Origin of the sequence: Winslowiella arboricola, from assembly GCF_025527015.1 — a bacterium.
Lineage (GTDB): Bacteria > Pseudomonadota > Gammaproteobacteria > Enterobacterales > Enterobacteriaceae > Erwinia > Erwinia arboricola.
The window spans coordinates 54,509-169,851 of record NZ_JAODIM010000040.1 but is presented as its reverse complement, the minus strand read 5'-3'; the positions used below and the strand labels follow the sequence as shown (position 1 = coordinate 169,851).

Sequence of the window (115,343 nt, the reverse complement as noted above, 5' to 3'; positions counted from 1 at the left end):
AACGGGCTGCTGGCGGCCTATGCGGCGGCGCTGAACTGGGTAATGCGTCATCAGCGTCTGACGCTGTTCAGTCTGATCCTGACGATTATCCTGAATGTCTTTCTCTATTCGGTGGTACAGAAGGGCTTCTTCCCTAACCAGGATACCGGCCTGCTGATGGGCATGCTGCGCGCCGATCAAAATATCTCGTTCCAGGCGATGCAGCCGAAACTCAAAACCTTCGCCAAAATGATTCAGGAGGATCCGGCGGTTGATGGTGTGATGTCATCTATCGGCAGCGGTGCTTTTGGTTCGCGTAACAGCGCCAACTTCTTTGTCCATCTGAAAGCGTTCGATCAGCGTGACGCCAATGCGACCGAAGTGGCTAACCGCTTAAGCGCCAAAGCGCGCAATATTCCCGGCGTCGAACTGTTTCTGATGGCGGCGCAGGATATCCATATCGGCGGACGCAGCGCCAATGCACAGTATCAGTACAGCCTGCAGGCTGACGATCTCGATACCCTGCGCATCTGGACACCAAAAGTGAAAGCGGCGCTGGAGAAGATCCCGCAGCTGACCAGCGTTGACTCCGATTCGCAGACCGGCGGGCAGGAGGTGATGATCACTATCGATCGTGAGCGCGCCACCCGGCTCGGCGTCGACGTCAATATGGTCGATACCCTGCTGAATAATGCCTTCAGCCAGCGCCAGGTGGCGACCCTGTATCAGACGCTGAATCAGTATCATGTGGTGATGACGCTGGATGAGAAGTACACCCGCGATCCGGCAATGCTGAATCAGCTGTTTGTGGTTAATGACAATGGCGATCAGGTGCCGCTTTCCGCCTTTGCCAGCTTTAGCGGCGGCAATTCACCGCTGTCGGTATCGCATCAGGGGCAGTCGGCCACCAGCACTATCGCCTTTAACCTCGCCGATGGCGTTTCGCTGGAGCAGGCGCAGGCGCTGATCAAAACCGCGATGGCGCAAATTGCCCTGCCGGATACGATCCAGGCCGGTTTCCAGGGTACGGCGAAAGCCTTTTCTGAGCTGACCTCCTCAATGCCATGGTTGATTCTGGCGGCGCTGGCGGCGGTATATATCGTGCTGGGCATGCTGTATGAGAGCTATATCCATCCGCTGACTATCCTGTCGACGCTGCCTTCGGCCGGTGTCGGGGCGCTGTTGCTGCTGCTGCTGACCAATACTCAGCTAACGGTGATCGCGCTGATCGGTATTTTGCTGCTGATTGGCATCGTGAAAAAGAACGCGATTATGATGATCGATTTTGCGCTGGCCGCCGAGCGCCAGCAGGGCATGACGCCGCAGCAGGCGATCACGCAAGCCTGTCTGATGCGCTTCCGCCCCATCATGATGACCACCCTGGCGGCCTTTTTCGGCGCACTGCCGCTGGCGCTGGGCAGCGGCGGCGATGCCGACCTGCGCAGCCCGCTTGGCTTAGCCATCGCTGGCGGCCTGGCGCTCAGCCAGTTACTTACGCTGTTCACCACGCCGGTGGTGTACCTCTATCTTGATCGCGCCAGTCGCGCCACTAAACGTCAGTGGCAACGACTGCGCCATGCTGAATAATTGATGATGAAAACCAAACCCGCGATTTACCCTGCATTATTATTAGCGCTACTTGTTACTGGCTGTGCGGTGGGGCCTGACTATCAGCGCCCGTCGGCGGCGGTGCCGACCCACTACAAACACGCGGCGGGCTGGCGCGAAGCCACGCCGCAGGATGATCAGAGTAAAGGTGAGTGGTGGGCGGTTTATCAGGATGCAACCCTGTCGAATTTGCTGAGTCAGGTGCAAATCTCCAATCAGAATGTGGCGCAGTATGAAGCGCAATACCGCCAGGCGGTAGCGTTAGCGGCGGAGTCACGCGCCGATCTGCTGCCCACCGTGAGCGGCACCGCCAGTTCCACCCGCAGCGGCAGCCGTAGCACTACCACCAGCGGTGGCAGTCAGCGCAGCGTCAGCAACAGCCATTCGTTACAGGCCAGCGCCAGCTGGGAGCTGGACGTATGGGGCAAACTGCGCCGCACGCTGGAGGAGAATCGCGCCAGCGCCGATGCCAGCGCTGCCGAGTTAGCCAATATCACCCTCAGCGCCCAGTCGACGCTGGCGCAGGACTACTTCCAGTTGCGGGTGATGGATCAGCAGATTGCGCTGTATCAGCAGAGCGTCACCGCTTATCAGCGCTATTTGCAGGTGATTGAGAATAAATACCAGGCTGGCGCCGAGTCGCGCGGCACGCTGGCGCAGGCACAGACCCAGCTGGAGAGCGCCCGTGCTTCGGCGCTTGATCTCAGCTGGCAACGTGCGCAACTGGAAAATGCCATCGCCATGCTGATCGGTAAAACCCCGGCGGAATTCAGCCTGCCGGTGGCGCCGCTGACCGCCAAAATCCCGACGATCCCCGCTGCTCTGCCGTCGCAACTGTTGCAGCGCCGGCCGGATATCGCGTATGCCGAACGCAATGTGGCAGCGGCTAATGCTGCCGTCGGCGTAGCGATTGCCGGTTACTATCCTGACCTCACCCTTAGCGCCAGCGGCGGTTTCAGCGGCTCAGTACTGCATAATCTGGTTTCGCTGCCCAATCGCGCCTGGTCACTGGGGCCAGAGCTGAGCGGAACGCTGCTGGATTTTGGCGCGACCTCCGCCAAAGTCGGGCAGGCGCGCGCCTCGTATGACGCCAGCGTCGCCAGCTATCGCCAGGCGGTTCTGGAAGGTTTCCAGGAAGTGGAAAACTATCTGGTCGAGCTGAATACCCTGCAAATTGAAGTGCAGGCGCAGCAGCGCGCTGCCGATGCAGCGAAAGAGTCGGCGCGCGTTACCTATAACCAGTATCAGGCCGGGATGATCGATTATCTTGATGTGGCCAGCACCGAAAATACCAGTCTGAGCCAGCAACAGAGTCTGCTGTCAGTGCAAAGCACCCAGTGGGTTACCAGCGTTGAACTGATTGCGGCGCTGGGTGGCGGCTGGCATCAGTAACTTTAATCGCTGAATAATTTCTCTGTTTTGACTTATCGCGCATTGAGTTACGTCGCCATATCCTGCATCGTGATACGCAATATTTATTGCTGCTAAGGAGTTGGCATGCTGTTCTCGTTTTTCCGCTTTGTATTCCGCCTGATGTACCGTGCTGAACTGCGCGGGGATATCGCTGCGCTGTACAAAGAGCGGGTGCTGATTACGCCAAACCATATGTCGTTTCTCGATGGCGTGTTGCTGGCGGTTTTTCTGCCTGTTAAGCCAGTATTCGCGATTTACTCCACGGTCAGTGAGAAGTGGTATATGCGCTGGCTGAAGAAGGTGATCGATTTTGTGCCGCTTGATCCCACCAAGCCGATGGCGGTTAAACATCTGGTGCGGATGATTGGTCAGGGACGCCCGGTGGTGATTTTCCCTGAAGGGCGTATTACGGTGACCAGTTCACTGATGAAAATTTACAGCGGCGCCGGTTTTGTCGCCGCAAAATCGCAGGCGACTGTGGTGCCGCTGCGTATCGAAGGGGCGGAGTATACGCCGTTCGGCCGACTTGGCGGCGTGTTTAAGCGTCGTCTGTTCCCGCGTATTACTCTGACGGTGCTGCCCGCCACCTCGATTCCGATGCCCGATGCCCCGCGCGCTCGCGAGCGCCGTATTCTGGCCGGTGAGCATCTGCATCATGTGATGATGGAAGCGCGTATGGCGGTGCGTCCGCGTGAAACCCTTTACCAGGCGTTTCTCAGTGCGCGTACCCGCTATGGCTACTTTAAAAACTGCATTGAAGATATCAACTTTAAGCCGGACAGCTACACCGGCCTGCTAAAGAAAGCGCTGGGCGTTGGCCGTATCCTCGAACGCTATACACAGCCGGGTGAATATATTGGCCTGTTGCTGCCGAATGCCACAGTGACCGCCGCCGCGATTCTCGGTGCATCGATGCGGGGCCGTATTCCGGCGATGCTGAACTATACCGCAGGCGTGCAGGGCGTCAGCAGCGCGCTGAAAGCCGCTGAAGTCAGGACGGTGTTTACCTCACGCCAGTTCCTTGAGAAGGGCAAATTGCAGCATCTGCCGGAAGGCATTACGCAGGTTAAATGGATCTTCCTTGAGGATCTGAAAGATACTGTGACGCTGCAGGATAAGTTATGGATCCTCAGCCACCTGCTGTTGCCGCGCCGCGCGATGCTGCCACAGCAGCCGGAAGATGCGGCAATGGTGCTGTTTACCTCCGGTTCGGAAGGAAATCCGAAAGGGGTGGTGCACTCACATAAAAGCCTGCTGGCAAACGTTGAACAGATCCGTACGGTTGCTGATTTCACCCCGCGCGACCGCTTTATGGCCGCGCTGCCGCTGTTCCATGCTTTTGGTCTTACCGTCGGCATGTTTGCGCCATTAATGACCGGCGCCGAAGTGTTTCTCTATCCCAGCCCGCTGCACTACCGCATTGTGCCGGAGCTGGTGTATGACCGTAACTGCACCGTATTGTTTGGCACCTCGACCTTCCTCGGTAACTATGCACGCTTTGCCAATCCGTATGATTTTGCCCGCCTGCGTTATGTGGTGGCCGGAGCGGAAAAACTGCAGGAAAACACCCGTCAGCTGTGGCAGGACCGTTTTGGCATCCGTATTCTGGAAGGTTATGGCGTCACCGAGTGCGCACCGGTGGTGGCGATTAACGTGCCGATGGCGGCGCGGCCGCATAGCGTTGGTCGTATTTTACCGGCGATGGATTCACGTCTGATTGCGGTACCGGGTATTGAGCAGGGCGGACAGCTGCAGCTGCGCGGACCGAATATTATGAAAGGCTATCTGCGCGTTGAGCGTCCGGGCTTCCTTGAGACGCCGCAGGCCGATAATGGCGAAGGGCAGATGGAAGCGGGCTGGTACGATACCGGTGATATCGTCAGCTTTGACGAACACGGTTTCTGCCAGATTCAGGGACGGGTAAAACGCTTTGCGAAAATTGCCGGTGAGATGGTGTCGCTGGAGGCAGTGGAACAAATTGCGTTAAAAGCCTCGCCTGAGAAGCTGCATGCCGCCTCGATGAAAGCCGACGGCAATCGCGGCGAAGCGCTGGTGCTGTTTACCACCGACAGCGAACTGACGCGTGAACAGCTGCAACGTGCCGCCCGTGAGATGGGTAGCCCGGAACTGGCGGTGCCACGTGATATTCGCTGTATGAAACAGTTACCGCAGCTCGGCAGCGGTAAACCAGATTTTGTTACCCTGCGTAAAATGGCAGAAGAAGAGGCGCAAGACGCATGAGCAATACTCTGACCGACGAACAACCGCTGCTGTCGCGAGGCATGATGGCGGTGATCGCCGCCCAGTTTCTCTCGGCGTTTGGCGATAACGCGCTGCTGTTCGCCACGCTGGCGGTGATTAAAAATCAGCTCTATCCGGACTGGAGTCAGCCGGTATTGCAGATGGTGTTTGTCGCCACCTATATCATCCTTGCGCCTTTTGTCGGCCAGATTGCCGACAGCTTTGCCAAAGGACGGGTGATGATGTTTGCCAACGGCCTGAAATTACTGGGCGCGCTGGTGATCTGTTTTGGTCTCAATCCGTTTCTTGGCTATGCGCTGGTGGGTGTCGGCGCGGCGGCTTACTCGCCTGCCAAGTATGGCATTCTGAGCGAGATCACCAGTGGCGAAAAACTGGTGAAGGCCAACGGTCTGATGGAGGCTTCCACCATTGCCGCTATTCTGCTGGGATCGGTAGCGGGCGGGGTATTAGCTGACTGGAACCTGCTGGCGGCGCTGATTGCCTGTGTGCTGGCCTACGGGCTGGCGGTGGCGGCTAATCTGCTGATCCCGAAACTGGCGGCGGCGCGCGCCGGGCAGAGCTGGCATCCGTTAAGTATGTCGCGCAGTTTCTTCCATGCCTGCCGGGTGTTATGGCGCAACGGCGAAACCCGTTTCTCGCTGGTCGGCACCAGCCTGTTCTGGGGCGCCGGGGTGACGCTGCGTTTTCTGCTGGTGTTGTGGGTGCCGGTGGCGCTGGGTATTACCGATCTCAGCACCCCGACCCAGTTGAATGCGATGGTAGCGATCGGTATTGTGTTTGGCGCCGTCGCAGCAGCGAAACTGGTGACATTAAAAACCGTCGGACGCTGTATGCCGGCCGGAGTGCTGATTGGTGTGGCAGTGGTGATTTTTGCCGTGCAGCACAGCCTGCTGAATGCGTATCTGCTGCTGGTGATTATTGGTATTCTCGGCGGCTTCTTTGTGGTGCCGCTGAATGCGCTGCTGCAGGAGCGCGGTAAAGCGACGGTGGGTGCCGGTAATGCGATCGCGGTGCAGAACCTCGGCGAGAACAGCGCAATGCTGATTATGCTGGGGCTTTATTCGCTGGCGATTAAGCTGGGCGCACCGCCGGTCGCCGCCGGTATCGGTTTTGGCGCGCTGTTTGCGCTGGCGATTGCGGTGCTGTGGGGCTGGCAGTTAGCGCAGAAGCGAAAAGTGGTTTAATGGTTTGGGCGGCGAGAACGCTGCCCCTGGATAAGCTCACCGTTTCATTTAGGGGCGGCGTTCTCGCCGCCCGTGTCGATGATTTAAGCGGGACCGCCGCCCGTTTTAATGCGCTATCAGGGCGCCGGATAGGTATAACGACGATGAATCGTTTCCAGCCCCTGCATCACCTCTTCATCCAGCGTCAGGTTAAAGCTGTCGATATTGATCTTCAGCTGCTCCAGTGTGGTGGCGCCTAACAGCGTACTGGCGACAAAAGGTTGCTGACGCACAAAGGCCAGCGCCATCTGTGATGGATCAAGATTATGCTTAGTGGCTAGCGCCACATACTCGGCAATCGCCTGCTGCGACTGCTCGCCACTGTAGCGGGTAAAACGGCTAAACAGCGTATTACGCGCGCCAGCTGGCTTCGCGCCATTCAGATACTTACCGCTCAGCGTACCAAACGCCAGGCTTGAATAGGCCAGCAGTTCAACGCCTTCATGCTGGCTAATCTCCGCCAGATTTACTTCAAAACTGCGGTTCAGCAGACTGTAGGGGTTCTGAATGGTGACGATGCGCGGCAGCTCATGCTTTTCCGCCAGTTGCAGGTAGCGCATTACGCCCCATGCGGTTTCGTTAGACACGCCGATATAACGAATTTTACCGGCGCGTACCTGCTCGTTCAGCGCCTCAAGGGTTTCCAGCAGCGTAACCGGTACACTGGCGTCGCTGTATTCATATCCCAGCTTGCCAAAGTAGTTGGCCGGACGCTGTGGCCAGTGCAGCTGGTACAGATCGAGATAGTCGGTATTCAGACGCTTTAATGAAGCGTCCAGCGCTTCACGGATATTTTTACGATCCAGCGCCTGCTGCGGACGAATCGAGGCATCATTGCCGCGTGACGGTCCGGCGACTTTCGAGGCCAGCACGATTTTATCGCGGTTGCCGCGTGCCTTGATCCAGCTACCAATATAGCTTTCGGTTAATCCCTGGGTTTCCGGGCGCGGTGGCACCGGGTACATCTCAGCAGTATCAATCAGATTGATACCGGAACTTAATGCCAAATCCAGTTGAGCATGGGCGTCGGCTTCGCTATTTTGCTCACCAAACGTCATGGTTCCTAACCCCAGCGTGCTGACTTCCAGTGTGCTATGGGGGATACGGTGATATTGCATTTGCCGGCTTCCTTTTTTCATTATGGAAAGGTTAAATCCTGTTGCAGCTTTTTTGACTATAACCCGCGCTGGCGCAGAGGGGGAAGAGGGGATTTAACGGGAAATGCGCAGGTTAAGCCCGCCGCATCTCTGTAAAGAGAGCAGCAGGTAAAATTCAGGAGGATTAACGCTCGATGATGGTAGAGACTTCGTCACCGTTGATCTGCAACTCATGGCCCGACTGGTCGACATATTTTACCAGCCCGGTATCTTTATCGATCACCGGTTTGCCATCGGTCATTATCATATTGCCATCTTTGGTCGCCATCACATAATCACTGCTACAACCACTTACCAGTAGCGCTGCTGCCATTGCGGCTGCACTTAACATCCACTTCATCCATGCTCTCCCTCAGTTTTCTCTTCAGTTTACCAGTGTAGTAATAAACCATTCACCGCGGGGCGTTAATCGCATGATTCTGAATTGTAATGGCGAGCACAACTCGCCATTGACAGAGATTACAGCGGTTTCTTCCGGCTACGCATCAGGTTAAGGCTCTCTACCGCCATTGAGAAGAACATGGCGAAATAAATGTAACCTTTTGGTACATGAACGTTAAAGCTCTCCAGAATCAGGGTAAAACCGACCAGAATCAGGAACGCCAGTGCCAGCATTTTCACCGATGGATGGCGATCAACAAACTCACCGACCGCTCGGGCGGCAAACATCATGACGCCCACCGCAATCACGACCGCAGCCATCATAATAAACAGATGGTCAGAGAGACCGACGGCAGTAATCACCGAGTCGAGGCTGAAAATAATATCCAGCAGCATAATCTGCACGATGGCGCCAAAGAAGGAGTGCACATTGGTATTATTTTCGCTTTCACCGCCCTCAATAGTTTCGTGGATCTCCATACTGGATTTCCATAGCAGGAACAGGCCACCAAACAGCAGGATCAGATCGCGCGTTGAGAAGGCATGATCCATCAGGGTGAACAGCGGGGTGGTCAGACGAATAACCCAGGCTATCGACGCCAGCAATCCTAAGCGCATCAGCATCGCGCCGGCCAGACCCAGGCGGCGGGCTTTGTTCTGTTGATGCTTCGGCAGCTTAGCGACTACCAGCGAAAGGAAGATAATATTATCAATACCAAGAACGATTTCCAGAATGGTTAGCGTTCCGAGAGCCAACCAGGCATTGGGGTCTGCAATCCAGTCAAACATTGTGCCAGTGCATCCTAAACGAAAGTTAAACGGCGATTATACCGATGATTGACAGCGGCGGGAAAATTTTAAAGCAAAAAGTGCCGTGCCAGCAGTGCGCCGGTAAAGGTTTTCTTCAGATAAAAGCCGCGCGGCAGGGTCATAATCGGCTGACCGTTTTCACCGATCCCTTCAGTTAGTGCTTTGCTGTTGGCCGCTTTCGGGCGGATTTGCAGTACTTCGCCATGGCGGGCGGTGATGCGATCCACCTGACCGAGCACAATCATATCCATTAATTCTTCCCAGTCGCGTCGCAGCTGATCCTCTTCGGCGGCGCCCGGGCTCCACAGCAGCGGCGCACCGACGCGGCGTTCAGCCAGCGGAATGGCGCGATCGCCCTCAACCGGGATCCATAACACCCGCGCCAGCTTGTGGCGTACATGACTGTTCTGCCAGGTTACGCCGCTATTACCCGTCAGCGGCGCGACACAGACAAAGGTGGTCTCCAGTGGTCGTCCCAGACTGTCTACCGGAATGGTTTTCAGTTCGATACCAATGGCGGCAAAGTCCTGTTCAGGCTTACTGCCGGCGCTGGCGCCAAGATGAATCTCCAGCAGGGTGCCGACCCAGCCTTTATCCCGTTTGAGATCCGCCGGTATCGGCAGCTGCGCTTTCAGGGCCAGTTCTGCCAGCGTAAAACCCGCCAGCGCCTGTGCGCGCGCCAGTAAGGTGGCTTCATCTTCCGGCGGAAGAACAGACGGGAAATCAACAGCCATGACAATTCCTGCAGTGGAGGTTAAAAAACAATCAGTTATGGCGCATAACAAAGCACGCGCCCAATCTATTGTGTAAAACAGCAATAATAGCATGATTACTCATGCTTTTTTACCCTGCACGCCTGCGGCCGTTTTTTGCCATATGGCGGGTTTTCCCATGTTGTCATCAACAATGAACAGGTTCTACCCCCCGGTTATCCACAGAAATGTGGGATAAGTCGCTTTTTAAAAGAATACTGTTTTGATTTACAGCCTTGACGACCCGCTTTTTTACGCGATCAGTACATTTTGTGCGTAACTTATTGGCATAATCTGTGGATAAAAAGCTCAGCGTTCGATCTTTCACCAGTTGCGAAAGCAGGGCTATTTAGTGGCGCTAAACAGCCCGCTTTATCCTGTGATCAACCTTATCATCAGATTGATTCATATAGGTTAATTCCTAAGATTAAAAGTCGCTATCCCATCGTTGCAAAAAGTTTTACCCGGTTATGTACCGAGTTCTGCACAAAGCTATCCACAGAAAACGTGAATAAGATCGCCATTTTTTGGCAACTCCTGTTTATAACTTTGCTGATATCTGTGAGTTATCCCATTGTTATCCGATGTTCACAGCCGCAACCAGTGGTTTACCGTCTGTAAGGAGTATGAAACAATCAGAACATCCGAGTATTAGTTTTGAGGTAGTCCGGTGATCGATGATGATGGCTACCGCCCGAATGTTGGTATCGTAATCTGTAATAAGCAGGGACAAGTGTTGTGGGCCAGGCGTTATGGGCAACACTCCTGGCAGTTTCCTCAGGGAGGGATTAATCCTGGCGAGACTGCGGAACAGGCGATGTACCGCGAACTTTTCGAAGAAGTTGGTTTACACCGGAAAGACGTCCGTATTCTTGCTTCTACCCGTAACTGGTTACGTTATAAGTTGCCAAAACGTTTGGTGCGTTGGGACACAAAGCCGGTTTGTATCGGCCAGAAACAAAAGTGGTTTCTTCTGCAGTTGATGTGTAATGACGCGGATATCAATATGCAAACCAGCAGCACGCCAGAGTTCGATGGCTGGCGCTGGGTGAGCTTCTGGTATCCGGTGCGCCAGGTGGTTTCTTTTAAACGTGATGTTTACCGCCGCGTTATGAAAGAGTTTTCTGGTGTGGTAATGCCGTTGCAGGAGAGTTCTGTGCAGCGCAATGCGCCTGCTTATCGACGGAAAAGAGGTTAAGCCACGCAGATTATGCTCACTCAGTTGCGCGATATTGTTGAGAAAGTGGCGGGCGCTCCGCGCTTAAATGAGTCGCTGGAGATTCTGGTTAACGAGATTTGCCTGGCGATGGATATTGAAGTCTGCTCGGTTTATCTCGCTGACCACGATCGCCAATGCTACTACCTGATGGCGACGCGCGGGCTGAAAAAGCCGCGTGGTCGGACGATTACGCTTGCGTTTGATGAGGGGATCGTCGGGCTGGTTGGCCGTCTGGCTGAGCCGATTAACCTCGCGGATGCGCAAAAGCACCCGAGCTTTAAATATGTGCCGGCAGTTAAGGAGGAACGTTTCCGCTCCTTCCTTGGCGTGCCGATTATCACCCGGCGCCAGCTGCTCGGCGTGCTGGTGGTGCAGCAGCGTGAACATCGCCAGTTCGATGAGAGCGAAGAGTCTTTCCTTGTTACCCTTGCCACCCAGATGGCAACCCTCCTTTCCCAGTCGCAACTTCATCAGCTTTTCGGCCAGTTCCGGCAGACGCGCATCCGTGCGCTGGCTGCGGCGCCAGGCGTGGCGGTGGCGCGGGGCTGGCTTGATACCACGCAACCCTCGCTCGATCAGGTCTCCGCCGCATCGACGCTGGACAGTCAGCGCGAACGCGAACGTCTGTTGCTGGCGATGGGGGAAGCCTCGAATGAGTTTCGTCGCTTCAGTAAACGTTTTACCGCCAGCGTGCAGAAAGAGAGTGCGGCGATCTTTGATCTCTATTCGCACCTGCTCAGCGATGCGCGGCTGAAAAACGATCTGTTTGCCGAAATTGATGCCGGTTCGGTGGCGGAGTGGGCAGTGAAAACCGTAATTGAGAAATTCGCCGCGCAATTTGCCAGCCTGCAGGATAACTATCTGCGCGAACGCGCCGGTGACCTGCGCGTGCTGGGGCAGCGCCTGCTGTTCCACCTCGACGATACTTTACAGGGCACCAATGCCTGGCCGGAACGCTTTGTGCTGGTGGCCGATGAGTTAACCGCCACTACGCTGGCGGAGCTGCCGCAGGATCGTCTGGCTGGCGTGGTGGTGCGCGATGGCGCCGCCAACTCCCACGCCGCCATTCTGGCGCGCGCCATGGGCATCCCGACGGTGATGGGCGCCGATATTCAGCCAGAGCTGCTGAATAAACGCTTACTGATTGTCGATGGATATCGCGGCGAACTGCTGGTCGATCCCGAGCCGGTGCTGGTGCAGGAGTATCAGCGCCTGATCAGCGAAGAGAACGAGCTGAGCAAGATGGCAGAAGATCTTGTTGAGCTGCAGGGCGCATTAAAAAGCGGTGAGCGCGTGCAGGTGATGCTGAATGCCGGTCTGAGCGCTGAACATGAACAGGCGCTGGGCAGTTGGGTGGATGGCGTCGGGCTGTATCGTACCGAAATCCCGTTTATGCTGCACAGCGGCTTTCCTTCGGAAGAGGAGCAGGTGGCGCAGTATCAGGGCATGCTGCAACTGTTCCTTAATAAGCCGGTCACGCTGCGTACACTGGATATCGGCGCGGATAAACAGCTGCCGTATATGCCGATCAGTGAGGAGAATCCCTGCCTCGGCTGGCGTGGTATCCGTCTGACGCTCGATCAGCCGGAGATCTTCCTGGTGCAGGTGCGGGCGATGCTGCGGGCTAACGCGGCGACCGGCAATCTGAGCATTCTGTTGCCGATGATCACCAGCATTGATGAGATCGATGATGCGAAACGCCTGATCGACCGTGCGGGACGCGAAGTTGAAGAGATGCTGGGCTACGTTATCCCGCAACCGCGTATCGGCATAATGATTGAAGTGCCGTCGATGCTGTTTCTGATCCCGCATCTGGCCGGACGCGTCGATTTTGTTTCGGTCGGCACCAACGATTTAACCCAGTATCTGCTGGCCGTCGATCGCAACAATACCCGGGTGGCGAACCTGTATGACAGCCTGCATCCGGCGATGCTGCATGCCTTGCGGGGCATCGCTATCGAGGCGGAGCGCGCGGGCATTGAACTCTGTCTGTGCGGTGAGATGGCGGGCGACCCGATGTGCGTGGTACTGCTGGTTGGCCTCGGCTATCACCATCTCAGCATGAACGGGCGTAATGTGGCGCGGGTCAAATATCTGCTCAGCCATATCGATCGCGAAGAGGCGGAGACGCTGGCGCAGAACAGTCTGCTGGCGCATACCGCCGGTGGCGTTCGCCAGCAGGTCGCCGCTTTTATGGAGCAGCGTGGGCTGGGCGGATTGATTCGCGGCGGACGTTAAGCACTGACGGTAAAAGGCTTTATTAAAGTTTACACGTTCTGGCCCCCGCATTAATTCGGGCTGTGATATGATTCGCAGCCTTAATTATCCGTGATTTATGGCTGCCTGGTGGCAGGCACATCGCGGAGAAGCGCCTTTTGCGCACGGGTTTAATCATTCAGCCGCCCACCGTTCGGGGCAAAAATTTATGGTGAAAGATGAATAACGGCTACCTGGCTTTCCCTCAATTCGACCCGGTGATCTTCTCTGTCGGGCCGGTTTCCCTTCACTGGTACGGCTTAATGTATCTGGTGGGTTTTGTCTTTGCCATGTGGCTGGCAGTGCGCCGGGCCAACAAACCGGGCAGCGGCTGGACCAAAGATGAAGTTGAAAACCTGCTGTATGCCGGTTTCCTCGGCGTGTTCCTCGGTGGTCGTATCGGTTACGTGTTGTTCTACAACATGCCGCTGTTCCTCGATAATCCGCTGTACCTGTTTAAAGTCTGGGATGGCGGCATGTCGTTCCACGGCGGTTTGCTGGGTGTGATCGGCGTGATGCTGTGGTTTGCGCACCGTACCAAACGTAACTTCTTCCAGGTTTCGGACTTTATCGCGCCGCTGATCCCGTTTGGCCTCGGCGCAGGTCGTCTGGGTAACTTTATTAATGGTGAACTGTGGGGCCGTGTGGCGCCGGATCTGCCATGGGCAATGCTGTTCCCCGGTTCGCGTGGCGAAGACGTGGCGCTGGCGGCAACCCATCCTGAGTGGCAGTCGCTGCTGGCGACTTACGGTGTGCTGCCGCGTCATCCGTCGCAGGTTTACGAACTGCTGCTGGAAGGGATTGTGCTGTTTATCATTCTTAACCTGTTTATTCGTAAGTCACGCCCGATTGGAGCGGTCTCCGGCCTGTTCCTGATTGGTTATGGCGCTTTCCGTATCTTTATTGAGTTCTTCCGCCAGCCGGACGCGCAGCTTGGCCTGTTCGATGGTGTGATTAGCATGGGTCAGATTCTGTCGGTGCCGATGATTCTGGCCGGTGTGATAATGATGATTTGGGCGTACCGTCGTCGCCCGCAGCAACAAATTTCGTGAGGAAAAATGAAACAGTATCTGGATTTAATGCAGAAAGTGCTCGCTGAGGGCACAGCGAAAAACGATCGTACCGGAACCGGCACGCTGTCGATTTTTGGCCATCAGATGCGTTTCAACCTGCAGGAAGGTTTTCCGCTGGTCACCACCAAGCGCTGCCATCTGCGCTCAATTATCCATGAGCTGCTGTGGTTTTTGCAGGGGGATACCAATACCGCTTACCTGAAAGAGAATAAAGTCTCTATCTGGGATGAGTGGGCGGATGAGAACGGTGATTTAGGGCCGGTATACGGTAAGCAGTGGCGCAGCTGGGGCGCGGCGGACGGCCGTCAGATTGACCAGATCAGCAAAGTGCTGGAACAGCTGAAGCAGGACCCGGACTCCCGCCGTATTATCGTCTCGTCGTGGAACGTCGGTGAACTGGATCAGATGGCGCTGGCGCCGTGCCATGCGTTCTTCCAGTTCTATGTTGCCGATGGCAAGCTCTCCTGCCAGTTGTATCAGCGCTCCTGCGACGTGTTCCTCGGCCTGCCATTTAATATCGCCAGCTATGCGCTGCTGGTGCATATGGTCGCGCAGCAGTGCGATCTGGCCGTTGGTGATTTTGTCTGGACCGGTGGTGATACCCATCTCTACAGCAACCATCTGGAACAGACCGATCTGCAGCTGTCACGTGAACCGCGTCCGTTGCCGAAGTTAGTGATTAAACGTAAGCCAGCATCGATTTTTGATTACCGTTTTGAAGATTTCGAGATTGAGGGTTACGATCCTCACCCGCCAATTAAGGCGCCGGTGGCGATTTAAACGCGGTTGCGGTGGTCAGGTTGCTGACTGCCGCACGCTTTATGATAAGCCCGTGGCGTGAATGACAAAAAATGTCGGGGCAACGTGGGCATTTATTGCACACGAATTAAACCATTATCATTGTCCAGTTCATAGACACTATCGTGAAATCCTATTACAAAATATATCCTCTGTTCGGGTATTTTCTTGATGGTTAGCAACAGATTTTTTTCAATGCAGTTATCCTTGCTTTCCATATCACTAAAGCACAGCAAATCTTGTTTATAGTTCTTTTCGTAATTGAGATACCCTTTGCCGGCAGCCCACACCGAAACATCAAAGTTTCCTGACGCTGAAGGCGCGGGAATATGATATTTTTCCCGGAATTCGTCCTGATGATCTAGCCACCATTTAACTTTTGCTCTGTCAGTAAAAGGAAGATGGTCAACTATCACATAGCTAAAATCATTTTTGTAATGAACGCCGATGATGTTGACGGGACGAAGGTTCCAGAAGTAACAGGCAGCAGTTAGCAGGACACATGCTGATAAGATAGCCTTACCAGACCTTTTCATTTTTATATCCTTCAATCTCAACTTCAGTGCTGAAATCATTCATAAAAGGCTGAAAGCCAAACCTCTCATAACGTTGTAAAACAAACCATATGCGAAAAAAACGGAAATTCCGAAAAAGAGGCTTTGAAATATCGCTTTTATCCAGTCCGAAATGATCCTGCGCTTTGAAACTGACCTTTGCACGCCATAAGCTATTACCGACGTCCAGTGAGTTCACTGTGATTTCCTGTGCATGGATATCATGAATGGTAATACCCAGGCCATTAAAGTTATCAGAGAATCGTGTAAATTTGGGTAGCCGGGTTTTAGATATTTCCTCTTGCGCGTCCCGAACGAAATTTAAGGTTTCTGATATAGGTGCTCTATCGGTCCGAAGCGATTTAATGATGGCAATTTTTATCGCATTAAGGGTGTTTCTCACAGGATTCTCCTGAATGATATCTCGGTAAGCCTCATCAAGAGCATAGCTCTGGAAGGATGTCCCTTTGCCAGTCTCGAAGTGCGCGATCATTTTTGCTATCAGATGGGCATATCTGCCACTGGCGAAAAATGTCGACAGCTCTCTCATTTCATCAAAAAGGATACGCGCACACTCAGACTGGGATATTTTCCTGCCACTAGTTTGTGCTCCAGTCATCACCGAACCCAGTGAACCGAATCCCCTTGCAGGGAGCATGAGCGGCTGCTGATAAATTGTCAGTGTATATGGATCAACTCTGGCTGATATGTCTGTAAGTTTAAGGTCACGCAGCTGCTGCTCTGATAAATCTCCATACTGCATATCGTCTGCTGCATGATCGCCAAAAATTTTCTGGGTAGAGAAAACCTGACATGGGATAGATATGGCCATTTGCAATATTCCTTATTTTAAATGTCCTTTAATCCGATGAAACATATTCACAAAATTCTGACCTGTAAAGTCACTGCACTAAAGATGAGAACTGAGTCATATACGTTCACGCTTTTGCCGTATCCGGATACAGCATATTTCAGCGGCAAAACTGGAAGCGGGATCAAAGCCGCGTGCGACAGGCTGTAAAAGAGGACGTTTTATCCCGAGCGATGCCGATAACTGCGTGACTGCTGCTCGTATCCTGCCAGGTTCTGCGCCACATTACCGATGATGAAAACTCAATACACACAAGGTTATACCTTGCCGGAACTGCTTATCGTGCTGGTGATCGCCGGCATCCTTGGCGTCAGCGCTGTGGCGGGCTGGGTGCGCTGGCAACAGCAGCAGCGACTGACGGAGACCGCGCTGCAGATCCAGCATTTTCTGCATCAGCTGCGCGCCTGGGCTAACTGGCACAACAGCGAACAGGTGTTGTGGCTGAAACCAGGAGAGCGCTGGTGTCTCGGCAGCGGCGTGATGCCTGATGGCGCCTGTGAAAACGGACGACGCGACCAGCTGATTGCGCCCCATGCCGATGTTCAGCTGCTGAATATCACCCAAGGGATGGGGTTCTATGGCAAACGCAGCGTGGCGCGGGCGGGCAATATTGAATTTGCCAATGGCGCGGGCAACTGGCGGATTATCGTCTCCGCGCGGGCACGGATCCGCCTGTGTAAACCTGAAGAGCAGGGGAACTGTCAGTGAAAATGCAAGGATTCAGCCTGATTGAAATGCTGATCGCCATGGCGCTCAGTGGGGTGCTGATGCTGGGTGCCATGCGGCTGTTGCCGCAGCTTCAGGGGCAGAATATCCAGCTGATGACGCAAATACATCTTGATGAAGAACTACAACAACTGATGATGACACTGGAGAAAGCGGTGCGCCGCGCCGGTTACTGCAATGGCCAGTGTAGCGGCGAGGGGTTGCAGATTGCCGATAGCGGGCGCTGCATACTGATTCGATGGGACGAAAACAGCAATGGCCGCTGGGAGGAACCCGCACATGCGGAAAGCGAGTTTTATGGCTATCGCTTACGTAATGAGAACCTTGAAATGCAGCGCGGCGTCAGTAGTTGTGAAGGTAGCGGCTGGGAGCGTCTTACCGACCCACAGGTCGTCACCCTGACCCAGTTTTATGCGTTGCGCGATAACCGCACGATTAAACTCAGACTGGGTGGTTATCACCCGGGCATGCCTGCGCGCGCGGTTGCGCTGGAACAGTGGACAGACGGAATGAATTTGCCATGAGCCAACAACAGGGAAGCGGGGCATTAAGTATGGTGGTGATGATCTTACTATTAGGAACCGCGCTGTTGCATGCCACACGCCAGCAGCTTGCGGCTTCGTTGTCGCTGGTAGCCCATGAGCGGCGACATATTATCGATTTTTATGCTGCGCAGGGCGCGCTGGCCTGGGGCAGTACACTCTGGTGGTCAGAAAACAGCGGATGGCAGTGTCAGACAGAGCCACAGCAGCAGTGGCGTGTCTGTCTGAATAGCGCCAATCCCCAGCGCGGATTGCTGCGTGGTGAACATCTTATCGACGCCGGGCCTGCATTAACGCTCTGGCGCTGGGTTCAGTCCGATCCGGCCGTACAGGGGCGTGTTCTGCCGCTGGCCCACGGCTGGATTGATTTCTGCCCACTGAATGATGCTACGGAATGCGATCCCGATGTCCTCTGAGCGGCAGCAGGGCTTCAGTCTGGCCGAAGTGCTGTTTGCACTGCTGCTATTTAGCCTGAGTTTAACCGTGCTAATGCAGTATCAGCGGGTGCTGACGCAAGGCTTTGCCCAGCAATGGCAGCAGCGCCAGGCATGGCGTTATGCCGCGCAACGTATTGAGGGGCAGGCGGTTGATGGCTGGCAGACGCAACTGCTGGCGCAGCCCGGACCGGGCGGTTGTCAGTTACTCAGTGCACAGGCCCGTGGACCGCTGGGGCGTGAAGCGCAGCTGACCACCTTGCGCTGTGAACCCTGATATTACGGCGTAAAATGCGTGATCGTGCGTTTGCTTCGCGCTATATCCGGGTTACAGTGTCGACGCCAGCGGCGCGCATTAGCAGGATTGAACAGGAGCAACGATGTTTACGGTTTACCACTCCAACCAGCTTGATTTATTAAAATCGCTGGCGGCTTATCATATTGAAAACCAACCGTTACGCGATCCTTTTCAGTCTGAAGTGGTGCTGGTGCAGAGCCCGGGGATGGCGCAGTGGCTACAGATGTCGCTGGCCGAACATTTTGGTATCGCCGCCAATATTGAATTCCCGCTGCCCGCCAGTTTTATCTGGGATATGTTTGTGCGCGTACTGCCCGATATTCCTAAAGAGAGCGCCTTTAATAAAGCCAGCATGAGCTGGAAGCTGATGACGTTGCTGCCGGAGATGCTGACGCGTCCCGAGTTTACTGCGCTGAACCACTATCTTACCGATGACGATGATAAACGTAAGCTGTTCCAGCTGGCGGCACGCGTTGCCGACCTGTTTGACCAGTATCTGGTTTACCGTTCGGACTGGCTAAACAGCTGGGAAAAAGGCGAGCTGCTGGAGGGAATTGGAGAAGCGCAGCAGTGGCAGGCGCCGCTGTGGGCGGCGCTGGTGGAGTATACCCGCCAGCTGGCACAGCCGGAGTGGCATCGCGCCAACCTCTATGCTCGCTTTATCTCGCGGCTGGAGCAGAGCAGTGAACGTCCGGCTGGCCTGCCGGACCGGGTGTTTATCTGCGGCATCTCGGCGTTACCGCCGGTCTACTTACAGGCGCTGCAGGCGCTTGGCAAACATATTGATATCCATCTGCTGTTCACTAATCCCTGTCGCCATTACTGGGGCGATATTCAGGACTACGGTTTTCTGGCTAAACTGCAAAGTCGCCGTCGTCGCCATTTCCAGCAATCGGGCGAGAGTGGACTGTTTCGCGATGCGGCTAACGCCGCGTCACTGTTTGATGCCGCCGGTGAACAGCAGCTGAGCAATCCACTACTGGCCTCCTGGGGAAAACTGGGTCGCGACAACCTGTTCTTACTGGCGCAGATGGAAGCGCAGGAGATCGATGCCTTTGTCGATGTCGCGGCCGATTCGCTGTTGCAGGCGGTGCAGTGCGATATGCTGGAGCTGGACGATAAAGCGGTTATCGGTATCACCGCTGAGGAACTGGCTACCAGCGAGCAGAAACGGTTGTTACAGCCGGAAGATCGCTCGATTGCGCTGCATATCTGCCACAGCCCACAGCGCGAAGTGGAAGTGCTGCAGGATCGTCTGCTGGCGATGATGGCGGACAATCCTGAACTCTCGCCGCGCGATATTATTGTGATGGTCGCCGATATCGACGCCTATACGCCGTTTATTCAGGCTGTGTTCGGCAATGCCACAAGTGAGCGTTTTCTGCCGTTTGCCATCTCTGACCGACGTGCCAGCCAGGCGCATCCGGCCTTGCAGGCCTTTCTCAGCTTACTCAGCCTGCCGGACAGCCGCTTTGCCAGCGAAGAAGTGCTGGCGCTGCTGGAGGTTCCGGCGCTGGCGGCACGCTTTAATATCGATGAACCAGGCCTGCGCCGTCTGCGTCAGTGGGTGGCGGAATCCGGCATTCGCTGGGGACTGGATGATGATAATGTGCGCGATCTGGCGCTGCCCGCCACCGGCCAGCACACCTGGCATTTCGGTATTACGCGCATGCTGCTGGGCTACGCCATGGAGAGTGAGTCCGGTGACTGGCAGGGCATATTGCCCTACGACGAATCCAGCGGCCTGATTGCGGAACTGGCGGGTAACCTGGCGGAACTGCTGATGCAGCTGAACCAGTGGCGTCAGCGCCTGTCGCAGACGCGCGCGCTGGATGCGTGGTTACCGCAGTGTCGTCAGCTACTGGACGATTTCTTTGTCGCGGATGCTAATACCGAAGCGGCGTTAGCGCTGATTGAAGAGCAGTGGCAGCAGGCGATTACCTTTGGTATTCAGGCGCAGTATCAGCAGGTGGTGCCGCTGACGCTGCTGCGTGATGAGCTGTCGTCGCGTCTCGATCAGCAGCGCATCAGCCAGCGCTTTCTCGCCGGACCGGTCAACTTCTGTACCCTGATGCCGATGCGCTCGATCCCGTTTAAAGTGGTATGCCTGCTGGGAATGAACGATGGCGTCTATCCGCGCACGTTGCCGCCGCTGGGCTTTGATTTAATGAGCCAGCAACCGCGTAAAGGCGACCGCAGCCGTCGCGATGATGACCGCTATCTGTTTCTTGAAGCGCTGCTGTCGGCGCAGAAACAGCTGTATATCAGCTATATCGGTCGCTCAATTCAGGATAATTCACAACGCTATCCTTCGGTGCTGGTCAGTGAGTTAGTCGATTACATTGCGCAAAGTTTTTGCCTGCCTGGGGATGAACAGCTGGATGTCGACCGCAGCGCGCAGCGGGTGCGGGAGCATCTGCAACATCTGCACAGCCGCATGCCGTTTGCCGCCGAAAATTTCACGCAGGATGCCGAGTTCCGCAGCTTTGCCGCCGAGTGGCTGCCCGCGGCCAGTGGCCGCGGCGAGCCACATCCGCCGTTTATGCAGGCGCTGCCCGCGCCGGAACTGACTGAACTGAATTTCGATCAGCTGGTGCGTTTCTGGCGCCATCCGGTGCGCGCCTTTTTTAGTATGCGACTGGGCGTCGGTTTCAGTCTTGAAGAGACCGAACTGCCCGATGCTGAACCCTTCGAGCTCGACAGCCTCGGGCGTTACCAGATTAACGCGCAGTTACTTAATGCGCTGATTGATGGCAAAGATGGCGATCAGCTGTTTGCTTATCACCGTGCGGCTGGCGATCTGCCCTATGGCGCCTTTGGCCAGCTGTTCTGGCAGGCGCAGCGCGATGAGATGGTCACGCTGGCGGACCTGGTGCGTGAACAGCGGCTGAGCAGCGAAAGCTGGGAGATCAATCTGCAGATCGGTGAGGTGCAGCTCAGCGGCTGGCTGCCGCAGGTGCAGAGCGATGGTTTACTGCGCTGGCGTCCGGGCGTACTGAATTTTAACGATGGCCTGACCCTGTGGCTGGAACACCTGGTGTATTGCCGGATGGGCGGCGTCGGCCGCAGCCGGATGTACGGCCGTAAAGAGAGCCAGTGGGCCTTTGATGCCATTGACCCTGAAGCGGCAACTGAATGGCTGACGCGCTTTATCGACGGGTATCGGCAGGGCATGTCGGCACCGCTGTTACTGCTGGCAAAAACCGGCGGCGCCTGGCTGGCTGCCAGCTATGACGAGAAAAGCGACTCCCTGTTGCTGGATGATGCCACTCAGGCGAAGGCGCGGGTGAAACTGTTGCAGGCCTGGCAGGGTAATTATCAGCTGGAAGGCGAGGGCAGCGATCCCTGTCTGCAACGACTGTTCCGCGTGCTGGATGAGGAGCAGTTGCGTCATATTTGTCGTGAGGCAGAGAGCTGGCTGTTGCCACTACTGCGCTTTAACCAGCGCTGAGTTCGCGCTATCTGCAAGCACGGGCGGCGATAACGCCGTCCCTGGAGGTTGTCACCGTAGCGGCAACTTCAATTACTCCAGGTATGGTGTTACTTTGTAACAGACTTACTTTTTTGTGGTACTTATTTTGCGGCGTACACACAGGCGCAATTGTTGAGGGGTTTGAATGCGTAAGCACGTTGTCTGGATTACGAGTCTGTTTTTTTGCTTTACCTTCTGGAGTCATTTTTCGCAGGCAGCGAACGGCTGGCAGCCGATGGCCGAAACTATTCGTAAAAGCGAAAAGGACCCGCGTCAGTACCAGGCAATCAAACTGGAAAATGGTATGACGGTTCTGCTGGTGTCTGACAAGCTGGCGCCCAAATCCCTGACCTCGCTGGCGGTGCCGATCGGTTCACTGGAAGATCCCGATAATCAGCTGGGGCTGGCGCATTACCTCGAACATATGGTGTTAATGGGCTCAAAGCATTATCCGCAGCCTGATAACCTTGCTGAATTCCTTAAAAAACATGGCGGCAGCCATAACGCCAGCACCGCGTCGTATCGCACCGCTTTCTATCTGGAAGTGGAAAATGATGCGCTGGAACCGGCAACCGATCGGCTGGCAGATGCCATCGCCGAGCCGCTGCTGGATACGGTAAATGCCGATCGCGAACGTAATGCGGTGAATGCCGAGCTGACTATGGCGCGTTCGCGTGACGGACTGCGCATGGCGCAGGTGGGGGCGGAAACCCTGAACCCGCAACATCCGAGCGCCCGCTTCTCCGGTGGCAACCTGGATACCCTGCGTGATAAACCCGGCAGCAAACTGCATGATGCGTTGACGGCGTTTTATCAGCGCTACTATTCGGCCAATCTGATGAAGGCGGTGATCTACAGCAATAAACCGCTGCCGGAAATGGCGCAGATCGCGGTGAAGACTTATGGCCGCGTAGCAAATCGTCAGGCCAGCGTACCGCAGATTACGGTGCCAGCGGCGACGGATCAACAGAAAGGCATCATCATTCACTATGTGCCTGCTCAGCCGCGTAAGCAGTTAAAAATCGAATTCCGCATCGATAACAACAGCGATAAATTCCGCAGTAAAACCGATACGCTGATCGGCTATCTGATTGGCAACCGCAGCAAAAATACGCTGTCCGACTGGTTACAGAAAAGCGGCCTGGCGGATTCGATCAGTGCCGGCGCCGATCCGGTGATCGATCGTAATGGCGGAATCTTTGCCATTTCGGTTTCCCTGACCGATAAAGGCCTGGCGAATCGCGATCAGGTGGTGGCGGCGGTATTCAGCTATATCAATATGCTGCGCCAGGATGGTGTTGATAAACGCTACTTTGATGAAGTCTCGCATGTGCTGGATCTCGATTTCCGTTATCCGTCGATCACCCGCGATATGGACTATATCGAATGGCTGGTGGATACCATGTTACGTGTGCCGGTAGAGCATACGCTGGATGCGCCTTACATCGCTGATCAATACGATGCTCAGGCGATTGAACAGCGTTTGCAGGGTATGACGCCGGAAAATGCACGTATCTGGTATATCAGCCCGAAAGAGCCACACAATAAGCGCGCATACTTTGTTGAAGCGCCTTATCAGGTCGATAAAATCACCCCACAACGCTTTGCGGACTGGCAAAAGCAGGGGCAAGCCATTGCACTCTCGCTACCGGCACTGAACCCCTATATCCCGGATGATTTCAGCCTGATCCCTGTCGATAAAAAAGGCCAGCAGCATCCGCAGGAGCTGATCAACGAACCCGGCCTGCGCGTATTTTATATGCCGAGCCAGTTCTACGCTGATGAGCCAAAAGCCAATATCACCCTGGCGCTGCGTAATAAAGCCTCAATGAATGACGCGCGCAGCCAGGTGCTGTTTGCCCTCAATGACTATCTGGCAGGTGTGGCGCTGGATGAACTGAGTTCGCAGGCGTCGGTGGGGGGCATCAGCTTTTCGACGACCGAAGATGATGGTGTGATGTTTAGCGCCAGTGGTTTCACCCAGCGCCTGCCGAAGCTGCTGAAAACCCTGCTGGAAGGTTACGCCAGCTTTACGCCGGATGAGGCGCAGCTGGAGCAGGCAAAGTCCTGGTATACCGAGCGTCTGGATTCGGCGGATAAAGGCAAGGCGTTTGAACAGGCGATTCAGCCGGTGCAGATGCTGTCACAGCTGCCTTATACTGAGCGCAGCGAACGTCGTAAGTTATTGCAGTCGATTACGGTGAAAGAGCTGCTTGAGTACCGTAAGCAACTGCTGGAAAACGCCACGCCGGAAATGCTGGTGGTGGGCAATATGACGCCTGATGCGGTCAGTTCACTGGCGCGTGACGTGCGTGGACAGCTGAAGTGCAGCGGCGAGAGCTGGTGGCACAGTGAATATGTTGCGGTTGATAAGCCGACGCTGGCGAATATCGAAAAGGCGGGCAGCAGTACCGATTCGGCGCTGGCAGCAGTCTATATTCCAACCGGCTATGCTGAGCATCAGAGCATTGCCAGCAGCGCGATGCTCAGCCAGATTGTGCAGCCGTGGTTCTACAACCAGCTGCGCACCGAAGAGCAACTTGGTTATGCGGTGTTTGCCTTCCAGATGCCGGTCGGGCGTCAGTGGGGCATCGGTTTCCTGTTGCAGAGCAACAGCAAGCAACCGGCATACCTGCTGCAGCGTTATCAGGCATTCTATCCCACGGCGGAAAAACGCCTGCGCGCGATGAGCAAAGAGGATTTTGCGCAATATCAGCTGGCGATGATTAACGAGCTGAAACAGCGTCCGCAAACGCTGGATGAAGAAGCCGGTCGTTTTACCAAAGATTTTGACCGCGAAAATTACCGCTTCGATACCCGTGACAAAGTGATCGAGCAGGTTAAGCTGCTGACGCCAGAGAAGCTGGCGGACTTCTTCCATAATGGGGTGATGAAACAGCAGGGCCTGGTGCTGATGTCGCAAATCTCTGGTACTCAGCATGCCAGACCGGAATATGCCAAAGGCGCAGGCTTTAAAACCTGGGAAAATGTCTCCAGCCTGCAACAAACTTTACCGGTGATGAGTGAGAAAAAATGAGTGATCCGATTCCGCAGCGCCTCGACCCCTTAACTCTGCCGCTGGCGGGTGAGCGGCTGATTGAGGCTTCTGCGGGAACCGGTAAGACCTTTACCATTGGCCTGCTCTACCTGCGATTGCTGCTGGGCCTCGGACAGCAGGCGGCTTATCCGCGTCCGCTGTCGGTGGAGGAGATACTGGTGGTGACCTTTACCGAAGCCGCCACCGCCGAACTGCGCGGGCGTATTCGTAGCAATATTCATCAGCTGCGTATCGCCTGTGTGCGCGGCGTCACTGACGATCCGATGCTGCAACAGCTGCTGTCACAAATCGATGATCTGCAACAGGCTGCGTCAATGTTGCTGGCGGCGGAGCGGCAGATGGATGAAGCGGCAATTTTTACCATTCATGGTTTCTGTCAGCGCATGCTGAACCTCAATGCCTTTGAATCCGGCATGCTGTTTGAACAGCAGCTTATCGAGGATGAACATACGCTGCGCCGCCAGGCGACCGCCGATTTCTGGCGTCGTCACTGCTACCCGTTGCCGCTGTCGATTGCGCAGGTGGTCGCGGCGGAGTGGAGTGGCCCGGACGCGCTGCTGTCAACGCTGTCACCCTGGCTGCAGGGTGAATCACCCACGCTGAAATATCCTCCGGCGCTGGAGGAGACGCTAAGTGAACGTCATGCAAAGCTGATTGCCCGTATCAATAAACTGAAAGCGCAATGGCTCGCCGCCGCGGCTGAACTGCATGCGCTAATCAGTGATTCCGGCGTCGATAAACGCAGCTACAGCAGTAAACACCTGCCGAACTGGCTGGATAAAATCGGTCAGTGGGCGCAGGAAGAGACGCAGACTTACAGTGTGCCGAAGGATCTGGAGCGCTTTGCACAGAGCACGCTGCTTGATAAGACCAAAAAAGGTGAAGCCCCGCGGCATGCGCTGTTTAGCGCGGTTGAGCTGTTTCTGGCGGAGCCGCTGTCGCTGCGCGATCTGGTAATAGCCCGCGCGCTACAGGAAATTCGCTTTGCCACGCGCCAGGAGAAGCGCCTGCGCGCGCAACTGGGGTTTGATGATTTACTTAGCCGGTTTGACGAGGCGTTGCAGCAGCCCGGCGGGCCGCTGCTGGCCAGCACCATCCGTAACCGCTATCCGGTAGCGCTAATCGATGAATTCCAGGATACCGATCCGCAACAGTACCGGATTTTCCGCACGCTGTATGTCGGGCAGCCGGAAAGTGCGCTGTTACTGATTGGCGACCCGAAACAGGCAATCTATGCATTTCGTGGCGCAGATATTTTCACCTATATGAAAGCGCGTTCCGAAGTGAGTGCGCACTATACGCTGGATACGAACTGGCGCTCCTCGCCATCGATGATCGCCAGTGTTAACCAGCTGTTTTCCCGGCTGGATAATCCGTTTCTGTTTCGCGAAATTCCCTTTCTGCCGGTACAAGCGGCAGCGCCCAATCAGGCGCTGCGTTTTACGGTTGATGGTCAGCCGCAACCGGCGTTGCGCTTCTGGCTGCAGCCGGGTAGTGGCATTGGCGTCAGTGAGTACCAGCAGTATATGGCGCGCCAGTGCGCGGCTGAGATCCGTCACTGGCTGAGCGCTGGCCAGCAGGGTAAAGCGCTGATCGGCAGAGGCGACAAAATGCGTGCGGTGCAGGCATCGGATATCACTATTCTGGTCCGCAGTTATGGCGAAGCAGCGGTGATGCGTGAAGCGCTTAACGGCCTGAATATTCCTTCGGTCTATCTCTCCAATCGCGACAGCGTGTTTTCCACCCCGGAAGCGCGTGAACTGTTGTGGCTGTTGCAGGCGGTGCTGGCGCCGGAACAGGAGCGCACCCTGCGTAGCGCGCTGGCGACCAGTATCCTTGGACTGGATGCGCTAACCCTCGATAGTCTGAGTCAGGATGAGCGCGCCTGGAATCAGCTGGTGGATGAGTTCGACCATTATCGCCAGCACTGGCTGAAGCGCGGTGTGCTGCCGATGTTGCGTGAGCTGATGGTGAAGCGCCATATCGGCGAGAATTTACTGCTGTCGGACAGCGGCGAGCGCCGGCTTACCGATCTGCTGCATCTCGGTGAACTGTTGCAGGAAGCCGCTACCCAACTCGACAGCGAACATGCGCTGGTGCGCTGGCTGGCGCAGCAGATTGCCCAGCCTGACAGCCAGGCCTCTAACCAGCAGCTGCGGCTCGAAAGCGACCGCCATCTGGTGCAGATTGTCACCATCCATAAATCCAAAGGACTGGAGTACTCGCTGGTGTGGCTGCCCTTTGTCGCCAATTTCCGTGAGGCGGCCAACGGTATTTATCACGATCGGCAAACCTTTCAGGCGCTGCTCGATCTGCAGGGTGATGAAGAGAGTCAGCAACTGGCGGAACAGGAGCGGCTGGCGGAGGACTTACGCCTTTTGTATGTGGCGCTGACGCGTTCCATCTGGCATTGCAGCATTGGTATTGCGCCGCTGGTAAAAGGCAACCGTAAGAAAGAGGGCAGCAGCGATCTGCATAAAAGCGCCCTCGGCTTCCTGCTGCAACGCGGCGAGGAGGCTGACAGTGCACAGCTGCTGGCGTTATTGCAGCAGCTGGAGGGTGAGGTAATGGCGCTGACCAGCGAAGAGGTCAGCGACAATACCCCCTGGCAGCCTGCGTTAGCGGATCAGCAACTGCTCAGCAGCCGGCAGGTTGGCCGCACGCTGCGTGATGAGTGGCGCGTAACCAGCTACTCCGGTTTACAGCAGCATGGATCCACCATGGCACTGGATCTGACGCCGCGTTTTGATGTTGATGCCGCCGGTGAAGCGGGTCAGGTGAGTGAGCCAACACTTACTCCGCACAGCTTTCCCCGCGGCGCATCGCCGGGAACTTTTCTGCACAGCCTGTTTGAGAATATCGATTTCAGCCAGCCGCTTAACAGCGAATGGTTGCAGCAACAGTTGCAGCAGCAGGGTTACGATGAGATGTGGCTGCCGGTGCTGGAGCAGTGGGTCGAACGCATTCTGGCGACACCGCTTGATAACAGCGGCGTCAGCCTCAATAAGTTGCAGCCGCAACAGATGCAGGTTGAACTGCAGTTTTATCTGCCAATAAATGCGCTGCTGACTGCTCCTGCGCTCGACAAAGTCATGCGTCAGTATGATGCGCTGTCAGCACAGGCGCCTGAACTCAATTTCCATCAGGTGCGCGGCATGCTGAAAGGCTTTATCGATCTGGTGTTCTGCTGGCAGGGAAAATATTACCTGCTGGACTATAAATCTAACTGGCTGGGCGACGAGAGTGCGGCCTATACCCCGCAGGCGATGGAACAGGCCATGATTGCGCATCGCTATGATTTGCAGTATCAGCTTTATACCCTGGCGCTGCACCGCTATCTGCGCCACCGGCTGGCGGATTATGACTATCAGCATCACTTTGGCGGCGTGCTGTATCTGTTTTTACGCGGTGTCGACGGAAGCGCCAGTGAAAATGGCGTATTTCATACCCGCCCTTCAGTGGAATTTGTGACGGCGCTGGATCAGCTATTTGCTGCCAGCACGCAGGAGGCGACATGCTGACAGAGCTATTGCGCCAGGCGGTGGAGAAACGGCTATTGCGCGCGCTGGATGTGCAGTTTGCGCGGATGCTGGCCGATGAATCGCAACCGGCGCTGATGCTGGCGGCGGCGTGGATTAGCGCCGAAGCCGGAGAGGGGCATGTCTGCCTGCCGCTGTCACAACTAACTGAAGCTGCGCTGTTTGCCGGGCGCCATCCCGAGCTGGCGGCGGCCATCTGGCAGGCGGCAGATGCGCCCGATGACTGGCACGCCTTGCTGTTAAACAGCGAAGCGGTAAGTGATGGCTCACTTGCTACCCCGCTGGTATTGCAGCAGCAGCGCCTGTATCTCAACCGTATGTGGCAGGGTGAAGGTAAAGTGGCGGCATTTATTGCTGCTGAACCCGCGTCTGAGGTGGCTGATACCAGTGTGCTGCGTGCGGTACTCGATCAGCTGTTTGGTCAGCAGCCGGATGACTGGCAGAAGATCGCAGCTGCGGTGGCGATAACCCGCAAGATATCGGTGATTTCCGGCGGCCCTGGCACCGGTAAAACCACTACGGTAGCGAAATTACTGGCGGCGCTGATCCGCCTGACGCCTGGCCCGCTGCGCATTCAGTTAGCCGCACCGACCGGTAAAGCGGCAGCACGGCTGACCGAGTCGCTGGGCAAAGCGTTGCGCGGGCTGGATCTCAGCCATGAAGAGCAGCGAAAATTTCCGGCGGAAGCCACTACCTTACACCGGCTGCTGGGCGCGCAGCCGAATAGCCAGCGGATGCGCTACCATGCGGGCAACCCGTTGCACCTTGATGTGCTGGTCGTGGATGAGGCGTCGATGGTCGATTTACCAATGATGGCCAATCTGATTGCAGCGCTGCCAAAGCAGGCGCGGGTGATTTTTCTTGGCGACCGCGATCAGCTGGCATCGGTGGAGGCTGGCGCGGTGCTGGGGGATATCTGTCGTTGCGCCGAGGCGGGTTACAGCGTCGAACGCGCGCAGCAGCTGACACAGCTAACCGGTTGCCAGGTTGACGGACGGCATGACGCACAGGCGTCGGGGGTTCGTGACAGCATCTGCCTGCTGCGTAAAAGCTACCGCTTTGATGAGCAATCGGGGATTGGCCAGCTGGCGCTGGCGGTCAATGCTGGCGATCTGCGCGCCGCTGAAACGGTATTCAGTGCTGATTACCGTGATATAGAACGTTACCCGCTCGCCAGCGCTGAAGATTATCAGCAGCTGCTTAATGACTGTGTGGCCGGATACCGTCCTTATCTGCAGCTGGTTGCGCAGCAGGCGCCGCCACAGCAGGTGATGGCAGCGTTTTCGCGCTATCAGTTACTCTGCGCGCTGCGCGAAGGGCCATTTGGCGTGGTGGGGCTGAACGAACGTATCGAACTGACGCTGCATCATCAGCGACTGATCCAGCGTCCACCTGCCGCCAGCGGCAAATGGTATGCCGGGCGTCCGGTAATGATCGCCCGCAATGATCGTACCCTTGGCCTGTTTAATGGCGATATTGGTATTGCGCTGCGTGATGAAGAGTTCGAGCTAAAAGTGTTCTTTCCGCTGCCTGATGGCACCATTAAAGCCGTGCAACCCAGTCGCCTGCCGCCGCACGATACCGCTTTCGCCATGACGGTGCATAAATCGCAGGGGTCGGAGTTTGAACATACCGCGCTGGTGCTACCCAACCATTTTCTGCCGGTGCTGACGCGTGAGCTGGTGTATACCGCGATCACCCGCGCCCGCGCGCGGCTGACGCTTTATGCTGATAATTCGGTGTGGAAGAAAGCAGTAAAGGTGCGCACGCAGCGACGCAGTGGATTGCAGGAACGGTTGGTTAGCTGGTGAACTGTCTGTGGATGGTAAGCACGTAGTCCACAGCCATCGATATTATGCCTGTAAGCGCAATTGCTCTTTCAGCTGTTCGAGGATAAAGAGGCATTCTGTAATTTTTGCCTGCTCTTTCGATGCGCGAATTCGTAGCGCCAGATTCCAGTTATTCAGCTCTCTGGCATTTTCCACCAGCCCTGAATCTGTCGCAATTCTGCCGCAATTTTCCAGCCATTGCGCCACTTCAGCCCAATCCCAAAGCGGTGACTGACCGGTGATACGCTGAATCGGATTGGGGAAATCACCTTTGCCGCGTGTACCATCTTTCAGCATGGTAATCGCCTGGCGTGACAAATCTGAAAGTTCTGCAATATCGCTCAGGCCGACCAGGGTGGAATCAACAGACTCAACACGAGCACCGATGCCAGCACCTTCAATATCCTGAATAGCAGTGGCAATCGCATTTTTTAGCGATGGCGCATCGCGCTCAAACTCGAGGTAAATGGCTTTGCCATAGTAGCTAAGCATCGCGTCGTCACAACCCGCCTCAAAAAGCGCATCTTCATGGCCTTCCGTGTCGAGATTAATGCCTGAGACTGTCAGTGTGAAGTTATAGAATGCCATGCGGGCTCCTGTTGCCTTTAATGTTAAAAAGGCGGTAATAACCCCCGCCTTTGGGATAATCAAAAAAATTTAGTTTGCGTATTCCATTGTTCAGGCAGGCATTTATTGACATAACGAATGATCTGTCTGGCAAAATGTTCGGGGTTTTTTGGTGTCGACCAGATACTGTGCATATGTTCAGTATGCCCCGCAAGGCCGCAGCGGATTTTACAAAACGGGTGAGCTTTACTGCTGCACTCGACAATAATCCAGCCACTGGCCACGGCATGATCGATCGCTGCCTGTATTTCCTTATGTGGATGCTTTTTCATTAGCCTCCGTTGCGCTAATAATAGACAACGTGTGAACTTGTGTCAACACTCAGGGTGCTGATGGCAGAGTTCCCTTGCCGCACAAGTCACGTCAGTTACGGCTGACATGCTGGAAGCAGTCACCGATGTGCTTAAATTAGCATATGAAGGCAATGGGGTTTTTCGAGCAGGATCAGATAGTTATGTAAATATTTTTCAGCATTGTATTGCGGGCGACGAAAACGCCGCCCGGGCAGGGAATCTAGCGCAAATCTGCCATCAGCACTTTGGAGCGACGCTGATAGTTATACATCTGCTTTTTACTTTCCGGCAGCACTTCAATATCCACTGGCGTGAAGCCCCGTTCCTGGAACCAGTGAATACTGCGGGTGGTCAGCACAAACAGCTTTTTCAGCCCCATCTGGCGCGCCTGTAGCGCCACGCGCTCTAACAACGCTTCACCGCGTGATGAGCTGCGATAATCGGGATGCACCGCCACACACGCCATTTCACCGATCTTCTCTTCCGGGAAAGGGTAGAGTGCGGCGCAGGCGATAGTCAGATTGTCGCGTTCGATAATGGTGAATTTGTCGATCTCCATCTCCAGCTGCTCGCGTGAGCGGCGCACCAGAATTCCCTGTTCTTCCAGCGGACGAATCAGCTCCAGAATGCCGCCGATATCGTTAATGGTGGCGCGACGAATCTGCTCAGAGGACTCCATCACGATTTGTGTACCAATACCGTCGCGTGAGAACAGTTCCTGCAACAGCGCGCCATCTTCCTGATAGCTGATCAGGTGGCTGCGACGCACGCCGCTGCGGCAAGCTTTGACCGCGCCACGCAGAAAACGCACGGTGCCGGAGAGGTAATCACCTTCTGTTTCCTGCACTTCGATCAGCGCCTGCGCGTCGTTGGGGAACAGTTCGGAGATAATTTTACCTTCATCATCGGTTACCCCCTGCTCAGAGCAGAAGCCGATCATCTTTTCTGCTTTTAACTTGATTGCCAGCTGGGTGGCGACTTCTTCAGAAGTGAGGTTAAAGCTTTCGCCAGTAACTGATACCGCTACTGGCCCCATCAGCACAATCGCACCGCTATCAAGCTGACGATGAATCGCTTCTTCGTCGATACGGCGGATACGCCCGCTATGACAGTAGTCAACGCCGTCATCAATACCCAGCGGTTGGGCAATAATAAAGTTGCCGCTGACCACATTGATATGCGCGCCCTGCAGTGGCGTATTATTCAGGCTCATCGACAGGCGGGCGGTAATATCCAGCTGTAAGCGACCGGCGGCCTGCTTTACCAGCTCTAATGAATGCGCATCGGTAACACGTGTATGTTTATGATAAATCGGTTCGAGCTGATGCTCAGCCAGGTTAGCGTCAATTTGCGGACGCGCGCCATACACCACCACCAGGCGAATGCCGAGGCTGTGTAACAGGCCGATATCATTGACGATGCTGGAGAAGTTTTGGTGCTCTATCGCTTCGCCGCCGAGCATAATGACAAAGGTCTTACCCCGGTGCGTATTGATATAGGGAACGGTGTGGCGAAAACCCTGAACCAGTTCAGTACTACGTTCCTTCACGGCAAACCCTCTTTGCATGTTTATTCGAAATTTTTGTATTTTTATTCTTTTATCGCCTCTGATGCAAGAGGCAATTATCCTTAGTTATCACCAGCTACCTCATTTTAGTCCGGCTAATTCTCTGCATTTATTCGCTTTTTCCGGGTGACAGCGATTAACGGATTGGTTAAAGTTTTTGCCATATTTTTCTTTTTGGTTTTTTTTTAGACACACCACAGTAAATCTGGAGCGGCATGACCGAATCAAACTCTTTCCTCAGTCGACGCCGATTGTTACAACGCGCCGGCGCGGTTTGGCTGCTAAGCGTCAGCCCGGCTGGCTTTGCCGCCAGCAGTCATGTAGTGGCGGTGCGCATCTGGCCCTCATCAACTTACTCGCGCTTAACGCTGGAATCGAATATCCCGCTTAAATATAAGCAGTTTGCCCTGAGTAATCCTGAACGTGTGGTGATCGATATCGAGAATATCCACCTCAATCAGGTGCTGAAAGGGGTGGGCGATCTGGTACTGAATAACGATCCCTATATTAAAAACGCCAGGGTAGGGCAGTTTGACCAGAATACCGTCCGTCTGGTGCTGGAACTGAAGCAGAACGTCTCACCGCGCATTTTTACCCTGCCGCCGGTGGCAGGAATCAAAGATCGTCTGGTGCTGGATCTTTATCCGGTGCAGAGCAAGGTCGAAGACGATCCGCTACTGGCCCTGCTGGAAGATTATAACCAGGGCGATCTGGAACGTTCGCAACCGGCGGAAGCGCCGTTACCGGGTAAGGCCGGACGTGACCGGCCAATTGTGATTATGCTCGATCCGGGCCATGGCGGTGAAGATTCGGGCGCGGTGGGGAAAAATAAGACGCGCGAGAAAGATATCGTGCTGAAAATCGCCCGACGCCTGAAAACGATGATCGATAAGCAACCGAATATGCGGGCTTATATGACGCGTAATGAAGACGTGTTTATTCCGTTAAAAGTGCGGGTGGCTAAGGCGCGCAAGCAGCGTGCCGATCTGTTTGTCTCGATTCATGCCGATGCCTTTACCAGCCGTGCCGCCCGCGGTTCGTCGGTTTTTGCCTTATCGACCAAAGGTGCAACCTCAACGGCGGCGCGTTTTCTGGCGCAAACCCAGAATGAGTCAGATTTAATTGGCGGCGTCAGCCGTAGTGGCGATCGCTATCTGGATCACACCATGTTCGATATGGTGCAAAGCCTGACGATTAATGACAGCCTGAAGTTTGGTAAAGAGGTGTTGTCGCGGCTGGGGAGGGTGAATCATCTGCACAAGCGCACCGTCGACCAGGCCGGATTCGCGGTGTTAAAAGCACCGGATATTCCGTCGATTCTGGTGGAAACCGCGTTTATCAGCAATCTGGAGGAGGAGCGTAAGCTGCGTACCACCAAATATCAGCAGCAGGTGGCTGATGCGATTCTGTCGGGTATAAAAGCTTATTTTGCTAATGGCGCGGCGGTAGCGAGGAAATAGTATCATGTAGGGACGGCGTTCTCGCCGCCCGTGCCGATGATTTGCACTGGCAGTAATGGTGGCGTTTTCGTCACCCGTGCTGATGATGTGCACGGAAATAATGTTGGCGAACGCCAGAAACAAAAAAACACCCGGAAGGGTGCTTTAATAGTGGTTGCGGGAGCCGGATTTGAACCGACGACCTTCGGGTTATGAGCCCGACGAGCTACCAGGCTGCTCCATCCCGCGTCCGATTGACTGTCGCTTCCGTCACGACAGGTACTTCTTATTTTACTGCTGATTCGCTATCAAACTGCGAATTGGTTGCGGGAGCCGGATTTGAACCGACGACCTTCGGGTTATGAGCCCGACGAGCTACCAGGCTGCTCCATCCCGCGTCCGTATTCTAACACTTACTTCTTGTTTCGCAAACACTTTACGAATTGGTTGCGGGAGCCGGATTTGAACCGACGACCTTCGGGTTATGAGCCCGACGAGCTACCAGGCTGCTCCATCCCGCGTCCGTGGAAGCGCACTATACTCTCCGCGCGTTTTGATGCAACCCATTTTTGCAGAAAAATGATTTAAATACCCGGTATTGGCCAATTTGTCCGCCAGGTGCTGATTTGTTGCACAATACGCCCGGTTCTTTTTTTTCCTGATGCATTTTAATCTGATTTCGCCTTTGCTAGGCTTCGGCATGGATCACTGGCGAGATAAGAGAAAGCAATGAAAGGATGTTGGGTAAAGTATGTAATCACCGGCGCGTTACTGGCGCTACTGGCGGGATGCTCGTCTAAACCCACTGACCGGGGACAACAGTATAAAGATGGCAAGCTGGATCAGCCGCTGGAGCTGGTGAATCAGCCAAATGCAAAAGGTCGTCCGGTCAATGGCCGCGACTTCTCCGATCAGGTTGGCGCGGTGAGAGTTGCTTCTCCAGGTATGTTCACTCGCCAGAAAGATACCTGGAGTGCAATAGAAGGCTGGCTGATGTCCGGTGGCGATACACGTCAGCTGCGCCAGTTCGGTCTTGATGCTTTCCAGATGGAAGGGGTTGATAACTACGGTAACGTACAGTTTACCGGTTACTACACGCCGGTGATCCATGCGCGCTATACCCGCCAGGGTGAATTCCAGTATCCGTTGTACCGTATGCCACCACGCAGTAAAGGACGCCGCCTGCCAAGCCGTGCCGAGATCTACAGCGGTGCGCTTGATGAGCGTTATGTCGTGGGTTACAGCAATTCGCTGATCGATAACTTTATGATGGACGTGCAGGGCAGTGGCTACGTCGACTTTGGCGATGGTCGCCCGCTGATGTTCTTTGGCTACGGCGGTAAGAATGGCCACGGCTATCACAGTATTGGTAAAACATTGATCGATCGCGGTGAAGTGAAACGCGAAGATATGTCGATGCAGGCGATCCGTAAGTGGGCGGATGAACATAATCCGGCAGAAGTGCGTGAACTGCTGGAAACTAATCCTTCATTTGTCTTCTTTAAGCCTGAGGATTTCGCGCCGGTGCGTGGCGCCAGCGCCGTACCGCTGGTGGCGAAAGCGTCGGTAGCGGCTGACCGCTCGCTGATCCCGCCGGGCACAGTGCTGCTGGCGGAAGTGCCGCTGCTGGATAATAACGGTAAATTTACCGGTAAGTATGAGATGCGGGTGATGGTGGCGCTGGATGTCGGCGGCGCAATTAAAGGCCAGCACTTTGATATCTACCAGGGAATTGGCGCCGATGCCGGTCATATGGCGGGCTTCTTTAACCATTATGGCCGCGTGTGGGTACTGCGCAGCGCGCCGGGCGCCGCTGCTACACTGTTCAGCAACAACCAAAACGGCAATAATGGTTCAATGCTGACCAGCGCAAACCCGTAAACTGCCATCGGTGCGGGAGCCGAAAACGGCTCCCCACGAGACACTGCAACAATGTAGGAGCGGCGTTATCGCCGCCCGCCAGGCTCAAAACGGCAGCCGAAAACGGCTCCCCTACGAGACACTGCAACAATGTAGGGGCGGCGTTATCGCCGCCCGCGATTGATGTGTACCATCCCGCTTTATCGATTCTAACCAGGGCAGATTCATGATTTCTCTTTCCGACGCCTGGCGCCAGCGCTTTGGCGGCACCGCACGTTTATACGGTCAGGATGCACTGCAGCTGTTTGCTGAGGCGCATGTCTGTGTCATCGGCATTGGCGGTGTGGGTTCATGGGCGGCAGAGGCGCTGGCGCGTACCGGCATCGGCGCGATTACCCTGATTGATATGGATGATGTTTGCGTCACCAATACAAACCGCCAGGTGCATGCGCTGCGTAACAATGTAGGTAAGGCGAAAACCGAGGTGATGGCGGAACGGATTCTGGCGATTAACCCTGAGTGCCGGGTGACCTGTATTGATGATTTTATTACCGCAGAAAATACCGCCGAGCTGCTGAGCGGCGGATTTAGCTATGTTATTGATGCGATTGACAGCGTGCGGCCAAAAGCGGCGCTGCTGGCATGGTGTCGCCGCAATAAAATGCCGCTGGTGACCACTGGCGGTGCTGGCGGACAGATCGATCCAACCCGGATTCAGGTCGTGGATCTGGCGAAAACCATTCAGGATCCGCTGGCGGCCAAGCTGCGCGAACGGCTGAAGCAGGATTTCGGCATCGTAAAAAACAACAAAGGTAAGCTGGGCATCGACTGTGTGTTCTCTACGGAAGCTCTGATGTATCCGCAACCGGATGGCACAGTATGCGCTTCACGCAGCACCGCCGAAGGACCGAAGAAAATGGATTGTGCCGCCGGGTTTGGCGCGGCAACCATGGTGACGGCAACGTTTGGATTTGTCGCCGTTTCCCACGTGCTGAAAAAGATGATGGCAAAGGCGGCGCGGCAGGCGGTTTAAGCCACTGTGCGACTGACGGCATCCGCCAGCGCCTGTAATCCACTGCTGCGTGAGCTGCTTAACTGCTGGCGCAGACCCAGCTGATCAAACAGTGTCAGCGGATCCTGCCCGCGCAGCGCCGCGGCGGTTTGCCCTTCAATGGCGGTCAGCAGCACCGCCAGTAAGCCACGAACAATACGGCCTTCGCTGTCACCATAGAAGTGCAGGGTGCCATCCGCCAGCAGCTGGTGGCCAAGCCAGACGCGGTTTTCACAGCCGCTCAGTTCAATTTCGCTGTTTTTTAACGCCTCCGGTAATGCCGGAAGCTGCTTGCCCAGTAAGATCAGCTGGCGATAGCGATCTTCCCACTGCTGGAAGGCGGAGAATGTCTCTTGCAGGCTTGTCACGGTAATGGATGCGCCAAACGGGTGCGGCGCCAGCACGGCTGAAGTCATGATTAATCTGCCAGTAAGTGAATTGCGGTATGCATGGCGGCGATCAGTGCATCGACATCCTGCAAGGTATTATAAGGGGCGAATGACGCGCGCAATGTGCCACTGATGCCCAGCGCCGTCATTAACGGTTGCGCGCAGTGCTGACCGGCGCGTAATGCAATACCGCTTTCGGCCAGCAGAGTCACCAAATCGCTGTGGTGAATACCGACGATATCAAACGACAGCACGCTGGATCGACCGCTGCGATAGCTGCGAAAACCTGGCAGTTCCGCCAGCCGCTCTTCGGCCAGACTCGCCAGGCCACAACTCCACTGTTCGGCGGCGACAATATCGATCTCCGCCAGCCACTCCAGCGCGGCGCTCAGGCCGATAACGCCGGCAACATTTGGCGTTCCTGCTTCAAAGCACCAGGGTACTGGCTGCGGCGTAAAGCCAGCAAATGACACCTCCGTCAGCATTTTACCGCCGCCCTGCAGCGGCTGCATTGCCGCCAGAAGCTCTGGCTTGCCGTACAGCGCGCCAATGCCCATCGGACCGTAGAGTTTATGTGCCGAAAAGGCATAAAAATCGATATCCAGCGCCTGAACATCCGCTGGCTGGTGTACCACACCCTGCGCACCATCGATCATCACCTGCGCGCCGACGCTGTGGGCCAGTTCAGTCGCGCGTCTGATATCCGGGCAACCGCCAGTCACATTCGACATTTGCGTCAGTGCCAGCAGACGCGTACGCGAACTCAGTAATTCAGGCAGGATTTCCATATCCGGCAGGCGATGCTCATCCAGCGACCATTGCACGATGCGCGCTCCGGTTTGCTGCGCCAGCATCAGCCATGGCACCAGATTAGCGTGGTGCTCTGCGACGCTGACAATAATCTCATCGCCCGGCTGCAATTGCGGACGCAGCCAGCTTTGCGCCACCAGGTTGATGGCGTCAGTGGTGCCGCGTGTCCAGACGATGGCCTGTGGCGTTGGCGCATTCAGCCACTCCGCCACCTGAGTACGCGCATTTTCATAGCGCTCAGTGAGCTGGCGAGCCTCGGCAAACTGGCTGCGATGAACAGTACCAGCGCTAAGACTATAAAACTGACGCGTCGCCTCAATCACCGTTTGCGGTTTAAGGGCGGTGGCGGCGCTATCAAGATAGACACCCGCATCGCTAAGCGCTGGAAACTGCTGGCGAAACTGCGCCGGATTAAAAGACTTCATACTGTTCTCGTCGTGATCTCACTGATTATTTTTCACCAGCGTAGCTACCTGGATATAACCGAATTCAACGCTTTAAACTGGCAAAGCGGTGAAAGCGCGTTATGCTATTTATTGCAAGGTTTAAGCTATTACCCGCATAAAGAGGCTGTGACTTCCGAAGAAACTGCTTATCTTCAGGCTCAGGCGGGTGGTTTATCGCAATGTATCTGTATGGAGATAGAAAAATGAAAAAACTCACCGCAGTACTGGCCGCATGTGCCCTGACGTTTACTCTGGCCGCCTGTTCCAGCAATTATGTGATGCATACCAATGATGGGCGCACCATCGTTGCCGACGGCAAACCTCAGGTGGATTCTGATACCGGTATGATCAGCTACAAAGACGCGAATGGCAACAAGCAGCAGATCAATCGTACCGATGTCAAAGAGATGGTTGAAGTAGGGCAGTAAGCGACAGGCAAAAAAAAGCACCGCAATTTGCGGTGCTACATAATATCACTATGGACAGACAGGATAAATCTACAGGAATTAAATGGGTAGCCAGGCTACCTGATCTGAAAATCGTCAGATCAAATGCAAACACAACATCACGACCACAAGCCAAAAGCTCTCCAAAATTCTGCGATCTCTCGCGCAAATCCTAAACAACTTTTCGTTCCGGCTCTGGAAGTGCGGCAACTATAGGTATTTGCTGGAGCTTCCTCAACGGACAATTTATAATGTCTCGGATAAAAAAATCTAATACGTAACACTGCATTGCTGAGTTACGTCCGGTTGTTACAGAAAACATTGCGGAAACCATGTCAAAACGTCTTCCTCCCCTCAATGCACTGCGCGTTTTTGACGCAGCAGCGCGGCATCTCAGCTTTACTAAAGCGGCTGAAGAACTGTTTGTGACTCAGGCTGCGGTGAGTCATCAAATTAAATCTTTAGAGGACTTTTTAGGCCTCAAGCTGTTTCGTCGTCGTAATCGCTCGTTGCTGCTGACGGAAGAGGGGCAAAGTTATTACCTGGATATTAAGGAAATTTTCTCGTCGATCAATGATGCCACCCGCAAGCTGCAGGCGCGCAGCGCCAAGGGGGCATTGACGGTCAGTTTACTGCCGAGTTTTGCCATTCAGTGGCTGGTTCCACGCCTCTCCAGTTTTAACTCAGCTTATCCGGGCATTGATGTGCGTATCCAGGCGGTAGACCGTGATGAAGAGAAATTAGCCGACGATGTGGATGTGGCGATTTTCTATGGTCGCGGTAACTGGCCGGGCCTGCGGGTGGAGAAACTTTACGCCGAATATTTACTGCCGGTCTGTTCGCCGCTACTGCTGACGGGTGATAATCCGTTAAAGGTTCCTGCCGATCTGGAAAAGGTCACGTTGCTGCATGATGCCTCGCGACGAGACTGGCAGTCCTATACCCGTCAGCTCGGCCTGCAACATATTAATGTGCAACAGGGACCGATTTTCAGCCACAGCGCGATGGTTTTACAGGCGGCGATCCACGGTCAGGGCGTCGCGCTGGCCAATAATGTGATGGCGCAAACGGAACTGGAAGCCGGGCGACTGGTTTGTCCGTTTAACGATGTTTTAGTCAGTAAAAACGCTTTTTATCTGGTTTGTCATGACAGTCAGGCAGAACTGGGTAAAATAGCCGCCTTTCGCCAGTGGATTCTGGCAAAAGCCGCGAGCGAACAGGAGAAGTTTCGCTTTCGCTACGATCATTAATAATGGCGATGCGTGGTGTAAATACGGCGCATCCGTGTTGAGGATAGTTCGATGTCCAGTCGTGCAATGTTGATTTTTTCCGCCATCAGCGGATTTATCTTCGTGATGTTTGGGGCATTTGGTGCTCATGTATTGAGCCGGTCACTGGGTCCGCAGGAAATGGCGTGGATTCATACCGGTCTGGATTACCAGGCGTACCATACGCTGGCGATCCTTGGTCTGGCCGCAGCGATGCTGCGCCGCGCCAATATCTGGTTTTACTGGAGCAGCGCGTTTCTGGCGCTTGGCACCGTACTGTTTAGTGGCAGCCTCTATTGTCTGGCGCTGTCGCATTTAAAGATGTGGGTCTGGGTTACTCCGGTTGGCGGCTTCTGTTTCCTTATCGGCTGGGCATTGATGTTAACTGGCGCACTGCGTCTGAAGAAAAGGGCAGATCGCCATGAATAAAGTATTGTTGTATTGCCGCCAGGGCTTTGAAAAAGAGTGTGCGGCCGAAATCACCGCCAAAGCCACCCAGCGCGAAGTATTCGGTTTTGCGCGGGTGAAAGATGATTCTGGCTACGTGCTGTTTGAGTGCTATCAGCGGGAAGATGCCGATAAGCTGATCCGTGAACTGCCGTTCAGCGAGCTGATTTTTGCGCGTCAGATGCTTGTCGTCGGTGAGCTGCTGCGCGATCTGCCACCAGAAGATCGTATTACGCCGGTGGTGGGTATGCTGACTGGCGCGATTGAGAAGGCGGGCGATCTGCGGGTAGAAGTGCCGGATACCAATGAGAGCAAAGAGCTGCTGAAATTCTGCCGCAAGTTTACCGTGCCGCTGCGCGCGCGTCTGCGTAGCGAAAATATTCTGCTGAACTACGAATCGCCGAAACGTCCGGTGGTGCATGTGTTCTTTATTGCGCCGGGTTGCTGCTATGTCGGTTACTCTTATTCCGATAACAATTCGACCTTCTTTATGGGCATCCCGCGTCTGAAATTCCCGTCAGATGCGCCCAGCCGTTCGACTCTGAAGCTGGAAGAAGCCTTCCACGTGTTTATTCCTGCTGATGAGTGGGATGAGCGTCTGGGCAGCGGTATGTATGCGGTTGATCTCGGCGCCTGTCCCGGCGGCTGGACTTATCAGCTGGTGCAGCGCAGCATGATGGTGGATGCGATTGATAACGGTCCGATGGCACCAAGCCTGATGGATACCGGACAGGTGACGCATCACCGTGAAGATGGTTTTAAATATCGTCCTACGCGCACCAATATCTCCTGGGTAGTGTGCGATATGGTGGAGAAGCCGGTGCGCGTCGCCAATCTGATGGCCGACTGGCTGGTGAATGGCTGGTGCCGTGAGGCGATTTTTAACCTTAAGCTGCCGATGAAAAAGCGTTATGAAGAGGTGTCGCAAAATCTGGCGATGATTGCTGAGAAGCTGAAAGCCAATGGCATCAATGCACAGATTAACGCGCGTCAGCTGTATCACGATCGCGAAGAGGTGACCGTGCATATTCGCCGTATCTGGAGCGCCACTCCCGGACGTCGTGACGAGCGCTATTAATTATCGCCAGCGGGATAGCGTCTGCGCGCTATCCTGACTTTATTAGCGAGTAATTAATAAACCTGGTATACATCCTCATCGTCACTTCCCCGGCGCTGCCGATATTCTCTGGCATCGCTACGGTTATAATCCATATTAAAAACCACGCTGCCATTTTTGCAATATCTCACGCGCAGCACCAGATTGTCTTTGCGAATACAATTGCTGCGGCTTTGCATCTCAGCAAAACAGAGTAGTTTGCTATCTTTTTTGCTGGCGGAGCTGTAGTCAGAATCATAAATAAACCAGGTGTAGTCAGTTTCTCTGACCGTAATACCACTCTTTTTCTGCAACGTTAACTGATGTTTCCGCCACCACTGGATACGCTCCTCGTCCGTATCAGGGAAATTATTCACCACCACAACTGTTTTATCCATGGCAATGTTATGTACCCCATGTATTTTAGTCGGGAGCATTAACAGCCAGAACAGAACCGGCGTCAGCAGTATCACAGCAATAAAATATTTTTTATATGTGGTCAAATTATCTTCCTGATAGTTTACCTTTCCTGTTTTAATTGTTATTGATGGTTGAATTAATATGGTTGCTAATTGATTATTTCCTCCTGGTTGTCAGCATGGTATATGAATGACGTGGCTAATGAAATAGCTGTCAGAAAACAGATATTGGCTAGTAATTAATTATTATTCTGCTATGTAAAAATGGCTTTAATATTTAATTAATTTCGAATTGATAACTGTCTGGTGGGGATGACCAGACAGTCAGAACCACTATCCTGCCTGATAACGCAGTTCTTTAAGATTACCATCCAGCGCTAAATCGGTTTTTAATGTCGCCACTTGCTGGCAGATAAAGGCCATTTCGCGATGCTGTTCCAGTTTATTGCGCCATTTCTCGGGCACTGCCTCCAGCTGTTGATAGATGCCTGCCAGTGAACCAAATTCAGTCAGTAACTGACTGGCGCTTTTCGGTCCGATACCCGCGACACCGGGAATTTTACTGCTGCTAATGCCGGCCAGCCCCCAGTAATCGGTCAGCTGTTGCGGTGTGACGCCAAATTCTTTGGCAATAAAGGGCATATCCAGCCAGCGTTTCTGAAAGTAGTCGCGAATAAAAATCGATGGCGCCAGTAACTGACAATAGCCTTTATCGGTGGAGACAATGGTCGCCTGATGGCCGCCGGAAGCCACTTTTACCGCCAGCGTGGCGGCGAGATCGTCGGCCTCATCGCCGGGGGAAGTCCAGCAGCTGACTCCTGCAGCGGCAAATGCTTCGCGCAGCAGCGGCATTTCCGTCAGCAGATTATCTGGCATCGGTGGACGTCCGGCTTTGTAGTCAGGCAGCAGCTGATGACGCCAGCCATCGCGGCGTTCCTCGTCATCAAATACCGCCACCACATGGGTTGGCCGGGTATGCAGTAATAGCTGCTGTAGCGCGTGGACGCAGGTCTGCTGGCAAGGGGAACCCTGAACAGCATGAATACGGCGAATCAGATTCAGCGCATCAACAATTAACAGATGATTAGTCATAATCTCATAAGCTGAGCGGCGTTAGCGCCGCTCTGTTGCAGGTTACTTAATGATTTCATAACAGGGAATATAGGCGGTACCCGGCAGCTTCATACGATGCTGCGCGACAAATCCCTGTAATAAATCGTCCATGCGGTGCATCATTTGCGGATCACCGTGCAGTTTGTAACGCCCTTTCTCTTTGATTTCGCGGATACCCATCTCTTTCACATTGCCAGCGACGATACCGGAAAACGCCCGGCGCAGCGCCGCCGCCAGTAACTCAGGCGGCTGGTCAGGGTAAAGATTCAGGTTAGCCATATTTTCATGGGTCGGCATAAACGGCACCTGCAACTCTGGCGCTATGCGAATCGACCAGTTAAAGCTGTAGGCATCGCCAGTTTCACGACGGTTCTCTTTCACCCGCGGCATGGCTTTTTTCATCTGACGCGCTACTTCCGCCGCATCATCAATAATAATGGTGTAGTAACGACGCGCCTCTTCACCCACTGTATTGACAATAAACTCGTCCAGCACGCGGAAATAGTCGGCGCTCTCTTTCGGCCCGGTCAGGATCAGTGGCAATACCTGGTCATGGTTTTGCGGGTTCATCAGAATGCCGAGCAGATAGAGGAACTCTTCCGCAGTGCCGACGCCGCCGGGGAAAATAATAATGCCATGGGCGATACGCACAAAGGCTTCCAGCCGCTTTTCAATGTCCGGCATAATAATCAGTTCATTGACCAGTGGGTTAGGCGGCTCGGCGGCAATAATCGATGGCTCGGTCAGGCCGATAAAGCGACCGTCGCGATAACGCTGTTGCGCATGGCCGACCGCCGCGCCTTTCATTGGCGCTTCCATGACGCCGGGACCACAGCCGGTACAGATATTCAGTTCACGCAGGCCCAGTTGCGAGCCGACATTGCGGCAATACTGGTATTCAGTGGCGTTAATTGAGTGTCCACCCCAACACACCACGGTATTTGGCTCTTCACCTATATGCAGAGCGCGCGCATTGCGCAGAATCGAGAACACCAGGTTGGTGATATGGATGGAGTCTTCCTGGTTCAGATGCTGGAAGCGCTCGGCATGGGTAATCTGTCCATTTACAAATAAAATATCACGCAGCACCGCAAACAGGTTAGCCTGGAGCGAGCGGATGATGCGGCCATCAACGAAGGCTTCTTCCGGCGGATTAATCAGCTCCAGTTTCACGCCACGTTCGCGACGCAGCACATTGATATCAAAGCTTTCAAAACGTGAAAGCAGCTCATGGCTGCTGTCGGTTTGACTTCCGGAATTAAGCACGGCGAGTGAACAGTTACGAAACAGCTGGTAGAGGTCACTGCTGGCTGTGCGCTTCAGCATGTCGACTTCCAGCTGCGAGAGCAAATCCATCGAGCCAAGAGGGCTAATATGTGTAATCAAGTGAACTCCTTTGCACCCGCCTGGGCGGTTGGTGACTCAGCCCGCAGCAAAATGGCGCATGCGGCGCAGAGACGGAAAATCCTTTCACGGCGCTCGCATCTCTGCCACCGCCGATCTCCAGATTAGCGTTGTCGGACCCGCTTTCACAACTGATTCCTGATCCTGTCTCACGCCCTGCGAGATATCTCGCAATTACTGACGAACCAGCCGTGAACGCGACGGTGAGAAATCGGTATTGGTGCGCCACGGATTGATATCCAGTCCACCGCGACGGGTGTAGCGTGCATAGACCGAGAGTATCTCTGGCTGACAGAAGCGCTGGATATCATTGAAAATACGCTCCACGCACTGCTCATGGAACTCATTGTGGTGGCGGAAGGAGACCAGATAGCGCAGCAGCGCTTCACGGTCGATACGCGGGCCACGATAGCGGATCTGCACGGAACCCCAGTCGGGTTGATTGGTGATCAGACAGTTTGATTTCAGCAGATGGCTGACCAGCGTCTCTTCTACTACTTCTTTCGCAGTAGCCTGCGCCAGATAGTCAGCGTTAAACTGGTAGTTATCGATAGTAATATCCTGCTCATCAATGCAGGTGCCGCTGAAATGGCCAATCGGCTGGCCTTCGACTTCCTGCAGGCGGAACAGCGCCACACGCACCTCACCCTGCGCGCAGGCTTGCAGATCGCGCTCAAGCGTCTGGCGCACTGCGCCCCAGTCGGCGAATGGCGTCTGATTAAAGCTGTTCAGGTAGAGTTTGAAGCTTTTGGACTCTATCAGATTCAGGCTGTTAGCACTCAGCTCCACTTCACCGATGGCTACTTGCGGCACGCCTTTGCTGTTCAGCCATGACAGTTCATACAGGGTCCAGATGTCAGCACCGGAGAAGGGCAGGTTATCCGGATAGAGGCCCAGGGGTTCGCGGTTCATACTGCGCGGAACGGCCTGCAATAAACTGGCATCGTAATTATCGTGATATTCTGTCGGCTTACCTAAGGTCAGGCCATGCAAAGCCTGATGCTGATCGTGTGTAGACATACTGTTTCCTTAATTGCCCGCTCCGCAGGCCTGACGGTCAAATCCTGTGAAACGCAGTTGTTTGCGCCAATATAATCGGCTGTAAGTGTAACTTAGCCAGCCTATAGTGAGAAAATTAAAGATGGAAGAGACCACGCAAGCGTTGCAAGATTTCACCGCCCGTTACTGTGCGCTGTGGCAACAGGAGTGCGGTCATCTGCCCGCCAGCGAGACGCTTTACGGCATCGCCTCCCCCTGTGTGGCAGAAACCGTATCCGGCGTGATTTACTGGCAGCCGCAGCCCTTTACGCTGGCCAAAAACCTCGATGCCGTTGAGCGTGCGCTGGATCTGCGCATTCAACCGGCAGTCATTGCCTTTTACACCACCCAGTTCGCTGCGGATATGACCGCGCGCGTCGGCGGACGCGAGTTAAGCCTGGTGCAGGTGTGGAGTGAAGAGGATTTTGTCCGGGTGCAGGAAAATCTGATTGGCCACCTGGTGATGAAACGCCGTCTGAAACATTCACCGACGCTGTTTATCGCCACCACTGAGTCGGAATTAGAGGTGATTTCAGTGTGCAACTTGAGTGGTGAAGTGATTCTGGAGCAGCTGGGGACGCAAAAACGCGAAGTGCTCGCGCCATCCCTGTCAGGGTTTCTTGCGCTAATACAAGCTGTTAGATAGTTGTTTTGCGATATTGGCGCGTTACGTTGTGCGATATCTCTTACAAGATATGTAAGAGATCACCTGAAATTCCGTGTTCTCATTTCCCGTCTCAAATGTGAAAATATTGTAAATCATGAGGTTAGGGTGAGACATGGATTTTATTCAATGTAAGACGAATCCATAAACGCTGCAACTACCTTGTTTGCCAATGTTGTTATGGCAGAATGTCCAGCAGCAGAAGGGAATCTGTGGATTGGATGGCGTCAGGATGATGCTACTTCAGGATGAAGCGGAACAACCATCGGGAAGATGCAGGGAAGGGCTTCAGGAAGAAGCAGGATATCTCCGGATTGAGATATGGACACCTCCAGGAAGGAGAATGAGAGCCATAGCAGGATGTTGTGGTGGGCCAGGATGCCAAAGGAACTCGAGCCGGGATGGCTTAATGTGACAGGATGACACACAGGACAAGTTTTCAAGGATGAGCAGGGAGCACTAAAGTAGCTGGATCGCTGCAAACGAACCGGGAGCACTGTTTTTAACAGTGCTCCCTTTTTTTCGTTCATACTTTTTACCAGACCGTCTGGCGGATGCTATTCTTGCCGACCATTTTGTTTACCCAATTCGAGAGATCGCCGATGAGCCTTGAACAACAGGTGCGCCAGCGTTTGCTGGACGTGGCACAGGTCATGCATGATAACGATCTGTGGCAGGGACATGCGCCGGATACCGCTGCGTTTAACAGCACGGAGCCATTCTGCGTTGATACCATGTTGCCGCTGGAGTGGTTGCAGTGGGTGTTGTTACCGCGTATGCAGGCGCTGCTCGACAGTCATGCGCCACTGCCGAAAAATTTTGCGGTAGCGCCCTATTATGAAGAGGCGCTGGAAGCCAGTGTCTCCGGACGACTGCTGCTGCTCAGCCAGCTTAAAGCGTTAGATGATCTTTTTACGGATAGCGCAAACTGATGCTGGAAATTATTTATCAGGATGAGTATCTGGTAGCGGTGAATAAACCCGCTGGCTGGCTGGTACATCGCAGCTGGCTGGATCGTAATGAGAAAGTGGTGGTGATGCAGACAGTGCGCGACCAGATTGGTCAGCATGTGTTTACCGCCCATCGCCTTGACCGCCCGACTTCGGGCGTGCTGCTGATGGGGCTGTCGAGCGAAGTCGGACGGCTGTTATCGCAACAGTTTGAGCAGCATCAGATGCAGAAAACCTATCATGCGCTGCTGCGTGGCTGGCTGGACGGTGATGCGCAGCTGGATTATCCGCTGACTGAAGAGCTGGATAAAATCGCGGATAAATTTGCCACTGGGGATAACGGGCCGAAGTCCGCAATTACTGATTATCGTTCGCTGGCGCAGGTTGAGATGCCCGTTGCCATTGGTCGCTACGACTGCGCGCGTTACACGCTGGTTGAACTGCAACCGCATACCGGGCGCAAACATCAGCTGCGTCGCCATATGTCGCATCTGCGCCATCCCATTATTGGTGACAGCGCTCATGGCGATCTGAAACAGAACCGCGGTGCGGCACAATATTTTGGCTGCCAGCGCCTGATGCTGCATGCCAGCTCTCTGGCGCTAAACCATCCGGTCACCGGTGAACCGCTGGTGATCCGCGCCGGACTGGATGATGTGTGGCAGAAAATGATGTCGCAGTTTGGCTGGCAGGATTATCTGCCGGATGTGCCGAGGGTTGAGTTTGTCGCAGCGGCAAGTCAGGATAGTGATTCAATTTAAGGAGATAAGTTATGGCGCAGGTCGGTATTTTTGTCGGGACCGTTTACGGTAATGCTCTGCTGGTAGCGGAAGAGGCGGATGCCATTCTGCAAGAAGCCGGACATCAGGTGCAGATTTTTGACGAGGCAAGCCTCAGTGACTGGCAGCAGTACAGCGATAAAGTGGCGCTGATTGTGACCTCCACCACCGGTCAGGGCGATTTCCCGGACAGCATCGCCACACTGTTCCATGCGATCAAAGATCAACTGGGCCATCAGCCACAGCTGCAATATGGCGTGATTGCACTGGGAGACAGCAGCTATGACCATTTCTGCGGCGCGGGAAAACAGTTTGATGAGTTGCTGCAGGAGCAGGGAGCAAAGCGCATTGGTGAGCTGTTAACCGTTGATGCAACAGAAGATCCTGAGCCGGAAATTGTCACCTCGCCGTGGGTTGAAGCCTGGGCAAAACTGATTTAGGCATTGGCACGGGCGGCGATAACGCCGCCCCTACGGGATCGTATTCTTCTGTAGGGGCGGCGTTATCGCCGCCCGTGTTAAAGGTTTCCCCATACGCAATGGCGGCGTTATCGCCGCCAGCAGATCAGGTGACCGGCGCCGGGTTAAACACCGCCAGCGCATTGCGGATGCCCCAGCGATCGGACCAGGTCTGTTTTCTGCCGCTGGCAATATCCAGAATCAGCTCAAACAGCCGCCAGCCAACCTGTTCAATGCTCTCTTCACCGGTAGCGATAGTGCCGGCGTTGATATCCATCAAATCATGCCAGCGCTCAAACAGCGCGTTGCGCGTTGCCATTTTGATCACCGGAATCGCTGCCAGCCCGTATGGCGTACCGCGCCCGGTGGTAAACACCTGCAACGTAATACCGGAAGCCATCTGTTGTGTACCGCAAACAAAGTCGCTGGCTGGCGTCGCGGCGTAAATTAATCCGCGCTGCGTTGGCCGCTGACCCGGTGACAGCACTTCGGCAATCGGGCTGCGCCCGGATTTGGCAATCGAACCCAGGGCTTTTTCCACCACATTCGCCAGCCCGCCTTTCTTGTTGCCCGGTGAAGGATTGGCGCTGCGATCGGTCTTGCCCTGATTAAGATAGTCGTCATACCACGCCATCTCCTCCAGCAACCTTTTGCCCACCGTCTGATTAACCACGCGCGGGGTCAGCAGATGAATGGCATCACGCACTTCGGTCACTTCGGAAAACATCACCGTTGCGCCACAACGCACCAGCAGATCGGACGCAAAGCCCACCGCCGGATTGGCGGTCACGCCGGAGAATGCATCGCTGCCGCCACATTGCATACCGACAATCAGTTCGGATGCCGGACACTCTTCGCGCTGGCGCTGGTTCAGCCGCTGTAAATGGCGTTCGGCGACTTGTAAAATCTCCTGCACCATCGCCTGAAAGCCGACCAGTTTTTCATCCTGCAAACGCACAATATCCTGATCGTCGAGCGAGATGGCCTGCACATCCTCAGTGCCGGTCAGCAGTTTTTCCGGTTGCAGCTTCTCGCAGCCAAGACTGACGATCATCACTTCGCCGCCGAAATTAGCATTCAGCGCCAGGTTATGAATGGTGCGGATCGGCACCACTGCCGCCGGGGCGTTAATCGCCACGCCACAGCCATACAGATGATTAAGCGCGACCACGCCATCGACATTGGGATAACGCGGCAGTAACTCACGCTCAATTATATTGACGACATAGTCAACCACTCCCGCCACGCAGTGGACGCTGGTGGTGATGCCCAGCAGATTACGCGTGCCGACGCTGCCGTCAGCATTGCGATAGCCAAGGAAGCTGTAACCTTCCAGCGGCGGAAGCGGTTCGGGAACACGATTCGCCAGCGGTAAACTGGCCAGCGGCGGCGCTTCGGGCAGCGCGACCAGCGACTCGTCAATCCAGCTGCCGCGTGCAATATCACGCAGCGCATAACCAATTACCTCGCCATAACGAATAATATTGCCACCACTGGCAATATCACTTAATGCGACTTTATGTCCTTGTGGAACATGCTCAATTAATTGCAAACCGCAGCTAAAAGTGGTGCCTGCAGGCAGGCCGTTATTATTGACCACAATTGCCACGTTATCCGTTTCATGCACCTTTATATAAAGAGGGACTTCATCGGTTATTTTATTCATTGCTTTATTGTCCTGATTTTATCTGCCGGGACAGGCTTCCAGTAAATACATTACCACGACGATATTAAGGCCATTTGCTGAGAGAAAGTATATGTTGCCAGATTTGCCACGGCACTATGCAAATGTCGCTGTTTAAGGCCTCATCCCCCCCTTTGTTTCGTGCAAAACGCCAAAAGCAAGCGAAGGTGCTCACAAACAAAAACACGCAAAACCACAGTGTGCGCCACCTCGCTATGAAAAAACCAATTCCGTGAGCCGTCACGCAGCGGGCTGTGCATATGCCACAAAATACAGCCAAAACCATGTTAAATATCATGCAATGTTCTGGTGTTTCAGCGCGACGGGATTCTTATACTGATTCCCGTGTTGAACGTTAGGTTATTCGTCACGCTGCGTAATTAAGTCATTTGCTCATAACTAAATCGCTGTGTTAACCCAACATCATTCTGATACCCAATGCATGGTGTCTGTTGTTCAGAGTGAAAGTAGCTAACTGCTATATTTCAGGAGTGCATCATGAATTCTGTCAGCCAGGCCGCGAGCGCAGTACAGAAAAGAACTAACGCGCGCTATTGGATAGTGGTGATGTTATTTATCGTCACCTCATTTAACTATGGCGACCGCGCCACCATCTCGATTGCCGGTTCCGCTATGTCAAAAGATATCGGGCTGGATTCGGTTGGTCTGGGCTATATCTTCTCTGCTTTTTCCTGGGCGTATGTTATCGGCCAGATCCCCGGCGGCTGGTTACTGGACCGCTTCGGCTCCAAACGAGTTTACTTCTGGAGCATCTTTATCTGGTCGCTGTTCACTCTGCTACAAGGCTTTGTCGATATCTTTTCCGGCTTCGGCGTGGTGGTTTCGCTGTTTGTCCTGCGCTTTATGGTCGGTCTGGCCGAAGCGCCATCCTTCCCTGGCAACAGTCGCATTGTAGCGGCATGGTTCCCGGCGCAGGAGCGTGGCACTGCGGTGTCGATCTTTAACTCCGCGCAGTATTTCGCCACGGTGATTTTCGCACCGATTATGGGCTGGTTAACCTCTGAAGTGGGCTGGGCGCATGTGTTCTGGTTTATGGGCGGCCTCGGCATCATTATCAGCTTTATCTGGCTGAAAGTGATCCACGATCCAACCGACCATCCGGGCGTTAATAAAGCCGAGCTGGAGTATATGGAGCAGGGCGGCGCGCTGATCAATATGGATCAGAAGAAAGAGGATCGCAAAGTCAGCTGGGCCGAAAAACGCTATCAGATCAAACAGCTGGTGACCTCGCGCATGATGCTGGGGGTTTACCTCGGTCAGTACTGTATCAACGCCTTAACCTACTTCTTTATTACCTGGTTCCCGGTCTATCTGGTGCAGGCGCGCGGCATGTCGATTCTGAAAGCCGGGTTTATCGCCTCGATTCCGGCAATCTGCGGCTTTCTCGGCGGCGTGCTGGGCGGAGTTATCTCCGACTGGCTGATGCGTAAAACCGGCTCGCTAAATATCGCCCGCAAAACGCCAATTGTGCTCGGCATGCTGTTATCGATTTCGATGGTGGTGTGTAACTACGTTGAGACCGAAGCGGTGGTGGTGTTCTTTATGGCGCTGGCGTTCTTTGGTAAAGGCATCGGTGCGCTGGGCTGGGCGGTGATGGCGGATACCGCGCCGAAAGAGATCAGCGGCCTGAGCGGCGGGCTGTTCAATATGTTCGGTAACGTCTCCGGCATTGTGACGCCGATTGCGATTGGCTACATCATCGCCACCACAGGTTCCTATAACGGCGCGCTGATTTACGTCGGTATCCATGCCTTTGTCGCGGTGCTCAGTTATCTGGTGCTGGTCGGCGATATCAAACGTATTGAACTGAAAGTTAAAGCTTAGGAGCGAGCATGAACACGCAAAGCACCCCGGTGATTACTGAGATGAAAGTTATTCCGGTAGCCGGTTATGACAGCATGCTGCTGAATATTGGCGGCGCCCACGGCGCCTTCTTTACCCGCAATATTGTGGTGCTGACCGACAGCGCCGGTCATACCGGCGTCGGTGAAGCACCGGGTGGCGAAGTGATTTATCAGACGCTGGTGGATGCCATTGAGCAGGTCAAGGGGCACGAAGTGGCGCGGATGAACCGGCTGGTGCAGCAGGTGCATCAGGGCAATCAGTCAGCAGATTTCGATACCTTTGGTAAAGGCGCCTGGACCTTTGAATTGCGGGTTAATGCGGTGGCGGCGCTGGAAGCAGCGCTGCTGGATCTGCTCGGCCAGTGTCTGAATGTGCCGGTGGCAGAGCTGCTCGGTCCCGGCAAGCAGCGCGATGAAGTGACGGTGCTGGGGTATCTGTTCTATATCGGCGATCGCGAAAAAACCGACCTGCCGTATCTCAAAGGCGAAAACGCCAGCCACGACTGGTATCGCCTGCGTCATCAGGCAGCGATGGACAGCGCGGCAGTGGTGCAGCTGGCCGAAGCGGCGCAGGATAAATATGGTTTCAAAGATTTCAAACTCAAAGGCGGCGTGCTGCCGGGTGAGCAGGAGATCGACGCGGTTAAAGCGCTGAAGCAGCGCTTCCCGGATGCGCGTATTACCGTGGATCCAAACGGCGCCTGGCTGCTGGATGAAGCCATTGATCTGTGCAAAGGGATGCAGGGCATTCTCACTTATGCGGAAGATCCTTGCGGTGCTGAGCAGGGCTATTCCGGGCGCGAAGTGATGGCGGAGTTTCGCCGCGCCACCGGCTTACCGGTGGCCACCAATATGATTGCCACTAACTGGCGCGAGATGAACCACGCGGTAATGCTGAATGCCGTGGATATCCCGCTGGCGGATCCGCACTTCTGGACGTTGAGCGGCGCAGTACGCGTGGCGCAGCTGTGCGATGAGTGGGGCCTGACCTGGGGCTGCCATTCAAATAACCACTTCGATATTTCGCTGGCGATGTTTACCCATGTCGGCGCGGCGGTGCCCGGCAAACCGACCGCTATTGATACCCACTGGATCTGGCAGGAGGGCGATCAGCGCCTGACCAGAGAACCTCTGCAGATCCGCAATGGCAAGATTGCAGTACCGGATAAACCAGGATTAGGCATTGAGCTGGACTGGCAGCGGCTGGAGCAGGCGCATGCGTTATATAAAACGCTGCCTGCGGGTTCGCGCAATGACGCCGCGGCGATGCAGTACCTGGTGCCAGGCTGGAAGTTTGATCGTAAACGTCCGGTGTTTGGACGCTAAATCGGCTGATTTACAAGGAAAATTATCATGAGTCAACAAAGTGCGACCCCGGTTATTACGTCATTACAGGTGATCCCGGTAGCGGGCTACGACAGTATGTTGCTGAACCTCAGTGGCGCGCATGCGCCATTCTTTACCCGCAATATCGTGATCATTAAAGATAATGCCGGCAACACGGGCGTCGGGGAGATCCCTGGCGGTGAGAAAATCCGTAAAACGCTGGAAGAGTCCGCGGCCTTACTGACCGGTAAGCGCATCGGCGAATATAAAAATCTGTTAAGCCTGGTACGCCAGACTTTTGCCGACCGCGATGCGGGCGGGCGTGGCAACCAGACCTTCGATCTGCGCACCACCATCCATGTGGTGACCGGGATTGAAGCGGCACTGCTGGATCTGCTGGGCAAACATCTGGGCGTCAATGTCGCCAGCCTGCTGGGCGATGGTCAGCAACGCGACAGCGTTGAGATGCTCGGTTATCTGTTCTATGTCGGCGACCGCCGTAAAACCTCGCTGCCTTATCAGAGCCAGAGCGATGAGCCGTGTGACTGGTATCGCCTGCGTCATGAAGAAGCGCTCAGCCCGGAAACGGTGGTGCGCCTGGCGGAAGCCGCTTATGAAAAATATGGTTTTAATGATTTCAAACTGAAGGGCGGCGTGCTCGCTGGGAGTGAAGAAGCGGAAGCTGTGACGGCGCTGGCGAAACGCTTCCCTGAAGCACGTATTACTCTCGATCCAAATGGCGCATGGTCGCTAAATGAAGCGATCGAACTCGGCAAACAGCTGAAAGGCGTGCTGGCGTATGCGGAAGATCCTTGCGGCGCCGAACAGGGCTATTCCGGCCGCGAAGTGATGGCTGAGTTCCGCCGCGCTACTGGCCTGCCAACCGCGACCAATATGATCGCCACCGACTGGCGCCAGATGGGCCATACCCTGTCACTGCAATCGGTGGATATTCCGCTGGCTGACCCGCACTTCTGGACCATGCAAGGCTCTGTACGCGTGGCGCAGATGTGCCATGACTTCGGTCTGACCTGGGGTTCGCACTCCAATAACCACTTCGATATTTCGCTGGCGATGTTTACCCATGTAGCGGCGGCGGCTCCGGGCAAAATCACCGCCATCGATACTCACTGGATCTGGCAGGAAGGCAATCAGCGCCTGACTAAACAACCGTTACAAATCAAAGGCGGCATGGTGCAGGTGCCACAGCAGCCGGGATTAGGCGTGGAGCTGGATATGGATCAGGTGATGACGGCCCACGCGTTGTATCAGAAACATGGTCTGGGCGCCCGCGATGACGCGCAGGCGATGCAGTTCCTGGTGCCGGAGTGGCGATTTGATAACAAACGACCTTGTCTGGTGCGCTAAACCATCGGGCTTTATGCGAAATACACAGGAGTCACTATGAGCAATACAAACTATCCCAACCGTTTTCGTCAGCGTCTGCTGGGTGGTGAAACCCTGATTGGCAGCTGGTGCGGGCTGGCCAATCCGATCACTACCGAGGTGTTGGGACTGGCGGGTTTTGACTGGTTATTACTGGATGGCGAACACGCACCGAATGATATCACCACTTTTATTCCCCAGTTGATGGCGCTAAAGGGCAGCGTCAGTGCTCCGGTGGTGCGTCCACCCTGCAATGAACCGATCATTATCAAGCGCCTGCTGGATATCGGTTTCTATAACTTCCTGATCCCATTTGTCGAAACGGAAGAAGAAGCACTGCGCGCGGTGGCGTCAACACGTTATCCACCGGCCGGGATCCGCGGCGTGTCGGTTTCTCATCGCAGCAATATGTACGGCACCTTGCCGGACTACAACAGCACGATTAACGACAACGTTAGCGTACTGGTGCAAATCGAAACCCAGCTCAGCGTTGACAATATTGATGCGATTGCCGCAGTGGATGGCGTGGACGGGATTTTTGTCGGCCCGGGCGATCTGTCGGCGGCGCTGGGTTATCTCGGTCAGCCTTCACACCCGGAAGTGCTGAAAGTTATCAAACATATTTTCGATCGCGCCAAAGTGGCGGGCAAAGCCAGCGGCATCCTCGCGCCGGTGGAAGCGGATGCACGGCGTTACCTTGAATGGGGCGCAGGGTTTGTCGCGGTAGGCAGTGATCTTGGCGTATTCCGCAATGCCACTCAGGCGTTGTGTGACCGATATAAAAAATAACTGATGGTTAAGGGGAGAAGCGTAATGAAAGTTGGATTTATTGGCCTTGGCATTATGGGCAAACCGATGAGTAAAAACCTGCTGAAAGCGGGTTACAGCCTGGTGGTGCGCGATAACAATGTCGAAAGCGAAGCCGAACTGGTATCTGCCGGGGCGATCACCGCAGCCAGCGCGAAAGCGGTGGCGGAGCAGTGTGATGTGATTATTACCATGCTGCCGAACTCGCCGCAGGTGAAAGAGGTGGTGCTGGGTGAGGGCGGCGTGATTGAGGGGGCGAAACCCGGTACGGTCATTATCGATATGAGCTCAATTGCGCCACTGGCCAGTCGCGAAATACATGCAGAGCTGGCAAAGAAAAATATCGCCTTGCTGGATGCGCCGGTCAGCGGCGGTGAGCCAAAAGCGATTGAAGGCACGCTGTCAGTGATGGTTGGCGGTGATAAAGCGCTGTTCGATAAACACTACGACCTGATGAAAGCGATGGCCGGTTCAGTGGTGCATACCGGTGATATCGGCGCGGGTAACGTCACCAAACTGGCGAACCAGGTGATTGTGGCGCTGAATATTGCTGCGATGTCGGAAGCGCTGACGCTGGCAACTAAAGCTGGCGTCAATCCGGAACTGGTATTCGAGGCGATTCGCGGCGGGCTGGCGGGCAGCACGGTGCTGGAAGCCAAAGCGCCAATGGTGATGGAACGCAACTTTAAGCCCGGTTTCCGTATTGATCTGCATATCAAAGACCTGGCGAATGCGCTGGACACTTCCCACGGTGTAGGCGCGCAGCTGCCGCTGACGGCGGCGGTAATGGAGATGATGCAGGCGCTGAAGGCCGATGGCCTGGGTACTGCCGACCATAGTGCGCTGGCCTGCTATTATGAAAAGTTAGCGAAGGTTGAAATTTCCCGGTAACAGGACCCTTCGGCGCCTGACCGGCGCCGACCGGTCGTTTCTTTCGGCCAGCTAACAGTGCTCGGAAAACCTATGAAAATAGTAATCGCACCGGATTCATATAAAGAGAGTTTATCCGCCTTACAGGTCGCGACGGAGATTGAAGCGGGGTTCCGTGAAATTTTCCCTGATGCGCACTACGTCAAGCTGCCGGTTGCGGATGGCGGCGAAGGTACGGTTGAGGCGATGGTGGCGGCAACGCAGGGAAAGATCGTCAGGCTTAATGTGACTGGCCCGCTGGGCGAGCAGGTTGAAGCGTTCTACGGTCTTTCCGGCGATGAGAGCTGTGCCTTTATCGAAATGGCGGCCGCCAGTGGTTTAGAGCTGGTGCCTGCGGCGCAGCGCGATCCGTTGATCACCACCTCATGGGGGACCGGTGAACTGATTCGTAACGCGCTGGATAACGGCGTTAAACATTTTATTATCGGCATCGGTGGCAGCGCCACCAATGACGGTGGTTCTGGTATGGTGCAGGCGCTGGGCGCGCGCCTGCTGGATAAGCACGGGCAGCAGATTGGCTATGGCGGCGGTAGCTTAACCGATCTTGCCAGCATCGATATCAGCCAGCTGGATGAACGCATCGGCCAGTGCCGGTTTGAAGTAGCCTGTGATGTCACCAATCCGCTGACCGGCGACAAAGGGGCATCGGCCATTTTTGGCCCGCAGAAGGGCGCGACACCACAGCTGGTGACGCAGCTGGACGAGGCGATGGCGCACTACGCGAAGATAATCCAGCGCGATCTGGATATTGATGTGTTGCATATTCCCGGCGGCGGCGCGGCGGGAGGCATGGGCGCCGCACTGCATGCGTTTTGCCAGGCTGAGTTGCGGCGCGGCATTGAGATTGTTACGGAAGCACTGGGGCTGGATAAGCTGGTACAGGACGCCACGCTGGTGATTACCGGTGAAGGGCGGATCGACAGCCAGAGTATTCACGGCAAGGTGCCGATTGGCGTCGCGCAGGTGGCGAAGCGCTACCACAAGCCGGTGATTGGTATTGCCGGCAGTCTTACCGAAGATGTGGCCGTGGTGCATCAGCACGGGCTTGATGCAGTATTTAGCGTGATTTACAGTATCTGTACGCTGGAGGAGGCGCTGGATAATGCCGCCGACAATGTACGGATGACGGCGCGCAATATTGCCGCCAGTCTGGCGATCGGACAGAGTTTTCCCCGTTAACAGGGGAGCCGAAAACGGCTCCCGTGTAATTTTGTCTGGATTTACTCCCTTCTCTTTCTTGATATCGGACAAATATTCAGCGGATTGTCGTATGCGGAAATAGCCGTAAGGGTAATATCAAATTATTACCCTACGGAGAAAAAATACGATGATCGCTAAAACACTTTCAGCTTTTAATCAGCAGGTTAACCATGCTGAACTCGGCAAACTCTTGCTGCGTTTATCGCTGGGCGGACTGCTGTTATTCCATGGCTGGCATAAACTGCTGGCGGGTACGGCGGGCATTCAGGGCATGCTGACCGCTCAGGGCCTGCCGGGCTTTATCGGCTACGGTGTTCTGATTGGCGAAGTGGTAGCGCCGGTCATGATTATCCTCGGCATTCTCTGCCGTCCGGCGGCGCTGGTGATTATTGGCACCATGATTGTTGCCTGGCTGCTGGTGGCGGTGGATAAAACCTTTCAGCTGGATGCGGTCGGCGCATGGGCGCTGGAGAGCATCGCTTTTTATCTGCTGATGTCGCTGGTGCTGCTGTTGCTGGGCGGCGGCAAATATTCAGTGATAAAAAATCCTGACTGGCGCTGACAAGCGCCTTACAGCTGCCGTAACACCTCGGTTGCCAGGCGGGCGACATTATCCATTTCGTCGAGCAGCTCCAGCAGCTCCGGCTCGATATCGGTAATGCCGGAATCGAGCCGCAAATGGTGTTCCAGCTGCTGGCACAGCTGCTTCAGACGCGGCACGCCACTGTAGCTGGCGCTGCCGTGCAGCTTATGAATAATATCGCGCAGGCCGCTGCTGTGATTATTGTTCAGGTTGTGCTCCACCTTTTCCCGCACTTCAGGCAGAAAATCGACCAGCATCTGCAGCAAATCGCGCGCCAGATCGGTTTTATTCGCCGCCTGGCGTAATGCCAGCGACCAGTCGAGTGATGGCGATACCTGCGGCTGCAGTTCCTGCACTTCCGGCTGCAGGCCCGGCGAATAACGCGCCAGCAGATGGCTGAGTTTTACCTCATCAATCGGTTTCGCCAGATAGTCATTCATTCCGGCTTTGATTAGCCGTTCGCGCTCGCCATCAATCGCATGAGCCGTCACCGCCACAATCGGCGTATTGGCATGCTGCGGCAGCTTACGGATCAGTTCGCTGGCGCGGATGCCGTCGATTTCCGGCATCTGGATATCCATCAGAATAATATCCAGTTTCTGGCTGCGCGCCTGTTGAATCGACTTTTCGCCGCTGTCGCACAACACAATATGGTCAACCTGCTCTTCCAGCAGCGCGCCGATCAGCTTCAGGTTGGCGGGATTGTCATCTACCGCCATTACCGTCAGTGGCAGACGCGTACGCTCTGGCAGGTCATACAGTTTACGTGCCAGCAGATCCAGCAAGCCCGGCATCAGGCGCGTCATCGAGACGGGTTTAATGATGCAGCCATCGACGCCGCGCGCCTTCAGCTCCTCGGCATAAACCTGCATCTGGCAGGGGAGCGCCATAATCAGGCAGTCGGCGCGTTCCAGTAACGGTTTAAGCAGCTCGTCGGGGATATCCTGATTCTGGCGCTGCATCACCGGGATGCCCATCAGCAGCACATCATAGTGTTCTTCAGTCAGGCCACTGATCGAGGTGCTGTAACTGATACTCATCGGTGTGGCGCTCAGCATATCCAGCGTGGCCTGCGCTGCCGCCGGGTTGGCCTCCACATACGCCAGCCTTTTGCCCTGCAGACCGTCCAGTGCGCGCGGATCGCTGGCGGCATTGGGATTCAGTTCGAGGTTAACGTGGAACCAGAAGGTCGAACCGTGACTGAGCCGGCTGTGGAATGAGATATCGCCGCCCATCTCTTTGACCAGTTTTTGCGTGATCACCAGCCCAAGCCCGGTGCCGCCATGGCGGCGCGAGATACTGGCATCGGCCTGGCGAAACGCCTGGAACAGCTGTGATTGCTGCTTCTCGGAAATACCAATTCCGGTGTCATGCACCTGCACTTCCAGTTCCACTTTATTGTTGCCCTGGGTGCGTTTCTCAATGCGGATATCGATATTGCCGCGCTCGGTAAACTTAATCGCGTTGCCCAGCAGGTTAGTGACGATCTGTTGCAGGCGCAGCGGGTCGCCAATCACATTATCTGCGACATCGCTCTGGATATTGATGGTCAGCTCCAGCCCTTTCTCATGGGCGGCCTGCGCCAGCAGCACCACGGTTTCATCCAGCGTGGCGCGCAGCGGGAAGGGGATGGTTTCCAGCACCAGTTTGCCGGCTTCCAGCTTCGAAAAGTCGAGAACGTCGTTGATAATGCTGAGCAGGTTATTAGCCGAGCGTTCAATAGTATGCATGTAGTCGCGCTGTGTGGTGTTTAGTGGCGTTTTCAGCGTCTGGCGGGTAAAACCAATGACGCCATTCAGCGGCGTGCGCAGCTCGTGCGACATATTGGCGAGGAATTCTGATTTGATGCGCGCCGCTTCCTGCGCGCGTTTTTTAGCTAAATCCAGCTCGACGTTCTGGATCTCCATCTGTTCCAGCGTTTCACGCAGATCGGAAGTGGCCTGATCGATATTCTGCTGCATCTCTTCGTGGTAGGCGGTCAGTGACATCGCCATCGAGTTGATCCCATTTTTCAGCACATCCAGTTCACCGAGCATATAGCCTTCCACCCGGCTGTCGAGCTGACCACGGCGGATGCGGTCGACGGTACTGACCATATTTCGAATCGGTCCGGTGACATCGCGCATCAGGCGATAAGCAAACAGCATGGCGATGCAGAGACAGAACAGCAGCAGCAGAGTAGAGATAAATACCTCTTTGTACTGCTGCAAGCGCACCGATTGCAGATCCAGTTCAATTGCCACATAGCCGAGCGGATTGCCGGTGGGTTTGGCATCGCGGCCGGGAGATTCGTCCGGATAGTAACTTTCAGAGAGGATCGGCGTGCGCAGGATCATGCTGTTGCCACGGCGTTCAATAGCAATCGAAACCGGCAGCTTCTGGCCATCAGCAATACGCAGCAGGTCAGGATCCAGCTGGAAATTAGAGGTGACAAACAGCTGGTTATGATCATCAAACACGGTGATCGCGCGCACAATATCCGAATGACGGCGATGCAGCAGGCTGACCAGCTGGCGTACCGACTCGCGGCTATGGAACGTCATGCCATATTCACTGGAGACCGCCAGCGGTTCGATAATATTGGCACCGGCATCGACCAGCTGACGTTGCAGTTCGTTATAGCGATGAACAACAAAAAAGGTGCTGAGCAGCAGACCGATCATCAGCGTCGGTGCCAGAATTAAAATCATCATTCGCGCCCGCAGGCTGTATTTGGTCATGGATTTCCACTATGCGACAATAATGACAATACCCTTTGCGACAGCGGGTATTTTATTTAGCCTGGCAACTTCGTCATCAATAATGGCGCAATTCTACTCTGCAAAGCGGCACAAAACGACCCGCATGCCCCATTTTGCAGCGTAAGGCTGGTGCGCCGGATAACTCTCCACGCTCTGATGCGATGTTAATCACCTGCTGGCGCTGGCCTGCCGTGCGTTTTACGGCGCCAGTACAACCTGGAACAGTTTTCGCATAACCCTTTCATCGCGCTAATCAGGCGCGCCGCTCGCCTTTCCCGGCAGCCAGTAAAAGGTGCAACAAAATGTTCAGTGTGTGGAAGCTGTTGCAGCAATAGTTGCTAAGGCTGCGTATAATAGTTACTTGAATAATATGAAAGATATCCGGCTTTTTGTAGCAGAATTATACAGATATCGCCTGTCAGTCTGCGGCGCGGCCGTTGATAATCAAACTTGCGCGATAACCCGATGTCTATCTATGCGTTAATCCGTCTACACTTGCCGTGACAGTCAGACTTTGCTGACTTCCGGTTACCAATTGGAAAGGGTCGTGATGCCCGCATAACGGCGGTCACGAGTCCATGGTGCTATTTGCAAAACTTAGCTGCCCGTGCGGGAGCTTTGCCAGGAGAGGATATGGTTGCGGTAAGAAGTGCACATTTGAATACGGCTGGCGAGTTTGCACTCGACCAATGGATCACCAGTTTGGGGATCTCTAACCAGCAGTCATGTGAACGACTGGCCGACACCTGGCGCTATTGTGAAGCCGCCACGCAAAATCATCCCGACCAGGCAGTGCTGCTTTGGCGCGGCATCGAAATGGTGGAAATCCTGACGATGCTGAGCATGGATAATGACAGCCTGCGCAGTGCGCTGTTGTTCCCGCTGGCTAATGCAAATGTGGTGTCGGAAGAGACGCTGGAAGAAGATTTCGGTAAAGGCATTGTCTCGCTGGTGCACGGCGTGCGCGATATGGATGCCATTCGTCAGCTGAAAGCGACGCATAACGACTCGATGGCCTCGGAGCAGGTGGATAACGTCCGCCGTATGCTGCTGGCGATGGTGGAAGATTTCCGCTGCGTGGTGATTAAGCTGGCGGAGCGTATCGCCCATCTGCGTGAAGTAAAAGATGCGCCGGAAGATGAACGCGTACTGGCGGCGAAAGAGTGTACCAATATCTATGCGCCGCTGGCTAACCGCCTCGGTATCGGCCAGCTGAAGTGGGAGCTGGAGGATTTCTGCTTCCGCTATCTGCATCCTGATGAATACAAACGCATCGCTAAATTGCTGCACGAGCGGCGTATCGATCGCGAACAGTACATTGAGACCTTTGTCGACAATCTGCGCAAAGAGATGGCGAAAGAGGGCGTGAAAGCCGAAGTGTATGGCCGGCCGAAACATATCTACAGTATCTGGCGCAAGATGCAGAAGAAGTCACTGGCGTTCGATGAGCTGTTTGACGTGCGCGCGGTGCGTATCGTCGCCGAACGTTTGCAGGACTGCTATGGCGCGCTCGGTACGGTGCATACCCTGTATCGTCATCTGCCGGATGAGTTCGATGACTATGTCGCCAATCCAAAACCGAATGGCTATCAGTCGATTCACACCGTGGTGCTGGGGCCGCAGGGTAAAACCGTGGAAATTCAGATCCGTACCCGCCAGATGCATGAAGATGCCGAGCTGGGTGTGGCCGCGCACTGGAAGTACAAAGAGGGGCCGGGCGTCAGTCAGGGGCGTGGCGCTTCCGGGCATGAAGAGCGCATCGCCTGGTTGCGTAAGCTAATCGCCTGGCAGGAAGAGATGGCGGATTCCGGCGAAATGCTCGATGAAGTGCGCAGCCAGGTGTTTGACGATCGCGTCTATGTGTTTACGCCGAAAGGGGATGTGGTCGATCTGCCCGCCGGATCGACGCCGCTCGACTTCGCCTACCATATTCACAGTGATATCGGTCATCGCTGCATCGGCGCCAAGATTGGCGGCCGCATCGTGCCCTTTACCTATCAGCTGCAGATGGGCGATCAGATCGATATCATCACCCAGAAGCAGCCAAATCCCAGCCGTGACTGGCTGAATCCTAACCTCGGTTATGTCACCACCAGCCGCGGGCGCTCGAAAATTCACGCCTGGTTCCGTAAACAGGATCGTGACAAAAATATTATTGCTGGTCGCCAGATCCTCGATAACGAACTCGATCATCTGGATATCAATCTGAAAGATGCCGAAAAGCTGCTGTTGCCGCGCTATAACGTTAACAGTATCGATGAGCTGCTGGCGGCGATTGGCGGCGGTGATATTCGTCTGGTGCAGATGAGCAACTTCCTGCAGTCGAAGCTGAATAAGCCGAGCGCTGAAGAGGAAGATCGCGAGGCGCTGCGTCAGCTGACGCAGAAAACCCAGTCAAACAGCGCACGCAGTAAAGAGAGTGGCCGGGTGGTGGTGGAGGGCGTCGGCAATCTGATGCATCATATTGCCCGCTGCTGCCAGCCAATTCCTGGCGATGAGATTATCGGTTTTATCACCCAGGGACGCGGCATCTCAATTCACCGGGCCGACTGTGACCAGCTGGCAGAACTGATCTCGCATGCGCCGGAGCGGATTGTCGATGCGGTATGGGGAGAAAGTTACTCCAGCGGCTATTCGCTGGTGGTGCGGGTGACCGCCAACGATCGCAGCGGACTGCTGCGTGATATCACCACCATTCTGGCGAATGAAAAGGTCAATGTGCTGGGCGTCTCCAGCAGGAGCGATACCAAAAAGCAGCTGGCAACCATCGATATGGATATCGAAATCTACAATCAGCAGGTGCTGGGACGGGTGCTGGCGCGGCTTAATCAGCTGCCGGATATTATTGACGCCCGGCGTTTACACTGATTTTATGGGCGGCATTCCCGCCCCTATCGTTTTAAGGATTTAAATGAACGCTCTCGATCGCCTGCTGGGCATCATGAAAACCCTGCGCGATCCGCAGAATGGCTGCGCCTGGGATCGCCAGCAAAGCTACGCCACCATTGCCCCCTATACCCTCGAAGAGACCTGGGAAGTGCTGGATGCTATTCAGCGCGAGGACTATGCCGATCTGCGTGATGAACTTGGCGATCTGCTGTTTCAGATCGTGTTTTACGCGCAGATGGCCAGCGAAGAGGGGCGCTTTAACTTCGACGATATCTGTCACGCCATCAGCGACAAAATGGAACGCCGTCATCCGCATATTTTTGGCGACTCGCTGGCGGATAGCAGCGTGGATCGCGGCGTGCTGTGGGAACAGAGCAAAGCGGCGGAACGCGCCGAAAAAGCGCAGCATTCGGCGCTTGATGATATCCCCGCGGCACTGCCGGCGCTGATGAAGGCGCACAAAATTCAGAAGCGCTGTAGCGCTGTCGGTTTTGACTGGCACACCATTGGCCCGGTGCTGGAAAAAGTGTACGAAGAGATCGACGAAGTGATGGAGGAAGCGCAGCAGGCGGTGGTGGATGAAGAGAAGCTGGAGGAGGAGATTGGCGATCTGCTGTTTGCCACGGTAAATCTTTCGCGTCATCTGGGTAAAAAAGCCGAAACCGCGCTGCAAAAAGCCAATCGCAAATTCGAACGTCGCTTCCGTCAGGTGGAACAGATTATCGCCGCACAGGGAATGGCGATGAATGACGCCACCCTTGAGCAGATGGAAGCTGCCTGGCAGCAGGTAAAATCAAAGGAATGATTAGTGGGCGGCGAGAACGCCGCCCCTACAGGTGCCTGGGAATCTTTTGTAGGGGCGGCGTTCTCGCCGCCCGGATAACGATTCAGCTAAAAATATTTAACGTGCGATCTTATGACTAAAATCAATCCGCTCCGCGGGTTTGTCGGCTAATTTAGCCTGATAAAAACGTTGTCGCGCACACAACCAGAAAGGATCAATTGTCGGGTCAGGGGGTTTCCGGTATACTGTTTTCCCGTCCTGGTTATTCCATCGTCTTTAAACCTAAACTCTCAGGTTCAGCATGACAACGAATTATATTTTTGTGACCGGCGGGGTCGTATCCTCTCTGGGCAAAGGCATTGCCGCAGCCTCCCTGGCAGCTATCCTCGAAGCTCGTGGTCTTAATGTGACCATCATGAAGCTGGACCCGTATATCAACGTGGATCCAGGTACTATGAGCCCTACACAGCACGGTGAAGTCTTTGTGACCGACGACGGTGCTGAAACCGATCTGGATTTAGGTCACTACGAGCGTTTTATCCGTACCCGGATGACTCGCCGCAATAACTTTACTACCGGTCGTATCTACTCCGAAGTGCTGCGTAAAGAGCGCCGCGGTGACTATCTGGGCGCAACCATTCAGGTTATTCCGCATATCACTAATGCGATCAAAGAGCGCATTATCGCCGGTGGTGAAGGCCACGACGTGGTGCTGGTTGAAATCGGCGGCACCGTCGGCGATATCGAATCCCTGCCATTCCTCGAAGCGATTCGCCAGATGGCGGTTGATGTCGGCCGTGAGCACACGCTGTATATGCATCTGACGCTGGTGCCGTATATGGCGGCAGCGGGCGAAGTGAAAACTAAGCCTACTCAGCATTCAGTGAAAGAGCTGCTGTCGATTGGTATTCAGCCCGATGTGCTGATTTGCCGCTCCGATCGCGCGGTTCCGGCCAACGAGCGGGCGAAAATCGCGCTGTTCTGTAACGTGCCGGAGAAAGCGGTAATTTCTCTGAAAGACGTTGATTCTATCTATAAAATTCCAGGCATGTTGAAATCACAGGGCCTTGACGATTATATTTGTAAACGATTCAGCTTGAACGCGCCGGAAGCGAACCTCTCCGAATGGGAGCAGGTGATTTACGAAGAAGCGAATCCGGGTGGCGAAGTAACGATCGGTATGGTCGGCAAATATGTCGAACTGCCGGATGCCTATAAATCAGTGATTGAAGCACTGAAGCATGGTGGCCTGAAGAACCGCGTTACGGTGAACATTAAGCTGATCGACTCGCAGGATGTTGAAACCCGTGGTGTCGAATTACTGAAAGATTTGGACGCTATCCTGATCCCTGGCGGTTTTGGTTATCGTGGTGTGGAAGGTAAGTTGATGACCGCGCAGTATGCGCGTGAAAACAACGTACCTTACCTCGGTATCTGCTTAGGTATGCAGGTGGCACTGATGGAGTTCGCCCGCAACGTCGCAGGCATGGAAGGGGCTAACTCCACTGAATTTGTGCCAGACTGTAAATATCCGGTAGTTGCATTAATTACCGAATGGCGTGATGAAGAAGGCAATGTTGAGATGCGCTCCGAACAGAGCGACCTGGGCGGCACCATGCGCCTCGGCAGTCAGCAGTGCCAGTTGACCGATAACAGCCTGGTCCGTCAGATGTATGGTTCTGACACCATTGTGGAACGTCATCGTCATCGCTATGAAGTGAACAATATGCTGTTGAAGCAAATCGAAGCTGCTGGATTACGTGTGGCAGGCCGCTCCGGGGATGACCAGTTGGTAGAGATCGTTGAGATTCCTGACCATCCATGGTTTGTTGCGTGTCAGTTCCATCCGGAATTCACCTCAACACCGCGTGACGGACACCCGCTGTTTGCTGGCTTTGTAAAAGCCGCAAGCGAGTACCAGAAGCGTTTAGCGAAATAAATACCAGAATGACGCGCGAACTTATCGTGTGTCGTTTGTCTGAGTTTTAGCTTAGCTTTTAACTTGTACTGAGGAAAATCTAATGTCCAAAATCGTTAAAGTCATCGGTCGCGAAATTATCGACTCTCGTGGTAACCCGACTGTTGAAGCTGAAGTTCATCTGGAAGGCGGCTTTGTAGGTATGGCTGCTGCGCCATCAGGTGCTTCTACCGGTTCTCGCGAAGCGCTGGAACTGCGTGACGGTGACAAATCTCGTTTCCTGGGCAAAGGCGTAACTAAAGCCGTTGCAGCAGTTAATGGCCCAATCGCGAACGCGGTTCAGGGTAAAGATGCGAAAGACCAGGCAAACATCGATAAGATCATGATTGAGCTGGACGGTACTGAAAACAAATCTCAGTTCGGTGCTAACGCCATTCTGGCCGTCTCTCTGGCTGCTGCTAAAGCCGCTGCCGCTGCGAAAGGTATGCCGCTGTATGAGCACATCGCTGAACTGAACGGCACCCCAGGTAAATTCTCTATGCCACTGCCAATGATGAACATCATCAATGGTGGTGAGCATGCCGACAACAACGTCGACATCCAGGAATTTATGATTCAGCCAGTGGGCGCGAAAACCCTGAAAGAAGCCATCCGTATGGGTTCTGAAGTGTTCCACACCCTGGCGAAAGTGCTGAAATCGAAAGGTATGGGTACTGCAGTCGGTGACGAAGGCGGCTATGCGCCAAACCTTGGTTCAAACGCCGAAGCACTGGCGGTTATCGCTGAAGCGGTAGAGAAAGCCGGTTACAAACTGGGTACTGATATCACCCTGGCGATGGACTGTGCGGCGTCTGAATTCTACAAAGACGGTAAGTACGTTCTGGCTGGCGAAGGCAACAAAGCCTTCACTTCCGAAGAGTTCACCCACTTCCTGGAAGACCTGACTAAGCAGTATCCAATTGTCTCTATCGAAGACGGTCTGGATGAATCTGACTGGGCGGGCTTTGCTTACCAGACTAAAGTTCTGGGCGACAAAATCCAGCTGGTTGGTGACGATCTGTTCGTAACCAACACCAGGATCCTGAAAGAAGGTATCGACAAAGGTATCGCTAACTCCATTCTGATCAAATTCAACCAGATCGGTTCTCTGACCGAAACGCTGGCGGCGATCAAAATGGCGAAAGATGCTGGCTACACTGCCGTTATCTCTCACCGCTCAGGCGAAACCGAAGATGCCACTATCGCCGATCTGGCGGTGGGTACTGCTGCTGGCCAGATCAAAACCGGTTCTATGAGCCGTTCTGACCGTGTTGCTAAGTACAACCAGCTGATTCGTATCGAAGAAGCGCTGGGCAGCCGTGCGCCATTCAACGGTCTGTCTGAAGTTAAAGGTCAGTAATTTATTCCGCAGCTTATCCTGAGGATAAGCTCTGGTGATAAGATAAAGCCTCGTGCCTGCACGAGGCTTTTTTTATGGCGCGCGCGCAGAGTAATTTTCTGCCATAATCTGCGCCCCTGATTCCACCCACTAGCGAGAAAGTAATGCAGTACCCGATTAATGAGATGTTCCAGACGTTGCAGGGCGAAGGTTTTTATACCGGCGTTCCGGCAATTTTTATCCGCTTGCAAGGATGCCCGGTTGGCTGCAGCTGGTGCGATACCAAACATACGTGGGATAAGCTGGCCAATCGGGAGACCTCGCTGGGGGATATTCTGGTTAAAACGGTTGAGAGCGACGCCTGGGGTTCGGCGGATGCCGACGGGCTGCTGGCGATGATTGGCCAGCAGGGCTGGACGGCGCGTCATGTGGTGATCACCGGCGGTGAGCCGAGTATCTATGATTTGACACCATTAACTACGGTACTGGAATCTTCTGGCTACAGTTGCCAGATTGAGACCAGCGGTACCCATGAAGTACACTGCTCGGCCAATAGCTGGGTCACGGTGTCACCGAAGGTTAATATGCGCGGCGGTTATGATGTGCTGTCACAGGCGCTGGTGCGTGCCGACGAGATTAAACATCCGGTGGCGCGTCAGCGTGATATTGAAGCGTTACAGGCGCTGCTGGCCACGCTTAACGATGATAAGTCACGCATCATCGCGCTACAACCGATCAGCCAGAAAGAGGATGCGACTAAGTTGTGCATCGAAACCTGTATTGCGCACAACTGGCGCTTATCGATGCAGACCCATAAGTATCTGAATATTGCTTAAGGATTTCGGGCGGCGAGAACGCCGCCCCTGGGTCCGCTCGATTGTATGGGCGGCGTTCTCGCCGCCCGTCAATCAGCCGTAATCAACCCTTATAAACACAACCTGCCGTACAGGTCTCTTTAACCAGCACTGCGCTCAGTTCTGGCAGCGTGGGCTTCATCTGATCCCAAATCCATTTTGCCAGCACTTCGCTGGTCGGATTCTCCAGGCCCGGAATATCGTTCAGATAGTAGTGATCCAGACGATCGTATAACGGCTTAAAAGCCGCCTTCAGCTCAGCAAAATCCATTACCCAGCCGGTATGCGCATCCACTTCGCCGGTGATTTCAATACGCACCAAAAACGAGTGTCCGTGCAAACGGCCACACTTATGGCCTTCCGGCACATTGGGTAAATGGTGCGCGGCTTCAAACTGGAAATCTTTAAATAGCGTGGTTGCCATCGTTACAGTCTCAATCTCATCAAAAAACCGACGAAGTCTAACGGAAAACAGCTTTTTTCGCACCCGTTAAGCACCGGATAGCGCCAGTAACTTTGTCATCAAGATCATCTCATTGTTAACTTATTGATTAAACTGATTTTAGTTAACCGCTTTTGCTGTTAACTCTTACCCGAAAAACCACTTAGTCATTTTGGTTATTTATTATTTCTAACCCTTATTTAATGGTTATTATGTCACTCGGTAACCTACCCTCTCTTCTTACGTCCCGGACCACAGACACTGGAATTTTCAACGCAATGACGACTCAGGCTCCCCCAGGTAATCTGCTTCCGCTTAACCCGGAGCAACTCGCGCGCTTGCAGGCGGCGACAGGTGATTTTTCTACCACGCAGCTGGCATGGCTTTCCGGCTATTTTTGGGGGATGGTCAATCAGACGGGCGGCGCCACTGTCGCTGCTGCCCCGGTAAAAGCTGAGACGCCCGCCATCACCCTGCTTTCCGCTTCGCAGACCGGTAATGCGCGTCGCCTCGCGGAACAGCTGCGCGATGACCTGCTGGCGGCCAAACTGAGCGTCAATCTGGTGAATGCCGGCGACTACAAATTTAAACAGATCGCGCAGGAAAAACTGCTGGTGGTCGTGACCTCCACCCAGGGCGAGGGTGAACCGCCGGAAGAAGCGGTGGCGCTGCACAAATTCCTGATGTCGAAAAAAGCGCCGAAACTGACGGATACCGCTTTTGCGGTGTTCGGCCTCGGCGATACCTCCTATGAGTTCTTCAGCCAGGCGGGCAAAGATTTTGACAGCAAGCTGGCGGAACTGGGCGGCGACCGCCTGCTGGCGCGCGTCGATGCCGATGTGGAATACGCGGCGGAGGCTGAGCAGTGGCGTAAGCAGATTGTGGAGGTGCTGAAATCACGCGCACCCGCCGAATCACCGTCGGCTGCGGCGCTGACCGCCAGCGGCAGCGTCAATGAAGTCGATAGTACGCCGTATACAAAAGAAGCGCCGCTGGTTGCCAGTTTTGCGCTAAACCAGAAAATTACCGGACGTCACTCCGATAAAGATGTACGCCATATCGAAATCGACCTTGGCGACTCGGCACTGCGTTATCAGCCGGGTGATGCGCTGGGCGTCTGGTTTGAAAACGATGCGGCGCTGGTGCAGGAACTGGCTGAACTGTTGTGGTTAAAAGGTGACGAGCCGGTGCAGGTTAACGGCGCCACGCTGCCACTGGCGGAAGCACTGCAAAAACATTTCGAACTGACGGTTAATACACCGCAAATCGTCGAGCGTTTTGCCCATCTGTCGCGCAATGAAGCGCTGCTGGCGCTGGTTTCTGATAAGGCGAAGCTGCAGCACTATGCGCAGAGCACGCCAATTGTCGATATGGCGCGGCAGGCACCAACCGAACTGCATGCCGACCAGTTAATCGAGCTGCTGCGTCCGCTAACGCCGCGCCTCTACTCGATCGCCTCTTCGCAGGCGGAGAACGAAAGCGAAGTGCATATCACGGTGGGCGCGGTGCGCTATGAGATTGATGGCCGTGCGCGTGCCGGTGGCGCTTCCAGCTATCTGGCCGATCGTCTGGAAGAGGATGGCGAAATCCGCGTATTTATCGAACATAACGATAACTTCCGTCTGCCCGCCAGCCCGGAAACGCCGGTGATTATGATTGGACCTGGTACCGGCATCGCCCCGTTCCGCGCTTTTATGCAGCAGCGCGACAATGACGGCGCTGGCGGTAAAAACTGGCTGTTCTTTGGCAACCCGCACTTTACTGAAGATTTCCTCTATCAGGTGGAGTGGCAGCGCTATGTGAAAGATGGCCTGTTGACCCATATCGATTTAGCCTGGTCACGCGACCAGCAGCATAAAGTCTATGTACAGGACAAAATCCGCGCGAAGGGGGCGGAAGTGTGGAGCTGGATTCAGGAAGGCGCACACATTTACGTCTGCGGCGATGCCAATCGTATGGCAAAAGACGTTGAGCAGGCATTACTGGAAGTGGTAGCCGAATACGGTGGCATGGACATCGAAACGGCTGACGAATTTTTAAGCGAGCTGCGCATTGAGCGCCGTTATCAGCGAGACGTGTACTAATGAGCGAAAAACATCCTGGACCGTTGGTGGTTGAAGGCAAACTGACTGACGCTGAGCGCCTGAAAAAACAGAGTAACTACCTGCGCGGCACCATTGAGAAAGATCTGACCGATGGCCTGACCGGCGGTTTTACCGGCGATAACTTTCTGCTGATCCGTTTTCACGGTATGTATCAGCAGGATGATCGTGATATCCGCGCCGAGCGCGCCGAGCAGAAGCTGGAGCCGCGTCATGCGATGATGCTGCGCTGCCGTCTGCCGGGCGGGATTATTACGCCGACCCAGTGGCTGGCGATTGATAAGTTTGCGGAAGAGAACACCATTTACGGCAGCGTGCGCCTGACTAACCGCCAGACTTTCCAGTTTCACGGCATCCTGAAGGGCAATGTGAAACCAGCGCACCAGATGCTGAGCGAAGTCGGACTCGACGCGCTGGCCACTGCCAATGATGTTAACCGTAACGTGCTCTGCACCTCGAACCCGGTAGAGTCAGAGCTGCATCAGGAAGCCTATGAGTGGGCGAAAAAACTCTCTGAACACCTGCTGCCGCAGACGCGCGCCTATGCCGAAATCTGGCTGGATAAAGAGAAGGTCGCCACTACCGATAAAGAGCCGATTCTCGGTGAGACCTATCTGCCACGTAAGTTTAAAACCACCGTGGTGGTGCCGCCGCACAATGACGTCGACCTGCACGCCAACGATCTGAACTTTATCGCCATCGCCGAGAAGGGCAAGCTGGTGGGCTTTAACCTGCTGGTGGGCGGTGGTCTGTCGATTGAGCACGGCAATAAAGCGACTTATGCCCGTACTGCCAGTGAGTTTGGTTATCTGCCGCTGGATAAGACGCTGGCGGTAGCGGAAGCGGTCGTGACCACCCAGCGCGACTGGGGTAACCGTACCGACCGTAAAAATGCCAAAACCAAATACACCCTTGAACGCGTCGGCGTGGAGACTTTTAAACAGGAAGTTGAGCGCCGTGCCGGCATCACTTTCGCGCCGATTCGTCCGTATGAATTCACTACCCGCGGCGACCGCTTTGGCTGGGTGAAGGGCATTGATAAAAAATGGCATCTGACGCTGTTTATTGAAAACGGCCGTCTGCTGGATTACCCTGGCCGCGCGCTGAAATCCGGCGTGGCGGAAATCGCCAAAATCCATCCGGGTGATTTCCGTCTGACCGCCAACCAGAATCTGATTGTGGCGGGCGTACCGGAAAAACTGAAGGATAAAATCGAAGCGATTGCCCGCAGCCATGGCCTGATGGAGAACGTGACTGCCCAGCGCGAGAACTCGATGGCTTGCGTGTCATTCCCTACCTGTCCGCTGGCGATGGCCGAAGCCGAGCGTTTCCTGCCGGACTTTGTCACCAAAGTCGAAGGGCTGATGAATAAACACGGCGTTGGTGAAGAGCACATAGTGCTACGCGTTACCGGTTGTCCGAACGGTTGCGGCCGTGCCATGCTGGCTGAAATTGGTCTGGTCGGTAAGGCACCGGGTCGCTACAACCTGCATCTGGGCGGTAACCGCACCGGTACACGTATTCCGGCGATGTATCGTGAGAATATCAACGAAGATGAAATTCTGGCGAGCATTGATGAACTGGTCGGGCGCTGGGCAACCGAGCGTGAAGCTGATGAAGGCTTCGGCGACTTCACCATTCGCGCGGGCGTGGTGCGTGAGGTACTCGATCCGGCACGTGATTTCTGGGAATAACGGAGGCGATTGATAATGTCTGTATTCGATCTCGCAGCACTGAATGAGATGCCAAAAGTCGAGCGCGTAATGGCGCTGGCGGAAGTGAATACTCAGCTGGAGAAACTCTCCGCTGAACAGCGCGTCAGCTGGGCGCTGGAAAATCTGCCGGGTGATTTTGTGCTGTCATCCAGCTTTGGCATTCAGGCGGCGGTATCGCTGCATCTGGTGACCCGCCAGAAGCCAGACATTCCGGTGATCCTGACCGATACCGGCTATCTGTTTGCCGAAACCTATCAGTTTATCGACTCGCTGACCGAGAAGCTTGATCTGAACCTGAAGGTGTTCCGCGCCGAACAGTCAGCGGCATGGCAGGAAGCGCGCTACGGCAAACTGTGGGAGCAGGGGGTGGAAGGCATCGAGAAGTACAACCAGATTAACAAGGTTGAACCGATGAACCGTGCGCTGGAAACCCTCGGCGGCCAGACCTGGTTTGCCGGCCTGCGCCGCGACCAGTCTGGCAGCCGCGCACATCTGCCGGTGCTGGCGATTCAGCGCGGGGTGTTTAAGATCCTGCCGATTATCGACTGGGACAACAAGCAGGTGTATCAGTATCTGCAGCAGAATGGCCTCAGCTACCATCCGCTGTGGGATGAGGGCTATCTGTCGGTCGGTGATACCCATACTACCCGCAAGTCGGAGCCGGGTATGGCAGAAGAAGAGACGCGCTTCTTTGGCCTGAAACGTGAGTGTGGTCTGCATGAAGGTTAATGATAAATTCTGCTAAACTGATTACCCGGTAGTTTACCGGTGTTTATTAGTTAATATGTTGTATTTTCGTTAGTGCATTAATTTTTTGTTACTTTATTGTTTAATTTATCTAATCGATCAATCCTTGTTGGGTGGATGTTTTACTCACTCAGCAAGGAGAGAACACAGTGTCAGATAAAGCCCTGACGTCGTCTGTACCGCATAAAGACCCTTCTTCCGTTGTGAAGAATTCCCTTCGTTTTGGTAAACAACACTCAACTGACGACATTGATATTCGCCAGGTGAGTTCACTGCAGGATTTTTTTACCGGCATGGGGAAATTACACGCGGAATACCTCAAACTCGGCCTGGTGGCACCTCAGCCAGGCAATATGTTGTTTTCACCCTGGTTCTTCACTGCCGCAAACCGCCTGTTTCTGGCCAAAGTCGATAATGATGTGATTGGCACCATTGCGCTGATTAAGCAGAGCGGGCAGGGATTACCGGCGGAGAAGATATTTGCCGAAGAGATTTGCCAGTCAGGCTGTCAGCCGGAGCACACCGGGGAGATAGGCTCGTTATGCATTGATGCCTGTTATCGCGGTGGCGGTGTGCTACGTGCGCTCTACGGCTGGATTATTCTCTATGCCGCCTTCTTTCAACGCATTGATACGCTGTTTATCCAGGTGGAGGCGCGTAAAGCACGCTTCTACCAGGATAATCTGTTTTTTCATCAGGTGGGGGAGAGCCGCCTGCATCCTGCGTATCAGAACAAACCGGTAGTATTACTGCGTGCGGATATTCGCCAGACGCTGGCTTTCCTGCGCAAAAGTTTATCGCCGCATAAACGCCTGAGTGTAAAAGAGGTGATGGTGTCGATGAATATCAGCAGCATGTACCACAAACTGGTGGCATGTATGAAAGAGGAGAAAGTATTTCGCTGGACGGCGGAGCATGCCCGTCACTACTGCGATCGCTGCTGTGTCAAAAATGACGCGCTAAGCAGCAAACAGCGGGCGGCATTGCATAGCATCCTGAACCGCCATCTGTAACTGACTAAGCGGGCGCCGTCGGCGCCCGCTGCGATCAGATCCCCACCAGCGCTTTAAACTCTTCCGCCGCAAGGGTGATATTCACTTTAGTGACCTCATAGTTTGCCACCGCGACAAACGGATCTTCCGCTACAATCGCATCCAGCCGTTGACGATCGATATCTTTAGCAATGATCAGCCCGCCAGTACGCGGATCCTTACGACCGGCGGTGATAAATACTCCGGCGGCAAAGTAGCGATCAAGCCACTGCAGATGCGGCTCAATCAGCGCTTCCACTTCTTCCATCGGACGGTGATAGGTCAGATTGATGATATACATTACGATGACTCCTTGTTGCGGGCAGGGTTTGTCAGTTCAGTCATTAAGGGCAGCAATATTTGCACCACATCGTGGCTGCGCTGGCTGATCCGGCCTGGCAACCAGCGATCGATATAGCTGAGATTATCACGCGCGGTTTGATGGCGGCTAATGCCCTGCGGGAAATGCGCCGAAGCGCGGCGCTGCTGGCGGCCATCTTGATTGCCCAGCGTCCAGTTGGTCGCGCGCACATTCAGCAGCGGAAAACCGGCACTGTCAAAGGCGTTACCCGGTGGATAATCGCTCTTTGCCAGATTATGGCTGTCGGCGGCAATGCCATAACGGCGGGCGATAGCCAGCGCACGATCGCGCGTCTGACGCGCCACTGCGGCAGGCGTATTGCTACCGCTGTTAAAATAGAGCTTATCGCCGACAATCAGACTGTCGAGGTTAATCACCAGCAGGGTGTTTTTCTTCTCTTCTGGTTTCATGCGCGCCAGATAATCTTCGCTTCCGCGATGGCCGATCTCTTCACCGCTCAGTGCGATAAAACGCACGCCATAATGCAGCGGCTGCTGGCTGAGACGCTGCGCCAGCTCAAGCATCACGCCCAGACCAGCAGCATTATCGTCGGCTCCCTGTAAGCGCAGGCCACCAAGATTGTGTTCAATATCAGCATCGCTCTGCGGGCTCCAGGTATCGAGATGCGCCACCAGCAGAATTTGCTGCGGCACCTGGCCTTCACGCGCGGCAATCACCGAGGTGCCGGTGACATTGCGCCAGACGGAGCTGCCATCTTTATGCAGATATTGATAACGGGTATGAAAATCGCGTTTGTCGCTGTGGTAACCCATCGCGCTGAACTGTTGTTGCAGATAGTCGGCGGTCAGTAACTCAGCCGGACTGCCGATCATGCGGCCCGGAAACCAGGTGGCGATATTACGTAACTGCTGTTCAGCCTGTTTGCCGACGGCAGGTTCCGTCGCCGTCACCGGTAAAACAATGCCGCAACTGAGCAGCGCAGCCAGCGCAGTCAGGCGGAGGGTGGAAAACATTTCAGAATCCTTAGGCGTCATCCCATGACGCATAGCAAAATTTTTTTACTGCGCTAGTATGAAATTGTGATCGCAGTCAGACAATTACATTCGTTCTGAAAGCCGCTAAATATCATCTGTTAAGCACATTTTGTTCTCAGCTTAGTCAGCTCGTTATTCCATTCGGGAACTACTCATTCCAATAAGTAATTTCATCTGACGGAAGCAGCAGACGTATAGTCGCGTTAACTTTTTGTTATTTCATATAAGGCCGACGTGGACTATCTCCCGATTTTTGCCGATCTCAAGTCTAAGCCGGTACTGGTGGTAGGCGGTGGCGACATTGCGGCGCGCAAGATTGAACTGCTGCGTCGGGCAGGCGCGCGCGTACAGATTGCCTCACGCGCGCTGTGCGAAGAGCTACAGGCGTTAACCGAGATCAATGCAGTCGAGTGGCTGGCTACCGATTTCGACGAAGCACAGCTCGATAGCGTGTTCCTGGTGATTGCGGCTACTGATGACAGCGAGCTTAACGCCCGGGTATTTGACGCCGCTAACCAACGTTTTCGTCTGGTGAATGTGGTTGATGACCAGCCGAAGTGCACCTTTATCTTTCCCTCGATTGTTGATCGCTCACCGTTAGTGGTGGCGATCTCCTCCAGCGGCACCGCCCCGGTTTTAGCGCGTTTGCTGCGTGAAAAACTGGAAGCACTGTTACCTGCCAACCTCGGCCAGATGGCGCAGATAGCCGGCGAGTGGCGCGGTAAGGTTAAGCAGCGTTTTAATAAGATGTCGGAGCGCCGCCGTTTCTGGGAGCGCGCCTTTAATGGCCTGTTCGCCAGTCAGGTGGCCGCCGGTAATGTGCAGGGAGCGAAGCAGACGCTGGACGATCAGCTGATTAACCCGGAGCAGGCGCAGGGCGAAATCGTGCTGGTCGGCGCCGGGCCGGGAGATTCCGGTCTGCTGACGCTGCGTGGCTTGCAGGTAATGCAGCTGGCGGATGTGGTGCTGTATGACCATCTGGTCAGCGATGACATTCTGGATTTAGTGCGCCGTGACGCCGACCGTATCTGCGTCGGCAAACGCGCCGGCGCCCATTCGGTGCCGCAGGAAGAGACCAACCGCCTGCTGGTGGAGCTGGCGCAGCAGGGCAAACGGGTGGTGCGCTTAAAAGGCGGCGATCCCTTTATCTTTGGCCGTGGTGGCGAGGAGTTACAGGCCGCGCAGGCCGCAGGCATCCCGTTTCAGGTGGTGCCGGGTGTCACCGCCGCCGCTGGCGCCACTGCCTACGCCGGTATCCCGCTGACCCATCGTGACTACGCACAGAGCGTATTGTTTATTACTGGTCATTGCCGCACCGGCGGTGATGGCATCGACTGGCCTTCGTTAGCGCGTGCGCGTCAGACGCTGGCGATCTATATGGGCACGGTGAAAGCGGCGGAGATCAGTCAGCAGCTGATCGCCCACGGACGCGACGCCAGCACACCGGTGGCAGTGATTGGCCGTGGCACCCGTCAGGATCAGCAGGTGCTAACCGGAACGCTCGAACAGCTCGAAGAACTGGCGCAACGCGCCCCAACACCAGCCCTTTTGGTGATTGGCGAAGTCGTCAATCTGCATGCGCAGTTGGCCTGGTTTCAACATTCAGCACAGCAGGCCGGACGTGAATCCGCCGTTGTAAATTTGGCTTGAGGAAAGATTATGGATCAAAAACGACTCACTCACCTGCGTCAGCTGGAGGCGGAAAGCATCCATATTATCCGCGAAGTGGCGGCGGAGTTCTCCAATCCGGTGATGATGTACTCCATCGGTAAAGATTCATCCGTGATGCTGCATCTGGCGCGTAAAGCCTTCTATCCGGGAACCCTGCCGTTCCCGCTGCTGCATGTTGATACCGGCTGGAAGTTTCGGGAAATGTACGAGTTTCGTGACCGTATGGTGAAAAGCATCGGTGCTGAACTGCTGGTGCACCGTAACCCGGAAGGGGTGGCGATGGGGATTAACCCGTTTGTCCACGGCAGCGCCAAGCACACCGATATTATGAAAACCGAAGGGCTGAAGCAGGCGCTGAATAAATATGGCTTTGATGCCGCTTTCGGCGGCGCCCGTCGCGATGAAGAGAAATCGCGCGCTAAAGAGCGTATCTACTCGTTCCGCGACCGTTTCCATCGCTGGGATCCAAAAAACCAGCGTCCTGAACTGTGGCACAACTACAACGGCCAGATTAACAAAGGCGAAAGCATCCGTGTGTTCCCGCTGTCAAACTGGACCGAACTGGATATCTGGCAGTATATCTTCCTTGAAGATATTGAGATCGTTCCGCTCTATCTGGCAGCTATGCGTCCGGTGCTGGAACGTGACGGCATGCTGATGATGATCGATGACGACCGTATCGATCTGCAACCTGGTGAAGTGATCGAACAGCGCATGGTGCGTTTCCGTACCCTTGGCTGCTGGCCACTGACCGGCGCCGTCGAGTCTGAAGCTCAGACCCTGCCGGGGATCATCGAAGAGATGCTGGTTTCGACTACCAGTGAACGTCAGGGACGCATGATTGACCGCGACCAGGCCGGCTCGATGGAGCTGAAGAAACGCCAGGGCTATTTCTAAGGAGCCGCCAGATGAACAACGTTATTGCACAACAAATTGCCGATCAGGGTGGCGTAGAAGCCTGGCTGCACACGCAGCAACATAAAAGCCTGCTGCGTTTTCTCACCTGCGGCAGCGTCGATGACGGGAAAAGCACCCTGATTGGTCGCCTGTTGCATGATACCCGTCAGATTTATGAAGATCAGCTCTCTTCGCTGCACAATGACAGCAAACGTCACGGCACTCAGGGCGAGAAGCTCGACCTGGCGCTGCTGGTGGATGGTCTGCAGGCTGAGCGCGAACAGGGCATCACCATTGATGTGGCCTATCGCTACTTCTCCACTGAGAAGCGTAAATTTATTATTGCCGATACGCCGGGCCATGAGCAGTACACGCGCAATATGGCCACCGGCGCCTCGACCTGCGATCTGGCGATTTTGCTGATCGACGCGCGTAAAGGCGTGCTGGATCAGACGCGCCGCCACAGCTTTATCTCCACGCTGTTGGGGATCAAGCACCTGGTGGTAGCGATCAATAAAATGGATCTGGTGGAGTACAAGCAGGAGACCTTCGAGCAGATCAAGCAGGACTACCTGGATTTTGCTACCCAGCTGCCAGGCGATCTTGATATCCGCTTTGTGCCGCTCTCGGCACTGGAAGGCGAAAACGTCGCCACGCCGAGCGCGGCAATGAACTGGTACAGCGGCCCAACCCTGCTGGATGTGCTGGAAACCGTTGATGTGCAGCGCGTAGTGGAGCAGCAGCCAATGCGCTTCCCGGTGCAGTATGTTAACCGTCCCAATCTCGATTTCCGTGGTTATGCCGGGACGCTGGCATCCGGTACGGTGCAGGTTGGTCAGCGGGTGAAAGTGCTGCCGTCTGGCGTGGAATCCACTATTGCCCGTATCGTTACCTTTGATGGCGATCTGCAACAGGCGATTGCCGGTGAAGCGCTGACGCTGGTGCTGAAAGATGAGATTGATATCAGCCGTGGCGATCTGCTGGTGGCCGCTGATACCGAGCTGAAAGCGGTACAGGGCGCATCGATTGATGTGGTGTGGATGGCGGAACAGCCGTTGTCGCCAGGCCAGAGTTATGACGTCAAAATCGCCGGCAAGAAAACCCGCGTCCGTGTCGAAAAAATTCAGCATCAGGTTGAGATTAACAGCCTGGCGCGACATGAAGTGGACAGCCTGCCGCTGAACGGTATCGGCCTGGTTGAGGTCACTTTTGATGAGCCAATGGTGCTTGACGCCTATCAGCAGAATCCGGTGACTGGCGGGATGATCTTTATTGACCGTCTGAGCAACGTCACGGTGGGCGCGGGTATGGTGCGCCATACGCTGGAAGATGTGCAGCAGAACAGCGGTGATTTCAGCGCCTTTGAACTGGAATTAAATGCACTGGTGCGTCGCCACTTCCCACACTGGGGCGCGCGCGACCTGCTGGGTGGCAAATAAATGGCCGCCACACATGATGAAAATGTTGTCTGGCACGCGCACGCGGTAACGCGTGCCGGGCGGGAGAGCCTGCATGGTCATCAGGGCGTGGTGTTGTGGTTTACCGGGCTTTCGGGCTCGGGTAAATCCACCGTCGCCGGTGCGCTGGAGCAGGCGCTGCATCAGCATGGCGTCAGCACTTATCTGCTGGATGGCGACAATGTGCGTCACGGACTCTGTCGCGATCTTGGCTTTAGCGATGATGACCGCAAAGAGAATATTCGTCGCGTCGGGGAAGTGGCGAAACTGATGGTCGATGCTGGTCTGGTGGTGCTGACGGCGTTTATCTCACCGCACCGCGCTGAACGGCAGATGGTGCGCGACAGGGTGGGGGAAGGGCGCTTTATTGAGGTGTTTGTCGACACGCCGCTGGCTATCTGCGAAGCGCGCGATCCGAAAGGTTTGTATAAAAAAGCGCGGTCCGGTGAACTGCGTAATTTTACCGGTATTGACTCGGCCTACGAGGCGCCGGAACAGGCCGAAATCCATCTGGATGGCGAACAATTGGTAACAAAATTGATAGCGCAATTGTTAGACGTGCTGCGTGAGCGCGATATTATCAACTCCTGAGATAGTTACGGTATATTTGCGAATATACTGCGGCAGTGCGAACGCCAGAGAGCGGGCCGACAACGCGTCAACAGGATACTTATGCAGAACGTTACCCCCATGCTTGCTCGTAAAGATGAACGTGACCAGGAAGAACACACCTGGTCATTCCCCGGCGGGGTCATCGGCTTTGTTTCTTACTGGTTCGCACTGGCGATTCCTTTCCTGCTGTATGGCTCTAATACGCTGTTCTTCTTTCTGTATACCTGGCCTTTCTTCCTCGCGCTGCTGCCGGTTTCGGTATTGATTGGTATTGGCTTTAGCCTGCTGTTGCGCGGACGCCTGATGTGGACGCTGATTGCCACGGCGCTGGTGGTGGTTTGCCTGTTCTGGCTGCTGTTTTCGTTTCTTACCGGCTGGTAAATCTTTGCTCCGCGCGTTAATCACCTCGTCATCAGGAATGGCACAAATCAATATCGGGCGGCGAGAACACCGCCCGATGTTTCGCAGCGTTACAAAACTTTGCTAAGAAACGACGCGGTACGCGGGTTGGCCGGCGTGCTAAACAGCTGCTCCGGTTTGCCCATCTCCTGAATCACGCCCTGATCGATAAACATCACCCGGTCTGACACTTCACGGGCAAACGCCATCTCGTGGGTGACAATCACCATTGTCATCCCTTCCTGCGCCAGGGTTTTCATTACCGCCAGCACTTCGCCAACCAGCTCAGGATCGAGCGCCGAGGTTGGCTCATCGAACAGCATGATTTTCGGTTCCATCGCCAGCGCACGGGCAATCGCCACACGCTGCTGCTGGCCGCCGGACAGGCTATTTGGCCAGGCGTCGATCTTATCGCTCAGTCCCACTTTCGCCAGCAGCGCTTTTGCCTGCTCAACCGCCACCTTACGCGACAGCTTACGCACGTCCATTGGCGCCATAATCAGGTTTTCCAGCACTGACATATGCGGGAACAGGTTAAAGCGCTGGAATACCATGCCTACCGACTCACGCAGCTGGTTGATATTGCTCTTCACATCGTGCACTGCAAAACCGTTGACCTCGACGCTGCCGCCGTCAACGCTTTCCAGCCCGTTCAGACAGCGCAGAAAAGTACTTTTCCCCGAACCTGACGGGCCGATAACGCAGACCACTTCTTGCGGGGCGATGTCGCAGCTGATGCCGCGCAGGACCAGAGTTTCACCAAACTGTTTCTGCAAATTATTAACGTGAATCACTTTTGCCGAACCTCTTTTCCATATGTTGAACCAGCAGCGAAAGCAGGAAAGTAAACACCCAGTAGACCAGTGAAATCACCAGGTAGGGTTCCCAGTAGGTCGCGTAGGCGCCGGACACGGTACGCGCGGCGTAAGCCAGATCGGCGAGGCCGATAGCCGAAGCCAGTGAGGAGTCTTTGACAATCGCGATGGCGTTATTACCCAGCGGCGGCAGCATGCGGCGAAATGCCTGCGGTAAAATCACTTTGCGCATGGTGCGGCCATACGGCATACCGAGCGAACGCGAGGCTTCCATCTGACCGCGATCGATCGACTGAATACCGGCGCGGAAGATTTCCGAAACATAGGCGCCGGCATTAAGCGTTATCGCCACGACGCAGGAGAGGAATGCACCGTACTCGGAGCGTAGCATACGCGCGAATTCCGATGACATCAGGCCGCTGGTGACCATTATGCCATCACGCGGATTGATAAATAACGGGATTAAGGCGAAATGCACCACCATAATTTGTACGAACAGTGGCGTGCCGCGAAAAGCGCTGATATAGATGCGTACCGGCCACTGCACACAGAAGCGCAGAACAGGCTTCCACGGGCCGTGCGGCGCCTGCGCCAGCCGACCGAGGCCAAGAGTCAGACCCCAAAGTGTACCGGTGATCACGCAGATCAACGTACATTTCAGCGTCATCATGGCGCCATCGATAAACAGCGGCAAATATTCCTGAATGATTTCCCAACGAAATCCAGTCATACAACAACAATCCTGTAGAGAGAATTCGCCGCACAGAGCGGCGAAAAAGAGGGGTTACTCAGCGGGCAGGGTCGGGACATTAGTGTCAAACCAGGTGCTGTAGATTTTGGCGTAAGTGCCGTCGGCGATGATTTTCTTCAGGCCGGCGTTAATTTTATTGCGCAGTTCATCATTGCCTTTTGCTACTGCGATACCGAAATACTGACGTTCGAATTTCGCATCCGGCACCAGCTTAAACTGCTTCTCCGGATGAGTTTTGATGTAGTACTTTACAACGCCAACATCACCTACCGCTGCGCCGATACCATCTTCATACAGCTCCTGCAACATCAGCGGTGTGTTATCAAAACGCTTAATCGCCGTGCTGTTTTTGCCCAGCACATCAGAAACCACAATATCGCCGGTACTGGAGTTCACCACGCCCACGTTTTCACTTTTCAGTGCGGCCAGCGAATCCACTTTAGAATCCTTCGGCACCACAATTGACTGTTCCGCCGGGAAGTAAGGCGCGGAGAAGTCCACCATCAGCTTGCGTTTATCGGTGATGGTAATCCCGGAGATAATCATGTCGCGGTCGCCGGAATTCAGGGTGGCGAAGATGCCTTCCCACGGGGTGTTAACCAGTTTGATATCAAATTTTTCCGCTTTGGCTACGGCCTTAATAACATCAATATCAAAGCCTTCCAGTTGTTTCTGGCTGTTTTCAAACTCGAAAGGACGGTAAGTGCCGCCGGAACCCACTACGTAGGTTTCTGCATGAGCAGCAGAGGCAAACAGCGCCAGTAAGGTACTGATTAGCGCGTATTTTTTAAACATGACTTCTCCCGGGAAATAGATAAAAAAATCGTGATTATGCATTTTAAGTGCATAAAAATACATTTTAGCGCGCAACCAGGCAAGCACTGTTTGCAGCGCTTTTGCCCGACATTCCGATAAAGCAGCTCAATTTCGCCTGCACAGTGGAGTCGGGCCAAAAGTTATGGGATGATTGAGCCGTTTTTCAGGGGGCGTGGATGGGTAAACTGACGCTGTTGTTACTTGTACTATTAGGCTGGCTGCAATATTCGCTCTGGCTGGGCAAGAACGGCATTCATGATTATACGCGCGTCAACGATGACGTCGCGGTGCAGCAGGCGAATAACGCCAAACTAAAAGCGCGTAACGATCAGCTCTTTGCCGAAATCGATGATTTGAATGGCGGCTCGGAGGCGATCGAGGAACGTGCACGTAGCGAGCTGGGCATGATTAAACCCGGCGAGACTTTCTATCGCCTGGTGCCGGATCAAAACAGACGAAACGCGCAACAGGCAGCTCAAAATCAACAACGATAACTAATGACCAACATTGCAGGTTCCTTTCCCGAGATTATCGCCGTGGTTCCCGCGGCCGGTATCGGCAGCCGTATGCTGTCTGAGTGTCCGAAACAGTATCTGACTATTGGCACGCAAACTATCCTCGAACACAGTATCGCCAGCCTGCTGGCGCATCCGGCGGTGACGCGCGTGATTGTGGCGCTCAGCGACGACGATGTGCAATTTAAACAGCTGGCGATCGCGCAGGATCAGCGTATCACCACGGTCACTGGCGGACGGCAGCGGGCGGATTCGGTACTGGCGGGACTTCAGGCGGCAGGCGACGCTGAGTGGGTGCTGGTGCATGACGCCGCGCGCCCCTGCCTGCATGCGGACGATCTGGCGCGGCTGCTGGCGATTGCCAGCAGCAGTCGCGTCGGCGGCATTCTTGCTGCGCCGGTGCGCGATACCATGAAACGCGCGGAGCCAGGCAAAGAGGCGATTGCCCATACCGTTGAGCGCGAAGCCTTATGGCATGCGCTGACGCCACAGTTTTTCCCGCTTGATCTGCTGCGCACCTGTCTGCTGCGCGCGCTTAATGATGGCGCAACCATTACTGATGAAGCCTCAGCGCTGGAGCATTGTGGCTATCATCCTGAGCTGGTGCCGGGGCGCAGCGATAATATTAAAGTGACGCGGCCGGAAGATCTGGCGCTGGCCGCGTTCTATCTGACGCAATTACATAAATAAGGAGAGCGCAAAATGCGTATCGGTCACGGTTTTGATGTCCATGCTTTTGGTGGCGAAGGCCCGCTGATTATCGGTGGTGTGCGAATTCCTTATGAAAAAGGTTTACTGGCGCATTCGGATGGCGATGTGGCGCTGCATGCGCTGACTGACGCGCTGCTGGGTGCGGCGGCGCTGGGCGATATCGGCAAGCTGTTTCCGGATACCGATGCGGCGTATAAAGGTGCCGACAGCCGTGTGCTGCTGCGCGAAGCCTGGCAGCGAATTCAGCAAAAAGGCTATCAGCTGGGCAATGTTGATGTCACCATTATTGCCCAGGCGCCCAAAATGCTGCCGCATATCCCGCAGATGCGGATCAATATTGCGGAAGATCTCGGTATTCATATGGATGATGTCAATGTAAAAGCCACCACCACCGAAAAACTCGGTTTTACCGGCCGTGGTGAAGGTATCGCCTGTGAAGCAGTGGCATTGATCCATAAGGCTAACTCCTGATGGATATGATGAATCTGAGCTGGATGCATGGCAAACCCGCCGTCAGCGGCAAGTTAAAAGCCAATCCGGAAGATTTTGTGGTCATCGAAGATCTGGGTTATGGCCCGGATGGCGAAGGTGAACATCTGCTGGTGCGTCTGCGCAAAAATGGCTGTAACACGCGCTTTGTCGCCGATGCGCTGGCGAAGTTTACCGGTATTCCGCCGCGCGAAGTCAGTTTCGCCGGAATGAAAGATCGCCATGCCGTCACCGAACAGTGGTTCTGCCTGCGCCTGCCGGGTAAAGAGACGCCGGATATGTCGGGATTTGATCTTGAGGGTTGTGAAGTGCTGGAAAGCGCGCGTCATAAACGCAAGCTGCGCACCGGCGCGCTACAGGGCAACGCCTTTAAACTGGTATTACGCCAGATCAGCGACCGTGATGCGGTTGAACAGCGTCTGACGCAGATTGCCCAGCTTGGCGTACCCAACTATTTTGGTCTGCAACGTTTTGGCCGTGGCGGCAATAACCTGCACCAGGCACGCCGCTGGGCGGCGGATGAGATCCGCGTGCGTGAGCGCAATAAGCGCAGCTTTATGCTGTCGGCCGCACGCAGTGCGATGTTTAACCAGGTGACCAGCGACCGTCTGGCGCAGCAGCAGTCACTTTCTCAGGTGCTGGCGGGCGATGCCTTACAACTTACCGGTCGCGGCAGCTGGTTTGTCGCTGAAGCCGCTGAACTGGAGACGTTGCAGCAACGCGTTGATCAGCATGAGTTGCGCATCACCGCGCCGCTGCCGGGCAGCGGCGAGTGGGGAAGCCGTGACGCGGCGCTGGCATTTGAACAGCAGTGTCTGACAGCAGAGTCGGAATTAATTGCTCTGCTGGAGCGTGAACGTGTCGAAGCGGCACGCCGCGCGATGCTGGTTATCCCGCGCGATCTGCGCTGGAACTGGTGGGATGATGTGACGGCAGAACTCAATTTCTGGCTGCCAGCGGGAAGCTTTGCCACCAGCGTGGTGCGTGAAATCCTGCAACAGGAAGGCGACGACGTGGATATTGCTGAGTAAGACAGTGCTATCTGGCGCATCAGCTGGTTAACGTCAGTGGTTGCCATCAACGCCCGGGGCAGAATTCCTGCCCCGGAAAAAACTCCCGCTTTATCTGCCGACACTCAGAATTTACGCCTACCACTTACCCCTCCAGGCAGCTAGAATGCACGAAGCCGCAAGGCTCAATTTTGCGTGTAAAATTGGACCGGCAAAAAATTAAACAGGATAATCAACAGGACAATAAAAAGCCTTGATAGTCTTCATGGTCTATAAAATTCAAAAGGTTACCTATTAAATGCGGATATTGCTGAGTAACGATGATGGTATTCATGCGCCGGGCATTCAGATTCTGGCGCAAGCCTTGCGCGAGTTTGCTGAGGTGCAGATTGTTGCGCCCGATCGCAATCGCAGCGGCGCGTCGAACTCGCTGACGCTGGAAACGCCGTTACGTACTTTTCCTTATCCTAACGGTGATATCGCGGTGCAGATGGGAACGCCAACCGACTGCGTTTATCTGGGCGTTAATGCTCTGATGCAGCCGAAACCGGATATCGTGGTATCCGGCATCAATGCCGGGCCAAATCTGGGCGACGATGTGATTTACTCCGGCACTGTGGCGGCGGCAATGGAAGGGCGCCATCTTGGCTTACCGGCGCTGGCGGTCTCGCTTGACGGACATCAGCACTATGACACCGCTGCAGCGATTACCTGCAAGATCCTGCGCGCACTGGAGCGTGAGCCGCTGCGCACCGGACGTATTCTTAATATCAATGTGCCCGATCTGCCGCTCGATCAGATTAAAGGTATCCGGGTGACCCGATGTGGCAGCCGTCATCCTGCCGATCAGGTGATTCCGCAGCAGGATCCGCGTGGCAACACGCTCTACTGGATTGGTCCGCCGGGTGATAAGTTTGATGCCGGCCCGGATACCGATTTTGCAGCTGTCGATGAAGGCTATGTTTCGCTTACGGCATTGCATGTCGATTTAACTGCGCATGGCGCGCAAGATGTGGTCTCAAGCTGGTTAACTAAAGCTGAGGTTAATGGGGAATGGTGAGCAAGCGTATTGATACGTTGCTGGAGCAGTTACGCCAGCAGGGCATTGACGATGAGCGTTTGCTAAAGGCAATTGAAGATGTGCCGCGCGAGCGTTTTGTCGATGAGGCTTTTGAACATAAAGCCTGGGAAAACGTCGCGTTGCCGATTGGCTCCGGCCAGACCATTTCGCAGCCCTATATGGTGGCGAAAATGACCGCATTACTGGAGCTCACGCCCACTTCGCGGGTGCTGGAGATCGGCACCGGCTCCGGTTACCAGACAGCGATACTTGCGCATCTGGTTGAACATGTCTGCTCGGTCGAACGGATTAAGGGGTTGCAGTGGCAGGCTAAACGTCGTCTGAAACAACTCGATCTCCATAATATCTCTACCCGCCACGGTGATGGCTGGCAAGGCTGGCCGTCGCGCGGACCCTTTGATGCGATTATTGTCACTGCCGCACCGCCAGAAATTCCGACTGAACTGATGTCGCAGCTGGATGAAGGCGGCATTATGGTATTGCCGGTGGGGGAGGAGCAGCAGGTATTAAAACGAATCCGCCGTAAAGGTGGCGAGTTTGTGGTCGATACCGTAGAGGCGGTGCGTTTTGTCCCGCTGGTAAAGGGCGATTTGGCATAAAGCCTCGCGACTTCAGGTATTGTCAGCATTTCTACACAACTGTTTAATGGCACGGTTGTTTCGATATTGTTAGTATCATCAATAATTTCTGCCCGCTGTCGCTACCGGCCAGACGCCACGCTTTGCGTGTGCCGCCGGATTCATACCGACAACGGGTTACAGTTTTGCCGTCACGGGGGATAGATGAGCACGGGAAGCCCAGTATTTAAATTAAGCCGTATCGCGGCAGTTTCGCTGGTTGGTTTTTGGTTGGCGGGTTGTTCCAGCAACTCTACGCAGGCTCCTATTAGCAGCGTTGGCGGTGACTCTGGCGTCAGCAGCAGTCCGTCTTCCGGCGGCGGTATGCTGGCGGGACGCGCACCGGTCAGCACCATGGGGTCGGCGCAAAACATGGGTGCCGCAGAAAGCAATGTGCAGACGCAGAATGGTCGCATCGTCTACAATCGTACTTATGGGAACATTCCTAAAGGTAGCTACAGCGGACAGACTTACACGGTCAAACGCGGCGATACTTTATTCTATATCGCCTGGATTACCGGCAATGATTTCCGTGATTTAGCGCAGCGTAACAATGTCGCTGAACCTTATAGTCTCAATGTGGGCCAGACTTTGCAGGTTAGTAATGGCTCAGGGGCATCGATTACGGGTGGCAATGCGATCACCGTTGCTGATGCTACTCAGGGCGGTGTACCAACACCACCGACCTCGACGCAAATTAAATCCTCAACGGTTGCACAACAACCGGTTATTACGTATTCTGAAGATTCTGGTAAATCAAGTGGGGGCAAGATGTTGCCTTCGTCGGGAACAACTGTTGCAACGACAACAGCCCCGGTTACCGCTCCGACAGTCAGTAGCACGACGAATAGTTCGACCCCGGTTGGAAGCTGGCGTTGGCCTACTGATGGTAAGATCATCGATAACTTCTCTGCTTCCGAAGGTGGCAATAAAGGTGTCGATATCGCGGGTTCACGTGGACAGCCTGTTGTCTCAACTGCCTCAGGGCGCGTTGTTTACGCAGGGAACGCCTTACGTGGATACGGTAATCTGATTATCATCAAGCATAACGATGATTACCTGAGTGCATACGCGCACAACGACACAATGCTGGTCCGTGAGCAACAAGAAGTTAAATCGGGTCAGAAAATTGCGACGATGGGCAGCACCGGTACCAGTTCTGTTAGATTACATTTTGAAATTCGTTACAAGGGGAAATCCGTCAACCCGTTGCGTTATTTGCCGCAGCGATAAACCGGCAGAACCCGAAATAAAGGTGTTCTGCCCTGGGAGTCACGGGTAGGAGCCGCTTATGAGCCAGAATACGCTGAAAGTTAACGAATCACATGAAGATGCGGAATTCGACGAGAACGGAGCTGAGACTTTTGACGAGAAGGCTCTTGTCGGAAACGAACCTGGTGATAGTGAGTTAGCTGAAGAAGAGTTGATGTCGCAGGGTGCGACACAAAGAGTCCTGGATGCGACGCAGCTCTATTTAGGAGAGATTGGATATTCTCCTCTTCTGACGGCCGAAGAAGAAGTTTTCTTTGCTCGCCGTGCATTACGTGGTGACATCCCGTCTCGTCGCCGCATGATTGAGAGTAACTTACGCCTGGTGGTTAAGATTGCCCGCCGTTACAGCAATCGTGGTCTGGCGCTGCTGGATCTGATTGAAGAGGGTAATCTCGGTTTAATTCGCGCGGTTGAGAAGTTTGACCCGGAAAGAGGGTTCCGCTTTTCTACTTACGCCACCTGGTGGATTCGTCAGACTATTGAACGGGCGATTATGAATCAAACCCGTACCATTCGTCTGCCGATTCATATCGTTAAAGAACTGAATGTTTATCTGCGTACAGCGCGCGAACTTTCTCACAAGCTGGATCATGAGCCGAGTGCGGAAGAGATTGCTGAACAGCTGGATAAGCCTGTTGATGATGTCAGCCGTATGCTGCGTCTCAATGAACGCATTACATCAGTCGACACCCCGTTAGGGGGGGATTCTGAAAAAGCGCTGCTGGATATTCTGGCCGATGAGAAAGACAACGGTCCGGAAGACACCACGCAAGACGATGATATGAAACAAAGCATCGTTAAATGGCTGTTCGAACTGAACGCCAAGCAGCGTGAAGTGCTGGCTCGTCGCTTTGGCCTGTTAGGCTATGAAGCGGCAACGCTCGAAGATGTGGGTCGCGAAATTGGTTTGACCCGTGAGCGTGTACGTCAGATTCAGGTTGAAGGTCTGCGTCGTCTGCGTGAAATTCTGCAGACTCAGGGACTGAATATTGAAGCGCTTTTTCGTGAATAAAAGCGGCAGGCTTTAAGTGACTAAGTGAATGCGAAAGCGGTGGTTAATACCACCGCTTTTTTATTGCCCTGATTATACCAACGCTTTTAACCGGTAGATCCATTCCAGTGCCTGACGCGGCGACAATGAATCGGGATCCAGCGCTTCCAGCGCTTCTACCGCAGGCGAAGTCTCTTCCACCAGCAGTGGCAGCTGGGCGCCATCGGCGCTTGATGCAGCCGCGCTGCCTGACAAAGCTTCCAGCTCTTTCAGCTTCTGACGCGCGCGCTTAATCACATCTTTAGGCACACCGGCCAGCAATGCAACAGCCAGGCCATAACTTTTACTGGCGGCGCCTTCCTGTACGCTGTGCATAAAGGCGATAGTATCGCCATGCTCAATCGCATCCAGGTGGACATTCACCACCCCTTCCATTTTTTCCGGCAGGGTCGTCAGTTCGAAGTAGTGGGTAGCAAAGAGCGTCATCGCTTTGATGCGGTTCGCCAGGCTTTCCGCACAAGCCCACGCCAGCGACAGTCCGTCATAAGTCGAGGTGCCGCGGCCAATCTCATCCATCAGCACCAGACTGTATTCCGTGGCGTTATGCAGAATATTGGCGGTTTCGGTCATCTCGACCATAAAGGTGGATCGGCCTGATGCGAGGTCATCCGCGGCGCCAACACGGGTGAAAATGCGGTCGACAGGACCGATAATCGCCTGTTCTGCCGGGACAAAACTGCCGATATAGGCCATCAGTGCAATCAGTGCAGTCTGGCGCATATAGGTGCTTTTACCACCCATATTCGGACCGGTGATCACCAGCATACGGCGCTGTGGCGTGAGGGTCAGCGGGTTAGCAATAAAGGGTTCTTTCAGTACCTGCTCAACCACCGGATGACGTCCGCCGGTCAGTTTGATACCTATTTTATCGCTGAGTACCGGGCGTGAGTAATTTAGCGTCCAGGCGCGTTCAGCGAGGTTGGCCAACACATCGAGTTCCGCCAGCGCAGCAGCGCTCAGCTGTAATGCTTCCAGATGCGGCAGCAACAGGTCGAACAGCTCGTCGTATAAGCCTTTTTCCAGCGCCAGTGCTTTCCCTTTCGAAGTCAGTACTTTGTCTTCGTACTCTTTCAGTTCCGGGATGATATAGCGTTCGGCGTTTTTCAGCGTCTGACGACGCACATAGTTGATCGGCACCAGATGGCTCTGTCCGCGGCTGACCTGAATATAGTAGCCATGCACCGCATTGAAGCCGACTTTTAAAGTATCCAGACCCAGTTTTTCGCGTTCGCGGATCTCCAGACGATCAAGGTAATCCGTCGCGCCATCGGCCAGCGCGCGCCACTCATCCAGTTCGGCGTTGTAGCCTGGGGCAATCACGCCACCGTCACGCACCAGCACCGGCGGCGAATCTTTAATCGCCCGCTCCAGCAGGTCGCGCAGTTCATTAAACTCACCCATCTGCTCGCGCAAAGTTTGCAGATGCTGCACTTTGCTGGGTTCCAGCTGGGCGCGCAGATCCGGCAACTGCTGAAAAGCGTGACGCATGCGCGCCAGATCACGGGGCCGCGCGGTACGCAGCGCCAGACGGGCCAGAATACGTTCTAAATCACCGACCTGACGCAGCGCCGGTTGCAGTTCTGCCCCGGTTTCCTGCAACGCTTCGATACTCTCCTGGCGATGATTGATAGTAACCGCATCGCGTACCGGCATATGCAGCCAGCGCTTCAGCATACGGCTGCCCATTGGCGTCACGGTGCGGTCCAGCACCGAAGCGAGAGTATTTTCAATGCCGCCCGCGAGGTTCTGGGTGATCTCCAGGTTACGTCGGGTCGCCGCATCCATAATGATGCCGTCCTGCTGACGCTCCATGGTCAGGGAGCGAATATGCGGCAGGGAAGTGCGCTGTGTATCTTTGACATACTGCAACAGACAGCCTGCCGCCCGCAGCGCCATATGCGCCTGCTCCACGCCAAAGCCGCTAAGATCGCGGGTACCAAACTGCATATTCAGCTGCTGACGCGCGGTATCGGGTTCAAATTCCCATAGCGGACGACGGCGCATGCCGCGACGGTTATCGATCAACTCCATCGCCGCAAAATCTTCCGGATAGAGCAGTTCGGCGGGATTGGTGCGTTGCAGCTCTGCCGCCATGGTCTCTTTATCGGTCGGTTCCGCCAGACGGAAGCGACCGGAACTGATATCAAGAGTGGCATAGCCAAAACCGCGTGAGCCTTGCCAGATGGCAGCCAGCAGATTGTCCTGACGCTCCTGCAGCAGCGCTTCATCGCTGATCGTGCCGGGGGTGACAATACGCACCACCTTGCGTTCAACCGGGCCTTTACTTAGCGCCGGATCGCCCACCTGTTCACAGATAGCCACCGATTCGCCGAGCTGCACCAGCTTGGCGAGGTAGTTCTCTACCGCATGATAGGGCACACCGGCCATCGGAATCGGTTCGCCTGCTGACGCGCCACGTTTGGTCAGTGAAATCTCCAGCAGCTGCGAGGCGCGTTTGGCGTCGTCATAAAACAGTTCATAGAAGTCACCCATACGGTAAAACAGCAGGATGTCGGGATGATCCGCTTTCAGGCGAAAATACTGCTGCATCATCGGCGTATGGGCGTCGAGTTTATCTGTACTTGTCATAAGGTTACCGGCTTCAGTCCATTGAAATTAAAGTTAATTGTGATTTCGTTTTCATCGTTAGGTATCACATGGTCTGGTGAACGACAGGGGGGAGCAAAGTGACTGCTGCTCAGCTAAATCAAACAGTTATGGTCAAAGTCATGCTATCTGGCTGACAAAGGATCTGGCATCTTACCGCGCCCGTAACAGATTAGATTTTTTCAGTGGCTATACTAGCCCAGCGGGCAATCCGCTGTCACAGTTAAAAGCGGAAAGCATGCCGTAAAATTGTGATGTAACAGCCGTGCGCGTTGCAAAGAGGGCTGGTGTAATCAGCGAGAAAGCGGCGATATTTTGCCACTTCTCACCCGATGGTCGCAACAGATGCGGTATAAGATGGATAATTGAAGGGTCTTGCCTGTTAAAGACCGCATTCGGCATCGCTTGCCAGACCGGCAACCGATAATGGCTGGTTTTCAGAGTGAACAATAATAATGATTAACTCTTCTCGTTGCATCTTACTGCTGTCGCTGTTGTCCTGCGGGGTGAGCGCGGCGGCGGCAAATAGCGGCTCCAGCATGGCGATATTGCACGGCGCCATGAGCGTCGGCGTGGCGAACAATATTTATAAGAATAACTTTGTGTTAAACAGCGCGCCATTGCCGCAGGCAACGGTCACTAAAGTGTTCTGGAACTACTCCCTCGCTCAGAGTCAGATCCCCGCTGGTGGCACCTTGCAGGTCTATCTGTGTCAGGGATCGACCAGTAACTGCGTCGATATTTCCAGCGCGCAAAATGGCACCACCAGCTACTTCTCCGGTAAGGTCGCGCAAATGCCGTTTTACCTTTACTACCGGGTGAATGGCCGCGTACCGATGCGCTATGTACAGGGCAGGGGCGATACGCAGTTAAGCATTAACTGGGAAGTCAGATAGACAACAAAAAACCCGCGGCTGATGGCGGGTTTTTTTATCGCAGTAATAAAAAATCCATCACAGCGATGGATTTTTTTGACGCACAGGCGAGGATTATTAACGCAGGTTGACCAGGGTGTTGAGGATCTGGTCCTGGGTTTTGATGGTCTGCGCATTCGACTGATAGTTACGCTGAGCAACGATCATGTTTACCAGCTCTTTACTCAGATCGACGTTGGATGATTCCAGCGCGCCGGAAGTCAGAGTTCCAAGGTTACCGGTGCCTGCCACGCCAATCAGCGGCTGACCGGAAGAGGTGGTTTCCTGCCAGACGTTATCGCCTGCAGAAGAGAGACCTTCCGGGTTAGCAAAGTTAGCTAAAGCAATCTGTCCCAGTACCTGAGTACGGTTGTTGGAATAGCTACCCACGATAGTGCCGTCATCACTAATTGAGTATGAAGTGAGGTCGCCTGGAGCATAACCATCTTGCGTCGGGTTACCAAAGGTGTCGGCGCCGGTGTTCTGCTGCATACTGCCGGTCATCGACAAATTAAAGGTTGATGCATCTGCACCATTTAATGATGTCATTGCGATCGGCTGCGCCGTGGTTGGGGTGAGCAATTCGCCGGTGGCACTACTAAATGTCATCGTGAAGTCAGCAGCCGCAGTGCCGGTGCTGGCATCAACCGGATGAACCGTCCATGAGTTATCTGTAGCATCTTTGACAAAGTAGAGATCGATCTGATGGGTATTACCTAATGAATCATAGGCAGTGACAGTGGTTTTGGCGTTATAGCTGTCTGCATCAGTAGTGGAGAACGTGGCATTGGTCGGTACAGAGTCTGACGAGTTCAGGTTGGCCACCAGAGAAGCTGTTGAGGTCGCTTTCGCCGTCATCTGGGTGGTTGGGATCGTCAGGGCGACTGGAGAGGCGCCGGTCTGAACCGCCATCGGGCTACCTGATGCCGGATAACCGGTCACTTTTAAACCCTGGGTGTTAACAATGTTACGGTTCTCATCAAGCGTAAACTGACCGTTGCGGCTGTAGTAAACTGCGCCAGCGGTGTCAGTTAAACGGAAAAAACCTTGTTTATTGATCGCCACGTCGAGGCCACGGCTGGTGGTTGTCGCGGTGCCATCGTTAAAGTTCTGGATAACGCCGGCGACTTTTACGCCCATACCAACGTTAGAACCGGCAAACATATCGGCAAAAGCGACGGTGCTGGATTTAAAGCCTGAGGTTGCTGAGTTGGCGATATTGTTACCAATAACGTCAAGGTTGCTGGAAGCCGCGTTTAAGCCGCTTACTGCTTGTGAAAATGCCATGTAACACTCCTAACCTGTGAGTCTGATGAAGTCGATGCGCGGAAGTTTTGTACACATCACCTGTGTGTCTGTGTGCATTCATCATTCTATCGGTCAGGTCGACACGGCTATCCCAGGAATAGACGGCAATACTGCGGTTAATTTGAGCTTAAAAAAGAAGAATTTAACTTAAGTCAGGTTTTGGGTGGTTTGGGGTATGTAAAAGAAGGGAAGAAATAGCGCCCCGCAGAGGAGGCGCCTGATAATCAGAAGTCGTAACGCAGACGCACCAGGGTCATATCGCCCAGATTGTCGGTGCTGGAGGTCAGCACATGTTCCACATCGGCGCGGAAGCCGTAGTCGAACTGGAAGGAGATACCCACACCATTATCGATACGCTGATAATCACGGCCAGTGGCGTACTCCAGACGATCTCCCATAAAATAAGGCATCACTGATTTCACCGCATACTGACCAACCGGGACGGTATAACCGGCGAAGTACTCAATACCCCAGGCATCGCCAGCGAAGTAATTATTCACATCGACGGTTTTGGTGGTGAGGAAGTTGTTGTACCAACCGCCGCCAAAGCTCAGGGTCCAGTTGTCAGGTTTCCAGCTCAGCGCGGTACCGACGATATTCTGGTCGTACTCTTTGCTGTTGCTGTCGGATGGATTACGCATTTCCGCGCTGGTGTAGTTCCACGCAGTGCCCCAGCTCAGATCCTTCGTCAGATGATAATCAACACCCAGTGAACCGCCGCCTTTACGCTTATAACGCAGGCCATTGCCCGGCAGATATTCGTTATCACTGAACAGATAAGAGGCGTAGATATCGGCATCGCCAAAGCTGTTTTTATACTTCAGCATTTTGCGTGAACGATAAGATCCGTCGTAGTCGCCATTGATACCGTTGCCGGGTCCCTGCGCAACCATATCGTAATCCCAGATATCGGTTTTGGCGCCGACGACATCATAATAAACGCTATTCTGCTGACCAAAGGTCAGGATCCCCCAGGTTTTACTTTTCAGACCGGTATATAACATACGGCGGCTGGTATCATTGGCGCCATCGGCGTAATGATGATCCCAGTCAAACAGCGCCGGAATATTAACACCCAGTTCATAATAATTGACCCAACTAATATCGTCGAACAGATAATAGTCAGCCGCAAAGCGGAAACGGGTGCCGCCATCAAAGCCATTACGTTTATATGAACCATTATCGCTGCCGCCGGTCATATTATTGAACTGGGGACGAATGCTGCCGCCAACGGTGAAATTGAGGCGGCTAAGCGGGTTACCCGCCTGTGGATCCTGTTTTAATAGTGTAATTTCTGCATGTGCTGCAAAAGAGGTGCTGCCGACAACCAGGGCTAAACCAATCGCCTGGCTTAAAACGCGCATGTTAATTGCCATTATTATACCTGCTTACCATTGCCATAATTAATAACGCACCGGCGTTAATGTTTTTTATTATACGGGAAACACCCGCGTTAATCCTTTTAACACTTTTGGCAATGGAATAATTAACAAAACGCGCTTACGCACAATATGGTAAAAATAGCATTTTATGAATTTGGCTTTATTTTAATATCGCATTTATTAGAATAATATGGAATGAAAATAAGTCAGGATGATATTTGAGCAATAATCCAGGTTGATATTCTTAATACTGGCCATCGCCGACCCACACCACCATCACCCGATCGCCAGCGCTTTGACGGCTGAAGGCGTAATAGCGCGGCTGATGTTGTGATTGTTGCATGCCGCTGCCAATCGCCGGATGGCGTGCCCGGAAGCTGCCCAGCTTTTGCCAGTGCTGCAGCAGTGCGCCTTTGCTGCCGGATAGCTGCTGCCAGTTCATATCCGATCGTGTGCCCTGCAAGGGATCGGAACCGGTCGGGCCGAAAGTACGGCCACTCTCATCGCCATAGTAAATCTGCACTGCGCCGGGCGTTAACAACAGCAGATCGGCGGCGCGCTGCTGTAATTTCAGCGATTCCCGCGCATCGCTGGTGAAAAACAGCCGGGTATCGTGTGACGACAGATAGCTGAGCACATTAAAATCCTGCAGCTTCTCTGACATCTGCTGCCAGCTGGCGTCAATCTGTGCAAAGCAGTTGAGTGCCTGCGCGGCTTGATCCTGAAAATCAAAGTTAATCATCGCATCGAAGCCATGCTGATAAAAATCACTCTGCATCACCCCATGACCCCAGGCCTCGCCGGTCATCCAGAAGGCGCTGTTATCCAGCGCTTTATCCGGGTTGGCCGCTTTCCACTGCGCCAGCGCGGCGGTGGCCTGTTGCTTGAGCTGTGCGAGTGTTTTTTTATCAACATGTTTGGCGGTATCAACGCGAAAACCATCAATGCCATAGTCACGCACCCACTGGCTTAGCCAGTGGGTCAGATAGTCGCGGGTTGTGGCGCCAGCGATCTCCTGCGCCTGGTTATCTGGCTTATGACGCCAGAACAGCGGCAGTCCACTGGGTTGTGGCGCTTCGGTTTTAATATCCGGCAGGAACGCCAGCGACATGCTGAGATCGTCATAACCCGGGGTATCGTAGTCGCCGATATCACTGCGGATCCAGTTTTTCCCCCACCAGTTGCGCCAGCCGGTTTTGTCGGAGAAATTAATGTAATCATTAAAACTGTGCCAGTTCTGACCACGGCCCGGTCGCCAGTCACCCCAGTTTTTCCCCAACGTTTTTTCCACTTCCGCGCCCTGCAACCAGAGCGAGCCGAACTGAAAGCTCTGCATATCGCTTAACGTGGCGTAGCCGACATGATTAACCACCACATCAAACAGAATGCGGATGCCACGCTGATGGGCCTGATCGATAAGGTTACTCAGATCCTGCCCGGTGCCCATATTGGCATCAAGCCGCGTCCAGTCGAGCGCGTAGTAGCCGTGATAAGCATAATGGGGGAAATCGCCCTTCGTCCCGCCGCCGATCCAGCCGTGGATCTGCTCCAGCGGCGAACTGATCCACAGCGCATTGACTCCCAGCTGTTGCAGATAGTCGAGTTTCGCGCTTAATCCCGCCAGATCGCCACCGTGGAAAGTGGCTATCTCCTGCTGACCATCGCTGCGACGGCCATAGCTGTGATCGTTAGCCGGATTGCCATTGGCAAAACGATCGGTTAGTACAAAATAGATCGTGGCATTGTGCCAGTTAAAAGTCGCATTTTTCTGCGTGGCAGCAGACTCCAGCAGCAGCAGGCCACCGCTGTTTTCTGCCGGTTGCAGCGTGATTTTTCCGCCACTGACGCTGGCAATTTGCCCGGAATAAAAGTCGCGCACGCTCTCGCCTTCGCTGAAAGTGTTGCCGACGTCAATGCTGACCGGCTGACCATCCCAGCGTGGACAACTGCGAGCAGGGCTGCTGGCGCTGGCCGGCGCGGTGCTTTTCATGCTCAGCTGTAACGTGGGGGTGCCGCTGCGCGTATCAATCCGAACCTGATAGTCGCCAGCGCGAAACTGTCGCCAGCTAACCGGCGGCTGTTTACCGCAGGGTTGTAGCGACAGGGTCTGGTTCAGTTTTACCGCGCCCTCGGGTTGCCAGCACTGCTGATCCTGCCAGATTTGCAGCGCCAGCTGGCCCTTTGGTAGCGTTGCGCTGCTGGTAAACAGCCCGTCGCCGGAGGCGGTAAAAGCAGGAAAGCTGTTCAGCGTCCAGTCAGCCAGCGCCGCCGGTGGCAACAGTAACAGAGTCAGGGGCAGGTATTTCATTACTCTCCTTAGTCACGCCAGTCAGAGGGGCTGCGATGATTATCCTGCCTCGCATTATGGCTGCTAACCTCATCCTGCCGGTTAAATCAGGGGGAGGAGAGGGCAGGGGGAGACGGTAACTTATTGTCTAATCACTGTTTCAGGCTTTCAGCGCAGAGGGATGAATATTTGATCCGATTATCGCGCTGTTCTTTTGGCGCGCAAAGGGTGTAAAATGTATACCTATAAAGATTGTGGTTTATGATTCACAAGGTTTTTAATTTTATTTAATTCAATTTTAAGGGGTTAAGGTGCAACAGCTACCAAACTGTCCAAAATGTAATTCCACGTTCACCTGGCAGGACGGCGAACAGTTGAATTGTCCTGAATGCGGTAATGAGTGGTCAGCCAGCGCGGCTTCTGCTGAAGAAGAAGGGCTGATTGTGCGTGATGCCAATGGCAACCTGCTGGTGGATGGTGATGCGGTGACCGTGGTTAAGGACCTGAAAGTAAAAGGTAGCTCATCCACCCTGAAAATTGGCACTAAAGTGAAAAGCATTCGTCTGGTCGAAGGTGATCACAATATCGATTGTAAAATCGAGGGTTTTGGTCAGATGAAGCTGAAATCAGAGTTTGTGAAAAAAAGCTGATCACTTACTGCCGTTGCCACCCGTCGGGTAACGGCAGAAGCATTACTTTTGCGTCATTACCTGCGTCATAATCTGGTTTTGCCAGGCAAAATAAGGGTTCCACGTCAGGCGTGCGTGGATCTTGCCCGTTTCGCGATAGCCCCAGTCAGAAAACCATACCTCCGCACCGGCGCGGCAGGCGCGATAATCACTCTCCGTTTGCCCATTTTCACACATACGATCGCTACCGTGTTCGCCATACAGCGGATTGTCTGGCGCAAACAGTACTGACATATGCGAAAACTGGCTGATATGCCGCTGTGGCAGGCGATCTGGCCGGATCAGCACGCGCGCTGAGAGTACCGGAGATGCAGGCTTGTTGCCGTACCAGATCAGGCGGCTGGCGGGATGGGTAAAGGTGCTGTCGAACTGGCTGAGAAAACGCATGGTGGCCAGCACCGAGTCATGTTCAGTCAGCACCATCAGCGTCGGTTTACTGTAGCCATTGCGGCTTAACAGCTGTTGAGCGGCGGCGCTGGTACGGTAAAACTGGGCGAAACCATTGGTCGGCACCATCATATAGCGCGTCGGGCGCTGTTCAGGGTAGCCAGGACGCGGCTCGCGTAACCAGTCGGTAAATACCGCCAGCAACGGAGTGACAAAATCGAAGGTAACGTTAGATTTTATTGCCGGCGAAAACAGCAGCAGACCCGCCACCTGCGGATGTTTAATGGCATATTCCAGCGCCAGATTACCGCCGGTAGAAAAGCCGCCGAGCCACACCTGTGCGACATCCTGTTGCATGATCGCCGCCTGTTCATTGACTACCTGTCGCCAGTCATTAATCGAGACGCCGATTAAATCCTGCGGTCGGGTGCCGTGGCCGGGCAGCAGCAGTGTACGCACCAGAAATCCCTGGCGCGCCAGTTGCGGGCCAATATCGCTGAACGATCCAGGCGCATCGCCAAGGCCATGGATCAGCAGCACCCCTTTTTCAGGCTTGCCGCCCGCCGGTCGCCACTCCTGCGGCGTATTCCAGATTAACTCCTGCTGGCGATGGTTACTCTGAAAGTGACGATGCTGTTGCACCCAGGCTGTGGTGTCGCGCTGATAGTCAGCAAATGTTGCCTGTCCGGCAGGCGGCAGCGCAGAAGGCGCGCGGACGCAACCGCTGAGCGCCAGCAGACACGCCAGCGTTAAGAGCGCAGCTAATTTGGATCGTAACGTCACTAAGCATTCCCTGGATCACCCTATTGAACAGGCAGCATAACCTGGCCTGCTCAGCATGGCCTTATGCATATGACAGCGAAACCATTATTCGGCGAACAGGCGATCCAGCGCCTGACACTGCAGCTCACTCAGGACTCCGCCATAGTTACGCGAGGCGGGCGTCATATAGCCATACTGGCGCGCCACAGCGGTCTTAATCGCGCTGACAAAATCATCGCCAAGGGTGTAAATCGCCATCAGTTTGCCAATCCGCTGCTGGATGCGCGTCAGTTCCGCCAAATCCTGCGCTTTCCATGCCTGCATAGCGCCGGCGAACAGTTCGGGCACCAGATTATTCAGACCGCAAATCACCCCGGCGCCGCCTGCCAGCAGATTTGGCAGTAAGTATTCATCGTAGCCAGACAGCACCGCAAAATCAGGGCGCACTTTTTTCGTCTCTTCAATCAGCAGGCGATTATGGGACAGGCAGTCCATGGTGTCTTTAATACCCATAAATTTTGGCAACTCCGCCGCCAGTTCCGCCACCAGCGCGGCATCAAGATCGCAACCGGTACGCGCCGGAAAGTTATAGGCAAACCATTTGCCCGGCAGACGCTGGTCCAGCTCACGGTAGTAGCTCAGCAGCTGCTTACGCGTCTGACCAAAGTAATAAGGCGGTAATATCATCACAGCATCATAGCCGGATTGCGCGGCCTGTTCCGCCAGCTGCAGCATATCGGCGATGCAGGTAGTGGAAACATTGGCAACCATCGGCAACGTCGACATGGCGCGCGCCTCGCGAATCAGCAGCAGACGCTCCTGCTGACTTAGCGAGACGAATTCACCAATACTGCCCATCAGTAGCAACGCATCAATTCCCGCGGCAGTTAAGCGTGTAAGATGCTGATGCAGCGCATTAAGATCGACCTTGTCCTGGCTATCAAACGGGGTAACGGAAGGGCACCAGACACCGCTAAAGGGGGTTTCTACAGACATAACAGGCTCCGGGTTCTCAGTAATTAAAATGAAACGCTGTTTTAACTTACTGGTGAATGTCGGCGGATGCCATACTTGTCATGGTGATAACCCGAGCTGCTTCGCATTTTTTACTTTTGTGCGCTTGCCGGATGAGGTGCTGAACTTTATCGGGATGGGCTTTTCATATCTGTCGCTAACCTTAGTTTGCATAACCTTATCGCGAGGTCCGCATGAAAGAGTGGAATCCTGAGCTGTATCGTCAGTTTGAAGCAGAAAGAACCCGCCCGGCGCTGGAGCTGGTGGCGCGAATCCCGGCAATTGAAGTGCATACCGCCACCGATCTTGGCTGCGGTCCCGGCAACAGCACCGAACTGCTATGGCGTGCCTGGCCGCAGGCGCAAATAACCGGGCTGGACAGTTCGCTGACGATGCTGCAGCAGGCGCAGCAACGTTTGCCTGATTGTCATTTTATCGCTGCGGATATCCGCAGCTGGCAGGCGTCGCCGCCACAAGATGTGATTTTCGCTAATGCTTCACTGCAGTGGCTAAATGACCATCCGCAGCTGTTTCCGCATCTGGTTGCACAGCTGGCGGAATACGGCGTGCTGGCGGTTCAGATGCCTGATAATCTCGATCAACCCAGTCATCGCCTGATGCGTGAAGTGGCCGGGCAAGCGGCATGGCGTGAGAAAATCGACAGTCATGCGACGGATCGCAAAAAGTTGCTGAGTGCGGAGCACTATTATGACGTGCTCACGGCGGCGGGTTGTCACGTGGATATCTGGCGCACCACTTATTATCATCAGATGCCTGACGCCGCAGCGATTATTGACTGGCTGCGCGCTACCGGGCTGCGTCCTTTTCTTGCATCATTAAATGAGCGTGAGCAGCAGGCATTTTTGCAGGCGTATCTGGCGGAAATCAGCGAGGCCTATCCGCCGCAGGCCGATGGTCAGGTGCTGCTCGCTTTTCCGCGGCTGTTTATGGTGGCGCAAAAGCGTTAAATCGCCGTGGTTTTCGCCGTGGTTTGCCCCTATTTTCTGTTTCTGAACATAGCGCGCAAAATAATGATTTTCGCCGCTGCCCGCGACGAAAAGTGCTACGCCTTTCCGGCTATTTATTGCTACCGTTGCAGCTTGCCCGCAGCCAGGATTATCAATATGACCGACGACCAATTAAACCAGCTGAGTACCGAAATAGGGGTACGGTTACAGCGCCGCAACGCCACCGTCACCGCAGCGGAATCCTGTACGGGCGGCTGGATCAGTAAGGTGATTACCGATATTGCCGGCAGTTCGGCGTGGTTTGAGCGCAGCTTTGTCACTTACAGTAATGAAGCGAAGCAGCAATTGATTGGTGTCACCGCCGTTACGCTGGAGCAGTTCGGCGCGGTCAGCGAGCAGGTGGTGCGCGAAATGGCGCTGGGAGCATTGCAGGCGGCGCATGCCGATTTTGCGATTTCGGTTAGTGGCATTGCTGGCCCGGATGGTGGCACGGCCGAAAAGCCTACCGGCACCGTGTGGTTTGGCTTTGCCAGCGCCGATGGAACACTGCTGACCCGGCGGCAACTTTTCGCCGGAGACCGCGAGGCGGTACGCCGTCAGGCAACGGCTTACGCCCTGCAAACGTTACATGATGATTTTCTCGAAAATAAACTTGATACTGTATGACCATACAGTATAATCACTGTTATTCGTATTACAGCAAAGCAACCTCGAGTGTGCTTTACCCTGCATGATTAGGAGTGGAAATGGCTATTGACGAAAACAAGCAAAAAGCACTGGCAGCCGCGCTGGGCCAGATTGAGAAGCAGTTCGGTAAAGGCACCATCATGCGCCTGGGTGAAGACCGCTCAATGGACGTGGAGACCATCTCTACCGGTTCGCTTTCCCTGGATATCGCACTGGGTGCAGGCGGCTTGCCGATGGGCCGTATTGTTGAGATCTATGGTCCTGAGTCTTCCGGTAAAACGACGCTGACGCTGCAGGTCATTGCTTCTGCACAGCGTAAAGGTAAAACCTGCGCCTTTATTGATGCTGAGCATGCACTGGATCCGGTTTACGCCAAGAAACTGGGCGTGGATATCGATAACCTGCTCTGCTCGCAGCCGGATACCGGTGAGCAGGCGCTGGAAATTTGTGATGCGCTGGCGCGTTCTGGCGCGGTTGATGTGATTATTGTCGACTCCGTTGCTGCCTTAACGCCGAAAGCTGAAATTGAAGGCGAAATCGGTGACTCCCATATGGGCCTTGCGGCACGTATGATGAGCCAGGCGATGCGTAAACTGGCTGGTAACCTGAAGCAGTCCAATACGCTGCTGATCTTTATCAACCAGATCCGTATGAAAATCGGTGTGATGTTCGGTAACCCGGAAACCACTACCGGCGGTAACGCCCTGAAATTCTATGCCTCCGTTCGCCTGGATATCCGCCGTATTGGCGCGATTAAAGAGGGCGATAATGTGGTGGGCAGCGAGACCCGCGTAAAAGTGGTGAAAAACAAAATCGCTGCGCCATTTAAACAGGCCGAATTCCAGATTATGTACGGCGAAGGCATCAATATTTACGGCGAGCTGGTTGACCTCGGTGTGAAGCATAAGCTGATTGAGAAAGCGGGTGCATGGTACAGCTATAACGGCGATAAAATTGGTCAGGGTAAAGCTAACTCAGGTAACTTCCTGAAAGAAAACCCGGCGGTTGCTAATGAAATTGAGCAGAAGCTGCGTGATATGTTGCTCAATACGCCAGCTGAGAAAGCTGACTATGTTGCCGAACAGTTTGAAAAAGAAGCCAGCGAAACCAACGAAGATTTCTAATTCGTTGTTGGGTGGCGTTCTCGCCCGCGCCAGGGAGCCGAGAACGGCTCCCCTGTAAAACCCATGGCTACTGTGTAGGGGCGGCGTTTTCGCCGCCCGTGATAATGATTTACACCAACCATAACAACGACACTGAACCCTGCTTTTATCTTCGTTAATCGCCTTTTCCTCTGCTTTACTGCGCAATATCCTGCTATTTCTGTCGCCAGCCGGCTAACTTTCTTTGTTTCTCAGCCCGTTTCTGGTTAGGCTCTGCTACTCAGGCATATGATCGCCTGAATCGGTATCACCAGATTTAAACTGTCCCGGAGTGTTATGTCAGACGCCACCACTGCCCGTAATCAATATGCTCGTCTGCTCGACCGCGCCATGCGCATTCTGGCCATGCGTGATCACAGCGAAGCGGAGTTTCGCCAGAAGCTGACATTTTCCATGCAGCGTTCGGCGCGCTTTCGTCAGGAGGAAGCGCCAGAGATTGCTGAAGAAGATATCGAAAAAGTGGTGGCCTGGTGCTATGAACATAGCTGGCTGGATGATACCCGTTTTGCCGAGCGCTTCGTTGCCAGCCGCAGCCGTAAAGGTTATGGTCCGCAGCGCATCAGAATGGAGTTGGGGCAAAAAGGCATTGGCCGCGAACTGACCGCCGCGACCTTAGAAGGCGCGGAGATTGACTGGTCAGCACAAGCCTTTGATGTCGCAGAGCGTAAGTTTGGCTTACCGCTGCCGACAGAATGGAAGGAAAAAGCCAAAGTGCAGCGCTATTTGCTGTCGAAAGGTTTCTTTATGGAAGATATTCAGGCCATTTTCAGAAATTTTGATAATTGACCTCCGATGGGATTTTACTTCGTACTGAAGAAAATTTATCTTATTCCCACTTTTTGTTCGTGTGTCACCGGGCCGCCAGACGGGTTGTCCGCGTCGTGAGATGCACGAAACGTTCGTTAGCGTGATTCCAGGATAATTATGAGCAAGAGCACTGCTGAGATCCGTCAGGCGTTTCTCGACTTTTTCCATAGCAAGGGACATCAGGTTGTAGCCAGTAGCTCCCTCGTGCCCCATAACGACCCGACGTTGCTGTTTACTAACGCCGGCATGAACCAGTTTAAAGACGTTTTCCTCGGCCAGGATAAGCGCAATTACTCGCGTGCGACCACTTCGCAGCGCTGTGTGCGCGCTGGTGGTAAACATAACGATCTTGAGAACGTCGGCTATACCGCACGTCACCACACTTTCTTTGAAATGCTGGGCAACTTCAGCTTTGGCGACTATTTCAAACGCGAAGCGATCGGTTTTGCCTGGGAGTTACTGACCGGCGAGCAGTGGTTTAATCTGCCGAAAGAGCGTCTGTGGGTCACCGTTTACGAGACCGATGACGAAGCCTTTGATATCTGGGAAAAAGAAGTGGGTGTGCCGCGTGAGCGCATTATCCGTATCGGCGACAACAAAGGCGGTGCTTACGCGTCAGATAACTTCTGGCAGATGGGTGATACCGGTCCTTGCGGTCCATGCTCCGAGATCTTCTATGACCATGGTGACCATATCTGGGGTGGCCCGCCAGGTTCCGCAGAAGAAGATGGCGATCGCTATATTGAGATCTGGAACATCGTCTTTATGCAGTTCAACCGTCAGGCTGATGGCGCGATGTTGCCGCTGCCAAAACCGTCGGTTGATACCGGGATGGGCCTGGAGCGTATCACTGCGGTACTGCAGCATGTTAACTCCAACTATGAAATCGATCTGTTCGCGAAGCTGATTAAATCAGTCGCGGAAGTGACCGGCGCCACCGATCTGGCCAATAAATCATTGCGCGTGATTGCTGACCATATTCGTTCCTGTGCGTTCCTGATTGCCGACGGGGTGATTCCGTCCAACGAAAACCGTGGCTATGTGCTGCGTCGTATTATTCGTCGCGCGGTGCGTCACGGTAATATGCTGGGCGCTAATGGCACTTTCTTCTACAAACTGGTTGCGCCACTGATTGCGGTGATGGGCAGCGCCGGAGAAGAGTTGCAGGCACAGCAGGCGCAGGTTGAGCAGGTACTGAAAGCCGAAGAGGAGCAGTTTGCTAAAACGCTGGAACGTGGTCTGGCACTGCTGGATGAAGAACTGGCGCAGTTGCAAGGCGATACGCTGGATGGCGAAACCGTGTTCCGTCTGTACGACACCTTTGGCTTCCCGGTCGACTTAACCGCTGATGTCTGTCGTGAGCGTAATCTGAAAATTGATGAGGCCGGTTTCGAACTTGCGATGGAGCAGCAGCGTCGTCGTGCACGTGATGCCAGCGGTTTCGGCGCCGACTACAACAATGTGATCCGCATTGATTCTGCCTCGGCGTTTAAAGGTTATCAGCAGCTGGAGCTGACAGCGGCGATCACGGCGATCTTCGTTGATGGCCAGCAAGCTGATGAAATCACTGCCGGTCAGGAAGGGGTGATTGTTCTTGATGAGACGCCGTTCTATGGTGAATCGGGTGGTCAGGTTGGCGATACCGGTGAGCTGAAAGGGAACAATGCGCTGTTTGCGGTTAGCGATACGCAGAAATATAGCCAGGCGATTGGTCATATTGGCAAGCTGGTTTCCGGCCATCTGCGCGTCGGCGACCGTCTTGATGCACAGGTGGATGAGGCGCGTCGTGCGCGTATCCGCCTTAATCACTCGGCTACCCACTTGCTGCACGCGGCATTGCGTCAGGTGCTTGGTGACCACGTGGGCCAGAAAGGCTCGCTGGTTAACGATAAGTACCTGCGTTTTGACTTCTCGCATTTTGAAGCGATGAAGCCCGAACAAATTCGTCAGGTAGAAGATATTGTTAATGCCCAGATTCGGCGTAATCTGGCAATAGACACCAATATCATGGAGCTGGAAGCAGCGAAAGCGCAGGGCGCGATGGCGCTGTTCGGCGAAAAGTATGATGATCATGTGCGCGTGTTAAGCATGGGCGACTTCTCTACCGAGCTGTGTGGTGGCACCCATGCCAGCCGCACCGGTGATATTGGTCTGTTCCGCATTACCTCTGAGTCCGGCACCGCAGCAGGTGTGCGTCGTGTTGAGGCGGTTACTGGTGAAGGCGCGCTGGCGCAGGTGCATGCCCAGAGCGAACAGTTGCAGGATATTGCTCAGCTGGTAAAAGCGAATAACAGTAATCTGAATGAGAAAGTGCGTTCGGTAATTGAGCATGTTCGCCTGCTGGAGAAAGAGCTACAGCAGTTGAAAGATCAGCAGGCTGCGCAGGAGAGTGCCTCCCTGAGCAGTAAAGCGCTGGAAGTGAAGGGGACGAAATTGCTGGTTAGTGAGCTCAGCAATGTTGAACCTAAAATGCTGCGCACGATGGTTGACGATCTGAAAAATCAGCTCGGTTCAGCAATTATTGTGCTGGCAACAGTGGTAGATGGAAAAGTATCCCTGATTGCCGGGGTGACAAAAGACCTTACCGACCGCGTGAAAGCGGGTGAGCTGGTTGGCGCGTTAGCGCAACAGGTTGGCGGTAAGGGCGGCGGACGCCCTGATATGGCTCAGGCGGGCGGTACAGATGCTCAGGCGCTGCCTGCGGCGCTGGCTGGCGTTGAGTCATGGGTTGCTGCAAAACTGTAACGATAAAAATGTATCGCTGGAGTGCGTCCGGGCCTTCGTGTCCGGGCGTTTTGACCAAGTGGTACGCACCCTGTAATCATAAAGTCAGGTTGATGTAGTGTATTTCGGCTAAACTAAGTATCAGCAGAATGTATTGGCGCGACGATACTTAATCATGTATTTGTCATAGTCTACGTTTAGCGAATTATGATGGATATGGCCGGGAGCCTTACAAACCCGACTCTTTTAATCTTTCAAGGAGCAAAGAATGCTAATTCTAACTCGTCGAGTTGGTGAAACCCTCATGATCGGTGATGAGGTGACTGTAACGGTGCTGGGCGTCAAAGGTAACCAGGTCCGCATCGGTGTTAACGCCCCTAAAGAAGTTTCGGTGCATCGCGAAGAGATCTATCAGCGCATCCAGGCCGAAAAAACTCAGCCAACGAGTTACTAACGGATCCAGCGTCTCGCTGCTTTTAGCGAGGCGCTACCGCTTTTCCCCTCTTTTTCCTGCTCCCTCTCCCGGTTTTACTTTTCCTGTTTTCGCAAACTTCCCGCTGTTTTTCTGTTGATAAATCACTCTTTTTGTCGTCAAAGTCGCCGGATTGCCTGTGATTTGTGCAATCAGGCGATTAGGCGGAAAAAATGGTTTGACTTATAAGTGCGGGAAAGTAATATGTGCGCCACGCAGTGCCGATGAGCAGAAACAAGTTCAGCAGCACAGTTCGCAAGAACGCGTATGGTGAGGTGGCCGAGAGGCTGAAGGCGCTCCCCTGCTAAGGGAGTATGCGGTCAAAAGCTGCATCGAGGGTTCGAATCCCTCCCTCACCGCCATTACTGATGCATCCATAGCTCAGCTGGATAGAGTACTCGGCTACGAACCGAGCGGTCGGAGGTTCGAATCCTCCTGGATGCACCAAACAGTAATGAGTTGTTCGATTCGTGTTAGCAGCGCGTATCAAGGTGAGTAGTTGGCACCCTGCGTTATACAAGAATTAGTAATGCATCCATAGCTCAGCTGGATAGAGTACTCGGCTACGAACCGAGCGGTCGGAGGTTCGAATCCTCCTGGATGCACCATATTCAATAAGTTTGTCCGCAAGCATCCTTATAAAGTATTCCCTCAGGTCAGTCGCATTATCTCCCAAATTTGCTTTCCCGATGCATCCATAGCTCAGCTGGATAGAGTACTCGGCTACGAACCGAGCGGTCGGAGGTTCGAATCCTCCTGGATGCACCATATTGCTTTAAACGAATCGAAACTTTGTTCTGGCATGCAGTAAAAGCATTACAGCCAGCAACAAGGAGGATAACGTTGCTTCAGCAACGGCCCGCAGGGCGAGGCGAAGTCGAGTCATCCTCCTGGATGCACCATTTAAGTAATACCCCAGTATTCCGCACTATTTTTCTACAATGCATCCATAGCTCAGCTGGATAGAGTACTCGGCTACGAACCGAGCGGTCGGAGGTTCGAATCCTCCTGGATGCACCATATTCCTCTCAGCGAATCGCAACTTTGTACTGGTGTGCAGTAAAAGCATTACAGCCAGCAACAAGGAGGATAACGTTGCTTCAGCAACGGCCCGCAGGGCGAGGCAACGCCGAGTCATCCTCCTGGATGCACCATATTGCTCTCAGCAAATGTTTTCCCCCCGATAAATCAAACAATCACTGCACACTCCCTGTTTTCGCTGAAATTCGCCGTTTCTGATGGTTTTTACTCCCTCGCCTTTATCTGATTTATAAAATCCCCAATGCTTTCAAAGCATTTGCTGTTAATCGCTAACAGCGACAACCAGGGGACTTTACGATAAAGTAAACACTGGTTGCGACAATGCCCGGAGAGAGAATGTACGATCATTATGACGGCTTGATTTTCGATATGGATGGCACCATTTTGGATACGGAGCCGACGCATCGTAAAGCCTGGCGTGAGGTGCTGGCGCGTTACGGCATGACCTTTGACGAAACCGCCATCATCGGACTGAATGGTTCTCCAACCTGGCGCATTGCGCAGTTCATTATTGCCAGCCATCAGGCGGATCTCGATCCTTATGCGCTGGCCGCTGAAAAAACCACGGCGTTGAAAGAGATGCTGCTGGATTCGGTGCAGCCGCTGCCGCTGGTTGAGGTGGTGAAAGCCTGGCACGGGCGTCGCCCGATGTCGGTGGGTACCGGCAGCGAACATCAGATGGCTGATATGCTGCTGCGTCATTTAGGCATTCGCGACTGTTTTGATGCGCTGGTCGGCGCCGATGATGTGCAGCGTCATAAACCTGAGCCCGATACGTTTCTGCGCTGCGCGCAACTGATGGGCGTTGAGCCTGGCAAGTGCGTGGTATTTGAAGATGCAGACTTTGGCCTGCAGGCAGCAAAAGCCGCCGGGATGGACGTTGTTGATGTCCGTCTGCTGTGAATGAGTGGCTGAGTTTCGGTTCATTGTTTGCCAGTAGCTTTCTCAGCGCCACGCTGCTTCCGGGCAGCTCTGAGGTACTGCTGGTGGCTTTACTGATGGCAGGGAAGTTGTCAGTGACTGGGTTGATTTTTATCGCCGCATTGGGGAACACACTCGGCGGTTTGACGAATATTTTCATTGGTCGCTTACTGCCGCAGACAACACAGCAGGGGCGATGGCATGACACAGCAACAGCGTGGTTGCATCGTTTTGGTCCTGCAGCACTGTTATTAAGCTGGTTGCCGCTAGTTGGCGATCTGCTGTGTGTTATGGCCGGCTGGCTGCGTTTCTCGTGGCTGCCGGTGGTGCTGTTTTTAGCTATCGGAAAGACACTACGTTACATAGTGGTTGCGACCGCAACATTACAGGGCATGGAGTGGTGGCATTGATTCTCGCTGATTCGGGGCTACGGTTAACATTATGCTAAACAATAATAAATTTTTCTCTGAGCGGGAGGTCAATTTGATCCCGGACGTATCACAAGCGCTTTCCTGGCTGGAAGCTCATCCCAACGCGTTAACTGGCATCTGTCGCGGTATTGAACGTGAAACACTGCGCGTCAGGCCGGATGGCCGTCTGGCAACCACCGGACACCCTGACTCTCTCGGTTCAGCGCTGACCCATAAATGGATCACCACCGATTTCGCTGAGACGCTGCTCGAATTTATTACCCCGGTTGATGATGATATCGATCATCTGCTGGCCTTCCTGCGCGATATCCATCGTCATGTGGCGCGGGATCTCGGTGAAGAGCGTATGTGGCCGTTTAGCATGCCGTGCTTTGTCGATGCCGGTGCCGATATTGAACTGGCGCAATATGGCAGTTCCAATATTGGCCGCATGAAAACGCTGTATCGCCAGGGGCTGAAAAACCGTTATGGCGCGCTGATGCAGACTATCTCCGGCGTGCACTATAACTTTTCGCTGCCACTGTCGTTCTGGCAGGAGTGGGCGGGCGTGGAAGATATCGAGAGCGGTAAAGAGGCGATCTCCGACGGTTACCTGCGTCTGATTCGCAACTATTACCGCTTCGGCTGGATTATTCCTTACCTGTTTGGCGCCTCGCCAGGGATCTGCTCCTCCTTCCTGCAAGGCAAAGAGAGCAGCCTGCCGTTTAAGAAGAGTGAGAAGGGTATGCTGTATATGCCCTATGCCACCTCACTGCGCCTCAGCGACCTCGGCTACACCAATAAGTCGCAGAACAGCCTTGGCATCACGTTTAATAATCTGCCTGACTATGTCGACGCGCTGAAAAAGGCGATTAAAACGCCATCGGCCGAGTATGCGGAGATCGGCGTTAAAGATGAAAACGGCGATTATCTGCAGCTGAACACTAATGTGCTGCAGATTGAAAATGAACTCTATGCGCCGATTCGGCCGAAGCGGGTCACCAAATCGGGCGAAGCGCCTTCCGATGCGTTGCTGCGTGGCGGTATCGAATATATCGAAGTGCGCTCGCTGGATATCAATCCGTTCTCACCGATCGGCGTTGATGCCAACCAGGTGCGTTTCCTCGATCTTTTCCTGATTTGGTGTACTCTGGCAGATGCGCCAGAAATGAGCAGTGATGAACTGCTCTGTACCCGTAAAAACTGGAATCGCGTCATTCTGGAGGGGCGTAAACCGGGCCAGACAATCGGCATGGGTTGTGAAGAAGCGCAGCAACCGCTGAAGGATGTCGGCAAGCAGCTGTTCCGCGATCTGCGTCGCGTTGCCGAAACCTTAGATGGTAATCAGGGCGATCGTCGTTATCAGGAAGTGTGCGATCAACTGGTGGCGTCGTTTGACGATCCGGAGCTGACCTATTCAGCACGTATTCTGCATGCAATGATGGAAAACGGCATCGGCGGTACGGGATTAGCGCTGGCGGAGCAGTATCGCCATCTGATGGCTGAAGAGCATTTAGATGTGTTGAGTGAAGAAGATTTTACCGAAGAAGCGCAGCGTTCACGCGCCAGTCAGCAGCAGATTGAAGAGAGCGATACGTTGAGTTTCGAAGCGTTCCTCGCCAGTAAGGCGGGCTAGAAAAGAAAATGGCCACATCATTGTGGCCAAATTAACATCTCTGTGTTGTCAGGGATGATGATAACAAAATGCGCGTCTTTCACTTATTCAGACGTACGATGATAAGAAAAGTTTCATCGTTCTAAAAATATTTTCTAAAAACAGGAGGTGACAATATGCCACTGCTGGATAGCTTTACTGTCGATCATACGATCATGGCCGCACCTGCGGTACGCGTTGCAAAAACCATGAATACACCACATGGCGATGCCATCACCGTTTTTGACCTGCGTTTTTGCAAGCCGAACAAAGAAGTGATGCCAGAGCGTGGTATTCATACGCTGGAGCATCTGTTTGCCGGCTTTATGCGTAATCACCTGAACGGCGACGGTGTGGAAATTATTGATATCTCACCAATGGGCTGCCGTACCGGCTTCTATATGAGCCTGATTGGTACGCCGGATGAGCAGCGTGTGGCTGCCGCATGGAAAGCCGCGATGGGCGATGTGCTGAAAGTGACCGACCAGCGTAAGATCCCGGAGCTGAATGAATATCAGTGCGGCACTTTCGAAATGCACTCACTGGACGAAGCGCAGGAGATCGCGCGCCATATCGTTGATAGTGACATTCGCGTTAATCACAATGATGAACTGGCGCTGCCAAAAGACAAATTACAGGAACTGCACCTGTAGGGGGGCGTTCTCGCCGCCCGTCAGGCAGGGGAGCCGATAACGGCTCCCCTACAAAAGAAACAGGGGCGGTTTTTTTGTCGCCCGTTTTTCAGGATCCCACTGACTCTTTCAACGGTTTGTGCGGCGTAATCTTCACCTGCTTGACCATATTTTCCTGCACATCAAGAATATCAATGGCGTAGTTGCCAATCCTGACCGTAGTGCCGGCACAAGGGATCTCCTGTAACGCCTCCAGCAGCATGCCATTGACGGTACGGGCATCTTCTTCCGGTAACTTCCAGTTAAAGGCTTTATTCAGCTCACGCAGGTTAGCGCTACCTTCAATCAGTACCGAACCATCATTCTGCGGCATCACTTCTTCGGCCAGCGTTGGCGACATCGAAGTGGTGAAATCACCGACAATCTCTTCAAGAATATCTTCGATGGTGACCAGCCCTTTAATATCGCCATATTCGTCGACCACCAGACCCGTTTTCTTCTTATTACGCTGGAACTTCACCAGCTGCACATTCAGCGGCGTTCCTTCCGGTACGTAATAGATCTCATCGGCGGCGCGCAGCAGATTCTCTTTGGTGAACTCTTTTTTCTCGGTCATCATGCGCCAGGCTTCGCGTACGCGCAGCATGCCGACAATATCCTCCAGTGAGTCGCGATACAGCACGATGCGACCGTGCGGCGAGTGACTGAGCTGACGGATAATCGATTTCCAGTCATCATTGACGTTGATGCCGACAATCTCATTGCGCGGCACCATAATGTCATCAACGGTGACCTTTTCGAGGTCCAGCACTGACAACAACATATCCTGATTACGGCTCGACATCTTCGAACGTGACTCGTAGACGATGGTGCGCAGCTCATCTTTGCTCAGCGCGGCGCTAATCGCACCATCGGTCTTCATGCCGACCATACGCATCAGTACGCGCGTGATGGTGTTAAGCAGCCATACCAGCGGCATCATTACGATCTGGAGCGGTCCGAGCAACACGCTGCTGGGAAAAGCCACTTTTTCCGGATAGAGCGCCGCCACGGTCTTCGGCAGTACTTCGGCAAATACCAGTACGACAAACGTCAGTACACCGGTCGCAATCGCCACACCGGCGTCACCATACAGCCGCATGCCGACGATAGTCGCCAGCGAAGAGGCGAGGATATTAACGAGGTTATTACCGATCAGCACCAGACTGATCAGGCGATCAGGACGGCGCAGCAGCTTCTCGACGCGGCGTGCGGCGCGATGGCCATTTTTCGCCTGATGCCGCAGGCGATAGCGGTTGAGCATCATCATCCCGGTTTCCGAACTGGAGAAGTAGGCGGAAATCAGAACCATGATGACCAGTGTGATAATCAGGGTGGTGGTGGAAACATGTTCCAACGCAAAAATTCCTTGTGGTGAGAGGTCAGGACAGGAGGTGTTGCAGGACGCGACTGCCGAAGTAGGCCATGGTCAGCAACAGTGCGCCGCCACAGTTAAACCAGACGACGCGACGGCCACGCCAGCCCTCATGATAATGGCCCCAGAGCAATACGATATAAACAAACCAGGCGAGAATCGACAGTACCGCTTTGTCGACGTTTTCGCGGTTAAAAAGGTCCTGCATATAGAACAAGCCAGTGCAGAGCACCAGCGTCAGCAGTACGACACCGACCTGCGTGATATGGAACATTTTGCGTTCAATCACCATCAGCGGCGGCATATCCTGGCTGAATGCCAGCTTTTTATTTTTTAGCTGATAATCGATCCACGCCAGCTGCAGCGCATAGAGTGCGGCG

The 115,343-nt window shown here is 54.3% G+C and carries 99 protein-coding genes and 8 tRNA genes (2 of these 107 running past the window's edge); 73 read left to right on the top strand and 34 right to left on the bottom strand.

Translation table 11 applies throughout. The annotated features are described in order from the left end of the window. The 4 genes from N5923_RS10670 to lplT form a co-directional block, all read left to right on the top strand. Nucleotides 1-1,566, top strand: partial view of a multidrug efflux RND transporter permease subunit gene (locus N5923_RS10670; protein ID WP_267143906.1) — the 3' portion only. 1,533 nt of this gene lie to the left of the window's left edge; only the last 1,566 of its 3,099 coding nucleotides appear in the window; the start codon falls outside the window, past its left edge; the stop codon is at nt 1,564-1,566. Nucleotides 1,567-1,569: 3 nt separating this feature from the next. Then, entirely contained in the window at nt 1,570-2,979 is a 1,410-nt protein-coding gene (locus N5923_RS10665; protein WP_267143907.1) for an efflux transporter outer membrane subunit, read from the top strand. Between the two features lie 105 nt (nt 2,980-3,084). Beyond that, nucleotides 3,085-5,241, top strand: coding sequence for a bifunctional acyl-ACP--phospholipid O-acyltransferase/long-chain-fatty-acid--ACP ligase (aas, locus tag N5923_RS10660; RefSeq protein ID WP_267143908.1), 2,157 nt, complete (start codon nt 3,085-3,087; stop codon nt 5,239-5,241). Continuing rightward, complete coding sequence (gene lplT, locus N5923_RS10655) at nt 5,238-6,446, top strand: lysophospholipid transporter LplT (protein ID WP_267143909.1); 1,209 nt, start codon at nt 5,238-5,240, stop codon at nt 6,444-6,446. Before aas ends, lplT begins: the two co-directional genes overlap by 4 nt. 116 nt (nt 6,447-6,562) lie before the next feature. Here lplT and N5923_RS10650 read toward each other — a convergent pair whose 3' ends face one another. The 4 genes from N5923_RS10650 to mutH form a co-directional block, all read right to left on the bottom strand. Further along, a complete protein-coding gene (locus tag N5923_RS10650; RefSeq protein WP_267143910.1) occupies nt 6,563-7,603 on the bottom strand; it encodes an NADP(H)-dependent aldo-keto reductase in 1,041 nt (346 codons plus the stop codon). 163 nt (nt 7,604-7,766) lie between these two features. Then, a complete protein-coding gene (locus N5923_RS10645) occupies nt 7,767-7,982 on the bottom strand; it encodes a YgdI/YgdR family lipoprotein (RefSeq protein ID WP_267143911.1) in 216 nt (71 codons plus the stop codon). A gap of 119 nt (nt 7,983-8,101) precedes the next feature. After that, nucleotides 8,102-8,812 carry a TerC family protein gene (locus tag N5923_RS10640; RefSeq protein WP_267143912.1) on the bottom strand — a complete coding sequence of 237 codons (711 nt, stop codon included), beginning with the start codon at nt 8,810-8,812 and terminating at the stop codon, nt 8,102-8,104. A 68-nt stretch (nt 8,813-8,880) separates the two neighbouring features. After that, entirely contained in the window at nt 8,881-9,567 is a 687-nt protein-coding gene (mutH, locus tag N5923_RS10635; protein ID WP_267143913.1) for a DNA mismatch repair endonuclease MutH, read from the bottom strand. 688 nt (nt 9,568-10,255) lie between these two features. Here mutH and rppH point away from each other — a divergent pair. The 4 genes from rppH (at nt 10,256) to thyA (ending at nt 14,913) form a co-directional block, all read left to right on the top strand. Next, entirely contained in the window at nt 10,256-10,783 is a 528-nt protein-coding gene (gene rppH / locus N5923_RS10630; RefSeq protein WP_017803569.1) for an RNA pyrophosphohydrolase, read from the top strand. Nucleotides 10,784-10,795: 12 nt separating this feature from the next. Beyond that, nucleotides 10,796-13,042: a phosphoenolpyruvate--protein phosphotransferase gene (ptsP, locus tag N5923_RS10625; protein WP_267143914.1), complete on the top strand. Its 2,247-nt coding sequence runs from the start codon at nt 10,796-10,798 to the stop codon at nt 13,040-13,042. Between the two features lie 197 nt (nt 13,043-13,239). Beyond that, the gene (gene lgt / locus N5923_RS10620; RefSeq protein ID WP_267143915.1) at nt 13,240-14,112 is read left to right on the top strand and encodes a prolipoprotein diacylglyceryl transferase; all 873 of its coding nucleotides are present in this window, start codon (nt 13,240-13,242) and stop codon (nt 14,110-14,112) included. Between the two features lie 6 nt (nt 14,113-14,118). Then, nucleotides 14,119-14,913: a thymidylate synthase gene (gene thyA, locus N5923_RS10615; protein ID WP_267143916.1), complete on the top strand. Its 795-nt coding sequence runs from the start codon at nt 14,119-14,121 to the stop codon at nt 14,911-14,913. A 92-nt stretch (nt 14,914-15,005) separates the two neighbouring features. Here the strand turns inward: thyA and N5923_RS10610 are convergent, their stop codons facing one another. Together N5923_RS10610 and N5923_RS10605 are read right to left on the bottom strand one after the other, a co-directional pair. Beyond that, a complete protein-coding gene (locus N5923_RS10610; protein ID WP_267143917.1) occupies nt 15,006-15,467 on the bottom strand; it encodes a DUF943 family protein in 462 nt (153 codons plus the stop codon). Next, complete coding sequence (locus tag N5923_RS10605) at nt 15,451-16,317, bottom strand: DUF3289 family protein (RefSeq protein WP_267143918.1); 867 nt, start codon at nt 16,315-16,317, stop codon at nt 15,451-15,453. The genes N5923_RS10610 and N5923_RS10605 overlap by 17 nt, the downstream gene beginning before the upstream one ends. Nucleotides 16,318-16,590: 273 nt before the next feature. Between N5923_RS10605 and N5923_RS10600 the strand changes: the two genes are divergently transcribed. From N5923_RS10600 to recD, 8 genes are all read left to right on the top strand, one after another. Then, nucleotides 16,591-17,064: a prepilin peptidase-dependent protein gene (locus tag N5923_RS10600; RefSeq protein ID WP_267143952.1), complete on the top strand. Its 474-nt coding sequence runs from the start codon at nt 16,591-16,593 to the stop codon at nt 17,062-17,064. Continuing rightward, nucleotides 17,055-17,606 carry a prepilin peptidase-dependent protein gene (locus tag N5923_RS10595; protein WP_407704439.1) on the top strand — a complete coding sequence of 184 codons (552 nt, stop codon included), beginning with the start codon at nt 17,055-17,057 and terminating at the stop codon, nt 17,604-17,606. Before N5923_RS10600 ends, N5923_RS10595 begins: the two co-directional genes overlap by 10 nt. Beyond that, nucleotides 17,603-18,040 carry a DUF2509 family protein gene (locus tag N5923_RS10590; RefSeq protein ID WP_267143919.1) on the top strand — a complete coding sequence of 146 codons (438 nt, stop codon included), beginning with the start codon at nt 17,603-17,605 and terminating at the stop codon, nt 18,038-18,040. The genes N5923_RS10595 and N5923_RS10590 overlap by 4 nt, the downstream gene beginning before the upstream one ends. Next, nucleotides 18,030-18,335, top strand: coding sequence for a prepilin-type N-terminal cleavage/methylation domain-containing protein (locus tag N5923_RS10585; RefSeq protein ID WP_267143920.1), 306 nt, complete (start codon nt 18,030-18,032; stop codon nt 18,333-18,335). Before N5923_RS10590 ends, N5923_RS10585 begins: the two co-directional genes overlap by 11 nt. A gap of 103 nt (nt 18,336-18,438) precedes the next feature. Next, nucleotides 18,439-21,807: an exodeoxyribonuclease V subunit gamma gene (gene recC / locus N5923_RS10580; RefSeq protein ID WP_267143921.1), complete on the top strand. Its 3,369-nt coding sequence runs from the start codon at nt 18,439-18,441 to the stop codon at nt 21,805-21,807. A 166-nt stretch (nt 21,808-21,973) separates the two neighbouring features. Continuing rightward, entirely contained in the window at nt 21,974-24,865 is a 2,892-nt protein-coding gene (gene ptrA, locus N5923_RS10575; protein WP_267143922.1) for a pitrilysin, read from the top strand. Continuing rightward, on the top strand, nt 24,862-28,407 hold the full coding sequence (gene recB, locus N5923_RS10570; RefSeq protein ID WP_267143923.1) for an exodeoxyribonuclease V subunit beta: 3,546 nt from the start codon (nt 24,862-24,864) through the stop codon (nt 28,405-28,407). Before ptrA ends, recB begins: the two co-directional genes overlap by 4 nt. Further along, entirely contained in the window at nt 28,401-30,236 is a 1,836-nt protein-coding gene (gene recD / locus N5923_RS10565; protein WP_267143924.1) for an exodeoxyribonuclease V subunit alpha, read from the top strand. The genes recB and recD overlap by 7 nt, the downstream gene beginning before the upstream one ends. 42 nt (nt 30,237-30,278) lie before the next feature. On the opposite strand, the gene N5923_RS10560 is transcribed toward recD, so the two are convergent. The 3 genes from N5923_RS10560 to argA all read right to left on the bottom strand — a co-directional run bounded on the left by N5923_RS10560 (nt 30,279) and on the right by argA (nt 32,741). After that, a complete protein-coding gene (locus N5923_RS10560; protein WP_267143925.1) occupies nt 30,279-30,842 on the bottom strand; it encodes a helix-turn-helix transcriptional regulator in 564 nt (187 codons plus the stop codon). A gap of 59 nt (nt 30,843-30,901) precedes the next feature. Further along, nucleotides 30,902-31,153 (bottom strand): hypothetical protein, encoded by a 252-nt coding sequence (locus tag N5923_RS10555; RefSeq protein ID WP_267143926.1) that lies wholly within the window; start codon nt 31,151-31,153, stop codon nt 30,902-30,904. Nucleotides 31,154-31,394: 241 nt separating this feature from the next. After that, on the bottom strand, nt 31,395-32,741 hold the full coding sequence (gene argA / locus N5923_RS10550) for an amino-acid N-acetyltransferase (RefSeq protein ID WP_267143927.1): 1,347 nt from the start codon (nt 32,739-32,741) through the stop codon (nt 31,395-31,397). A 215-nt stretch (nt 32,742-32,956) separates the two neighbouring features. Here argA and amiC point away from each other — a divergent pair, with 215 nt between their 5' ends. Next, nucleotides 32,957-34,201, top strand: coding sequence for an N-acetylmuramoyl-L-alanine amidase AmiC (amiC, locus tag N5923_RS10545; RefSeq protein ID WP_267143928.1), 1,245 nt, complete (start codon nt 32,957-32,959; stop codon nt 34,199-34,201). 151 nt (nt 34,202-34,352) lie between these two features. Here amiC and N5923_RS10540 read toward each other — a convergent pair. The 3 genes from N5923_RS10540 to N5923_RS10530 all read right to left on the bottom strand — a co-directional run bounded on the left by N5923_RS10540 (nt 34,353) and on the right by N5923_RS10530 (nt 34,701). Continuing rightward, nucleotides 34,353-34,429: transfer RNA gene (locus N5923_RS10540), tRNA-Met, on the bottom strand. A gap of 72 nt (nt 34,430-34,501) precedes the next feature. After that, nucleotides 34,502-34,578, bottom strand: a tRNA-Met gene (locus N5923_RS10535). Between the two features lie 46 nt (nt 34,579-34,624). After that, a tRNA-Met gene (locus N5923_RS10530) sits at nt 34,625-34,701 on the bottom strand. 208 nt (nt 34,702-34,909) lie between these two features. Here N5923_RS10530 and mltA point away from each other — a divergent pair. Both mltA and tcdA read left to right on the top strand, forming a co-directional pair. Beyond that, the gene (gene mltA / locus N5923_RS10525; protein ID WP_267143929.1) at nt 34,910-36,061 is read left to right on the top strand and encodes a murein transglycosylase A; all 1,152 of its coding nucleotides are present in this window, start codon (nt 34,910-34,912) and stop codon (nt 36,059-36,061) included. A 205-nt stretch (nt 36,062-36,266) separates the two neighbouring features. After that, complete coding sequence (gene tcdA / locus N5923_RS10520; protein ID WP_267143930.1) at nt 36,267-37,073, top strand: tRNA cyclic N6-threonylcarbamoyladenosine(37) synthase TcdA; 807 nt, start codon at nt 36,267-36,269, stop codon at nt 37,071-37,073. Here tcdA and csdE read toward each other — a convergent pair. Together csdE and csdA are read right to left on the bottom strand one after the other, a co-directional pair. Next, complete coding sequence (csdE, locus tag N5923_RS10515) at nt 37,070-37,507, bottom strand: cysteine desulfurase sulfur acceptor subunit CsdE (protein WP_267143931.1); 438 nt, start codon at nt 37,505-37,507, stop codon at nt 37,070-37,072. The genes tcdA and csdE overlap by 4 nt on opposite strands. 2 nt (nt 37,508-37,509) lie before the next feature. Further along, nucleotides 37,510-38,715 (bottom strand): cysteine desulfurase CsdA, encoded by a 1,206-nt coding sequence (csdA, locus tag N5923_RS10510; protein ID WP_267143932.1) that lies wholly within the window; start codon nt 38,713-38,715, stop codon nt 37,510-37,512. A 224-nt stretch (nt 38,716-38,939) separates the two neighbouring features. On the opposite strand from csdA, the gene N5923_RS10505 reads away from it, so the two are divergent. The 4 genes from N5923_RS10505 (at nt 38,940) to rlmM (ending at nt 41,975) form a co-directional block, all read left to right on the top strand. Further along, nucleotides 38,940-39,164 (top strand): YgdI/YgdR family lipoprotein, encoded by a 225-nt coding sequence (locus N5923_RS10505; protein ID WP_017803591.1) that lies wholly within the window; start codon nt 38,940-38,942, stop codon nt 39,162-39,164. Nucleotides 39,165-39,514: 350 nt separating this feature from the next. Next, nucleotides 39,515-40,432, top strand: coding sequence for a transcriptional regulator GcvA (locus tag N5923_RS10500; RefSeq protein WP_017803592.1), 918 nt, complete (start codon nt 39,515-39,517; stop codon nt 40,430-40,432). A gap of 51 nt (nt 40,433-40,483) precedes the next feature. Continuing rightward, the gene (locus N5923_RS10495) at nt 40,484-40,879 is read left to right on the top strand and encodes a DUF423 domain-containing protein (RefSeq protein WP_017803593.1); all 396 of its coding nucleotides are present in this window, start codon (nt 40,484-40,486) and stop codon (nt 40,877-40,879) included. After that, a complete protein-coding gene (gene rlmM, locus N5923_RS10490; RefSeq protein ID WP_267143933.1) occupies nt 40,872-41,975 on the top strand; it encodes a 23S rRNA (cytidine(2498)-2'-O)-methyltransferase RlmM in 1,104 nt (367 codons plus the stop codon). Before N5923_RS10495 ends, rlmM begins: the two co-directional genes overlap by 8 nt. 53 nt (nt 41,976-42,028) lie before the next feature. Here the strand turns inward: rlmM and N5923_RS10485 are convergent, their stop codons facing one another. The 4 genes from N5923_RS10485 to queF all read right to left on the bottom strand — a co-directional run bounded on the left by N5923_RS10485 (nt 42,029) and on the right by queF (nt 45,949). Next, entirely contained in the window at nt 42,029-42,496 is a 468-nt protein-coding gene (locus N5923_RS10485; protein ID WP_267143934.1) for a DUF943 family protein, read from the bottom strand. A gap of 249 nt (nt 42,497-42,745) precedes the next feature. Then, on the bottom strand, nt 42,746-43,504 hold the full coding sequence (gene xni, locus N5923_RS10480; RefSeq protein WP_267143935.1) for a flap endonuclease Xni: 759 nt from the start codon (nt 43,502-43,504) through the stop codon (nt 42,746-42,748). 42 nt (nt 43,505-43,546) lie between these two features. Then, nucleotides 43,547-44,911, bottom strand: coding sequence for a nucleotide 5'-monophosphate nucleosidase PpnN (ppnN, locus tag N5923_RS10475; RefSeq protein ID WP_267143936.1), 1,365 nt, complete (start codon nt 44,909-44,911; stop codon nt 43,547-43,549). Nucleotides 44,912-45,103: 192 nt separating this feature from the next. Next, a complete protein-coding gene (gene queF, locus N5923_RS10470; protein ID WP_267143937.1) occupies nt 45,104-45,949 on the bottom strand; it encodes an NADPH-dependent 7-cyano-7-deazaguanine reductase QueF in 846 nt (281 codons plus the stop codon). Between the two features lie 121 nt (nt 45,950-46,070). Between queF and syd the strand changes: the two genes are divergently transcribed. From syd to N5923_RS10450, 4 genes are all read left to right on the top strand, one after another. Then, on the top strand, nt 46,071-46,613 hold the full coding sequence (gene syd / locus N5923_RS10465) for a SecY-interacting protein (RefSeq protein ID WP_267143938.1): 543 nt from the start codon (nt 46,071-46,073) through the stop codon (nt 46,611-46,613). 620 nt (nt 46,614-47,233) lie between these two features. Then, complete coding sequence (locus tag N5923_RS10460; protein ID WP_267143939.1) at nt 47,234-47,563, top strand: YqcC family protein; 330 nt, start codon at nt 47,234-47,236, stop codon at nt 47,561-47,563. After that, entirely contained in the window at nt 47,563-48,342 is a 780-nt protein-coding gene (gene truC, locus N5923_RS10455; RefSeq protein WP_267143940.1) for a tRNA pseudouridine(65) synthase TruC, read from the top strand. Before N5923_RS10460 ends, truC begins: the two co-directional genes overlap by 1 nt. 11 nt (nt 48,343-48,353) lie before the next feature. Then, a complete protein-coding gene (locus N5923_RS10450; RefSeq protein ID WP_267143941.1) occupies nt 48,354-48,800 on the top strand; it encodes a flavodoxin in 447 nt (148 codons plus the stop codon). A gap of 124 nt (nt 48,801-48,924) precedes the next feature. On the opposite strand, the gene garD is transcribed toward N5923_RS10450, so the two are convergent. After that, on the bottom strand, nt 48,925-50,484 hold the full coding sequence (gene garD, locus N5923_RS10445; protein WP_267145232.1) for a galactarate dehydratase: 1,560 nt from the start codon (nt 50,482-50,484) through the stop codon (nt 48,925-48,927). A 516-nt stretch (nt 50,485-51,000) separates the two neighbouring features. Between garD and N5923_RS10440 the strand changes: the two genes are divergently transcribed. From N5923_RS10440 to N5923_RS10410, 7 genes are all read left to right on the top strand, one after another. Continuing rightward, a complete protein-coding gene (locus N5923_RS10440) occupies nt 51,001-52,347 on the top strand; it encodes an MFS transporter (RefSeq protein WP_267140638.1) in 1,347 nt (448 codons plus the stop codon). Between the two features lie 8 nt (nt 52,348-52,355). Further along, a complete protein-coding gene (locus N5923_RS10435) occupies nt 52,356-53,693 on the top strand; it encodes an enolase C-terminal domain-like protein (RefSeq protein ID WP_267140637.1) in 1,338 nt (445 codons plus the stop codon). A gap of 27 nt (nt 53,694-53,720) precedes the next feature. Then, nucleotides 53,721-55,061, top strand: a complete 1,341-nt coding sequence (gene gudD, locus N5923_RS10430) for a glucarate dehydratase (RefSeq protein ID WP_267140636.1) — start codon at nt 53,721-53,723, stop codon at nt 55,059-55,061. Between the two features lie 36 nt (nt 55,062-55,097). Further along, entirely contained in the window at nt 55,098-55,868 is a 771-nt protein-coding gene (gene garL / locus N5923_RS10425; protein WP_267140635.1) for a 2-dehydro-3-deoxyglucarate aldolase, read from the top strand. 24 nt (nt 55,869-55,892) lie between these two features. Next, complete coding sequence (gene garR / locus N5923_RS10420; RefSeq protein WP_267140634.1) at nt 55,893-56,777, top strand: 2-hydroxy-3-oxopropionate reductase; 885 nt, start codon at nt 55,893-55,895, stop codon at nt 56,775-56,777. Nucleotides 56,778-56,849: 72 nt separating this feature from the next. Continuing rightward, on the top strand, nt 56,850-57,995 hold the full coding sequence (locus N5923_RS10415) for a glycerate kinase (RefSeq protein WP_267140633.1): 1,146 nt from the start codon (nt 56,850-56,852) through the stop codon (nt 57,993-57,995). 148 nt (nt 57,996-58,143) lie between these two features. Then, complete coding sequence (locus tag N5923_RS10410; RefSeq protein WP_267140632.1) at nt 58,144-58,578, top strand: DoxX family protein; 435 nt, start codon at nt 58,144-58,146, stop codon at nt 58,576-58,578. Nucleotides 58,579-58,586: 8 nt separating this feature from the next. Here N5923_RS10410 and barA read toward each other — a convergent pair whose 3' ends face one another. After that, on the bottom strand, nt 58,587-61,319 hold the full coding sequence (gene barA / locus N5923_RS10405; protein WP_267140631.1) for a two-component sensor histidine kinase BarA: 2,733 nt from the start codon (nt 61,317-61,319) through the stop codon (nt 58,587-58,589). Between the two features lie 654 nt (nt 61,320-61,973). On the opposite strand from barA, the gene relA reads away from it, so the two are divergent. The 5 genes from relA to queE all read left to right on the top strand — a co-directional run bounded on the left by relA (nt 61,974) and on the right by queE (nt 69,145). Continuing rightward, nucleotides 61,974-64,208: a GTP diphosphokinase gene (relA, locus tag N5923_RS10400; RefSeq protein WP_267140630.1), complete on the top strand. Its 2,235-nt coding sequence runs from the start codon at nt 61,974-61,976 to the stop codon at nt 64,206-64,208. A gap of 43 nt (nt 64,209-64,251) precedes the next feature. After that, nucleotides 64,252-65,034: a nucleoside triphosphate pyrophosphohydrolase gene (gene mazG, locus N5923_RS10395; protein WP_267140629.1), complete on the top strand. Its 783-nt coding sequence runs from the start codon at nt 64,252-64,254 to the stop codon at nt 65,032-65,034. A gap of 280 nt (nt 65,035-65,314) precedes the next feature. Further along, complete coding sequence (pyrG, locus tag N5923_RS10390; RefSeq protein WP_267142356.1) at nt 65,315-66,952, top strand: glutamine hydrolyzing CTP synthase; 1,638 nt, start codon at nt 65,315-65,317, stop codon at nt 66,950-66,952. An 82-nt stretch (nt 66,953-67,034) separates the two neighbouring features. Beyond that, nucleotides 67,035-68,330 carry a phosphopyruvate hydratase gene (gene eno / locus N5923_RS10385; RefSeq protein ID WP_267142357.1) on the top strand — a complete coding sequence of 432 codons (1,296 nt, stop codon included), beginning with the start codon at nt 67,035-67,037 and terminating at the stop codon, nt 68,328-68,330. Nucleotides 68,331-68,473: 143 nt separating this feature from the next. Continuing rightward, nucleotides 68,474-69,145, top strand: a complete 672-nt coding sequence (gene queE, locus N5923_RS10380; protein ID WP_267142358.1) for a 7-carboxy-7-deazaguanine synthase QueE — start codon at nt 68,474-68,476, stop codon at nt 69,143-69,145. 82 nt (nt 69,146-69,227) lie between these two features. Here queE and queD read toward each other — a convergent pair whose 3' ends face one another. Continuing rightward, nucleotides 69,228-69,587: a 6-carboxytetrahydropterin synthase QueD gene (queD, locus tag N5923_RS10375; RefSeq protein ID WP_267142359.1), complete on the bottom strand. Its 360-nt coding sequence runs from the start codon at nt 69,585-69,587 to the stop codon at nt 69,228-69,230. A 296-nt stretch (nt 69,588-69,883) separates the two neighbouring features. Here queD and cysJ point away from each other — a divergent pair, with 296 nt between their 5' ends. From cysJ to N5923_RS10355, 4 genes are all read left to right on the top strand, one after another. Continuing rightward, a complete protein-coding gene (gene cysJ, locus N5923_RS10370) occupies nt 69,884-71,689 on the top strand; it encodes an NADPH-dependent assimilatory sulfite reductase flavoprotein subunit (protein WP_267142360.1) in 1,806 nt (601 codons plus the stop codon). Next, entirely contained in the window at nt 71,689-73,401 is a 1,713-nt protein-coding gene (gene cysI, locus N5923_RS10365; protein ID WP_267142361.1) for an assimilatory sulfite reductase (NADPH) hemoprotein subunit, read from the top strand. Before cysJ ends, cysI begins: the two co-directional genes overlap by 1 nt. A 15-nt stretch (nt 73,402-73,416) precedes the next feature. Further along, entirely contained in the window at nt 73,417-74,151 is a 735-nt protein-coding gene (locus tag N5923_RS10360; protein ID WP_267142362.1) for a phosphoadenylyl-sulfate reductase, read from the top strand. A 167-nt stretch (nt 74,152-74,318) separates the two neighbouring features. Next, on the top strand, nt 74,319-75,182 hold the full coding sequence (locus N5923_RS10355; RefSeq protein WP_267142363.1) for a GNAT family N-acetyltransferase: 864 nt from the start codon (nt 74,319-74,321) through the stop codon (nt 75,180-75,182). Nucleotides 75,183-75,216: 34 nt separating this feature from the next. Here N5923_RS10355 and N5923_RS10350 read toward each other — a convergent pair whose 3' ends face one another. Both N5923_RS10350 and N5923_RS10345 read right to left on the bottom strand, forming a co-directional pair. After that, nucleotides 75,217-75,501, bottom strand: coding sequence for a YciI family protein (locus tag N5923_RS10350; protein WP_267142364.1), 285 nt, complete (start codon nt 75,499-75,501; stop codon nt 75,217-75,219). Continuing rightward, complete coding sequence (locus N5923_RS10345; protein ID WP_267142365.1) at nt 75,501-76,535, bottom strand: aminopeptidase; 1,035 nt, start codon at nt 76,533-76,535, stop codon at nt 75,501-75,503. Before N5923_RS10345 ends, N5923_RS10350 begins: the two co-directional genes overlap by 1 nt. A gap of 255 nt (nt 76,536-76,790) precedes the next feature. On the opposite strand from N5923_RS10345, the gene cysG reads away from it, so the two are divergent. From cysG to N5923_RS10320, 5 genes are all read left to right on the top strand, one after another. Continuing rightward, the gene (gene cysG / locus N5923_RS10340; protein WP_267142366.1) at nt 76,791-78,206 is read left to right on the top strand and encodes a siroheme synthase CysG; all 1,416 of its coding nucleotides are present in this window, start codon (nt 76,791-76,793) and stop codon (nt 78,204-78,206) included. Nucleotides 78,207-78,215: 9 nt separating this feature from the next. Continuing rightward, nucleotides 78,216-79,124: a sulfate adenylyltransferase subunit CysD gene (gene cysD / locus N5923_RS10335; RefSeq protein ID WP_267142367.1), complete on the top strand. Its 909-nt coding sequence runs from the start codon at nt 78,216-78,218 to the stop codon at nt 79,122-79,124. 11 nt (nt 79,125-79,135) lie between these two features. Then, nucleotides 79,136-80,563, top strand: coding sequence for a sulfate adenylyltransferase subunit CysN (gene cysN, locus N5923_RS10330; protein ID WP_267142368.1), 1,428 nt, complete (start codon nt 79,136-79,138; stop codon nt 80,561-80,563). Beyond that, on the top strand, nt 80,564-81,172 hold the full coding sequence (gene cysC / locus N5923_RS10325; RefSeq protein ID WP_267142369.1) for an adenylyl-sulfate kinase: 609 nt from the start codon (nt 80,564-80,566) through the stop codon (nt 81,170-81,172). Between the two features lie 81 nt (nt 81,173-81,253). Continuing rightward, nucleotides 81,254-81,574 (top strand): DUF3561 family protein, encoded by a 321-nt coding sequence (locus tag N5923_RS10320; RefSeq protein WP_267142370.1) that lies wholly within the window; start codon nt 81,254-81,256, stop codon nt 81,572-81,574. Nucleotides 81,575-81,663: 89 nt separating this feature from the next. Here the strand turns inward: N5923_RS10320 and N5923_RS10315 are convergent, their stop codons facing one another. Genes N5923_RS10315 through N5923_RS10305 form a run of 3 tightly spaced genes read right to left on the bottom strand, consistent with a single transcriptional unit; the run spans nt 81,664 to nt 83,953 of the window. After that, a complete protein-coding gene (locus N5923_RS10315) occupies nt 81,664-82,386 on the bottom strand; it encodes an amino acid ABC transporter ATP-binding protein (RefSeq protein WP_267142371.1) in 723 nt (240 codons plus the stop codon). Next, complete coding sequence (locus N5923_RS10310) at nt 82,373-83,137, bottom strand: amino acid ABC transporter permease (RefSeq protein ID WP_267142372.1); 765 nt, start codon at nt 83,135-83,137, stop codon at nt 82,373-82,375. Before N5923_RS10310 ends, N5923_RS10315 begins: the two co-directional genes overlap by 14 nt. Nucleotides 83,138-83,191: 54 nt before the next feature. Continuing rightward, nucleotides 83,192-83,953, bottom strand: a complete 762-nt coding sequence (locus tag N5923_RS10305; RefSeq protein WP_267142373.1) for a basic amino acid ABC transporter substrate-binding protein — start codon at nt 83,951-83,953, stop codon at nt 83,192-83,194. A 197-nt stretch (nt 83,954-84,150) separates the two neighbouring features. On the opposite strand from N5923_RS10305, the gene ftsB reads away from it, so the two are divergent. The 8 genes from ftsB to rpoS all read left to right on the top strand — a co-directional run bounded on the left by ftsB (nt 84,151) and on the right by rpoS (nt 90,681). Beyond that, nucleotides 84,151-84,468, top strand: coding sequence for a cell division protein FtsB (gene ftsB / locus N5923_RS10300; RefSeq protein WP_017803635.1), 318 nt, complete (start codon nt 84,151-84,153; stop codon nt 84,466-84,468). Between the two features lie 3 nt (nt 84,469-84,471). After that, a complete protein-coding gene (ispD, locus tag N5923_RS10295; protein ID WP_267142374.1) occupies nt 84,472-85,179 on the top strand; it encodes a 2-C-methyl-D-erythritol 4-phosphate cytidylyltransferase in 708 nt (235 codons plus the stop codon). A 12-nt stretch (nt 85,180-85,191) separates the two neighbouring features. Next, nucleotides 85,192-85,671: a 2-C-methyl-D-erythritol 2,4-cyclodiphosphate synthase gene (gene ispF, locus N5923_RS10290; RefSeq protein ID WP_017803637.1), complete on the top strand. Its 480-nt coding sequence runs from the start codon at nt 85,192-85,194 to the stop codon at nt 85,669-85,671. Then, nucleotides 85,671-86,720, top strand: a complete 1,050-nt coding sequence (gene truD, locus N5923_RS10285) for a tRNA pseudouridine(13) synthase TruD (RefSeq protein WP_267142375.1) — start codon at nt 85,671-85,673, stop codon at nt 86,718-86,720. The genes ispF and truD overlap by 1 nt, the downstream gene beginning before the upstream one ends. 277 nt (nt 86,721-86,997) lie before the next feature. After that, a complete protein-coding gene (gene surE, locus N5923_RS10280; protein WP_267142376.1) occupies nt 86,998-87,759 on the top strand; it encodes a 5'/3'-nucleotidase SurE in 762 nt (253 codons plus the stop codon). Further along, nucleotides 87,753-88,379, top strand: a complete 627-nt coding sequence (locus tag N5923_RS10275; RefSeq protein ID WP_017803642.1) for a protein-L-isoaspartate(D-aspartate) O-methyltransferase — start codon at nt 87,753-87,755, stop codon at nt 88,377-88,379. The genes surE and N5923_RS10275 overlap by 7 nt, the downstream gene beginning before the upstream one ends. A gap of 183 nt (nt 88,380-88,562) precedes the next feature. After that, on the top strand, nt 88,563-89,630 hold the full coding sequence (gene nlpD / locus N5923_RS10270; protein WP_323372718.1) for a murein hydrolase activator NlpD: 1,068 nt from the start codon (nt 88,563-88,565) through the stop codon (nt 89,628-89,630). 58 nt (nt 89,631-89,688) lie between these two features. Further along, nucleotides 89,689-90,681, top strand: coding sequence for an RNA polymerase sigma factor RpoS (rpoS, locus tag N5923_RS10265; protein ID WP_267142378.1), 993 nt, complete (start codon nt 89,689-89,691; stop codon nt 90,679-90,681). Nucleotides 90,682-90,753: 72 nt separating this feature from the next. Here rpoS and mutS read toward each other — a convergent pair whose 3' ends face one another. Next, nucleotides 90,754-93,309, bottom strand: coding sequence for a DNA mismatch repair protein MutS (mutS, locus tag N5923_RS10260; protein WP_267145231.1), 2,556 nt, complete (start codon nt 93,307-93,309; stop codon nt 90,754-90,756). A gap of 473 nt (nt 93,310-93,782) precedes the next feature. Between mutS and N5923_RS10255 the strand changes: the two genes are divergently transcribed. Then, nucleotides 93,783-94,223 carry a flagellar protein FlhE gene (locus N5923_RS10255; RefSeq protein WP_267142399.1) on the top strand — a complete coding sequence of 147 codons (441 nt, stop codon included), beginning with the start codon at nt 93,783-93,785 and terminating at the stop codon, nt 94,221-94,223. 96 nt (nt 94,224-94,319) lie between these two features. Here N5923_RS10255 and flgE read toward each other — a convergent pair whose 3' ends face one another. The 3 genes from flgE to N5923_RS10240 all read right to left on the bottom strand — a co-directional run bounded on the left by flgE (nt 94,320) and on the right by N5923_RS10240 (nt 99,239). Beyond that, nucleotides 94,320-95,528 carry a flagellar hook protein FlgE gene (gene flgE, locus N5923_RS10250; RefSeq protein ID WP_267142400.1) on the bottom strand — a complete coding sequence of 403 codons (1,209 nt, stop codon included), beginning with the start codon at nt 95,526-95,528 and terminating at the stop codon, nt 94,320-94,322. Between the two features lie 245 nt (nt 95,529-95,773). After that, the gene (locus N5923_RS10245; protein ID WP_267142401.1) at nt 95,774-96,925 is read right to left on the bottom strand and encodes a porin; all 1,152 of its coding nucleotides are present in this window, start codon (nt 96,923-96,925) and stop codon (nt 95,774-95,776) included. Between the two features lie 250 nt (nt 96,926-97,175). Beyond that, nucleotides 97,176-99,239 carry an alpha-amylase gene (locus N5923_RS10240; RefSeq protein ID WP_267142402.1) on the bottom strand — a complete coding sequence of 688 codons (2,064 nt, stop codon included), beginning with the start codon at nt 99,237-99,239 and terminating at the stop codon, nt 97,176-97,178. Between the two features lie 290 nt (nt 99,240-99,529). Between N5923_RS10240 and N5923_RS10235 the strand changes: the two genes are divergently transcribed. After that, nucleotides 99,530-99,868, top strand: coding sequence for a zinc ribbon domain-containing protein YjdM (locus N5923_RS10235; protein WP_267142403.1), 339 nt, complete (start codon nt 99,530-99,532; stop codon nt 99,866-99,868). A gap of 42 nt (nt 99,869-99,910) precedes the next feature. Here the strand turns inward: N5923_RS10235 and N5923_RS10230 are convergent, their stop codons facing one another. Together N5923_RS10230 and N5923_RS10225 are read right to left on the bottom strand one after the other, a co-directional pair. Beyond that, nucleotides 99,911-101,077 carry an alpha/beta hydrolase gene (locus tag N5923_RS10230; RefSeq protein WP_267142404.1) on the bottom strand — a complete coding sequence of 389 codons (1,167 nt, stop codon included), beginning with the start codon at nt 101,075-101,077 and terminating at the stop codon, nt 99,911-99,913. 84 nt (nt 101,078-101,161) lie between these two features. Next, a complete protein-coding gene (locus tag N5923_RS10225) occupies nt 101,162-102,052 on the bottom strand; it encodes a dihydrodipicolinate synthase family protein (RefSeq protein ID WP_267142405.1) in 891 nt (296 codons plus the stop codon). A 212-nt stretch (nt 102,053-102,264) separates the two neighbouring features. Between N5923_RS10225 and tam the strand changes: the two genes are divergently transcribed. The 15 genes from tam (at nt 102,265) to luxS (ending at nt 113,570) form a co-directional block, all read left to right on the top strand. Continuing rightward, a complete protein-coding gene (gene tam / locus N5923_RS10220; RefSeq protein WP_267142406.1) occupies nt 102,265-103,038 on the top strand; it encodes a trans-aconitate 2-methyltransferase in 774 nt (257 codons plus the stop codon). A 156-nt stretch (nt 103,039-103,194) separates the two neighbouring features. After that, nucleotides 103,195-103,704: a nicotinamide-nucleotide amidase gene (gene pncC, locus N5923_RS10215; protein ID WP_267142407.1), complete on the top strand. Its 510-nt coding sequence runs from the start codon at nt 103,195-103,197 to the stop codon at nt 103,702-103,704. 80 nt (nt 103,705-103,784) lie between these two features. Beyond that, the gene (recA, locus tag N5923_RS10210) at nt 103,785-104,849 is read left to right on the top strand and encodes a recombinase RecA (RefSeq protein ID WP_267142408.1); all 1,065 of its coding nucleotides are present in this window, start codon (nt 103,785-103,787) and stop codon (nt 104,847-104,849) included. Between the two features lie 315 nt (nt 104,850-105,164). Continuing rightward, complete coding sequence (locus tag N5923_RS10205) at nt 105,165-105,674, top strand: regulatory protein RecX (protein WP_267142409.1); 510 nt, start codon at nt 105,165-105,167, stop codon at nt 105,672-105,674. 138 nt (nt 105,675-105,812) lie between these two features. Continuing rightward, nucleotides 105,813-108,440: an alanine--tRNA ligase gene (gene alaS / locus N5923_RS10200; RefSeq protein WP_267142410.1), complete on the top strand. Its 2,628-nt coding sequence runs from the start codon at nt 105,813-105,815 to the stop codon at nt 108,438-108,440. A gap of 247 nt (nt 108,441-108,687) precedes the next feature. Beyond that, a complete protein-coding gene (gene csrA / locus N5923_RS10195; protein ID WP_026112062.1) occupies nt 108,688-108,873 on the top strand; it encodes a carbon storage regulator CsrA in 186 nt (61 codons plus the stop codon). 287 nt (nt 108,874-109,160) lie between these two features. Continuing rightward, a tRNA-Ser gene (locus N5923_RS10190) sits at nt 109,161-109,253 on the top strand. An 8-nt stretch (nt 109,254-109,261) separates the two neighbouring features. Next, nucleotides 109,262-109,338, top strand: a tRNA-Arg gene (locus N5923_RS10185). A gap of 84 nt (nt 109,339-109,422) precedes the next feature. Beyond that, nucleotides 109,423-109,499, top strand: a tRNA-Arg gene (locus N5923_RS10180). Between the two features lie 83 nt (nt 109,500-109,582). Further along, nucleotides 109,583-109,659 (top strand) — tRNA-Arg (locus tag N5923_RS10175). Nucleotides 109,660-109,834: 175 nt separating this feature from the next. Further along, nucleotides 109,835-109,911, top strand: a tRNA-Arg gene (locus tag N5923_RS10170). A gap of 357 nt (nt 109,912-110,268) precedes the next feature. Further along, nucleotides 110,269-110,835, top strand: a complete 567-nt coding sequence (gene yqaB / locus N5923_RS10165; RefSeq protein ID WP_267142411.1) for a fructose-1-phosphate/6-phosphogluconate phosphatase — start codon at nt 110,269-110,271, stop codon at nt 110,833-110,835. Beyond that, on the top strand, nt 110,832-111,263 hold the full coding sequence (locus N5923_RS10160) for a YqaA family protein (protein ID WP_267142412.1): 432 nt from the start codon (nt 110,832-110,834) through the stop codon (nt 111,261-111,263). Before yqaB ends, N5923_RS10160 begins: the two co-directional genes overlap by 4 nt. Before the next feature lie 31 nt (nt 111,264-111,294). Beyond that, nucleotides 111,295-112,899, top strand: a complete 1,605-nt coding sequence (gene gshA / locus N5923_RS10155) for a glutamate--cysteine ligase (RefSeq protein WP_267142413.1) — start codon at nt 111,295-111,297, stop codon at nt 112,897-112,899. Between the two features lie 155 nt (nt 112,900-113,054). Continuing rightward, a complete protein-coding gene (gene luxS, locus N5923_RS10150; protein ID WP_267142414.1) occupies nt 113,055-113,570 on the top strand; it encodes an S-ribosylhomocysteine lyase in 516 nt (171 codons plus the stop codon). Nucleotides 113,571-113,658: 88 nt separating this feature from the next. On the opposite strand, the gene N5923_RS10145 is transcribed toward luxS, so the two are convergent. Both N5923_RS10145 and N5923_RS10140 read right to left on the bottom strand, forming a co-directional pair. Further along, the gene (locus tag N5923_RS10145) at nt 113,659-114,945 is read right to left on the bottom strand and encodes an HlyC/CorC family transporter (protein WP_267142415.1); all 1,287 of its coding nucleotides are present in this window, start codon (nt 114,943-114,945) and stop codon (nt 113,659-113,661) included. A gap of 25 nt (nt 114,946-114,970) precedes the next feature. After that, nucleotides 114,971-115,343, bottom strand: partial view of a cytochrome C assembly family protein gene (locus N5923_RS10140; protein WP_267142416.1) — the 3' portion only. 416 nt of this gene lie beyond the right edge of the window; the window shows 373 of its 789 coding nt (coding positions 417-789); its start codon lies beyond the right edge, outside the window; the stop codon is at nt 114,971-114,973.

Bases quoted from the DNA above. Each gene is read 5' to 3' on its own strand.
- N5923_RS10665 (WP_267143907.1), top strand. From the start codon at position 1,570: ATGATGAAAACCAAACCCGCGATTTACCCTGCATTATTATTAGCGCTA.
- aas (WP_267143908.1), top strand. From the start codon at position 3,085: ATGCTGTTCTCGTTTTTCCGCTTTGTATTCCGCCTGATGTACCGTGCT.
- lplT (WP_267143909.1), top strand. From the start codon at position 5,238: ATGAGCAATACTCTGACCGACGAACAACCGCTGCTGTCGCGAGGCATG.
- N5923_RS10650 (WP_267143910.1), bottom strand. From the start codon at position 7,603: ATGCAATATCACCGTATCCCCCATAGCACACTGGAAGTCAGCACGCTG.
- N5923_RS10645 (WP_267143911.1), bottom strand. From the start codon at position 7,982: ATGAAGTGGATGTTAAGTGCAGCCGCAATGGCAGCAGCGCTACTGGTA.
- N5923_RS10640 (WP_267143912.1), bottom strand. From the start codon at position 8,812: ATGTTTGACTGGATTGCAGACCCCAATGCCTGGTTGGCTCTCGGAACG.
- mutH (WP_267143913.1), bottom strand. From the start codon at position 9,567: ATGGCTGTTGATTTCCCGTCTGTTCTTCCGCCGGAAGATGAAGCCACC.
- ptsP (WP_267143914.1), top strand. From the start codon at position 10,796: ATGCTCACTCAGTTGCGCGATATTGTTGAGAAAGTGGCGGGCGCTCCG.
- lgt (WP_267143915.1), top strand. From the start codon at position 13,240: ATGAATAACGGCTACCTGGCTTTCCCTCAATTCGACCCGGTGATCTTC.
- thyA (WP_267143916.1), top strand. From the start codon at position 14,119: ATGAAACAGTATCTGGATTTAATGCAGAAAGTGCTCGCTGAGGGCACA.
- N5923_RS10610 (WP_267143917.1), bottom strand. From the start codon at position 15,467: ATGAAAAGGTCTGGTAAGGCTATCTTATCAGCATGTGTCCTGCTAACT.
- N5923_RS10605 (WP_267143918.1), bottom strand. From the start codon at position 16,317: ATGGCCATATCTATCCCATGTCAGGTTTTCTCTACCCAGAAAATTTTT.
- N5923_RS10600 (WP_267143952.1), top strand. From the start codon at position 16,591: ATGAAAACTCAATACACACAAGGTTATACCTTGCCGGAACTGCTTATC.
- N5923_RS10590 (WP_267143919.1), top strand. From the start codon at position 17,603: ATGAGCCAACAACAGGGAAGCGGGGCATTAAGTATGGTGGTGATGATC.
- N5923_RS10585 (WP_267143920.1), top strand. From the start codon at position 18,030: ATGTCCTCTGAGCGGCAGCAGGGCTTCAGTCTGGCCGAAGTGCTGTTT.
- recC (WP_267143921.1), top strand. From the start codon at position 18,439: ATGTTTACGGTTTACCACTCCAACCAGCTTGATTTATTAAAATCGCTG.
- ptrA (WP_267143922.1), top strand. From the start codon at position 21,974: ATGCGTAAGCACGTTGTCTGGATTACGAGTCTGTTTTTTTGCTTTACC.
- recB (WP_267143923.1), top strand. From the start codon at position 24,862: ATGAGTGATCCGATTCCGCAGCGCCTCGACCCCTTAACTCTGCCGCTG.
- recD (WP_267143924.1), top strand. From the start codon at position 28,401: ATGCTGACAGAGCTATTGCGCCAGGCGGTGGAGAAACGGCTATTGCGC.
- N5923_RS10560 (WP_267143925.1), bottom strand. From the start codon at position 30,842: ATGGCATTCTATAACTTCACACTGACAGTCTCAGGCATTAATCTCGAC.
- N5923_RS10555 (WP_267143926.1), bottom strand. From the start codon at position 31,153: ATGAAAAAGCATCCACATAAGGAAATACAGGCAGCGATCGATCATGCC.
- argA (WP_267143927.1), bottom strand. From the start codon at position 32,741: ATGCAAAGAGGGTTTGCCGTGAAGGAACGTAGTACTGAACTGGTTCAG.
- amiC (WP_267143928.1), top strand. From the start codon at position 32,957: ATGACCGAATCAAACTCTTTCCTCAGTCGACGCCGATTGTTACAACGC.
- mltA (WP_267143929.1), top strand. From the start codon at position 34,910: ATGAAAGGATGTTGGGTAAAGTATGTAATCACCGGCGCGTTACTGGCG.
- tcdA (WP_267143930.1), top strand. From the start codon at position 36,267: ATGATTTCTCTTTCCGACGCCTGGCGCCAGCGCTTTGGCGGCACCGCA.
- csdE (WP_267143931.1), bottom strand. From the start codon at position 37,507: ATGACTTCAGCCGTGCTGGCGCCGCACCCGTTTGGCGCATCCATTACC.
- csdA (WP_267143932.1), bottom strand. From the start codon at position 38,715: ATGAAGTCTTTTAATCCGGCGCAGTTTCGCCAGCAGTTTCCAGCGCTT.
- N5923_RS10505 (WP_017803591.1), top strand. From the start codon at position 38,940: ATGAAAAAACTCACCGCAGTACTGGCCGCATGTGCCCTGACGTTTACT.
- N5923_RS10500 (WP_017803592.1), top strand. From the start codon at position 39,515: ATGTCAAAACGTCTTCCTCCCCTCAATGCACTGCGCGTTTTTGACGCA.
- N5923_RS10495 (WP_017803593.1), top strand. From the start codon at position 40,484: ATGTCCAGTCGTGCAATGTTGATTTTTTCCGCCATCAGCGGATTTATC.
- rlmM (WP_267143933.1), top strand. From the start codon at position 40,872: ATGAATAAAGTATTGTTGTATTGCCGCCAGGGCTTTGAAAAAGAGTGT.
- xni (WP_267143935.1), bottom strand. From the start codon at position 43,504: ATGACTAATCATCTGTTAATTGTTGATGCGCTGAATCTGATTCGCCGT.
- queF (WP_267143937.1), bottom strand. From the start codon at position 45,949: ATGTCTACACACGATCAGCATCAGGCTTTGCATGGCCTGACCTTAGGT.
- syd (WP_267143938.1), top strand. From the start codon at position 46,071: ATGGAAGAGACCACGCAAGCGTTGCAAGATTTCACCGCCCGTTACTGT.
- N5923_RS10460 (WP_267143939.1), top strand. From the start codon at position 47,234: ATGAGCCTTGAACAACAGGTGCGCCAGCGTTTGCTGGACGTGGCACAG.
- truC (WP_267143940.1), top strand. From the start codon at position 47,563: ATGCTGGAAATTATTTATCAGGATGAGTATCTGGTAGCGGTGAATAAA.
- N5923_RS10450 (WP_267143941.1), top strand. From the start codon at position 48,354: ATGGCGCAGGTCGGTATTTTTGTCGGGACCGTTTACGGTAATGCTCTG.
- garD (WP_267145232.1), bottom strand. From the start codon at position 50,484: ATGAATAAAATAACCGATGAAGTCCCTCTTTATATAAAGGTGCATGAA.
- N5923_RS10440 (WP_267140638.1), top strand. From the start codon at position 51,001: ATGAATTCTGTCAGCCAGGCCGCGAGCGCAGTACAGAAAAGAACTAAC.
- N5923_RS10435 (WP_267140637.1), top strand. From the start codon at position 52,356: ATGAACACGCAAAGCACCCCGGTGATTACTGAGATGAAAGTTATTCCG.
- gudD (WP_267140636.1), top strand. From the start codon at position 53,721: ATGAGTCAACAAAGTGCGACCCCGGTTATTACGTCATTACAGGTGATC.
- garL (WP_267140635.1), top strand. From the start codon at position 55,098: ATGAGCAATACAAACTATCCCAACCGTTTTCGTCAGCGTCTGCTGGGT.
- garR (WP_267140634.1), top strand. From the start codon at position 55,893: ATGAAAGTTGGATTTATTGGCCTTGGCATTATGGGCAAACCGATGAGT.
- N5923_RS10415 (WP_267140633.1), top strand. From the start codon at position 56,850: ATGAAAATAGTAATCGCACCGGATTCATATAAAGAGAGTTTATCCGCC.
- N5923_RS10410 (WP_267140632.1), top strand. From the start codon at position 58,144: ATGATCGCTAAAACACTTTCAGCTTTTAATCAGCAGGTTAACCATGCT.
- barA (WP_267140631.1), bottom strand. From the start codon at position 61,319: ATGACCAAATACAGCCTGCGGGCGCGAATGATGATTTTAATTCTGGCA.
- relA (WP_267140630.1), top strand. From the start codon at position 61,974: ATGGTTGCGGTAAGAAGTGCACATTTGAATACGGCTGGCGAGTTTGCA.
- mazG (WP_267140629.1), top strand. From the start codon at position 64,252: ATGAACGCTCTCGATCGCCTGCTGGGCATCATGAAAACCCTGCGCGAT.
- pyrG (WP_267142356.1), top strand. From the start codon at position 65,315: ATGACAACGAATTATATTTTTGTGACCGGCGGGGTCGTATCCTCTCTG.
- eno (WP_267142357.1), top strand. From the start codon at position 67,035: ATGTCCAAAATCGTTAAAGTCATCGGTCGCGAAATTATCGACTCTCGT.
- queE (WP_267142358.1), top strand. From the start codon at position 68,474: ATGCAGTACCCGATTAATGAGATGTTCCAGACGTTGCAGGGCGAAGGT.
- queD (WP_267142359.1), bottom strand. From the start codon at position 69,587: ATGGCAACCACGCTATTTAAAGATTTCCAGTTTGAAGCCGCGCACCAT.
- cysJ (WP_267142360.1), top strand. From the start codon at position 69,884: ATGACGACTCAGGCTCCCCCAGGTAATCTGCTTCCGCTTAACCCGGAG.
- cysI (WP_267142361.1), top strand. From the start codon at position 71,689: ATGAGCGAAAAACATCCTGGACCGTTGGTGGTTGAAGGCAAACTGACT.
- N5923_RS10360 (WP_267142362.1), top strand. From the start codon at position 73,417: ATGTCTGTATTCGATCTCGCAGCACTGAATGAGATGCCAAAAGTCGAG.
- N5923_RS10350 (WP_267142364.1), bottom strand. From the start codon at position 75,501: ATGTATATCATCAATCTGACCTATCACCGTCCGATGGAAGAAGTGGAA.
- N5923_RS10345 (WP_267142365.1), bottom strand. From the start codon at position 76,535: ATGTTTTCCACCCTCCGCCTGACTGCGCTGGCTGCGCTGCTCAGTTGC.
- cysD (WP_267142367.1), top strand. From the start codon at position 78,216: ATGGATCAAAAACGACTCACTCACCTGCGTCAGCTGGAGGCGGAAAGC.
- cysN (WP_267142368.1), top strand. From the start codon at position 79,136: ATGAACAACGTTATTGCACAACAAATTGCCGATCAGGGTGGCGTAGAA.
- cysC (WP_267142369.1), top strand. From the start codon at position 80,564: ATGGCCGCCACACATGATGAAAATGTTGTCTGGCACGCGCACGCGGTA.
- N5923_RS10320 (WP_267142370.1), top strand. From the start codon at position 81,254: ATGCAGAACGTTACCCCCATGCTTGCTCGTAAAGATGAACGTGACCAG.
- N5923_RS10310 (WP_267142372.1), bottom strand. From the start codon at position 83,137: ATGACTGGATTTCGTTGGGAAATCATTCAGGAATATTTGCCGCTGTTT.
- N5923_RS10305 (WP_267142373.1), bottom strand. From the start codon at position 83,953: ATGTTTAAAAAATACGCGCTAATCAGTACCTTACTGGCGCTGTTTGCC.
- ftsB (WP_017803635.1), top strand. From the start codon at position 84,151: ATGGGTAAACTGACGCTGTTGTTACTTGTACTATTAGGCTGGCTGCAA.
- ispD (WP_267142374.1), top strand. From the start codon at position 84,472: ATGACCAACATTGCAGGTTCCTTTCCCGAGATTATCGCCGTGGTTCCC.
- ispF (WP_017803637.1), top strand. From the start codon at position 85,192: ATGCGTATCGGTCACGGTTTTGATGTCCATGCTTTTGGTGGCGAAGGC.
- truD (WP_267142375.1), top strand. From the start codon at position 85,671: ATGGATATGATGAATCTGAGCTGGATGCATGGCAAACCCGCCGTCAGC.
- surE (WP_267142376.1), top strand. From the start codon at position 86,998: ATGCGGATATTGCTGAGTAACGATGATGGTATTCATGCGCCGGGCATT.
- N5923_RS10275 (WP_017803642.1), top strand. From the start codon at position 87,753: ATGGTGAGCAAGCGTATTGATACGTTGCTGGAGCAGTTACGCCAGCAG.
- nlpD (WP_323372718.1), top strand. From the start codon at position 88,563: ATGAGCACGGGAAGCCCAGTATTTAAATTAAGCCGTATCGCGGCAGTT.
- rpoS (WP_267142378.1), top strand. From the start codon at position 89,689: ATGAGCCAGAATACGCTGAAAGTTAACGAATCACATGAAGATGCGGAA.
- mutS (WP_267145231.1), bottom strand. From the start codon at position 93,309: ATGACAAGTACAGATAAACTCGACGCCCATACGCCGATGATGCAGCAG.
- N5923_RS10255 (WP_267142399.1), top strand. From the start codon at position 93,783: ATGATTAACTCTTCTCGTTGCATCTTACTGCTGTCGCTGTTGTCCTGC.
- flgE (WP_267142400.1), bottom strand. From the start codon at position 95,528: ATGGCATTTTCACAAGCAGTAAGCGGCTTAAACGCGGCTTCCAGCAAC.
- N5923_RS10245 (WP_267142401.1), bottom strand. From the start codon at position 96,925: ATGGCAATTAACATGCGCGTTTTAAGCCAGGCGATTGGTTTAGCCCTG.
- N5923_RS10240 (WP_267142402.1), bottom strand. From the start codon at position 99,239: ATGAAATACCTGCCCCTGACTCTGTTACTGTTGCCACCGGCGGCGCTG.
- N5923_RS10225 (WP_267142405.1), bottom strand. From the start codon at position 102,052: ATGTCTGTAGAAACCCCCTTTAGCGGTGTCTGGTGCCCTTCCGTTACC.
- tam (WP_267142406.1), top strand. From the start codon at position 102,265: ATGAAAGAGTGGAATCCTGAGCTGTATCGTCAGTTTGAAGCAGAAAGA.
- pncC (WP_267142407.1), top strand. From the start codon at position 103,195: ATGACCGACGACCAATTAAACCAGCTGAGTACCGAAATAGGGGTACGG.
- recA (WP_267142408.1), top strand. From the start codon at position 103,785: ATGGCTATTGACGAAAACAAGCAAAAAGCACTGGCAGCCGCGCTGGGC.
- N5923_RS10205 (WP_267142409.1), top strand. From the start codon at position 105,165: ATGTCAGACGCCACCACTGCCCGTAATCAATATGCTCGTCTGCTCGAC.
- alaS (WP_267142410.1), top strand. From the start codon at position 105,813: ATGAGCAAGAGCACTGCTGAGATCCGTCAGGCGTTTCTCGACTTTTTC.
- csrA (WP_026112062.1), top strand. From the start codon at position 108,688: ATGCTAATTCTAACTCGTCGAGTTGGTGAAACCCTCATGATCGGTGAT.
- yqaB (WP_267142411.1), top strand. From the start codon at position 110,269: ATGTACGATCATTATGACGGCTTGATTTTCGATATGGATGGCACCATT.
- gshA (WP_267142413.1), top strand. From the start codon at position 111,295: ATGCTAAACAATAATAAATTTTTCTCTGAGCGGGAGGTCAATTTGATC.
- luxS (WP_267142414.1), top strand. From the start codon at position 113,055: ATGCCACTGCTGGATAGCTTTACTGTCGATCATACGATCATGGCCGCA.